The organism is Pseudodesulfovibrio indicus (genome assembly GCF_001563225.1).
Lineage (GTDB): Bacteria > Desulfobacterota > Desulfovibrionia > Desulfovibrionales > Desulfovibrionaceae > Pseudodesulfovibrio > Pseudodesulfovibrio indicus.
In genome coordinates this window covers 3873309-3966573 of sequence record NZ_CP014206.1, presented here as the reverse complement: position 1 = coordinate 3966573, position 93265 = coordinate 3873309, and the positions used below count along the sequence as shown (strand labels likewise).

The 93265-nt window shown below is 62.0% G+C and carries 83 protein-coding genes, 3 tRNA genes and 3 pseudogenes; 36 read left to right on the top strand and 53 right to left on the bottom strand.

Annotated features, from left to right (window positions below):
* The first annotated feature begins 196 nt into the window (after positions 1 to 196).
* The gene (locus AWY79_RS18030) at positions 197 to 955 is read left to right on the top strand and encodes a dimethylarginine dimethylaminohydrolase family protein (protein WP_066806868.1); all 759 of its coding nucleotides are present in this window, start codon (positions 197 to 199) and stop codon (positions 953 to 955) included.
* A 138-nt stretch (positions 956 to 1093) separates the two neighbouring features.
* Here AWY79_RS18030 and AWY79_RS18025 read toward each other — a convergent pair whose 3' ends face one another.
* From AWY79_RS18025 to AWY79_RS18000, 6 genes are all read right to left on the bottom strand, one after another.
* Entirely contained in the window at positions 1094 to 2482 is a 1389-nt protein-coding gene (locus tag AWY79_RS18025; protein ID WP_066806866.1) for an esterase-like activity of phytase family protein, read from the bottom strand.
* Between the two features lie 160 nt (positions 2483 to 2642).
* A complete protein-coding gene (locus tag AWY79_RS18020; protein ID WP_066806864.1) occupies positions 2643 to 4700 on the bottom strand; it encodes an AsmA family protein in 2058 nt (685 codons plus the stop codon).
* 9 nt (positions 4701 to 4709) lie between these two features.
* Entirely contained in the window at positions 4710 to 5411 is a 702-nt protein-coding gene (locus tag AWY79_RS18015; RefSeq protein WP_066806862.1) for a DUF4197 domain-containing protein, read from the bottom strand.
* A gap of 233 nt (positions 5412 to 5644) precedes the next feature.
* Entirely contained in the window at positions 5645 to 6775 is a 1131-nt protein-coding gene (locus AWY79_RS19490) for an aryl-sulfate sulfotransferase (RefSeq protein WP_233491062.1), read from the bottom strand.
* A gap of 325 nt (positions 6776 to 7100) precedes the next feature.
* Positions 7101 to 8960 carry a right-handed parallel beta-helix repeat-containing protein gene (locus AWY79_RS18005; protein WP_066806858.1) on the bottom strand — a complete coding sequence of 620 codons (1860 nt, stop codon included), beginning with the start codon at positions 8958 to 8960 and terminating at the stop codon, positions 7101 to 7103.
* A 76-nt stretch (positions 8961 to 9036) separates the two neighbouring features.
* Positions 9037 to 10065, bottom strand: coding sequence for a DUF1786 domain-containing protein (locus AWY79_RS18000; RefSeq protein ID WP_066806856.1), 1029 nt, complete (start codon positions 10063 to 10065; stop codon positions 9037 to 9039).
* A gap of 112 nt (positions 10066 to 10177) precedes the next feature.
* Here AWY79_RS18000 and AWY79_RS17995 point away from each other — a divergent pair, with 112 nt between their 5' ends.
* Positions 10178 to 11002, top strand: a complete 825-nt coding sequence (locus AWY79_RS17995; RefSeq protein WP_066806850.1) for an esterase/lipase family protein — start codon at positions 10178 to 10180, stop codon at positions 11000 to 11002.
* 35 nt (positions 11003 to 11037) lie between these two features.
* Here AWY79_RS17995 and AWY79_RS17990 read toward each other — a convergent pair whose 3' ends face one another.
* Positions 11038 to 12624, bottom strand: coding sequence for a HEAT repeat domain-containing protein (locus AWY79_RS17990; protein WP_066806849.1), 1587 nt, complete (start codon positions 12622 to 12624; stop codon positions 11038 to 11040).
* Between the two features lie 34 nt (positions 12625 to 12658).
* On the bottom strand, positions 12659 to 13117 hold the full coding sequence (locus AWY79_RS17985) for a chemotaxis protein CheX (protein ID WP_066806848.1): 459 nt from the start codon (positions 13115 to 13117) through the stop codon (positions 12659 to 12661).
* A 515-nt stretch (positions 13118 to 13632) separates the two neighbouring features.
* On the opposite strand from AWY79_RS17985, the gene AWY79_RS17975 reads away from it, so the two are divergent.
* The 3 genes from AWY79_RS17975 to AWY79_RS17965 all read left to right on the top strand — a co-directional run bounded on the left by AWY79_RS17975 (position 13633) and on the right by AWY79_RS17965 (position 16313).
* Complete coding sequence (locus AWY79_RS17975; protein WP_066806846.1) at positions 13633 to 14382, top strand: N-acyl homoserine lactonase family protein; 750 nt, start codon at positions 13633 to 13635, stop codon at positions 14380 to 14382.
* Between the two features lie 75 nt (positions 14383 to 14457).
* Positions 14458 to 15366 carry an AEC family transporter gene (locus AWY79_RS17970; protein ID WP_066806845.1) on the top strand — a complete coding sequence of 303 codons (909 nt, stop codon included), beginning with the start codon at positions 14458 to 14460 and terminating at the stop codon, positions 15364 to 15366.
* A gap of 449 nt (positions 15367 to 15815) precedes the next feature.
* Positions 15816 to 16313 (top strand): hypothetical protein, encoded by a 498-nt coding sequence (locus AWY79_RS17965; protein ID WP_066806844.1) that lies wholly within the window; start codon positions 15816 to 15818, stop codon positions 16311 to 16313.
* A gap of 51 nt (positions 16314 to 16364) precedes the next feature.
* On the opposite strand, the gene AWY79_RS17960 is transcribed toward AWY79_RS17965, so the two are convergent.
* On the bottom strand, positions 16365 to 17048 hold the full coding sequence (locus tag AWY79_RS17960) for a DUF554 domain-containing protein (protein WP_066806843.1): 684 nt from the start codon (positions 17046 to 17048) through the stop codon (positions 16365 to 16367).
* Between the two features lie 362 nt (positions 17049 to 17410).
* On the opposite strand from AWY79_RS17960, the gene AWY79_RS17955 reads away from it, so the two are divergent.
* The 3 genes from AWY79_RS17955 to AWY79_RS18505 all read left to right on the top strand — a co-directional run bounded on the left by AWY79_RS17955 (position 17411) and on the right by AWY79_RS18505 (position 20541).
* Positions 17411 to 17497: transfer RNA gene (locus tag AWY79_RS17955), tRNA-Leu, on the top strand.
* Between the two features lie 166 nt (positions 17498 to 17663).
* Positions 17664 to 18662 carry a DUF2806 domain-containing protein gene (locus tag AWY79_RS18510; RefSeq protein WP_078063863.1) on the top strand — a complete coding sequence of 333 codons (999 nt, stop codon included), beginning with the start codon at positions 17664 to 17666 and terminating at the stop codon, positions 18660 to 18662.
* A gap of 280 nt (positions 18663 to 18942) precedes the next feature.
* On the top strand, positions 18943 to 20541 hold the full coding sequence (locus tag AWY79_RS18505) for an anti-phage dCTP deaminase (RefSeq protein WP_078063862.1): 1599 nt from the start codon (positions 18943 to 18945) through the stop codon (positions 20539 to 20541).
* Between the two features lie 427 nt (positions 20542 to 20968).
* On the opposite strand, the gene AWY79_RS18500 is transcribed toward AWY79_RS18505, so the two are convergent.
* The gene (locus AWY79_RS18500) at positions 20969 to 22189 is read right to left on the bottom strand and encodes a Fic family protein (RefSeq protein ID WP_078063861.1); all 1221 of its coding nucleotides are present in this window, start codon (positions 22187 to 22189) and stop codon (positions 20969 to 20971) included.
* Positions 22190 to 23250: 1061 nt separating this feature from the next.
* Here AWY79_RS18500 and AWY79_RS17940 point away from each other — a divergent pair.
* Entirely contained in the window at positions 23251 to 24627 is a 1377-nt protein-coding gene (locus AWY79_RS17940; protein ID WP_066806840.1) for an RHS repeat domain-containing protein, read from the top strand.
* A complete protein-coding gene (locus AWY79_RS17935; RefSeq protein WP_066806839.1) occupies positions 24624 to 24860 on the top strand; it encodes a hypothetical protein in 237 nt (78 codons plus the stop codon). Before AWY79_RS17940 ends, AWY79_RS17935 begins: the two co-directional genes overlap by 4 nt.
* Positions 24861 to 25079: 219 nt before the next feature.
* On the opposite strand, the pseudogene AWY79_RS17930 reads toward AWY79_RS17935, so the two are convergent.
* A pseudogene (locus AWY79_RS17930) lies at positions 25080 to 26241 on the bottom strand (IS3 family transposase).
* A gap of 89 nt (positions 26242 to 26330) precedes the next feature.
* On the opposite strand from AWY79_RS17930, the gene AWY79_RS17920 reads away from it, so the two are divergent.
* Both AWY79_RS17920 and AWY79_RS17915 read left to right on the top strand, forming a co-directional pair.
* Positions 26331 to 26972 carry a sensor histidine kinase gene (locus AWY79_RS17920; RefSeq protein ID WP_158509912.1) on the top strand — a complete coding sequence of 214 codons (642 nt, stop codon included), beginning with the start codon at positions 26331 to 26333 and terminating at the stop codon, positions 26970 to 26972.
* A 91-nt stretch (positions 26973 to 27063) separates the two neighbouring features.
* Complete coding sequence (locus tag AWY79_RS17915; RefSeq protein ID WP_066806835.1) at positions 27064 to 28353, top strand: DHH family phosphoesterase; 1290 nt, start codon at positions 27064 to 27066, stop codon at positions 28351 to 28353.
* Between the two features lie 30 nt (positions 28354 to 28383).
* Here AWY79_RS17915 and AWY79_RS17910 read toward each other — a convergent pair whose 3' ends face one another.
* Positions 28384 to 30528, bottom strand: a complete 2145-nt coding sequence (locus tag AWY79_RS17910) for a diguanylate cyclase (RefSeq protein WP_066806833.1) — start codon at positions 30526 to 30528, stop codon at positions 28384 to 28386.
* A gap of 117 nt (positions 30529 to 30645) precedes the next feature.
* Positions 30646 to 31647 carry a GNAT family N-acetyltransferase gene (locus AWY79_RS17905; protein WP_233490959.1) on the bottom strand — a complete coding sequence of 334 codons (1002 nt, stop codon included), beginning with the start codon at positions 31645 to 31647 and terminating at the stop codon, positions 30646 to 30648.
* Positions 31648 to 31875: 228 nt separating this feature from the next.
* Here AWY79_RS17905 and AWY79_RS17900 point away from each other — a divergent pair, with 228 nt between their 5' ends.
* The 3 genes from AWY79_RS17900 (at position 31876) to AWY79_RS17890 (ending at position 33917) form a co-directional block, all read left to right on the top strand.
* The gene (locus AWY79_RS17900) at positions 31876 to 32367 is read left to right on the top strand and encodes a GlcG/HbpS family heme-binding protein (RefSeq protein ID WP_066806831.1); all 492 of its coding nucleotides are present in this window, start codon (positions 31876 to 31878) and stop codon (positions 32365 to 32367) included.
* 179 nt (positions 32368 to 32546) lie between these two features.
* Positions 32547 to 33476, top strand: coding sequence for a metal ABC transporter solute-binding protein, Zn/Mn family (locus AWY79_RS17895; RefSeq protein ID WP_199533827.1), 930 nt, complete (start codon positions 32547 to 32549; stop codon positions 33474 to 33476).
* A 9-nt stretch (positions 33477 to 33485) separates the two neighbouring features.
* Positions 33486 to 33917 carry a Fur family transcriptional regulator gene (locus AWY79_RS17890; RefSeq protein ID WP_066806829.1) on the top strand — a complete coding sequence of 144 codons (432 nt, stop codon included), beginning with the start codon at positions 33486 to 33488 and terminating at the stop codon, positions 33915 to 33917.
* 1290 nt (positions 33918 to 35207) lie between these two features.
* On the opposite strand, the gene AWY79_RS17885 is transcribed toward AWY79_RS17890, so the two are convergent.
* From AWY79_RS17885 to AWY79_RS19480, 3 genes and pseudogenes are all read right to left on the bottom strand, one after another.
* Complete coding sequence (locus AWY79_RS17885) at positions 35208 to 35462, bottom strand: hypothetical protein (RefSeq protein ID WP_066806827.1); 255 nt, start codon at positions 35460 to 35462, stop codon at positions 35208 to 35210.
* A gap of 10 nt (positions 35463 to 35472) precedes the next feature.
* Positions 35473 to 35640 (bottom strand): hypothetical protein, encoded by a 168-nt coding sequence (locus AWY79_RS19485; protein ID WP_233491064.1) that lies wholly within the window; start codon positions 35638 to 35640, stop codon positions 35473 to 35475.
* 259 nt (positions 35641 to 35899) lie between these two features.
* Positions 35900 to 36160: pseudogene (locus AWY79_RS19480) on the bottom strand (YkgJ family cysteine cluster protein); the annotation flags it as partial.
* A gap of 356 nt (positions 36161 to 36516) precedes the next feature.
* On the opposite strand from AWY79_RS19480, the gene dsrA reads away from it, so the two are divergent.
* From dsrA to AWY79_RS17845, 7 genes are all read left to right on the top strand, one after another.
* Positions 36517 to 37833, top strand: a complete 1317-nt coding sequence (gene dsrA, locus AWY79_RS17875) for a dissimilatory-type sulfite reductase subunit alpha (RefSeq protein WP_066806825.1) — start codon at positions 36517 to 36519, stop codon at positions 37831 to 37833.
* An 18-nt stretch (positions 37834 to 37851) separates the two neighbouring features.
* Positions 37852 to 38997: a dissimilatory-type sulfite reductase subunit beta gene (gene dsrB, locus AWY79_RS17870; protein WP_066806819.1), complete on the top strand. Its 1146-nt coding sequence runs from the start codon at positions 37852 to 37854 to the stop codon at positions 38995 to 38997.
* A gap of 70 nt (positions 38998 to 39067) precedes the next feature.
* On the top strand, positions 39068 to 39316 hold the full coding sequence (locus AWY79_RS17865) for a dissimilatory sulfite reductase D family protein (protein WP_066806817.1): 249 nt from the start codon (positions 39068 to 39070) through the stop codon (positions 39314 to 39316).
* A gap of 88 nt (positions 39317 to 39404) precedes the next feature.
* Positions 39405 to 40796 (top strand): cobyrinate a,c-diamide synthase, encoded by a 1392-nt coding sequence (locus AWY79_RS17860; RefSeq protein ID WP_066806815.1) that lies wholly within the window; start codon positions 39405 to 39407, stop codon positions 40794 to 40796.
* A gap of 72 nt (positions 40797 to 40868) precedes the next feature.
* Positions 40869 to 41999 (top strand): DegT/DnrJ/EryC1/StrS family aminotransferase, encoded by a 1131-nt coding sequence (locus AWY79_RS17855; protein ID WP_066807389.1) that lies wholly within the window; start codon positions 40869 to 40871, stop codon positions 41997 to 41999.
* A gap of 2 nt (positions 42000 to 42001) precedes the next feature.
* Complete coding sequence (locus AWY79_RS17850) at positions 42002 to 42358, top strand: hypothetical protein (RefSeq protein WP_066806814.1); 357 nt, start codon at positions 42002 to 42004, stop codon at positions 42356 to 42358.
* A 177-nt stretch (positions 42359 to 42535) separates the two neighbouring features.
* Positions 42536 to 43030: a peptidylprolyl isomerase gene (locus AWY79_RS17845; RefSeq protein ID WP_066806813.1), complete on the top strand. Its 495-nt coding sequence runs from the start codon at positions 42536 to 42538 to the stop codon at positions 43028 to 43030.
* Between the two features lie 100 nt (positions 43031 to 43130).
* Here the strand turns inward: AWY79_RS17845 and AWY79_RS17840 are convergent, their stop codons facing one another.
* From AWY79_RS17840 to AWY79_RS17795, 11 genes are all read right to left on the bottom strand, one after another.
* The gene (locus AWY79_RS17840) at positions 43131 to 43748 is read right to left on the bottom strand and encodes a hypothetical protein (protein WP_066806812.1); all 618 of its coding nucleotides are present in this window, start codon (positions 43746 to 43748) and stop codon (positions 43131 to 43133) included.
* 104 nt (positions 43749 to 43852) lie between these two features.
* A complete protein-coding gene (locus AWY79_RS17835; protein WP_066806810.1) occupies positions 43853 to 44914 on the bottom strand; it encodes an SGNH/GDSL hydrolase family protein in 1062 nt (353 codons plus the stop codon).
* A gap of 13 nt (positions 44915 to 44927) precedes the next feature.
* On the bottom strand, positions 44928 to 46784 hold the full coding sequence (locus AWY79_RS17830; RefSeq protein WP_066806808.1) for a carbamoyltransferase family protein: 1857 nt from the start codon (positions 46782 to 46784) through the stop codon (positions 44928 to 44930).
* Between the two features lie 6 nt (positions 46785 to 46790).
* Complete coding sequence (locus AWY79_RS19165; protein ID WP_166671406.1) at positions 46791 to 46940, bottom strand: DUF5989 family protein; 150 nt, start codon at positions 46938 to 46940, stop codon at positions 46791 to 46793.
* 8 nt (positions 46941 to 46948) lie between these two features.
* Positions 46949 to 47365, bottom strand: coding sequence for an SxtJ family membrane protein (locus AWY79_RS17825; RefSeq protein ID WP_066806805.1), 417 nt, complete (start codon positions 47363 to 47365; stop codon positions 46949 to 46951).
* Positions 47366 to 47445: 80 nt separating this feature from the next.
* On the bottom strand, positions 47446 to 48183 hold the full coding sequence (locus AWY79_RS17820) for an ABC transporter ATP-binding protein (RefSeq protein ID WP_066806803.1): 738 nt from the start codon (positions 48181 to 48183) through the stop codon (positions 47446 to 47448).
* Entirely contained in the window at positions 48180 to 48947 is a 768-nt protein-coding gene (locus AWY79_RS17815; RefSeq protein ID WP_066806802.1) for an ABC transporter ATP-binding protein, read from the bottom strand. Before AWY79_RS17815 ends, AWY79_RS17820 begins: the two co-directional genes overlap by 4 nt.
* Before the next feature lie 9 nt (positions 48948 to 48956).
* Positions 48957 to 50051, bottom strand: coding sequence for a branched-chain amino acid ABC transporter permease (locus AWY79_RS17810; RefSeq protein ID WP_066806801.1), 1095 nt, complete (start codon positions 50049 to 50051; stop codon positions 48957 to 48959).
* Positions 50052 to 50064: 13 nt separating this feature from the next.
* Positions 50065 to 50976, bottom strand: a complete 912-nt coding sequence (locus tag AWY79_RS17805) for a branched-chain amino acid ABC transporter permease (RefSeq protein ID WP_066806800.1) — start codon at positions 50974 to 50976, stop codon at positions 50065 to 50067.
* Between the two features lie 118 nt (positions 50977 to 51094).
* Entirely contained in the window at positions 51095 to 52213 is a 1119-nt protein-coding gene (locus AWY79_RS17800; RefSeq protein WP_418055047.1) for an ABC transporter substrate-binding protein, read from the bottom strand.
* A gap of 402 nt (positions 52214 to 52615) precedes the next feature.
* Positions 52616 to 54352, bottom strand: coding sequence for a long-chain-fatty-acid--CoA ligase (locus AWY79_RS17795; RefSeq protein WP_066806799.1), 1737 nt, complete (start codon positions 54350 to 54352; stop codon positions 52616 to 52618).
* Between the two features lie 520 nt (positions 54353 to 54872).
* On the opposite strand from AWY79_RS17795, the gene AWY79_RS17790 reads away from it, so the two are divergent.
* The 3 genes from AWY79_RS17790 (at position 54873) to AWY79_RS17780 (ending at position 57683) form a co-directional block, all read left to right on the top strand.
* Positions 54873 to 55487: a winged helix-turn-helix transcriptional regulator gene (locus AWY79_RS17790; protein ID WP_233490958.1), complete on the top strand. Its 615-nt coding sequence runs from the start codon at positions 54873 to 54875 to the stop codon at positions 55485 to 55487.
* A gap of 1 nt (position 55488) precedes the next feature.
* Complete coding sequence (locus AWY79_RS17785; protein ID WP_066806797.1) at positions 55489 to 56580, top strand: N-acetylneuraminate synthase family protein; 1092 nt, start codon at positions 55489 to 55491, stop codon at positions 56578 to 56580.
* Positions 56581 to 56729: 149 nt separating this feature from the next.
* Entirely contained in the window at positions 56730 to 57683 is a 954-nt protein-coding gene (locus AWY79_RS17780; RefSeq protein ID WP_066806796.1) for a chemotaxis protein, read from the top strand.
* Here AWY79_RS17780 and AWY79_RS17775 read toward each other — a convergent pair.
* From AWY79_RS17775 to AWY79_RS17750, 6 genes are all read right to left on the bottom strand, one after another.
* On the bottom strand, positions 57680 to 57961 hold the full coding sequence (locus AWY79_RS17775) for a DUF2325 domain-containing protein (RefSeq protein WP_066806794.1): 282 nt from the start codon (positions 57959 to 57961) through the stop codon (positions 57680 to 57682). The genes AWY79_RS17780 and AWY79_RS17775 overlap by 4 nt on opposite strands.
* Before the next feature lie 120 nt (positions 57962 to 58081).
* Positions 58082 to 58648 (bottom strand): flavin reductase family protein, encoded by a 567-nt coding sequence (locus AWY79_RS17770; RefSeq protein WP_066806792.1) that lies wholly within the window; start codon positions 58646 to 58648, stop codon positions 58082 to 58084.
* Between the two features lie 34 nt (positions 58649 to 58682).
* Entirely contained in the window at positions 58683 to 59984 is a 1302-nt protein-coding gene (locus AWY79_RS17765; protein WP_066806790.1) for a right-handed parallel beta-helix repeat-containing protein, read from the bottom strand.
* 44 nt (positions 59985 to 60028) lie between these two features.
* Positions 60029 to 60583, bottom strand: a complete 555-nt coding sequence (locus tag AWY79_RS17760; RefSeq protein WP_066806788.1) for a tetratricopeptide repeat protein — start codon at positions 60581 to 60583, stop codon at positions 60029 to 60031.
* 608 nt (positions 60584 to 61191) lie between these two features.
* Positions 61192 to 62775: a chaperonin GroEL gene (groL, locus tag AWY79_RS17755; protein WP_066806786.1), complete on the bottom strand. Its 1584-nt coding sequence runs from the start codon at positions 62773 to 62775 to the stop codon at positions 61192 to 61194.
* Between the two features lie 179 nt (positions 62776 to 62954).
* Positions 62955 to 63215, bottom strand: coding sequence for a co-chaperone GroES (locus AWY79_RS17750; protein WP_066806784.1), 261 nt, complete (start codon positions 63213 to 63215; stop codon positions 62955 to 62957).
* 211 nt (positions 63216 to 63426) lie between these two features.
* Between AWY79_RS17750 and AWY79_RS17745 the strand changes: the two genes are divergently transcribed.
* On the top strand, positions 63427 to 64920 hold the full coding sequence (locus AWY79_RS17745; protein ID WP_066806782.1) for an alpha,alpha-trehalose-phosphate synthase (UDP-forming): 1494 nt from the start codon (positions 63427 to 63429) through the stop codon (positions 64918 to 64920).
* Here AWY79_RS17745 and AWY79_RS19060 read toward each other — a convergent pair.
* Positions 64917 to 65090: a hypothetical protein gene (locus AWY79_RS19060; protein ID WP_158509911.1), complete on the bottom strand. Its 174-nt coding sequence runs from the start codon at positions 65088 to 65090 to the stop codon at positions 64917 to 64919. The two genes, AWY79_RS17745 and AWY79_RS19060, sit on opposite strands and share 4 nt — an antisense overlap.
* A 179-nt stretch (positions 65091 to 65269) precedes the next feature.
* Here AWY79_RS19060 and AWY79_RS17740 point away from each other — a divergent pair, with 179 nt between their 5' ends.
* The 3 genes from AWY79_RS17740 (at position 65270) to AWY79_RS17730 (ending at position 67380) form a co-directional block, all read left to right on the top strand.
* Entirely contained in the window at positions 65270 to 65503 is a 234-nt protein-coding gene (locus AWY79_RS17740) for a hypothetical protein (protein WP_066806780.1), read from the top strand.
* A gap of 71 nt (positions 65504 to 65574) precedes the next feature.
* A complete protein-coding gene (locus tag AWY79_RS17735; protein WP_233490957.1) occupies positions 65575 to 66024 on the top strand; it encodes a hypothetical protein in 450 nt (149 codons plus the stop codon).
* Positions 66025 to 66129: 105 nt separating this feature from the next.
* Positions 66130 to 67380, top strand: a complete 1251-nt coding sequence (locus AWY79_RS17730) for a DUF697 domain-containing protein (RefSeq protein WP_066806778.1) — start codon at positions 66130 to 66132, stop codon at positions 67378 to 67380.
* Here the strand turns inward: AWY79_RS17730 and AWY79_RS17725 are convergent.
* A complete protein-coding gene (locus AWY79_RS17725; protein ID WP_066806776.1) occupies positions 67377 to 67892 on the bottom strand; it encodes a C40 family peptidase in 516 nt (171 codons plus the stop codon). The two genes, AWY79_RS17730 and AWY79_RS17725, sit on opposite strands and share 4 nt — an antisense overlap.
* Positions 67893 to 67905: 13 nt before the next feature.
* Positions 67906 to 68463: a BON domain-containing protein gene (locus tag AWY79_RS17720; protein WP_066806774.1), complete on the bottom strand. Its 558-nt coding sequence runs from the start codon at positions 68461 to 68463 to the stop codon at positions 67906 to 67908.
* Positions 68464 to 68597: 134 nt separating this feature from the next.
* Here AWY79_RS17720 and AWY79_RS17715 point away from each other — a divergent pair, with 134 nt between their 5' ends.
* Together AWY79_RS17715 and AWY79_RS17710 are read left to right on the top strand one after the other, a co-directional pair.
* On the top strand, positions 68598 to 69023 hold the full coding sequence (locus tag AWY79_RS17715) for a hypothetical protein (RefSeq protein WP_078063858.1): 426 nt from the start codon (positions 68598 to 68600) through the stop codon (positions 69021 to 69023).
* A gap of 9 nt (positions 69024 to 69032) precedes the next feature.
* Positions 69033 to 69584 carry a hypothetical protein gene (locus AWY79_RS17710; RefSeq protein ID WP_066806770.1) on the top strand — a complete coding sequence of 184 codons (552 nt, stop codon included), beginning with the start codon at positions 69033 to 69035 and terminating at the stop codon, positions 69582 to 69584.
* A 5-nt stretch (positions 69585 to 69589) separates the two neighbouring features.
* On the opposite strand, the gene AWY79_RS17705 is transcribed toward AWY79_RS17710, so the two are convergent.
* The 8 genes and pseudogenes from AWY79_RS17705 to AWY79_RS17670 all read right to left on the bottom strand — a co-directional run bounded on the left by AWY79_RS17705 (position 69590) and on the right by AWY79_RS17670 (position 78909).
* Positions 69590 to 70504 (bottom strand): pseudouridine synthase, encoded by a 915-nt coding sequence (locus AWY79_RS17705; protein ID WP_066806768.1) that lies wholly within the window; start codon positions 70502 to 70504, stop codon positions 69590 to 69592.
* Positions 70505 to 70666: 162 nt separating this feature from the next.
* Positions 70667 to 71029 carry a YdbL family probable chaperone protein gene (locus tag AWY79_RS17700; protein WP_066806766.1) on the bottom strand — a complete coding sequence of 121 codons (363 nt, stop codon included), beginning with the start codon at positions 71027 to 71029 and terminating at the stop codon, positions 70667 to 70669.
* Positions 71019 to 71228 (bottom strand): hypothetical protein, encoded by a 210-nt coding sequence (locus AWY79_RS17695; RefSeq protein ID WP_066806764.1) that lies wholly within the window; start codon positions 71226 to 71228, stop codon positions 71019 to 71021. Before AWY79_RS17695 ends, AWY79_RS17700 begins: the two co-directional genes overlap by 11 nt.
* 14 nt (positions 71229 to 71242) lie before the next feature.
* On the bottom strand, positions 71243 to 73630 hold the full coding sequence (locus tag AWY79_RS17690) for an intermembrane phospholipid transport protein YdbH family protein (RefSeq protein WP_099093220.1): 2388 nt from the start codon (positions 73628 to 73630) through the stop codon (positions 71243 to 71245).
* Between the two features lie 531 nt (positions 73631 to 74161).
* Positions 74162 to 75518 (bottom strand): annotated as a pseudogene (locus AWY79_RS17685) (TRAP transporter large permease).
* Between the two features lie 2 nt (positions 75519 to 75520).
* Entirely contained in the window at positions 75521 to 75838 is a 318-nt protein-coding gene (locus AWY79_RS17680) for a TRAP transporter small permease (RefSeq protein WP_233490956.1), read from the bottom strand.
* Between the two features lie 353 nt (positions 75839 to 76191).
* Complete coding sequence (locus AWY79_RS17675) at positions 76192 to 77199, bottom strand: TRAP transporter substrate-binding protein (protein ID WP_066806759.1); 1008 nt, start codon at positions 77197 to 77199, stop codon at positions 76192 to 76194.
* A gap of 51 nt (positions 77200 to 77250) precedes the next feature.
* Positions 77251 to 78909, bottom strand: coding sequence for an FG-GAP repeat domain-containing protein (locus tag AWY79_RS17670; RefSeq protein WP_066806757.1), 1659 nt, complete (start codon positions 78907 to 78909; stop codon positions 77251 to 77253).
* A 206-nt stretch (positions 78910 to 79115) separates the two neighbouring features.
* Here AWY79_RS17670 and AWY79_RS17665 point away from each other — a divergent pair, with 206 nt between their 5' ends.
* The 3 genes from AWY79_RS17665 to AWY79_RS17655 all read left to right on the top strand — a co-directional run bounded on the left by AWY79_RS17665 (position 79116) and on the right by AWY79_RS17655 (position 80775).
* Entirely contained in the window at positions 79116 to 80399 is a 1284-nt protein-coding gene (locus AWY79_RS17665; RefSeq protein WP_066806756.1) for an NOL1/NOP2/SUN domain family protein, read from the top strand.
* Between the two features lie 180 nt (positions 80400 to 80579).
* A tRNA-Val gene (locus AWY79_RS17660) sits at positions 80580 to 80655 on the top strand.
* A gap of 43 nt (positions 80656 to 80698) precedes the next feature.
* Positions 80699 to 80775 (top strand) — tRNA-Asp (locus AWY79_RS17655).
* 207 nt (positions 80776 to 80982) lie between these two features.
* On the opposite strand, the gene AWY79_RS18910 is transcribed toward AWY79_RS17655, so the two are convergent.
* The 5 genes from AWY79_RS18910 to AWY79_RS17635 form a co-directional block, all read right to left on the bottom strand.
* Entirely contained in the window at positions 80983 to 81729 is a 747-nt protein-coding gene (locus AWY79_RS18910; protein WP_158509910.1) for a hypothetical protein, read from the bottom strand.
* A complete protein-coding gene (locus AWY79_RS18905) occupies positions 81722 to 82681 on the bottom strand; it encodes a hypothetical protein (protein WP_133987392.1) in 960 nt (319 codons plus the stop codon). The genes AWY79_RS18910 and AWY79_RS18905 overlap by 8 nt, the downstream gene beginning before the upstream one ends.
* A gap of 33 nt (positions 82682 to 82714) precedes the next feature.
* Positions 82715 to 84097 (bottom strand): hypothetical protein, encoded by a 1383-nt coding sequence (locus AWY79_RS17645; RefSeq protein ID WP_066806752.1) that lies wholly within the window; start codon positions 84095 to 84097, stop codon positions 82715 to 82717.
* Between the two features lie 27 nt (positions 84098 to 84124).
* On the bottom strand, positions 84125 to 84694 hold the full coding sequence (locus tag AWY79_RS17640; RefSeq protein ID WP_066806750.1) for a tetratricopeptide repeat protein: 570 nt from the start codon (positions 84692 to 84694) through the stop codon (positions 84125 to 84127).
* A gap of 163 nt (positions 84695 to 84857) precedes the next feature.
* Positions 84858 to 85160, bottom strand: coding sequence for a tyrosine-type recombinase/integrase (locus AWY79_RS17635; RefSeq protein ID WP_066806746.1), 303 nt, complete (start codon positions 85158 to 85160; stop codon positions 84858 to 84860).
* Between the two features lie 412 nt (positions 85161 to 85572).
* On the opposite strand from AWY79_RS17635, the gene AWY79_RS17630 reads away from it, so the two are divergent.
* Positions 85573 to 86574, top strand: coding sequence for a hypothetical protein (locus AWY79_RS17630; RefSeq protein ID WP_066806744.1), 1002 nt, complete (start codon positions 85573 to 85575; stop codon positions 86572 to 86574).
* Between the two features lie 124 nt (positions 86575 to 86698).
* Here the strand turns inward: AWY79_RS17630 and AWY79_RS17625 are convergent, their stop codons facing one another.
* The gene (locus tag AWY79_RS17625; RefSeq protein WP_066806742.1) at positions 86699 to 88081 is read right to left on the bottom strand and encodes a sigma-54-dependent transcriptional regulator; all 1383 of its coding nucleotides are present in this window, start codon (positions 88079 to 88081) and stop codon (positions 86699 to 86701) included.
* Positions 88078 to 90510: a c-type heme family protein gene (locus AWY79_RS17620; RefSeq protein ID WP_066806741.1), complete on the bottom strand. Its 2433-nt coding sequence runs from the start codon at positions 90508 to 90510 to the stop codon at positions 88078 to 88080. The genes AWY79_RS17625 and AWY79_RS17620 overlap by 4 nt, the downstream gene beginning before the upstream one ends.
* Before the next feature lie 118 nt (positions 90511 to 90628).
* Here AWY79_RS17620 and AWY79_RS17615 point away from each other — a divergent pair, with 118 nt between their 5' ends.
* Positions 90629 to 90985 carry a hypothetical protein gene (locus AWY79_RS17615; RefSeq protein WP_066806740.1) on the top strand — a complete coding sequence of 119 codons (357 nt, stop codon included), beginning with the start codon at positions 90629 to 90631 and terminating at the stop codon, positions 90983 to 90985.
* Between the two features lie 19 nt (positions 90986 to 91004).
* Here the strand turns inward: AWY79_RS17615 and AWY79_RS17610 are convergent, their stop codons facing one another.
* Together AWY79_RS17610 and AWY79_RS17605 are read right to left on the bottom strand one after the other, a co-directional pair.
* Positions 91005 to 91283, bottom strand: a complete 279-nt coding sequence (locus AWY79_RS17610) for a hypothetical protein (RefSeq protein ID WP_066806739.1) — start codon at positions 91281 to 91283, stop codon at positions 91005 to 91007.
* 57 nt (positions 91284 to 91340) lie between these two features.
* Positions 91341 to 93092, bottom strand: coding sequence for a YeiH family protein (locus tag AWY79_RS17605; protein WP_066806737.1), 1752 nt, complete (start codon positions 93090 to 93092; stop codon positions 91341 to 91343).
* Positions 93093 to 93265 lie beyond the last annotated feature (173 nt).

Below are 93265 nucleotides of genomic sequence, written 5' to 3'. Positions count from 1 at the left end.
ATATTTCAAGCCCCCAGTCCCTGACTGGGGGCTTTTGTTTTGCCCGACGGGCGGCGGGCTTGAAGCGGAGGCCAGGGCTGGTGTGCCGGTGACGAGGGGGCCGTGTCCGAGGGGACGTAGGGGCAGATCCTGCTTGACGCGGGAGAGGGGAATCAGCACTCTGTGCGGGCACAATTCATTGAAGGAGACAACCACCATGTTTACTCACGCCATAACCCGCCGTCCCGGACCGGAGATGGTCGACGGCATCACCACCGCCAACCTGGGCAAGCCGGACTTCGATCTGGCCCTGAAACAGCACGATGCCTATTGCCGGACACTGGCCGATCTGGGGCTGGAGGTGACCGTGCTCGATGCCGAGCCGGGCTACCCGGACTGCTGTTTCGTGGAGGACACCGCCGTGGTCTGCGAGCACGTGGCCGTGCTCACCCCGCTGGGCGCGCCTTCGCGCCAGGGCGAACAGGTGACCATCGAGCCGGAGCTGGCCAAGCACAAGTCGGTGGTCAAGATCGTTCCCCCCGCGCTCATCGAGGGCGGCGACGTGCTCCAGGTGGAGAAGACCTTCTTCATCGGCCTGTCGGACCGCACCAACCACGAGGGCGCGGCGGCTCTGGGCGCAGCGGTCGAGCCGTACGGCTACAAGTGGGTGGAGATCTCCTGCTGCCCGTCCCTGCATTTCAAGACCGACGTCAACTACATCGGCAACAACACCATCCTGGTCTCCCCCTGCTGCGATTCCCTGCCGGAGCTGTCGCTCTTCAAGCGGGTCATCGTGGAGGACGACGAGGCCTACGCGCGCAACTGCCTGTACATCAACGGCACGGTCATCGTACCCGACGGGTTCCCCAAGACCCTGGCAAAGGTTCGCGCCACGGGCGTGGAGACCGTTGTCCTGGACGTCTCCGAGTTCCGCAAGCTGGACGGCGGATTGACCTGCCTCTCCCTGCGCTTCTAGTCCGCGCCATAGCCAGATCAAAGCCCCCGGCTCGACGAGTCGGGGGCTTTTTCATGGCCTTTCATCCGGCGAGGGATGGACGGGGAGGGAAGGGACAGGAGTTGACAAGGGTGACCCCTCCCTCCCCCGATGGGGAAGCTAGTAGTCGGTCACCCGCTTGGGCAGGGTGAAGAACCAGATCTGGGACGCGGTGCCGGTGGGCGTGAGCTCCACGCGGGTGTTCACCGGCCGGCCCTTGTACTTGACCTGGCCGGACGGGTCCACGGTGTAGGCGGCGGCCTTGGTGACCGGCTTGCCGTCCGCGTCCTCGACCGGGTCCACGACCTTGAAGGTGAAGCCGAAGTCGTTGTCCGAGGTCACCACCAGGGTGCGCATGTCGGGCAGCAGGGCCACGCCCTCGGCCTTGGCGGGCTTCCAGCCGTGTTCCTTGATGTCGATGAGCCGGGTCTTGGCCACGTACCTGACGCCGAGCGCCTCGACCTCGGTTCGGTCGGCCACGGTCTCCAGTTCGCCGCCGTCCTTGGCCTTGACGTTCGAGATGTCGGTGGCGTCGGCCAGGTCGATGACGAAGACCGGGATGCGACCCTTGCCGTCGGCGTTCTTGCCCCGCTCCACCAGGATGAATTTGGTCTCGGAGATGGCGTACAGGTCGCCGATCATGGCGTCGGCTGAGCGGGCGTAATTCTTGGCCTCGAACGGGTAGGCGTACTGTTTGACCTGGTTGGTCTCCGGGTCGAGAAGCATCAGGCGGATGAAGGTCGCCTTGGATTCCTTGACCTTGCCGTCCACGTCGCAGATCGACTGGATGGCGGCCAGGACCTTGTTCGACGGGGTCACGGCGATGCCCTCCATGCCCCTGTTGGGCTGGCGGGAGGCGGCGATCATGGGCAGCTCCACGCCGGGCGTGTATTTCCTGACGATCTTGCCGGTGTAGCCGTCGATCTTGGCGATGAACGGGCCGTACTCGTCACAGATCCACAGGAACCGCTTGTCCTTCTTGTCGATGTCGATGCCCTCGGTATCCAGCCCCTCGGGGTCGAAGGCGAGCTGCTTGAGGGAGTCGTCCAGCGGTACTTCGCCCGTGGAGCCAACGGACCCGATGGGAATGGCGCGGCCCGAGATGGGGCGCATGCGCGCGTCCTTGAGGGTGATCAGGCTGGCCAGCACGGCGTGGCCGTCCTTGACCCGGATGGCCCCGTAGGAAGGGGCGTAGTTCGGGGCGGGAAACATCTTGCTGGCGGTGGCCTTGCCGTCCAGTTCGAACTTGGGCGCGTCCGCATTGGGGCCGCGGTCGCCGATGGCGTAGAATACCCGCGCGCCGTCCTCGGCCTTGCCGACGTAGGTCATGCCGGAGCCTATGCCCACGGTGAAGCCGTCCGGGAACCGGTCGGCGTAGACCCCGGTGTAGGGGACGAAAAATTCCTTGGGGATTTCCACGTCGTATTTTTCGACGAGGATGTTCTGGGCCCAGGCGGTCTGGGCGGAGGAAGCGAGGAGCAAAAGGACGAGGGAAAGGGTGCGCAGCATGAAATGCCTCCTGTGGATGAATTGTCCCAACATATAATGAGGGGATGGTTACCTGTCGTGGCGATCGCATGGCTATTGCGTGACGGAACGGGAGGCGCGTCCGGCGGCCACGAAAAAGCCCCCCGGCGGGGTGCCGGGGGGCCGATGGTTCAGATTCGGGCTATTGCTTCTTGAACAACCCCTTGAGCGGATTGGTCTTCGGGGCGTCTCCGGAGGTGGTCCCGGACGTCCCGGTCTTGGGCGTGCCCAGGATGTTCTGCTTGAGCTGCTGCTCAAGCCCCTTGGTGCCCTGCTTGAAGGTCCCCTTGAACAGGGCCTCGCCCATGGCCTTCATGTCCAGCCCGATGGACGGATCGTTCAGGTCGCCCTTGACGTAGATGGGCAGGGGCAATCCCTTGAGGTCTTCCAGGGACGCGCCGTCCTGGCCTTCCAGGGTGCCGACCACGGTGACCACGGCGGTGTAGTCCGTGGTGTTCTTGGGCAGGTCGGCCCATCCCTTGCCGGTGACGCGCAAGAGCGGCGACTTCATCAGCAGGTCCTTGTTCTCGATGTATCCGTTGGTCAGGGTGGCGGAACCGAGCAGCTCGGCGAAGTCGGTCTTGGCCGGTTCGTCCTTGCCCGCGGGCTTGCCCTGGAGCTTGTTCCAGCCGTCGCGCAGCATCTTGGCCACGTTGACGCCCATGACTGCGCCGTCGGTGAAGGCGAAGGACGCGGTGCCGGAGATGGACTTCTTGATGTTGTCCGGGGTCAGGCCGGTTCCCTTGAGGTCGTACTTGGCGTTGGTCGTGCCGTGGAGCATGTCCTTGCCCATGAGGTCGGTGATCAGTCCCTGGGCCTGGACGTCGGTCAGCGCGCCCGACTTGGCCCAGGCGGCGACCGGGCCTGTGACGTTCAGCACGCCCTGGCCGTTGAAGCCGCCGTCATAGAGCTTGAGGGACAGGGGCTTGGCCGTGAGCACGCCGTTGCGGGCCGTGAGCTGGGCCAGGATTTCGGTGATGGTCAGGTTCATGACCTTGAGCTTGCCCACGGTGAGCTTGGCCTTGAGGTCCAGGTCGCGCAGCGCGGCCAGGTCGGGCTCCTGCGCGGGTTCCTCCTTGGCGGCCGGGGCCGTTTCCTGTCCGGCCTCGTTTTCGGACTTGGCGGACTTGGGCGGCAGGTAGCGGTCCGCGTCGATGGCGTCCACGTTGGCGGTGAGCGACAGGGCGGGCTTGTCGAAGTTCTTCACCGATCCCTCGGCGGTCAGGGTGGTGTCGTCGAGCTTCACGGTGAGGTTTTCCAGGGAAACGGCCGTGTCGCTGCCGTTGACCTTGAGGTCCGCGCTGAGCGCTTCCAGGACCTTGGGATCGGCGGTGGCGGGCGCTTCCATGCCGAGCTCCTTCATCAACTGGCGGACCGAGGCCTTGGCCAGCTTCAGCTCGGCGGAATAGGAGAGCGCGCCGTCCTTTGACTTGGCGAAGAGCAGACCGGTCAGCTCGAGGTTCAGCAGGGAGAACTTTAACTCGTCCACCTGGATGGTCCCGGCGGCCTGGTCGAAGCTGGCCAGCCCGGCGAGGACCGGATTGGTGTCGATCTTCGGGTCATCCAGCTTGAGCCGGAACTTCAGCTCGAAGGGGAAGCGGACCTTGTCGCCCACGGCCCCGACCACCAGGCTCAGGTCCGTGACCGAGGTCTTCTTGCCCGCCTGCATGTCGTCGTAGACGATGTTGGCGTTGACGATCTCAACGCCCTCCACGGAAAGGGATTCGGGCTGGCCGCCCTTTGCTTCGGATTCGACGGCGGGCTTTTCCTCGGCTGCCTTGTCGCCGGAGCCGTCGGACTTGGTCAGGTCGTCCCAGTTGGTCACGCCCTGCTTGTTCTTGGCCAGGTTCAGGGTCAGGCCGTCCAGGACGACCACGCCCACGGCCACGTCGCCCGAGAGCAGGGGGAGCAGCCGGATGGACGCCTCGGCCCGGTTGATGCGGACCATCTCGTCGGGTGCGAAGCCGGGTGCGTTGCCCAGCGCCATGGGGCCGACCTCAAGGCCGAGCCACGGGAAGAAGTTGAAGGAGATGTCGCCTTCGAACTTCAGCTCGCGGCCGGTCTGCTCCTTGACGGCCTTGGATATCTCCGCCTTGTATTCGTTGGGGTCCACGATCAGCACCAGGAGGATGCAGGCCGCGATAAACAGGGCGGCCAGCCCTCCGATGACCATCAGTCCGATCTTGAGTGTCTTGTTCATGATTCGCTCCTAAAAGACTCGTTGCAGGAGTTCGCTGGTTGTCGTTATGTCGCCCGAACGGATGCCCTCCTCGGTCTTGCCGATGTAAAGGAACATGGAGTCCAGGGTCTTTCGGGTCAGGTAATCCACAGGGTCGAAGGGGGTCCCGGTCAGGCTGCCCAGCTGTTTGATTGCGGACAGGATGGAGCCGCCGCCCGCCTGGTTCAGAGCGGCCTCCACGAGCGGGGCCGCGCCTCGGGTCAGGGAGTCGCGCGCGTTCGCATCGAAATACTCCGTCACGGCGGTCTTGCTGCCGCTGAGCAGGGAGCCGGGGTTGGAAAATTCCATGGTCGCGATAGCCTTCTTGAACTGTTCGCCCACGCCGGGAACGGCTGCCTCCGCAGCGGAATTCAGGGAGGCGAGCAGGTTCGGCGCCACGGTCTCGGCAATCTTCCGGTAGCTCTCCGGCAGGGACAGGGCGGTGGCCGCCAGAGTGGAGAACCCGCCGTCCGCGGACAGGGATTCCACGGCCGCGTCCGTACCCATGCCCAGGAGCTCGCGGAAGGCCGCCTCGATCCGGGACGGGCCCACGGACAGTCCCATGGCCTGGCTGCCCGCTTCCCCGGCCTGCTTGAGGGTCTCCCCCCATCCGGCGCGCGCCGAGACCGGCTGCAGCGAGACGGCCAGGAAGAGCAGGATGAGCGGGAGGGGGACGGCGTTTTTCAGGGACATGGCGGCTCCGGGGGTTGGGTGTCGATACTGGCAAATATATCACGCCGGGGCGCGGCTGCCTAGAGGGATGCGCGGCTTTTGGGTGAATATCGCCCCACGCGCCGGGCCGAGGCGGGCGGTAGAAAGGATTTCTCGCGCCGACGCACCGCATAAAAGGACCGGCACAGGGTTGCAAACCCTTGCCGGTCTTTATTTTTTAGACATGAGAGCGGAGTTGTCCCCGCGCCGCCCGGCTATTTCAGTGACAATCTGGCGACCCCCGGATGGTCCAGGGAGATGCGGGTGGCCCGGAACAGGGGCTTGGGTTCCTTGCCCGGTTCCTTGAAGCGGTATTCCCAGGCCACCTTGCCGTCGGGCTTGACCTCGAAGAGGTGCGCCGCCGGGCCGTCGCAGACCAGGGTGTTGCCGTTGGGCAGCCGCTGCGCCCCGGAGAAGCGGTCGGCGTAGAACGCGCTGTCGCCGCCGAAGGACCAGACCACCTCGGCGTCCAGGGTCGTGGCCTTGAAGTAGTAGTCGGGCTTGATCTCTAGGACCTCGGACCGCTTGTTGCGGCGGTCGCCGTTGTTGAAGATCAGGATGGTCTCTTCGCCGGGCCTGCCGTTGCGTATCCACCGGGCGTCGTGCTGGGCCGTGAGCATGGGCTTGCCCGCCGCGCCGTAGGCTGCGGGATTGCCCCAGCGGAAGAGGATGTCGCCGCCCCGGTGCATGATGCCGCCCTTGGAGGTGGCCGCCTGCTCCGTGGACGTGGAGTGGTCGATGATCCAGACCTCGCCGGTGTTGCGCAGGCTGAGGACGATCTGGTCCAGGGCCGGGTTGTAGTCGATGGAGTCCGCGTGGAGCCAGTCCGGGGTGCGGCGCGGGTTGTAGTTCACGTCCATGCGCTGGGGTAGGCGCACCGGGTTGGCATAGTTGGGCGCGTCGCTGTTGGTGTTCTGGACCAGGTGGTCCCAGGCGTGCCACTCCCAGACCACGTAGCCGCTGCGCGGGCCGGACTTGCGGACCTCCACGATGTGTTCGGACCAGATCATGCCCTCGGGATGGTTGCGCACGGAGCCGCCCGCCTCCGAGAGGTCGATGCGGGTCTTCAGTTCCCAGGCCAGGATCAGGACGTTGCCGTTGGGCAGGGGCTGGATGTCGCCGTGTTGCCGGACGTCCTTGGAGATGTAGCTGTATTCCCAGACGATCTGGCCGCGGGGCGAAACTTCCTGGACAATGCCGCCGCTGACGCCCTCGCCCTCGAACGGGGTGCGGACCTCGCCCCTGGCCGGGGACACGGTGCGCAGCAGGTTGCCGTTCTTCAGCAGGTAGACCGCGCCGGTGGAGGCGTCCCGACCGGGCCAGGTCTTGACCGTCTTGCCCTGCATGTCCACCAGGTAGGTGTCCGTGCCGCCCATGGGGGCGAACAGGGTGTACCCGGTGGATGGGCCGCCAACGGGCTTGGGAGCGGGTTTGGCCGGGGCGGCGGCGCAGGGTGCGGCCGGAACCGGGACGGCTGCCGGGGCCGCGGAGGCCGTGGTCCTGGTAGCCGCCTTCGGGGCCGGAGCGGGGGCCGCCTTGGGCGCGGTCACTGGCTCTGGGGCCGCCTTGGGCGCGGCCATCGGGGCCGCACTCTTTGCCGACGCCTGGGGCGCGCCCACAGGCTTGGGAGCCGCCGGAACAATGGGCGTGGGTACGGCATAGACCGGCGGTTCAGGCTTGGCGGGCGCGGTCGCGATCTTGGGCGTCTGGGCCTGGCCGCCCATGCGGGCCTCGAAGCGGTCCAGCTCCGCGCGGGAGATGCAGCCGTCGCCGTTGTGGTCCACGCGCCAGAACTGCTGGTTGAGCTTGCCGGTGGTCTCGTTCAGGGTCAGGCAACCGTTGCCGTCCAGGTCCATGGAGGAAAGGGTGTCCGGCCCCTGGGGCGCGGGTTCGGGAACAGGCACGGCCGCAGGCGCAACGGCGGCGGGGGGGCGCGACCATGGCCAGTTCTTCGGGAACGGGTGCGGGTGCGGACTCGGGCGCGGGAACCGCTATCGGCGCGGGCACGGGTTCCGGTGCTGGCACGGGTTCCGGTACGGGCACGGGTTCCGGTACGGGCGGGGCCATCGGCTCCGGGGCCGGAACGGGGACCGGTTCGGGCAGGGGCGCGGGTTCGGGCGCGGGTTCGGGTGCGGCTTCAGGCGCGGGCGGCTCGGCCAGGATGTCCTCCAGGCGCATGGGCTCGGGTTCGGGTCGGGCAACGGGCGCGGCGGCCATCTGCACGGGGTTGGTCCGGGTCTCGGCCAGGGCGGCGGTGACCGTCAGGGCGCGGGCCGGGTCGAAGGCGGGCCGGCTGTACCCCTGGCCGTACTTGTCCAGGTCCGCGAACCGGTCGGGCAGCTGGGCGTCCACGAACCGATAGCCGTTGGTCTTGTAGCCCATGTTCAGCATGGTCTCGGATTTGCGGTCCAGGCCGGGGTTGGCCTGGTAGATGTCCTTGCCCTTGAACCCGTTCTGGATCACGGCGTCGGTGATGCGCAGGGTGGAGGGCGGCAGGCTCGTGAAGCGGATGTCCTCGCAGTCGCACTCGTTGCCCCAGACCAGGGTCTTGACCAGCAGGGCGTCGTTGTTCCCCTTGCCTTGAAATATGGCCGGGCCGTCCTTGAGGGAGCGGTTCCCGGTGAAGGTGCAGTAGTAGAGGGTCGCGCTCGATCCGCCCTGGTTGGCCAGGCCCGCGCCCTGCTCGGCCTCGTTGTTGCGGAAGATGGAGTTGAGCAGGATCGGGGCCGCGCCGAAATCGTTGTACATGCCGCCGCCCTGGGCGTCGCTCAGGTTGGAGTCGAACTGGCAGGAGACGTACAGGGGCCGGGAGCGCAGCATGTTGACCACGCCGCCGCCCCAGGCCAGGGCCGAGTTCTGCCAGAAGTCGCATTGCGCGAACTTGGGCGCGGATCCGGTCTCGGCCGCAGGGTCGGACGCGGAGGAGGTCATGTTGTAGACCGCACCGCCGACCAGGGCGTGGTTGTCCTGGAAGACGCAGTTGCGCACCGTGGGCGAGGCGCGGAAGTTGAGCATGCCCGCGCCCATGCCGTCCCCGGCCTCGCGGACCAGGGCCGCGGCGGTCAGGGTGTCCGGGCCGTGCCAGCGGGTGTTCAGGGAATAGCCGCCGGTGACGGTGAAGCCGTCGAGCACGGCGCGGTCCGCGCCGGTGACCACGTGGAAAACGTTGTCGTCCGGCACGCCGGGCGCGCCGACGTCGCCGGACAGGATGGTCTGGTGTTCCTTGACGTCCCGCCTGCGGAACTCGGTCTCGGTGCCCGCGAAGCCGCCGTACACGGCCACGCCGGGTTTCAGCCGGAAGGAGGCCCTGCGGTCCGCGCCCGGCAGGTAGGTCCCGGCGGCGACCCAGATGTCGTCGCCGTCGGCGGCGGCGTCCAGGGCAATGGTCAGTTCCTTCAGGGGCGCGCTCCAGGACGAGCCGTCGCCAGCGGCCTCGGCGCCGATGTTGACGTACAGGGTCCGGGCGTGGACGGTCGCGGGGAAAAACAGGAGGGCGGCAAGCAGGACAGGGAAGATTCGACTCGTGATCATATGAATTCCTTGAGCGTTCGACAGGGCCGCTGCGGGCCGTTCGACGGGTCTATATTCCCGGCCACCATGCCCGATTTCACCCCTGCATGGCTAGTCCCTTTATCAGGCCGAAGCATCCGGCCAGCATCATGTCCCCGCCGGGCGAGGGAAACTCCACGTCGTAGCCGTCCAGCATCCCCCGGCGCGGGCCGAGCACGAAGGTCGGCTCGAATCCCCCGGCCTCGGCGGGCAGGTCGAGGCAGAGGCAGCCGTGGCCGTTGTCGTCGAAGACCTGCTCGAAGGAGAGGCACCCCTTGCGGAACGCGGCCAGGTCCCGCCACAGCTTTTCGCCGTCCACGCAGCCGGTGTGCTGCTCGTACACCCCGTGGATGCGCCCGGCGTGGAGCAGGAAGGCGATGAGGTGGGAGTTGCCGATGTTCACCAGGGTGATGCCGCGCTCGAAGCTCAGCCGTTCGATCTCGTCCACGAACAGCGCACCGAGCACCGCCGCCGCGCCGGTGTCCGCCACCGGGCCGCCGCCGATGTCCGCCTGGAGGTCGGCCAGCCGGGTGAGCATGGCGGGCGGGGTTCGGTAGACCAGGGCCTCCGGCCGTCCTCCGCCCTCGTCGAGCAGGGTCCGCCAGAGCTTGAACCGCCCCATGCGGTTGGACTGGCCGGGGTGAAATCCGTGGTCCTGGGCGCAGGCCGCGACCTCGTCGGGCCAGGGAAGCTCGGCGGCCTCCATGAACCGGTGCCACCACGCTTCGTCGAAGTCCGTCAGCCGCACCGGCACGAAGCCGTCCGGGCAGCTGTCGGTCATCTCGATGCCCATGGCTGGGATGCGTGTCAGGTCGTCGGCCATGGTGTAGGCGGCCTTCTCGGTACAGGCCACCTTCAGCCCGGCCTTGAGATGGCCGTTGATGAACCGGGTCACGCCGCCGCCCATGTTGCTGCCGTGGAGCCATATGTTCTCGCCCTTCAGGCGCAGCGCCTCCACCCTCCGGCCGATCTGGAGGGCCGGGGAGGGGAGCACGAACTTGGGGCAGTTTTCGATCTCGCGGTCCGGGGAATAGAGCAGCACGTCCTGGGTGCCGCTGCCGATGTCGAGGCAGAGAGTGGTCGTCACGTATATCTCCTTATTGGATGTCCGCCTTGGTACACCGGGCCGGGGATCGAGGCAAGGGGGCTCGGATTCCCCGCCGGGTTGACACCGCATCACCCCGGCGGCATGGTGCGCCATGCTCGTCCGAATCCTTGTCTACGTCGCCCTCGGGCTGTTCGTGTTCACGGCCCTGCGCTTTGCGCTGTTCCTGCTGTCCAACGGCTTGGCCGGATCTATGGCCGACATCCGGCGCGGGACCGGCAACCTCTGGCTCGCCCTGGCGCGCGGGCTGGGCACGGCCATGGCCGCCGACCTGATCGCGCTGCCGAGCTGCCTGGCCCTGGCTTTGCCCGAGGGCGCGGCCGGGAAGGGCGTGCCGGTGCTCCTGGTCCACGGGCTGTACCACAACCGCACCGCCTGGCTGATCTTTGCCCGCAGGCTGCGCCGGGCCGGGTTCGCCAACGTCCACACCTACGGCTACAACACCTTTACCAAGGATTTCGGCGCGGCCATGGAAGGGATGCGCGCCAGGCTCGACGACCTGCTCGGCGACGATCCGGACGCGCGGGTGGTGCTGGTGGGCCATAGCCTGGGCGGGCTGGTCTGCCGGTGCGCGGCGGGCGATCCCCGGTTCCGCGACAGGGTGGCCGGGCTGGTCACCCTGGGGTCGCCCCACGGCGGCAGCGAACTGGCCTGGCTCGGCGGCAACCGCATGGCCCGCGACCTGATCCCCGGACGGGCCATCTCCCGCGCCGTGGCGCAGGCCCCGGACCCGGACTGCCCCCGGCTGTGCGTCTACACCCTGACCGACGACTACGTCTTTCCCCTCGACCACCTGCGCACGGGCAGGGACGGCTGGACCGAGCGCGTCTGCGCGCCCATGGGCCACGTCTGGATGCTCTACTCCCGGCAGGTGGCGGCCATGGCCCTCGGGTTCCTGGCCCAACTGAAGGACAAATAAAAAGGGCCCCGTTCGGGGCCCTTTCTTATCGGTGGTTATTCTCCGGTGACTTCCAGGATCTTGGCCTTGAGGTCGTCCGGCTTGAACGGCTTGGTGATGAAGGCGGTCACGCCCGTCTTGGCGGCCAGTCCCTGCTGGGAGGCCTCGGATTCGGTGGTGACCATGATGATCGGCACGTCCTCCATGCCGGGGGTGGAGCGGATCTTGCCGACCAGCTCCATGCCGTCCATGATCGGCATGTTCATGTCGGTGATGACGACTTCGAACTCCTCGCCCTGCTCCACGTAGTCGTAGGCTTCCTCGCCGTTGGTGGCCATGAACGGCTCGAAGCCGAGGTCCGTGAGGATGGCCCGGTGCATGGCGCACATGGAGCGCGAGTCGTCGGCGGCCAGGGCCTTGCGGGTCCCGGTGGTCAGGGTGGGCAAGCGGTCCAGGTCCTCCTGGGCGCGGCTTCCGCCGATCTCGCCCAGTACGGCGCGGAACTCTTCCACGACCTCCGGGTCCTTGGACTCGGCCAGGGCGTCGATCAGCGCATCGCCCGCGCCCTGGTTTTCGTACAGGGCGTCGAAAACCGCGGTCGCCTTGGAGGCGATGACCGCCTTGGCCAGCCTGTCGGACTGCTCGTCCGCCTTGGCGATGAGCGCGGTCAGGGTGGAGATCATGCCGGGATTGACGTGCTTCTCCAGCCCGCCGATGACCGCCATGAGGATCAGTTCGTCGGTCTCGGACAGTCCGTCCACCAGGCAGATGATGCCCTTCATGGTGCCGATGCGGCCCAGGGCCTCGTACACGGCGTAACGGACGTTCGGGTCCTGGGCCAGCCCCTTGTCGAAGGCGGCCACCAGCCCGGCGGCTCCGCCCCGGTCGCCCAGGAAGCCGAGCACGTTGGCGGTCAGGATCTTGCTGTCCGTGTTGCCGGTCTCGAACTCGGCGAGCAGCATGGGGATGCAGTAGGACCCGACGTTGACCAGGGCGTCGGTGATGATGCGCCGGACCGTGGGGTTCTTGTGGTGCAGGGTGGATACCAGGAAGGAGATGGTGTCCTCGCCCACGTTGTGGGCCAGGGCGTCAACGGCCTTCCAGGTGGTGATGTCGCAGACCTCGAAGCGGTCGGGAGCTTCGCTGTCGGTGATGATCTGTTTGAATTTCTCTATGGACTCGGCGTCGCCGAGCTTGCCCAGGGCCTCGATGCAGGAGGACTGGATGAAGGAGTCCTCGTGGTCGAGGAAGGTGCGGAACACGGGGAGGGCGACGGAATCCCCGATGCGGGCCAGGGAAGTCAGGATCTCCATGAGCCTGTCGAGGTCCGCCTCGGACCGGGCCAGTTCGACCAGGGGTTCGGCGGCGGCGCGGATGGCGTATTCGCCGGCCACGCGGATGCACAGGATGCTGAACCCTTCGTGGGGATCGCTCAGTCCTTCGACGACCTTGTCCTCGTTGCTGGAGAGGACGGCGTTCAGGGCGTTGACCACCATGTAGTCGATGGAGGTGTCCCCAACCGGGTTCTTGAGCAGCTCGATCAACCCTGGAAGGGCTTCCGTGTTCTTGCTCCCGGATATCTCGTTCAGGATCGTGATCTGATCCAGAAATTCCTTTTCTCTGAATTTTTCAAGCGGTGCCATGACGTCTCCACTGTTGGATTAAGGAAGGCAGAGCCTACTCGAAACAGAACTCGATGGTGAAATCCCCGTCCTTGGTCCTGAAGGGGATGGCCATGATCGGGGCCTTGGCCATGTGGGAAACGGTGTGCCCATCCCCCATAACCACCGTAGGCGTGGAGCCCTGGAACACCAGTCCCTTTTCCGCCAGCCCTGCGCGGGCCTGCCCGGAAATCATGTTCGTCAGCTCGCCGACCGCGTCCTTGACATCCTGCATGATGTCGTCGATCTCGTCGCCGAGCATGTTCTTGACGATGGCCACGGCGCACCCCTTGGAAAAGGACAGGGATACGGACCCGTTTTTCTCGCCCGTTATGCCGACCATGCCGGACACGTCGCCCGCGGCGACATTGTTTCTCTTGACGTATGGTTTGCCCACCTCGGGCCGAATGAAGGCCATGGTGGACAAGACATCTATGGCTGCTTTTATGAAGGGCTTGGCCAGCTCGACGTCCATGCTCTCTCTCCTTGCGAATATGGATATATTACTGTCTGTTTCCGCTCTTAACCGTCTGTTAAGAATAGATAAAGGCGTATCGGCCGTCTCGTCTCTCATCGGGATGGCACGTCGCCGCTTTTTCAGTTCGTACCCGACTATGCGAGCGAGGGTCAAGGTGTGTATAATATTAATAATACGACGTCCGGGTTTTCCCTTGCCCCATGTCCGGGGGCGCGGTACTCCCGAAGTCACCCATGAGCGACATGCCCGCCAGCGATTTGCCGTGCCCCTTCGGGGCGGACCAGACCGCCGCGCTTTTCGCGGCCTCCCTGTTTCCTTTCAACGTTCTTTCCCGCGCGGCCCTCTCGCCGCCCATGCCGGTCGTCCCGAAGAGCCCGGGCTTCATCCGCGCCGGGGCGGACTGTCTCCTCCCGGCCGTGGCCGTGTCCATCGCGGGGCCGCGCCGGAGGCGAGGCTTGACAGGGGCGACCTCCGTTCATACTTTCATTTGAATTCAACAGGAAGCGTACCACATGAGCACCTACACCATTCATCCCATCGTCATGGGAACCAAGGTTTTCGACAAAGGCATGATGACCTACCAGCACGGGTACGGCACTCCGTACACCATCCCCATCTACACCTGGTACATCGAGGGCGGCGACAAGAACATCCTGGTGGACACCGGGGAGATGCAGCCCATCGTTTCCGAGGAGCGGGAAAAGGCCATCGGCGGCAAGATCTACACCTTCGAAGAGGGGCTGGCCAAATACGGCCTCAAGCCGGAGGACATCGACATCATCATCCACACCCACCTGCACAACGACCACTGCGAGAACGACTACAAGTGTCCCAACGCGACCATCTACGTGCACGAGAAGGAGATGGAGTCGGTCTACAATCCGCATCCCCTGGATTTCCGATACCTTGAGGACTACGTGGACGACGCCAAGGAGAACGGCCAGATCGTCACCGTGGACAAGGACACCGAAATCCTGCCCGGCATCACCATGATCCACACCCCGGCCCACACCCCGGGCGGCATGTCCGTGAAGATCGAGACCGACAAGGGGTCGGTGCTCATCTGCGGGTTCTGCACCATCCTGGAGAACCTGGACCCGCCGGTGGAGGTCAAGGCCATGGAGATGGAGGTCATCCCTCCCGGCACCAACACCGGCCCCTACGAGGCCTACGACATCCTGCTCAAGGCCCGCGACATGGCCGACTATGTCCTGCCTCTCCACGAGCCCAAATGGGCGTCCATGGAGACGGTGCCCGAGTAAGACCGCAAAGAGGCCTCCCCCCGGAGGCCTTTTTTTCTTTGCAATATCCCGGAGGACCGGCGTAGGCTGCCGTCCATGTCTCCCGTCATTTACGCCATCCTGCCCATCTTCGGGCTGATTCTCCTCGGTTTCGTCCTGCACCGCATCGACTTTCCCGGCGTGGGGTTCTGGCCCCTGTCCGAGCGGCTGACCTACTACGTGCTGTTCCCGGCCATGCTGGTCGCCGGGCTCTCCGGGCGGCAGTTCGACAGCTCCTCCATGGGGCTGGCCCTGACCCTGATCGGCGCGGTCTGCCTGGTGGGCGCGTTCCTGGTCTTCACCCGGACCGCGTTCCGGCTGGACGGCCCGGTCTTCACCTCGGTCTTCCAAGGCGCCATCAGGCCCAACACCTACGTGGGGTTGTCCGCCGCGGCCGGACTGCTCGGCCCGGACTGGATGGCCCTGTCCGCCGTGGCCATGCTGACCCTCATCCCGCTGGTCAACGTGCTCTGCGTCATGGTCCTGTCGCGCCACGGCAGGCACGGCGGCGGACTCGGCAAGGTGGGGCTGGAGCTGATCAAGAACCCGCTCATCCTGTCCTGCGCGGTGGGCATGCTCATGAGCGCGCTCACCGTCCAGCCCCCCGGCGTGGTCCTGGAGCTGCTGACCATCCTCGGCAAGGCGGCGCTGCCCCTCGGCCTGCTCGCCGTGGGCGCGGGATTGCGCTTCGAGGGTGTCTGCGCGTGCTCCCTGCCCGTGGCCCTGGCCTCCCTGGCCCACCTCGTGGCCCTGCCCCTGGCCGCCTACGGCTGCGCCCGGCTGCTCTCCGTGGACGGCCCGGCCCTGACCGCCGCGCTCATCTTCACCGCCATCCCGGTCTCGGTCTCCTCCTTCATCCTCGCCCGCCAAATGGGCGGCGACCACCGGGTCATGGCCCTGATCATCACCGCCCAAACCGTCCTCTCCGCCCTGACCATGCCCCTCATTCTGGCCCTGCTGGGGTAGGGGAGGCCGGAGCCTCCGGCGGTCGGGGGAAGGGGGAGAGAAACCTTTTGAGAAAGGTTTCTCTCCCCCTTCCCCCGAACCCCCATCCCCCTCTCTTCCAAAACTTTTTGTTGCCGCTTCGCGGGGCAGGGCAGCGGGAGATTTCCTTCCGAATCTCCTCCGAGGCACTATCCCAAACAGCCGCCATATCAGCCGACACAGGCCAAAGGTTCCTGGAGCGTCTTTGGGGCGCAGCCCCAAACAGTCGCTTTCATATCCCGTCCACCCGTCCGCGAAGGGGCAGCGGCTCTCTCTCAAACAAAAGAACCTCCGATCATCTTTAGCGACGGTTCTCCACCCTCCAACAAAGGAGAGGAATCCCCCCGCCAACCCAAAACCCCTTGATTACATCCGAAAATTGAGTGACTATGCCGCTGATTTCCTGTTCAAGGCACCACAAGGAGTATGTAATGGCCAAAGATTTCAGAGAATATCTCGTCGAGGGCGGTCGCCACGGCGAGTTCGGCCGCGTCTTCAAGGAGCTGGCCGTCGGGTTCAAGGTGTTCGTCTCCTTCCAGGCGAGCGAGGTCCACGCCTCCACCCCCGAAGAGACCCTGGACGACATCTACCAGTACACCCATTGGGAAGTGTCCATGCGTTCCACGACCCCGCCCATCGACACCCCGGAGGTCGGCCCCTGGATGTACTTCCGCGAGAAGGAATGGGCCGAGCCGTTCGACCGCCCGGAATACCAGCGGGCCATGGTCGGCGAATTCATCCCCACCGAGCACTGCCAGCAGATCCTGGAGGACGCCGTCGCCTACGCCATCGAGAAGGGGCACATCGCGTCCGAGGCCGAGATCCGCACGGTGGAGCCGGACGAGGAAATCAAGAAGACCACGGGCTGCGGCGGCTGCGCTTCCAAGAAGAAGCCCGCCAAGAAGCCCAAGGCCGCGCCTGCCGAATAGCGCGTTCAGAGCCGAGCCGAGGCCCGTTTCCCCAAGGGAAGCGGGCCTTTTTTATGCGAAGAAGAAGGTCAGGACGATCACGTAGACCAGGGAGGGGAGCAGGTTGGCCAGCCGAATCTCGGTCAGCTCCAGCAGGTTGATGCCGATGCCGACGATGAGCAGGCCGCCGCACCCGGTGATCTGGGCGATCATCATGTCCGAGAAGTACTGCTGGAAGAAGGAGGCGCCCAGGGTGATGGTCCCCTGGTAGAGCAGTACCGGGATGAAGGAGAAGATGACGCCCGTGCCGTAGGTGGCGGCAAAGGCGATGGCCGCGAATCCGTCGAGGATGGACTTGGTGTAGATGACGGTGGCGTCGCCCCGGATGCCTTCCTCCAGGGAGCCGACGATGGCCATGGCTCCGATGCAGAAGAGCAGGGAGGTGGTCACGAGCCCGTCGGTGAAGGTTGCGTTCTTGGACCGGACCAGCTTCTTGAACCGGTTGCCCGCCCGCTCCAGCAGGGTGTCCAGCCGCAGCCATTCGCCGGTGATGCCGCCCAGGAGCACGGCGAAGATGACGATCAGGATGTTCTGCACCTTGAGGGCCATCTGGATGCCGATGAGCAGCACGCACAGCCCCAGTCCCTGGAATACGATGGAGCGGATGCGCTCCGGGAATCGGGACTGCAGGAGGCAGCCGATGGTGGCGCCGCCGATGATGGCGCAGGCGTTGACGATGGAACCGATGGGCAGCATGCATGTATCCTTGTTCAGACGAAGTCGAATCGTTCAGCGGTGCTACCACCAAGCGGGTCGTGTGACAAGAATATTGCGGCACCCGCCGCCCAGGAAATCGCGGCGTCCCGTTCCATTCTCCGCCGCCCCCCTCGAAGTCGGGAGAGTTTGGCCGCATTACCCGCGTGGCCGCGTCCTCCCGCCCCCGCCGCATCCTCCCGCACCCGCCGCGTCCGTTGCGTCTCGCCGCCTAGAACCTGCCCGGGAGCGCCTCCCATTACCCCCGGGTGAAAAGCCCCCCGGCACGGCCTCCCCCGCGCCCTCCGTCCCATAAGAACATTGACAGAAACCACAACCCTGCCCTATGAGAATACCTCTCCCACGCCAGGGTGGCGGAATTGGTAGACGCAGCGGACTCAAAATCCGCCGGTAGCGATACTGTGAGGGTTCGAGTCCCTCCCCTGGTACCAGAATGAAATCAGCGGCTTACGGTGCAAATCGTGAGCCGCTTTTCTGTTATTTTCCTGACTGCATTGTCTTCATGCCCCACATTTGCCCCATGTCAAATCACATTTGGTTGTGTAAGAGCGCATTTTTATGAAATAGATATTCGCATCGTGTTTATCTGGAGGGCGTATGGGCGAAGAAAATATTGGCTTGCCAGTTAAGATATCAGTTGAAGCTGATTTGACAAAATCATGTGAACAGCTGGCGGAAGCAACCCCAAAGGGATGTAGGAAGATTGCGCATTTGTTGTGGGGTAAACGAGATGCAAATGTCACTCGGCATAAGGCCTTGACCCTTGCACAGACCAAAATGGATGTCGAAAAAGTTCTAGCGGGGCGATTGGAATACCGTGATGGAGAACTTGTTCAGGCGGGGGCCTGTTCAAAGACAATAGGGAGCGAATACTGGCAGCGTGCTATAGAGCAGGGTGTCGGTAATGTGGCAGGGAATGTTCGTGTTGCCATTCAGGCGTTAGCTGATATTCCCAATGATCAAGTTTCAGATGAAGATGTGGCACCGGATTGGTTTGCTCGTTGGCGCAGAGAGGCGGAGGTGGTCGGCGATGAAGATATTCAGCGTCTTTGGGGCAGGTTGCTCGCTGAAGAAGTAAAAAAACCAAAGTCCATAAGCTATAGGACGTTGGATGTGTTAAAAAACATATCGATATCGGAAGCTAATTTGTTTATGAAGATAGCCCCTTTTGTTATATTTGGAATATTGCCATGTAACCCAGCTAATAACGAATATCCAGACAATATTACTACTAACGATATAATAGTATTAAATAATGCTGGGTTAATTCATCAGAGTACTTTTGGGGTGAGGAGAAGCTCGGGACTCAAAGGGGTCGCCGACGGGGAAGACTTTACATTTGTGGAGTGCGGTGAAGTGGTGTTTTGTGAATTTTTACGATCAGATGAAATATCTATATCTGGTCTTGTATTGACAGATGCTGGAGAGCAAATATTAAAAATATGTGATGCAAAATGGTTTAGTGTTGACAGTGCAGGCATTCTTTGGGGGCATGTGCAGAGTTATATTAATCCTAAGAAAGGGTTTTTCCGGGTATATAAAATGGATAGGGATCGAAATATTGGTGAACCCGTATGTGAAGTCGATAGGTCGTGAGTTTGCAGTTTGGCAAAGTAGTATACATGGATTGTTTTTAAAACAGAAGTCTCTATCGGTAGGGGTGTGGTTTTTGTCCTTTGGGTATGCCTATTTGATTCTTATTTTAGGGGTGGGCGGGTTGTCGCATATGATGTTTACCAGAAATAATGATTCTCTCAGCCCAAAAGAAGACTTCCTTTTGTAATTGCCTTATTTGATTTTGGCACTTGGAAATACCAATTCATTAATAACAAATAGATAGATTCTTATTCAATTCATTCACATTTGGAGCCGGAAGATGGAAGCTAAAGATTTACTAGCTGTAGCGAAGAAAGGGCGATCTCTCGGATATAAGTCATTTGTTGAAAGGAAAACTCCAGAATTGGTATTTGTTTTTGTGGAACCAATTGGCGGTGGGGCCGTTCAGGCAGTTGAAGAATTAAAGCGAAAATTGAAAAGTCCCCGTTTCGATTACAAGATTCACGAAATATCACTTAGTAAAGAACTTGATGTAGAGGCGAAAGCACAAGGAATACCAGAGCCGCCGTTGCATGAAATGCTGGAAAATCTACATCCGAATATCTCTTTGGAAGCTAAGAGGATTAACCGCCTTCAGCAACTAGGTAACACCTTGCGGGATAGGCGCGGAAATGATTTTCTTGCCAGAGTCGCAATAAATCGAATCGCAGAATATAGGATGAAGCATGGTATGGAGCAGGCACAAGGGGGGGTTCCTGTTCCAAAACCTTTACGCGTGGCCCATGTTATTAAGTCTATCAAACATAAAGAAGAGTTGACTTTACTCAAGGCTGTCTACGGGGAGTTGCTAACATTAATTGCTGTTAGCGGAGACCATGATCAACAAGTCCACAATTTCCACCCAGAGGCAAATACACAAGAACAAAATAAGAGGCTTAGAAAGGAATATGAAGTATTGTCCGCCATTGATCAAGATGAGGGCATTGATAACGGCCAGCAGGTCCGCGATATCTTTTACAGGGCAAACTTGTTCCTCAATAATGATCGAGCTTCAATAGATCAGTCTTTGACTACCTTTTTAGACTTATTGTTTGGCATTAAAATTAGTAGTCCTAGCATTGATGAGAGGATGATGTTTGAAGCATTTTCAGCTAGCTGGAGATCTACCTGCCTATCAAGGCAGGTCGGCGCTGCTATTTCAGATGAAAGTGGTGAATTGGTCTCCATTGGTTGGAATGATATTCCGTTCTTTGGAGGGGGGTTGGCGACAGATTTTGAAGGAAAGGGAAAAGATGCTCTTTGCAAGAGTAAGGGAAGATGTCGAAGTTCAGAAGAAATTGAAAAGATGCTGAAAAATATGTACGAAAGGCTCCAAGATGCTGATTTAATATTAAAAAAAGCATCTTTCAAGAAGGTGAAAGCGGTATTAAAAAAAGCCGGTGTTTCAGAGCTGATAGAGTTTTCCAGAGCAATTCATGCAGAGATGGAAGCGTTGTTGAGTGCGGCAAGGACGGCTAAGGCCGGTATAAGTGGGGGCACTATCTACGTGACCACATACCCTTGTGAAAATTGTGCAAAGCATTTGATTACAGCCGGTATTAAAAAAATAGTGTATATTGAGCCATACCCTAAAAGCAGGGTCTTGGCTTTTTTTTCAGATTTCATCGCTGAGGACAATAAGCCTGCGGGCGAAAATCAAGTATCTGTTTCTCAGTTTGTCGGCATTTCGCATGAATCATACCCTTTGCTGTTTAAGAAAAGGTTTGCTAGAAAAGGAAAGGACGGCAGGTGTATTGATAGTGGGGAGAAGCCAATTCCCATTACCAACGTATATTTAGACAGCTATACTCTGTATGAGAGTTCAATCGCGCAGGAGGTTAGCGATGAGTCAAAAGGATCAGCTGCGACTTCCAATTGAGCGTGTTTCGACTAAACAAGAAAGAAAAGGGCACGAGATAAAACCCAGCAATATTACTGAGTTGAGTGCGTTCAAACGGGAAAAAGAGCAATGCGATTCAAATCGTAGAATGAAAGAGTACTTGGATAGCTATAAAATTTTTGTCTAGTTTAATTTACATGTTTTCTTGATAGGGTGTGCATCTTGCACACCCTTTTTTTGTGGAGTAGTCTAGTTCCCTTTGGGGTAAAAACCATCAAGGCGCGGGCGATCAGCCGACTACTTCTATGTGTTCCTATACTCCATTGAAACGGTTTACCATCCACATTGGGAGCAGCTGATCGAGAATAGCCCGATCCCTGCCAACTATCAAGTCATCGTTCCTGATCCATCTGTAACATCCCGTAAATTTTGTTTATTACAAAGCAAAAACTGCCTACCCCTAGGGCTACATGTCCGGCAAATCCGAACCGAGCATTTCGACATATTCTGGTCCCAAGATATCCGGGCGATACAAAGAGGGGAAGTAGTACGGCATGACATGGATGGAGAATGCCACCTTGAGAGGGGCGCGGTGACTTTCAGATGTTAATAACCCTTCGTCCAAGAGCTGCCGGACAATCCTTCGGGATGAGGTCTCACTTGTATTAAGAATCTCAGGCGCTTGGCCCCTGGGAATCTGCCCTTGCATGAATGCCGCCCTTAGCAAACGTGACGCCTTGAGGGGGAGCTTGGTGCTTCTTTGCGAGCGCTCTCGGACAAACCACTCTATGCGCTGTTCGATCTTTTCTAGTCGTAATTGCTTGGTCATGAACTGAATTTGGTCAAGACAGACTCCTAGAAAAAAATCGCAGAAATCAGCCAGACGCTCATTCAGCGATTCAGGTGTGTCGTCAGGGGCGGGATCAACGGAAAACAAGTTAATCATATATTCCTGTCTACTTCTTGAAAGCCCCCGGGAAAGTGACCACAGGTTGCCGCGATTGACGTCGGATCGGGCCATGAACAGTCCGGAATGGAGACGACATACACGGCCGTTGCCGTCTCGAAATGGATGGAGCCAGGTAAGCTGATGGTGAGCTGCGGCCATAGCAATCAGCTTTTCATCTCCGTGATACCGGGCCACATCATATTCAGTGGCATACTGTTTCAGGTGAGCGGGGAGGTTCTTGTAATTCGGCCCATGGGTCCCAGCGTCCCTGTGGATCGCCACTTCGAGATCCCGGAATTCGCCAGGTCGGACCTCGATGTCGGTGAACCCGTTTTCTTCATGCGTGAACAGGTGCTCCGGTGGAAGGTGGGAATAAAACTCTCTATGGATACGGCTCAGCATTTCCGGCGAGCTGACATTCATGCCCGGATTCAGCCGTACTTCTTCCATAAGCGTCTTTTCTGCGACAACGTGCGCCCGGCAAAGCTCTTGGGCGTACCGGCAATTGTCATCGTCGCTGTAATGGTTGTTCAGGGCCTTCTCAATGTCCGGGATAAAGGTTCGATGCCCTTCGATGAGGTTGCTGTAAAAGGAGTTGATGAGGCGCAACTGATCCCCGAGGGCCTGGGCCGTTTCAAGCGCTACGCGGCCTTCCAGGCCTGCCGAGGCTGTCAAGACTTCCTGGGCGAGGTCCTTGAGAGGGCCAAGCTCTTTGCCTTGCGGCATGATTGGCTTCAAAACAGCCTCCTTTTGGCTGGTTCATTGGCTGGTTGTGACTGTAATCTAGTTATCTAGATATACTTGACTTAATTTCTAGTCAACCTAGCTACCAAGCTTGAATTGGCTGGTTCTTTGGCTGGTTCTTTGGCTGGTTTTTGGGCTGCTGCGCCTGTTAACTTAACTATGCCTATTCTCATGGTAAAAAAGTTGTGGAAGTCGTGTGTAGACCATTTTTGTTGAGACCATGAACGCCTAACCGGGAGGATTTTTCGGCAAGCCATTTAGGATGGCTTCCCCGTTGGAGATAAATCCATCAAGGCGCACCCGGTCAGCCGACTACCGATCAAGCCGATTTTCACCTTTTCGATTTCAACAATTCCATTTAACTTTCTAGAAATACGACCTTTATTTGAAATTACTGTCTGGCTGTACCGGAAGAAACAACTGGCAGGGGGGCAAAAAATGCCACCTAGCCGTTTAGGATGGCTTCCCCGTAGATCATAGGATCATTTCTCCGCCCATTTAGGTGAGCGTCCCCGCAATCAGAGGAACGTTTCCCCAATCGCTTAATCTGGCCATTATTTCGATCTCTCATGAACACCTGTTTGATCGACTTAACATCATGTTTTTCTTGACTCTACTGGTGATTTTGAAGTTGGAGAGGATCTCCCTTTTGGAATCATAGGATGGCTTCCCCGTTCATTTAGGATGGCTTCCCCGTTGGGATCAGCCGCCCAAGGCGCACCCGATCAGCCGACTACTTGTATGTGTTGCCTTTTCTCCGTTCATAAACACCAACGAATTGTAATACTTGGTTTTTATAACTCCCGCCAAAACACCCCTAGCTCTTTCTGTTGCAGGTCGGGCGGTTGGGGCGGATGAATACAGGTTCGAAAAACCCGTCAAGCATAATCGATCGACACCAACCTGTTTTTTAACGACGGCTGCGTGCATTCTGTCGACATGAAGTCGTTATTGAACGACACCGCCGTGTTTCGCCCATTTGGGCCGAAAAACCCATGGTACGCTCTCCGCAAACAAATAAAGGGCCGTCAGCTCAGTGGCCCGGAGGATATCTTATGAGCGTATTTGAAATGAGGCTGAAGCATGACCGGAACGGTCGAATCGTGGAGAAAACCGAAATCGTGGCCGGTAGGCCCGTTGTCTGGAAGTATGCCTACGACAAGGCCGGAAGGCTTACCGAGGCGCACCTGGACAACCGGCTTATCTGCCAGTGCTGGTACGACCGGGAAGGCCGCCGCCAGCGGGACTACTTCCCGGCCACAGTGGGGTCCGGCTATCGCGATTATCGCTATACTCTGGACAACCGGCTTATGAGCGCTGGAAACAACGGGTACACGCACGACGACAACGGGTTCCGTTCCATCTGGTCGAACGGCGGCACGTACCACCTGTACGAGTACGCGCCGGACTACCGGCTGCTCAAGATGGAGGTGGAGAACCAGGGCCGCGTCTACGCCTACCGACACGACGCGCAGGGCCGACGGGCCGCCAAGTATCTCAACGACCAACTTGTCGAGGCCTACCAATGGCTCGACTTCGTCCGGCTCGGCGCGAACCACGACGGGCGAATGGGCTACGAGTTCGGGTACGGGGACAACGAGCGGCTGCCCTCGGCCATGCGGCGCGAGGACGGGGCCGTATTCACCTTGCATTATGACCAGGTCGGCTCCCTGCGCGTGGTTGCCGATGCGGACGGCGACGTGATAAAGGAAGTCCTCTACGATCCCTTCGGCGGGATCATTGAGGACACCAATCCGGGCCTGCGCGTGCCCATCGGCTTTGCGGGCGGCCTGCATGACCGGGACCTGGGATTTGTCCGCTTCGGCTGGCGGGACTACGACCCCTTCACCAGTCGGTGGACCGCGCCCGATCCCATCGGGGACAAGGGCGGCGATCCGGATTGGTATGGCTATTGTTTGGATGATCCGGTGAACATGCATGACCCCATGGGGTTGTTCGCTTGGGTGCCGGTTGCAGGAGCCGCGATTGGGGCAGGCTCCAATGCCTACGACAATTGGGATGATTGGAGAAGCGGCAAGATGAGCACAGGGAACTATGCCAAATCGGTCGGCTTGGGCGCTGCGACCGGCGCGGTGAGCACCATGGGCGGAGGTATTGGTTCAACTCTTCTGTTTGGTGGCGGTGCAGCTGCCTTGAATGAAGCCGGGAGCCAGTATATCAAGAAAGGCAAAGCCGATGATGTCCGGAAAGTCGCTGCATCTGGAATAAGTGGATTAATAGGCTCCGGAGCAGGAAAAGTCGTAGGGAATGCCGGAAAAAGCATTGGTCGAATCACCCCACCCAAGACATTACCTATCGAGCCTATCAAGGATGCGGGGAAACTTGGTGCTGTTGTAGGTTCCTCAACGACTACAGAACTAACTGATAGCTGGCTTCAAAAGGCCCTTGAGCAAAAAAGGAGGGCCCAATGAAAATGATTGCTGGCCAGATATTCTTATCAATTGCCTTTGTACTATGCACTTGGGGCGGGTTGATGGATATCCGAAAATGGTACCGTACCCGTCATACAGACCTTCGCCAGTTTTCATGGAAACGTTGGTTCAACAAAGATGAAGGACTGAATCCGCGTGAAAAGCTTATCAACGGGATCATCTATATCACCATTGGTGCGTTTGCGGCATTGATTCTCCTGTCCTCCCTTTAGATTCACCGACACGCCCGAGGCAACAGTCTCGGGCGTGTTTGATTTGTTATGGTTAGTGCTGGGCGGCATCGTCATCTGGCGGGCTGATTTTCGTAAGGCGATCATAACGGCCCGTACTGCCCTCGCTCATCAGGGAAGCAGTCAAATTTGAAAAGGAGAGAGGTGGGTTCACTTCTTCGGACCAGCAGGCGGCAAAACTAAGGTGGACAGTTTCACGGGCTATACCGCCTTTCTGGGGCAAGCCAGAGGGGTTAACCCCTCTGGCTTGAGTTGCTGATATATCTCCATCGGCTTTCTGCCGTCAAAGATCTTGTGTGGACGGCGGTTGTTATAGAACTCAAACCACCAGGCCAAGGTCCGGCGAAGCTCGCTTCCGGTCTCGATCTCCCGCAAATACACGCATTCATATTTCAACGAGCGCCAGAGACGTTCGATCATGACGTTGTCCATCCAGCGGCCTCGACCATTCATCGAGATTTTGGCTCCAGCCTGCCTGAGCGTCCGTGTGAACTCGTAGCTCGTGAATTGCGAGCCTTGGTCGGTGTTGAAGATGTCCGGCACGCCGTATCGGTTCATGCCTCTTCCAGGGCTGCCACGCAGAAGTCAGCGTCCATCGTGTTCGACAAACGCCATGACAGCACGGCTCGACTATGCCAGTCCATTATCGCCACAAGGTACAGGAAGCCACGCCGCATAGGGATGTACGTGATGTCCGCACACCAGACCTGATTGGGGTTCGTTATTGCTCGGTGCCGCAACAGGTACGGATATGTCTTGTGTTGCGGATGCGGCAGGCTCGTCTTCGGTTTCTGATAGATCGCCATCAGCCCCATCTTGCGCATGAGCCGACGCACGCGATTACGCCCGACGAAATGTCCTTCATCTCGCAGGATGTTGCGCATTTGCCGGGAGCCGAAGAATGGCAGATCCATGAACAACTCGTCGATGCGTTGCATCAACGTCAGGTTGTACTCGGACTCGCCGATCGGCTGGTAGTAATACGTTGAACGGTGCAGCTTGAGGATTTCGCACTGCCGCCGGACACTAAGCACCGGGTGGCCCGTGTCGACGATTTCACGCCTTCGCTCGCAGCTCAGATTTTGGCGAAGGCTTGTTGCAAAAAATCCTTCTCCACGGTGAGCTGCCCGATATTGGCGTGAGGCTCTTTTATGAGCGCCTCATCGCTTTGCTGGATCTTCTGAGGCTTGCCGGCAAAGCCAGCAGCAACCTGCTCTTTGGCCTGCTTCTTTCATTGGGATATCTGGTTGGCGTGAACGCCATACTTGCTGGCGATCTCGGAAAGGGTGTGCTCGCCGGACAGAGCATCCAGGGCGACACGGGTCTTGAACTCGGCAGTAAACTTTCTTCTTTGCTTGGACATCAAAAGCCTCCTTCAGGCTTCTTACGTCCACCTTAGCTACTGGTCCAGTTTTCCGAACCCACTTCAGCGATCTGAAGCGGCGGGAGATGATGGAGAGGGTGTTTTTCCACGACATCATGAACACCGCCGGAGGTGCGCGCAACCTGGTCGAGCTCCTCCTGGGCGATGATGATGACGATGTCCGGGAGTCCCTCGAACTGCTCAGCCTGTCCCTGAACGGGCTGGTCGGGGAAATAGCGAGTCAGCGGGATCTCGTGCTGGCTGAAAACGGCGATTATCCCATCAGCAAGACGGCGATCCTGTCCCGGTCCGTGGTCGAGGACGTGGCCCGGGAGCTGCGCCGGCATCCCGTGTCCGCCGAAAGGGAAATCGCCGTATCTCGGGATTCCTGCGATCGGGTGCTGAAAACGGACCTCTCCTTGCTGCACCGGGTCCTGGTGAACATGGTCAAAAACGGCCTTGAGGCCACTCCGCCCGGGGGAACGGTGCGGATCGGCTGTTCCAGCGCCAACAAATACGTGGTCTTCGAGGTTCGGAATGACCAGGCCATGGATCAGGCAACCCAGTGCCAGATTTTCAAGCGTTTCTATTCGACCAAGGGCAGGGGGCGCGGGGTGGGCACCTATTCCATCAAGCTGTTGACCGAGAACTACCTGGGCGGCAGGGCCGATTTCACCTCCAACGCCCAGGTCGGGACCCTCTTCAGGGTCTTCATCCCCGAGTCCGGCTAGCGGCGGGGGATTTGCGGGCCGGGCCGGGTGTGCTACAGGGGTCTTGCGCACCGCGCGCAGCCCCGAAACCCCTCCCCGGAGAGCCCGACACATGCGCATCATCACCACCCACACCGGCACCGATTTCGACGCCCTGGCCTCGGTCGTGGCCTGCACCTTCCTGTACCCGGGAACAATCGGGGTGCTGCCCGACATGCTCAACCCGGAGGTCCGGCAATTCCTGGCGCTCCACGGCAACATCCTGCGGATCAAGCCCCGGCGGGGATTCGACCTGGACCCCGTGTCCTCCCTGGTGGTGGTCGACGCCAACAGCTGGCGGCGGCTGGACCGCATGGACGCCCTGGCCGGGCGGGACGGGCTGGAGGTGATCTGCTGGGACCACCACATGGAGGGCGTGACCATCGAGAGCGGCGAGACCCACCGCGAGGAGGTCGGCGCGGCCGTGACCCTGCTCCTGGAGGAGCTGAAACGGCGCGACGCGGCCATGGCCCCCATGCACGCCACCCTGTTCCTGCTCGGCATCTATTCCGACACCGGCTGCCTGCGCTACCCGTCGGTCACCGCCAGGGATGCGGCCATGGTCGGTTATCTCCTGGAGAACGGCGCGGACCTGAACGTGGTCTCCGCCTACCTGGACGACACCGTTGACGACGCCCACACCGAGGTCTTCGGCAGGATGCTGGAGGAGTCGGCGACCGTGACCGTGGGCGCGGCCCGCGTCGGGATCAGCGCCATGCAGGTCAAGAGCGGGCTGACCTCCCTCGGGCCGCTGGTGGAGAAATATCGCGAATTCAAGGGGCTCGATGCGGCCTTCGGGCTGTTCCAGGCGGACTCGCAGAAGTGCATGGTCATCGGTCGGGGCAAGCCCCGGTTCATGGACATCGGCCAGGTCATGCGCGCCCTGGGCGGCGGCGGGCATCCCGGTGCGGGATCGGCCATCATCCGCAAGACCGGCCCGGAGGAGGCCGCGCGCCGGGTGCAGGCGCTCCTGGCGCAGGGATGCGGCGACAAGACCGAGGTGCGGACCGTGATGTCCGATCCGGACAAGTTCATGATCGACGAGGACGCCTCCATGGGCCAGGCCGTTCAGCGGATCGCCGAGGGCAACGGCTGCGGCCTGATGGTCTGCCGGGGCAGAACCTTGCTCGGCGGGCTTTCCCTGCTCGAATGCGCCAAGGCCGAGGACACGGGCAGGCTCGACGTGCCGGTCAAGGGATACACCCGGCGCAACATTCCGAGGCTCGCCCCGGACGCGGGCTGCCGCGAGGCGATCGGACTTCTGTGCGATGCCCGCGAGGGGCTGCTGGCCGTGGTCGAGGGCGAGGAACTGGTGGGCGTGCTCACCCAGGTGGACCTCATGTTCCAGGTCTACGATTTCTGATCTTCGCGCGTCAAATCCTGGGCCAAGGCCCTATGGGGCCGGATCAGGCGGGGCGTCGCCGTGGGCGACGCAACGATTCCGGCCGCTGGTCTTGGCCTGGTAGAGGGCCTGGTCCGCGAACCTGAGCAGGTGCTCCAGGTCGGGAACGTTCTCGGAGAACTCGGCGATGCCGAGGCTGATGGTGAAGTCCACCACCACGCCGTCCTGGATGGTCACGGTGGTGTCCTCCGCGGCTTTGCGCATCTTTTCGGCCACCAGCCTGGCCGACTCCAAATCGGTATCCACGAGCAGGGCCGCGAATTCCTCGCCTCCGAGACGGCCCAGGATGTCCGTGCGCCGCATCGATTCGGCCACGGCCCCGGTCAACCCCACGAGCACCTGGTCGCCCACGTCGTGGCCGTAGGTGTCGTTGACCAGCTTGAACCGGTCGGCGTCGAACATGACCAGGCAGAGCGGGTGGCCCTGCCGTCTGGCGCGCTCCAGCTCCAGTTCGGCAAGTTCCGTGAAGTACGCCCGGTTGTTCAGGCCGGTCATGCCGTCGATCCGGGCCAGCCGGGTCAGCTCCTCCAGGAACCGCTTGCGTTCGGTGATGTCGCGCAGGATGCCCACCGCGAAATATTCGCCCTCGACCTGGAAGGCGCTGACCGACCGCTCCACGGGCAGGATGGAGCCGTCCTTGCGTACCGAATCGAATTCCATGATGGACTCCATGACCGGGCCGGTGCCGGTCCCGGCGAACCGGCGAATCCCCGCCTTGGCGTCCTCGTGGTAGGAGACCGGGGCGATCAACTCGTGGATCTCCTTGCCCATGGCCTCTTTTTCGGTCCAGCCGTACATGCGTTCCGCCGCCGGGCTCCAGAACAGGATCCGGCCCCGGGCGTCGATCATGATGAAGGCGTCGTATGAGGCGTCGGCCATGGCCGTGAGCTTGAGCTGCTCCTTGCGCAGGGCTTCCTGGGTGCGGACCTGCTCGGTGATGTCGAGGATGGTGCCCACCACGCGCAACAGCCGTCCGCGCGGGCCGTATTCCCCTGCTCCCTGGACGTGGACGTGGATCTGCGAACCGTCGGCCCGGTTGATCCGGTGGAACAGCGAGAAGGGTTCGCGGGAATGCTCGGTCTTTTCCAGGGCGCTTTTGACGGCGGGCAGATCATCCTCCGGGATGCGTTCAAGCAGGACGTCGAGGGACGGCTCGAATTCCTCCGGGTCCACGCCGTAGAGCCTGTAGACCTGATCGGACCACCAGCTGACGCCGGTGCGCATATCCAGTTCCCAACTACCGAACCTGGCTATGGCCTGGGCCTCGTTCAGGGTTCGCCGGGTCTTGAGCAGGATGTGCTTCTTGCGCATGCCCCGGTAGAGCATGAACAGGATGACGAGCACGAAGCCCATGGTCAGCAGGCGGAACTCCACGGCGTGCGTCGGGCGGGAATCCCAGCCTCCGCCGGGCGCGGCAGCGATGACCCAGGTGCCGGAAGGAAACCGGACCGCGACCTTTACCGGGGCCGCCTTCGGGGCGAAAAGGGTTTCCTCGCCGAAGATCATTTCGCCGCCTTCGCCCGCTCCGTCCACGCCGCGCAGGGCGATCCGCAACCCGGTCCGGGTCAGCCCGACTTTCTGGAAGAGGCGGTCGGTGTCGATGACCGCGGAAACGATGCCCCAGAACTCCCGCTTGCCGTTGAAGGTAGCGAATACCGGGGCGCGGCCGATGATCCCGCGTCCGCCCTGGATCAGGTCCAGGGGACCGGCAATGACCATCCGCCCGGTCTCCATGACCTTCTGGACCTGGGGCCATTGTTTGGAATTGGCCCGGTAATCGAAGCCGATGAGCCCCTCGTTGCCCGCAAGGGGATGGACGTAGGCCATGACGAAATCCGGGGCTGCCGCCAGGTTGCGCAGCAGGGGGTCCCAGGCGAGAACGCCCTTGGCGTACTGCTCGAACTTGCGCTGGTTCATGTCGGGGGTGACGGAGATGAAGTTGGCCGTGCCGTAGATGAGCGAGAGATTCTCGATGAGCTCCTTCTCCAGGTCGGCACGCAGGGTGGAGACGCGGTTCAGGACCGCCAGCCGTTCTTCGCTCCTGCTGCGGGTGAGAAGTTCATACTCAAGGACCCCCTCCACTCCCGCGGAGGCGAGGACCACCAGGATGGCCGCGAAGAGGAAACGTGCGATCATTGCTCCTGCCCGTATGGATTGGTGTCGTGTCCCGGATGGGTTTTCTTGATACCCATAGCGTACTTCGGGAGCAAAGAAAAAGCATGGGCGTTATAATTTTTTTGAATTGCGCGCGGATCACCTCCGGATGAGCGCCCAGGTCTCGATGCGCACCCGGTTTTCCGTCCAATGGCTCTTGTAGCCCATCTTGGGGCCGCTCAGAGGCCCCATGTCATAGCGGGCCGCGCCTTCCTCGCACAGCCAGCCGACCTGCTCCACCTGCATCAGGTTGCCGATGGAGAATTCCTTCCACTCGTCGTCGTAGCTGAACTGCTGTCCCCGGTAGACGGCCCCGGCCAGACCGCCGAAGATGAAGCCGATGTCCCGGCCGTCCCGCCGGGCGAAGATGATCCGCGAGCCGTTCAGCAAGGCGAGCCGCCGCATCATGGCGTCGTAGAATTCGAGCGCCGGGGTCTCGGCCATGCCGCACCGGCCGATGCCCTTCCAGCTCCGGGACTCCACGTCGAGCATTCGGGCGTAGACTTCGGCGGCCTCGGACTCGGCGACCGGGGCGTGGCGCTCGAAGGTCACCCCCTGCTCCTGCGTCCGCTTCCGCTGTTTGCGCAGCTTCTTGCGGTGGTTGGCCGAGCGTCGGGACAGGAATCCGTCCAGGCCGCCCTCCAGGGACGCCCCGCACTGCTCGCTGGAGGCCAGCAGGTAGAAGTCGAAGCGGTCGGCGAAGGCCCGGATCAGGCGCGCGGGCAGGGGGCCGTCCGGGCGCACGCCGCTGATCACGATGCGCGGAAAGCGGGGGGCGTAGCGGCGCTCGATCTCGGGCAGCAGCTCCTCGAATAAGGGGACCGCGTCGTGGCCCAGCAGGGGACAGCCGAAGCACCAGTGGGCCTCGATGGGGGTCAGGAAAATCTCGTCCGGGGAGGGAGCGTGCTCGGCAAAGGCCAGGACGTTCCCGCCCGAGGCCTCGATGAGCAGGCGGCGGCCGGGGTTGAAGGCCTCGTGATAGGACATCTGCCACTCCGGGGCGCAGCAGAACGGGTCGCCCTGACCGGTGGTGACGGCGGCCCTGATCCAGGCCTCGCGCTGGGCCACGGGGGAGCGGGGCGGGTAGAGTTTGAGTTCCAAAATCGGTCTCCCTGTGCGTCCCTCCTCAATGCCAGACTTGGCCTCCCCGGTCGAGGGGAATCCGTTTTCGGGCTGGTTTCCGTGCGGAGAAAAGGATCGAGGTTTCCGAAATAATTGGATTGATATGGCCCGGGGGGAGGCGTAGGTATATGGGTGGAGACGGCCGTTTTGCACGCCCGGGCATGTCGGCTCGGACGGGACGGCCGTTCAGCATACAGGAGAATTCTTATGCGCAAACTGTCTCTTTCCCTCGTTCTCGTCTTCACCGTCCTCTTCTCCGCCACCGGCTTTGCCGCCGAACCGGTCAAGACCCTGCCCGGCGACATCACCCTGGCCCAGGCCCAGACCATCCTGGCCGCCGCCCTGAAAAAGGCCGAGGAGATCAAGATCCCGATGAACATCGCCATCGTCGACGCGGGCGGCAACCTCAAGGCGTTCTACCGCCAGGAAGACGCCTTCATCGGCAGCATCGACATCTCCATCAAGAAGGCGGTCACCGCCCGCTACTTCAACATGCCCACCCGCGCCCTGGCCGCCGCCTCCCAGGTCGGCCAGCCCCTCTACGGCATCGAGGTCAGCAATGACGGCCTGATCATCTTCGCCGGCGGCGTGCCGCTGGTGGACAAGAACAACGTCATCATCGGCGCCATCGGCGTGTCCGGCGGCAGCATCGACGAGGACGAGAGCGTGGCCATGGCCGGCGCAGCGGTCATCAAGTAACGCTCCCCGCACAACACCCGACGGCCCGGCCGGGAGAATCGTCTCCCGGCCGGGCCTCGCTATTTTGCCGACGGGCGTTTCGTTGCGCCGCTGCCGCCAAGACTGTTGACAGTCGATGCAACTGTGTTGCATTCTGCAAACAGGTTACACATTATTCCACGTATTCGGAGGTGGATGTCATGGCGGTTTCGAGTTTGATTCGGAGGGTGTTGCCCCTGGTCCTGGGGCTGATGATGGTGCTGCCCGGCTCCGCGCTGGCCGGCGTCAGGGCGTTCGTGTCCATCCTGCCGCAGAAGTATTTCGTCGAGCGCATCGGCGGGGACCTGGTGGACGTGGAGGTGCTGGTCATGCCCGGGGCCAACCCGCATATGTACGAGCCCTCGCCGCGCCAGATGACGGCCCTGGCCGGGGCGCAGGTCTATTTCGCCATCGGCGTCAACCTGGAAGAGGTCTGGCTGCCCAGGCTGGCCGACGCCAACCGCGCCATGCGCATCGTGCGCGCCGACCAGGGCGTGGACAAGATTCCCATGGCCGCCCATCATCACGACGAAGAAGGCGAGGAGCATGACGAACACATGCACGACGGCCATGAGGCCGAGCAGGATCATGACCACGGCATCCTCGATCCGCACATCTGGCTCGACCCGGTGCGCGCCGAGACCATAGCCCGCAACACCTGCGCCGGGCTGGTCGCCGTGGACCCCGGCCACCGCGCCGAGTACGAGGCCAACCTGGCCGCGCTGCTCAAGGACATGGAGACGCTCCACGCGACCATCTCCCGGACCCTGGCCGCCGTGCCGGAGGACAGACGGTCCTTCCTGGTCTTCCATCCGTCGTGGGGGTATTTCGCGGACCGTTACGGCCTGACCCAGGTGGCCATCGAGGCGGGCGGCTCCGAACCCGGCCCCCGGCACCTGGCCGAGATCATCGAGCACGGCCGGGAGCTGCACGTCTCCGCAGTCTTTGTCCAGCCGCAGTTCTCGCAGCGCAGCGCAGCGGTCATCGCCTCGGAGCTCAAGGCCGCGGTCGTCCCCCTGGACCCGCTGGCCGAGGACTGGAAGGACAACCTGCTGCACGCCGCCGAGGCGTTCGGCAAGGCGCTGCGCTGAGGAGGAGCCATGGAACCTCGAGAAACCCCCAACGCCGCCCGCGATTTCCTGGAACGGACCGGCATCGACCCGACCCTGAACCGCATCCTGGTGTGGTCCGCCGTGGCGTCGGCCAAAGGCCCGGTGACCGCCGCCGAGGTCCACGCCGAGGCGACCCGCGAACACCGCCTGAACCGGGTCACGGTCTACCGCATCCTCGACCTCCTGGCCGAGCGGGGCGCGGTCAACCGCATCAATGCCGGAGAGCGCGCCCTGCGGTATTGCGTGGGGGACGGTCACAGTCACTTTCATTGCACCAATTGCGGCGAGGTTCGCTGCATCGCCAACGAGACGCTCCATTTCGATGAGTCTGCCGTGGCCAACGCGCTAGGCTTGACCATCAGCCACATTGATCTTCATTTGGAAGGGGTCTGTCCAAAATGCAGTCGTGCCTTGGGGTAGGGGGGGCGGAGGAGGGTGGAACGCGGTAATGACGTCCGCGCATCCGCGTCTGATGTACCCCCTGTCGCGATAAGTCGTTTTGCGCTTTTACAGCGCCTTACTTTTTGGCTTGCGCCCCAAAAAGTAAGCAAAAAGTGCGCTTGCGGTGCGGCGGCGCGGAAACAGTGGCCAAGAGCCTGTAAGCGCCTCCCGCTGCCCTGACGGCATGTCTGCCGGGGCAGACTCAGTCGGGCTGTGCTTCGGCGCTTGAAACAGGCTCTAGGCCCCGGTTTCCGAATGACCGCTCTCCGGGCCGGGACCGTCCGAGCGTGGGAGGGATGGCGGAAGAGGGAGGAGCGCGGCAATGATCTCCGCGCACGAGAGGGACGGCAAAAGAGGGGGAACACGCCCTGGCCGATTCAACTCCAGACCATCCCCTCTCGCGCCTTTGAGGCGCAGCCTCAAACAGCCGTCACCTCCAAACCTCCGCCCTTCGCACCCTGGAGCGCCTTGGGGCGCAGCCCCAACAGCGGCTCTCATCACCCAACCCTCGCCCAACGGACCTCCCCTGGAGCGCCTTGGGGCGCAGCCCCAACAGCGGCTTTCATACCCCGTCAAACCGTACGAAGGCCCTCCCCTGGAACACCTTTGAGGCGCAGCCTCAAACAGTGGCTCTCCTACCCCGAAGTCCCGTTCGAAGGCCCCTCTTCCTTCGCCCTTCGTACCGCCAAGCAGCACGCAGCGAGCCCTGTTCTGGACGCCTAGAAGCCGACCGCGAAGGGGCGGCGGCTCCGCTCACGTTGCTCCTCGGTATCCCTTAAAAGGGGCGTTCCCGTGGAGGCTCGCACTTTACTTTTCATCAGATGGAGCCGCCCCGAGCGGATCGGATTCTCAGCGGCCAAACTCCGGGCGGGGATACCCCCCCGGCGTTTCTTTGGTTCTTTCTTTTCGCCCGGAAAAGAAAGAACCCCGCCGGGAGGGCTCAAAAAAAACATGGAGGAGCGCCAGCGACGGCTCTCCTCTTTCTCTTCACCCGCATCCCCTCTCCCCCCCTCCCTCCAAAGACCAAAAAGAAAGGCTCCATGGCGGTGATTGGAGCCTTTCGGGGGGAGTTCCCGGCGGGGAATGCCGGGAAAACAATTATTGTCGCTGATGCGTGCACATAAGCACACATTTCCCCCTTCAAGACAATAGGGGAACGTCATGATTTACCGCCCCTTATCCGGGAAATTGTCCCATTCGCAAAAAAGAAACGCCCGGCACTGCCGGGCGTCTACGAAGGCCTTCCGGAGCCGCGCTCCGAAATGCATCCTAACTTTCCAGGAGTTTCTTAGCGATATCAAGATCATAAAGGGCCAGCGGATTGCGATCCGTCCCCTTCTCCCGATACATGGCCGCCGCCATCTCAATGGCGGGGTAGGGCACCCATTGGTGCTTCTCCCAGATGATCGGCTCCTCCGGATTGTAGAGCCGGAACTCGATCTCCCCCTCGTTTTCCCGCACGTACATCCGCACCTGGGGATGTTGCAGGGAGGGAGTGTAGTAGTGGCCTCGATCGTCCTTCATGTCTGGCCTCCTAGCCTTGGAAATTGAAGCGGATGGCGTCGCCCGTCTCGTAGACCCGGACATGCATGCCGCCGAGCAGCACGCGCACCGGACGCCCGAAGAGAAAGTCGAGCATCTCCGGGTCCATGCCGGTCTTGCCGGGCACCAGGCGGCGCACCTCGCGGTCGTAGGCGACCATCTCGCGCAGGGCCTCGCCCGCCTCGCGGTCGCCTTCGCGGGCGGCCTTGGCCAGCTCCTCCAGGCGCGCGGGGGTCGCAGCGGCGGTCGTGCTCGGCCATGAGCTCGACCAGGGGATGCCCCTCGGGGATCAGGTCGGCGCGGGTGAGCCGGTCCTTGTCGTACATGGCCTTGAGCGGCTCGACGTCGCGGCAGAACAGCGCCTCGCACTCGGCGGGGCGGGTGGCGTAAACGCCGCAGGTGTTGCTCTCGGGGCTGAGATAGCGGCAGGTCCAACTGCCGTCGCGTCCCTTGATCTTGAGCATCTCCCTGTCGAGCTGCCGGATGTCCTGCGCGGGCTGGTCGAAGACCCGTTCCCCGGCGCGCAGGGTGACGATGTCGGCAAGGGGGATGGTCCCGTCCTGAATAAGTGGCAAATCTTGTGTATGCAGCGCCGGGCCGCCGTTTCGGCAGCACTGTCCGCAGCGCTTGCAGCCGGGTTCGTTGGTGTCTGGTATTTGCAAGTTTGTGTTGCTCCTCATACCCTTTTGCGGTAACGGTTGATGCGGTCCATATCCTGTGATTGAGGACCGTTACTCCGGCAGCCCCTCAATGGCAAGACCGGAGGCTCAAAACGGCCCCGGATTCAGGGTGTCCGTCGAGTCCGCAAATTGAGGATTGACAATGGTTTCTCGGATATTTCGGTTGACAGAAAACCGATGGGTCCAGTACATTGTCACCCCTGCATACCTTGTGAATAATGGCGCAAGTGTCGCTATTCCAGGTACTTGCGTTACGTAGGAAAGGCGTTCTGGCTTCAGGTGATTTTCACCATTTGCCGGCCCGGGCGCATAATGGTTGATGGCAACATCTTAATCAAACAATGGAGGTTAAGGGAATGGCGAAACACAAGACTCCTCTGTTGGATCAGCTGGAAAGCGGCCCGTGGCCCAGCTTCGTATCCGACATTAAACAGGAGGCAGACGCTCGAGCCAAGAACGAGAAGGGTCTGGATTACCAGATCCCCGTCGACTGTCCCGATGATTTGCTGGGTGTTCTGGAAATGTCCTACACCGATGGTGAGACTCACTGGAAGCACGGCGGCATCGTCGGCGTCTTCGGTTACGGCGGCGGCGTTATCGGCCGTTACTGCGACCAGCCGCAGATGTTCCCCGGCGTTGCTCACTTCCACACCGTCCGCGTGGCTCAGCCCAACGGCAAGTGGTACAACACCAAGCTGCTCAACGGCCTGATGGACATCTGGGAACTCCGTGGTTCCGGTCTGACCAACATGCACGGCGCCACCGGCGACATCGTGTTCCTGGGCACCACCACTCCCCAGCTCGAAGAGATCTTCTGGGAACTGACCCACGGTCTCGAAATCGACCTCGGCGGTTCCGGCTCGAACCTGCGTACCCCCGCCACCTGCCTCGGCATGTCCCGCTGCGAGTACGCCTGCTACGATTCCCAGGAGCTGTGCTACAACCTGACTCAGGAATACCAGGACGAGCTGCATCGCCCGGCGTTCCCCTATAAGTTCAAGTTCAAGTTCGACGGTTGCCCCAACGGTTGCGTTGCGGCCATCGCTCGTTCCGACCTGTCCTTCATCGGCACCTGGAAAGACCCGATCAAGGTCGATCAGGAAGCCGTTGCCGCCTACGTCGGCGGTGAAATCGCTCCCAACGCCGGTGCTCACGCCGGTCGTGACTGGGGCAAGTTCGACATCCAGAAGGAAGTCGTTGACCTGTGTCCCTCCAAGTGCATCTCCTACGATGGCAAGCTGACCATCGACCACAAGGAATGCGTCCGCTGCATGCACTGCATCAACACCATGCCTCGCGCCCTGCACATCGGCGACGAGCGCGGCTGTTCGATCCTGTGCGGCGCCAAGGCCCCGATCCTCGACGGTCCCCAGATGGGCTCCCTGCTCGTTCCGTTCATCGAAGTGAACAAGGACGACGACTACCAGGCCATCAAGGACATCATCGAGAACGTGTGGGATTGGTGGATGGAAGAAGGCAAGAACCGCGAGCGCATCGGTGAGACCATGAAGCGCCTCGGTATGGCCGCCCTGATCGACGCCGCCGGCGTTCCCGTCGACGCCCGTCAGGTTCAGGAGCCCCGCCACAACCCCTACATCTTCTGGAAAGCCGAAGACGTCGAAGGCGGTTGGGATCGCGATATCAACGAATTCCGCAAGCGCCACCAGCGCTAAAAAGAGGAGTGTATCAATATGGCTTTTATTTCTTCTGGGTACAATCCCGACAAACCGATGGAAGGTCGGGTTTCCGACATCGGCCCTCGTCACTTTGGCGAGTACCTGCCCCCGGTTATCAAAGCTAACTTTGGTAAATGGGACTACCATGAGATCATCGAGCCCGGCATCCTGCTGCACGTGGCCCAGTCCGGCGACAAGACCTACACCGTCCGCGCCGGTACCGCCCGCCTGATGTCCGTCACTCACCTGCGTGAAATCTGCGCCATCGCCGACAAGTTCTCCGGCGGTTACGTCCGTTTCACCACCCGTAACAACCTCGAGTTCCAGGTGGAGACCGAAGAGGCCGCCAAGGAACTGAAAAAGTACCTGAACGACCAGAAGTTCCCCGGCGGAGCCCACAAGTTCCCCGTCGGCGGCACCGGCGCCGGTGTGACCAACATCGTTCACACCCAGGGTTGGGTCCACTGCCACACCCCCGCGACCGACGCTTCCGGTACCGTTAAGGCCACCATGGACGTCGTCTTCGACGACTTCACCAACATGAAGCTGCCCGCCCCGGTGCGCATCTCCATGGCCTGCTGCCTGAACATGTGCGGCGCCGTGCACTGCTCCGATATCGCCATCCTCGGTATCCACCGCAAGCCGCCGCTGATCGACCACAAGTACCTGGACAACCTGTGCGAAATCCCCCTGGCCGTGGCCGCCTGCCCCACCGGTGCAGTCCGTCCCTCCAAGGTGGAAGTCGACGGCGAGACCTACAAGACCGTCGCCATTAAGGAAGAGCGCTGCATGTTCTGCGGCAACTGCTACACCATGTGTCCCTCCCTGCCGCTGTCCGACGGCGAGGGCGACGGCATCGCCATCATGGTTGGCGGCAAGATCTCCAACCGCATCACCAAGCCGGCCTTCTCCAAGGTCGTCGTCCCCTACGTGCCCAACGAGCCGCCTCGCTGGCCCACGATGACCAAGGTGATCAAGAAGATCCTCGACACCTACGCTGCCGACGCCAACAAGTACGAGCGTCTGGGCGACTGGGCCAACCGCATCGGTTGGGAGCGTTTCTTCGAGAAATGCGACCTGCCCTTCACCGAGCACCTGATCGACGACTTCCGTGATCCGGCGTACTACACCTGGCGCCAGACCACTCAGTTCAAGTGGTAAGATAAATAAAGTACCGGGGTACGGCGTCTCGCCGTACCCCGGCTTTATCCAAAAAAATAAGGAGTCCATCATGGCACTCGATCCCGCAGCTGCGAAAGCTGAAATCATCAAGTTCTGCGAAGAGAAGTCCGCCAGCAAGACTAAGTTCTACTTCAACGACTTCACCAAGCTTTTCCCGGATGAGAAGAGCCGCGACGTGAAAAAGCTCCTGACCCAGCTGGTTCAGGAAGAGAAGATGGTGTTCTGGTCCTCCGGGTCCACCACCATGTACGGTCTGGCCGGTGTCGGCAAGCAGGCCGCTTCCGAGGGCGAAGCCTAGTCTTCCGCCTCTTTCGGCATTCGAGGCCTTGCCCCCCATCACATGATGTCGGGCAAGGCTTTCTTGGTTGAATAGCCCCTTGAATAATTTGTTCAATCCAGACCCGCGTATACTCCTTGCCGGCCTCTCCGGCGGCACCGGAAAGACCATTGTCTCCCTGGCCTGCGCCCGTGCGTTCAGCCGCGCAGGGCGGGTCGTGGCCCCGTTCAAGAAGGGGCCGGACTACATCGACGCCCAGTGGCTTTCCCTGGCCGCATCCCGGCCGTGCTCCAACCTGGACCCCTATTTCCATTCCCGCGACGTCATTCGGTCCGTGTTTCACCACAAGTCCATCGGGGCCGACCTGAGCCTCATCGAGGGCAACCGGGGGCTGTTCGACGGCATGGACGAGCACGGCTCCTGCTCCAGCGCGGAGCTGGCCCGGATGCTCGACGCGCCGGTGATCCTGGCCATCGACTGCACCAAGATGACCCGCACCGTGGCGGCCGTGGTCCAGGGATGCGCCGGTTTCGAGCCGGGGCTGAACCTGGCGGGCGTCATCCTCAACCGCACGGCGGGCGAACGTCACCGCTCGGTCCTGCGGCGCTCCATGGAGACCCACACGGACATCCCGGTGCTCGGCATGCTCCCCAAGATGGTCAGCAACCCCATCCCGGAGCGGCACATGGGCCTCATGTCCGACCAGGAATACGACGGCTCGGGCCATCTGGACGCGCTGGCCGACCTGGCCTCGGAGTGGCTCGACCTGGAGGGCATCGAACGGGCGGCCCTGGCCGCGCCCGATTTCGGCCCCACGCCGCCGCCCATATTTCCCGGCGAGCCCGCCGCAAGAAAGGCGCGCATCGGCTACGTGCACGACGCGGCCCTGTGGTTCTACTACCCGGAGAACCTGGAGGCCCTGGAGCACGCCGGGGCGGAACTGGTCCGGTTGAGCCTGCTCGATCCCGAACCGTGGCCGGAGGTCGACGGCCTGTACCTGGGCGGGGGGTTTCCCGAGGTCTTTGCCGAGCGCATCGCGGCCAATCGGCCGGTCCTGGACCATCTGCGGGCCCTGGCCGAGTCCGGGCTGCCCATCTACGCCGAGTGCGGCGGGTTCATGGTCCTGTGCGAGCGCCTCGAGATCGACAACGCGTCCCACGCCATGGCCGGGGTCTTTCCGCTGACCACCTCCTTCTGCCCGCGTCCCCAGGGGCTGGGCTACACCGAGGCCGAGGTGGTGGCGGACACGGTCTTTTTCCCGGCAGGTACCCGCGTGCTGGGCCACGAGTTCCACTATTCCATGTGCGTGTCCGAACGCGCCGGAGAACTCGAACACGGTCTGCGCATGGTCCGGGGGCAGGGCAGCGCGCTGGGCCGCGACGGATTCCTGCACCGCAACACCTGGGCGGGCTACAACCACATCCACGCCCTGGCCGTTCCCGGCTGGGCGGAGCGGTTCGTGGCGGCCGCTGCGGCCCGCGCCACAGGCGCACGCCCGTAAATTTCTTGTCTCGGCACGCTCTTTCGTGAGAGACTGCCGGGGACGAAAAAACACCCTAAAAGCGAGCTTATGATGAGCATACCGTTTATTGACCTGAAAACGCAGTACAGACAGATAGAGAAACAGATAAAGCAGAACATCGACAACGTCCTGGAGCACGGGGCCTATGTCATGGGGCCGGAGATCGGCGAGATCGAGGCCCGGTTGTCCAATTACGCGGGCGTGTCCTTCGGCGTGAGCTGCGCCTCGGGTACCGATGCGCTGATGATGTCCCTGATGGCGCTTGGCGTCGGTCCCGGCGACGCGGTTTTCACCACCCCGTTCACCTTCATCGCCACCGCCGAAGTGGTGTCCCTGCTGGGTGCGACCCCGGTCTTCGTGGACATCGACCCGGTGACCTTCAACATCGACGCCGACGACCTGCGGCGCAAGATCCGCTACGTCCGCGAGAACCGCAAGGACCTCAAGGCCCGGGGCGTCATCGCCGTGGACATCTTCGGCCAGCCCGCCGACTATGAGGCCATCGAGCCCCTGGCCCACAACGCCGGGCTGTGGCTCATCGTGGACGCTGCCCAGTCCTTCGGCGCGACCTACAAGGGCAAGTCCGTCTGCGCCCTGGGCGACATCGCCTGTACCTCCTTCTTCCCGGCCAAGCCGCTCGGCTGCTACGGGGACGGCGGCATGGTCTTCGTGCACAACGAGGACCTGCACAAGCTGCTGGTCTCCATCCGCGTCCACGGCATGGGCGAGGACAGGTACGAAAACGACCGGCTGGGCATCACCGGGCGCATGGATTCCATCCAGGCCGCCGTGCTCCTGGCCAAGTTCGAGATATTCCCCAAGGAGATCGAGATGCGCCAGGTGGTGGCGGACCGCTACGCCGCGCTGCTGGCCGACGTGGACGGCGTGACCGCGCCTTCCGTCCCCGAGGGCAACACCTCGGTCTGGGCGCAGTACTGCGTCCTGGCCCGCGACAACGCCCACCGCACCGAGCTCATGGGACGGCTGGCCGAGGCGTCCGTGCCGTCGGGCATCTACTACCCCAAGCCGCTGCACCTGCAGAAGGCGTTCGAGTCCCTGAAGTACGCTCCCGGCGACTTCCCGGTGTCCGAGGACGTTGCCTCGCGCATCTTTGCACTGCCCATGCACCCGTACCTGACCTCCGAGGATCAGGAGAGCATCGTCAAGGTGCTCAAGGGGTAACCGTGGCGCTTTGGAGCTGGTCGGGCATACTGCGGGTGGTCAAGCCCGTGGCCGCCGGAATGGGGCTGGCCTTCCTGGCCACGGCCTGGGTGGACGGCCCGCCCGCGGTCAATTTCACCCCGGAGAGCCCGTATTCGGCCAAACAGGCAGAGATCGTGGAGTCCCAGGCCGAACTGGTCATCGAGCGGAACATCATGAAGCTCGGCTCCCTGCTCTCGTTCAAGGCCGCGGAACCCGCCCTGGTCGTCCCGCCCGCCGGAGCGGGCGAGGACGAGTCCGGCCTGTTCTTCGACCCGGACGGCAAGTCCGTACCCGCCGTCAAGGGCGCGGTGTCGGACTCCCCGGCGGTGCAGCCCTGACCCGGGATCCATCCTCTTCCGCCGCTGCGTCTCTTGCCCTGAGGTGAGGGCGCGGCGCCGGTTTTCCGTCCCCCGGCTGACGAGGGGGGCGGGATTTGCCAGCGGCGAACGCCTCTGGTAAGGGGAAACCCCCAACGACATTCCGCCGGGCGCGTCCCGGCACAAAGGAGCGATTCAATGATCAAAATGGAAACCACCATGGGCGACATCGTCATCGAGCTCGATTTCGAAAACGCCCCCAAGACCGCGGCCAACTTTCAGCAGTATGTGGAGGAAGGGTTCTACGACGGCCTGATCTTCCACCGCGTCATCTCCAACTTCATGATCCAGGGCGGCGGCATGGATAAGGATATGAAGGAGAAGGAGACCCGCGCCCCGATCAAGAACGAGGCCAACAACGGCCTGAAGAACGACTGCTACACCCTGGCCATGGCCCGGACCATGGACCCGCATTCCGCCTCTTCCCAGTTCTTCATCAACGTCAAGGACAACGGCTTCCTGAACTTCTCCTCCGAGACCCCCCAGGGCTGGGGCTATGCCGTGTTCGGCAAGGTCGTGGAGGGGCAGGACACCGTGGACAAGATCAAGGCGGTCGACACCGGCCGTCACGGCTTCCACGACGACGTTCCCCTGGAGCCGGTGGTCATCACCAAGGCCACCGTGGTCGAATAAGCGGTCGGCTTGGGCCGGCCGATTCGCTGCCGGCCCGATTGGAAAGGAAAAAGGCGCACCCAGATGGGCGCGCCTTTTTTCGTGTCCTGCCGAGATGGGTTTAGACCATCATATTGAGGCCGGTGTAGGAGGTGGCGTTGCCGCCTATGGCCAGCAGACCGCCGCCCTCGAACCAACTGGTCGGGTCGGTGTTGTCCGCGTACCACCAGGCCAGGGACTGCTGCCTGAGGCTGGTCAGCATCTGCGACTGGGAAAGTTGCGAGGAAGCCGTGGCATTCAGTTTGCCGAGCTGGATGATGTCGTAGAACTCCGCGACCTTGTCCGGGTTGTCCTCGAAATACTTGTTGATGATCTCGGCGTCCTTGGTTTTATCCGGGACCGTGACCTTGCCCGTGTCCGGGTCGTAGGTCATGGCGAATTCCTTGGACACGTCCACGCCCAGGGCCTTGAGGTCGGCCATGACCTCGCGGTCCCACTTGTCGCCCATCTCCTTCCGATAATTCTCCACGTCCGTGAAGGAGAGCCGGTTGTCGTCACCCTTGGGGATATTGTCAAGCAGGGCGGCGATCTCCGATTTGAGGCCGGTCGAGGCGCTGGTCTTATTGCTTTCGGTGTCCAGGGTCTCGGCCTTCTGGCGAAGCTGCTTTTCCTCCACGGAGGCCCGCAGCAGGGTATAGGTCCCGGTGATCAGATCGGATCCGATGGATGTCGTTGCCATTGTTTGCTCCCGCGAACTTGCACATGGGAAGGAATTTCCCATTGGTCGAACACAGCAGGAGTTGTGCCAAAGGCGCGCTGCCGGAAACGGCGGCGGGGAGGGAGCTAGCGGACCAGTTCGGCGGACAGGGCTTGGGCCACGATGTCGGCCACGGCGGCGGTGCCCTTTTCGGTCAGATGCACGGAGTCGTACATGTATTCCGGCGTGCCGGGGATGCGCGCGGCCAGGTCCACGAGGAGCACGCCCTGCTCGGCGGCCACCCGGCGGGTGGTCTCGTTAATGGCCGCGTAGGCGCGCTGGAAGTCGTCATACTCGATGGAGAAGTCCTTGAGCCGGGCGGCAGTGGCCTCGCGGTAGGCGTCTGAGTCGAGGGTCAGCCGGTTGAACTGCGTCATGAGCACCGGGGTGATGGCGTACTTGCGACAGATGAAGACGAACAGCTCCTCCATGGCCGCGAACTGGGCGGTCATGGCCTCCACGTTCAGGGTGGCGGGCTTGCCCCGGTACGGATCGTAGTCGGTCTTAGGCATATCCAGGAAGCGGTGGCCGAGTTCTCGTTCCAGGACCCATGCCTTGACCGGGTTGTAGTCCTTGTCCTGGAGCATGGAGCGGCGGGCGTGGGGAGCCCAGTAGTCGCCCGCGAGCATCAGGAACATGGCGTCGTTGATGCCGTGCATGAGCACCGCCGCATCGGGGTGCATGGGCACGACCTTGCCGAGCAGGGCAAGCACGCTGTGGTTGGCGGTGCTGCCGCTCTTGCCGCCGTTGTAGGCGTTGACCCGCCTGTTCGTGCGCTCCTCGAGGAGCCGCCCGGCCAGATACGGGAACCGCTGGTCCTCGGGGTTGTGCAGGCATTCCGTGGTGGACGCGCCCAGGAAGACGATTTCGAGCTCCGGGTCGTCGTGCACCCTGGAAGGCTCGATGAAGCCGTTGTCGTCGCACCTGCGGACGTACTGCTCGTCGGAATTCCAGGCGGAATGCCGGGTCTCGGACAGGGGGGAACATTCGCGCAGCACGATGTGCCGCTCATAGCCACGCTTGGCGTCTTGCGCCAGGGCGCGGTAGCCGAGCCACGCACCGCCCGCCACAGCCAGCAGCAGGAGGCAGCCGAAGAGGACGCCGATGGCCCGGGCGTGTTTCTCGAAGGGGTTGTTCTCGCCGCTCACTCGCGCCTCCGGGCTAGTCCAGGTCGAACTGTTCGCGCCAGTCGCCTTGTTCGCGCCATTCGGGCTGGTCTTTCTTGGCGAACAGGAAGTCGCCGACCACGAGATAGTCCATCTCGGTGCGCATGAAGCAGGCGTAGGCGTCGTCGGGGGTGCAGACGATGGGCTCGCCCCGGACGTTGAAGCTGGTGTTGACCACCAAACCGCAGCCGTGGCGTTTCCGGAAAGCGTCGATCAGTCCCCAGTAGCGCGGGTTGGTCCGGTTGCTGACGGACTGGATGCGGGCCGAGAAGTCCACGTGGGTGATGGCCGGGATGGTGGACCGCTGCACGTAGAGGCGGTCGTACATGGGCATGGAATCGTATCCGTCTGGAAGCTCGCGCCGCTGGGACTCATCCACCGGTGCCACCATGAGCATGTAGGGCGAGGGGCGGTCGATATCGAAATATTCGGGCAGCGCTTCCTCCATGACCGAGGGTGCGAAGGGCCTGAACCCCTCGCGGTACTTGATCTTCAGATTCAGCTTTTTCTGCATCTCCGGGTGACGCGGGTCGCCCAGGATAGAGCGGTTGCCCAGTGCGCGGGGGCCGTACTCCATGCGTCCCTGGAACCAGCCCACGGCATTGCCGTCGGCCAGCAGGTCGGCCACGGCGGAGGCCAGGTCCCCGAAGTCGGCAAATTCGGTGTAGGGGGCCTTGTGCCGCCGGGCCGTGCGCAGGGTCCGGGAGCGGTCGAACTCCGGCCCCAGGTACGCGCCCTGCATGGAGTCTGCGGGTTCCACGGTGCGCGGTTGTCCCTGCCAGATGTGATGCCCGGCCAAGGCCGCGCCCAGCGCCCCGCCCGCGTCGCCCGCGGCGGGCTGGATCCAGATGTCGTCGAAGGTCCCGCGCCGGAGCAGTTTGCCGTTGGCCACGCAGTTCAGGGCCACGCCGCCAGCCATGACCAGGTTGGCGCACCCGGTCAGATCACGGGCGGTCTCCGCCAGGGTGAAGACGATTTCCTCGGTGACCTGCTGGATGGCCAGGGCCAGGTCCATGTACTCCTGGGTGATGGCCGTCTCCGGCTGGCGCGCCGGGATGGAAAAGAGTTTTTCCCACTTGGGGAAATTGCACATGGTCAGGCCGGTGGCGTAGTTGAAGTACTCCATGTTCAGGAGCATGGAGCCGTCTTCGCGCACGTCGGCCATCTCGTCGAGGATGGCGCGCTTCCACGCCTCGATGCGCGGAGCCGAAGCGTTGCCGTAGGGGGCGAGACCCATGAGCTTGTACTCGCCGGAGTTGACCCGGAAGCCGCAGAAGGCGGTGAAAGCGGAGTAGAGCAGCCCCAGGGAGTGGGGGAAGTGGAGTTCCCGAAGGATGGAAATGTCCTTGCCCGACCCCTTGCCGATGGTGGTGGTCGCCCATTCGCCCACGCCGTCCACGGTCAGGATGGCCGCTTCCTCGAAGGGCGAGGGGTAGAAGGCGCTGGCTGCATGCGAGAGGTGGTGCTCGGGGAACAAGACCTTGGGCTTGCCTTCGCCGAGCCGGGCGAACTCGTCGTTCAGCATCCGCCGCATGAACAGCTTTTCCTTGATCCACACCGGGATGGAAGAGAGGAAGGAGGTCAGGCCGCGCGGGGCGAACCCGTTGTAGGTCTCCAGCAGCCGCTCGAACTTGAGGTACGGCTTGTCGTAGAAGGCCACGGCGGTGAGGTCCGCCAGGGTCAGCCCGCCCTCGCCGAGCACATACTTGGCCGCATGGTGCGGGAACCCGGCGTCGTGCTTCTTGCGCGTGAACCGTTCCTCCTGGGCGGCGGCCACTGGACGGCCGTCCACCAGCAGCACGGCTGCGGAGTCGTGGTAAAAGGCGGAGATGCCGAGAATCGCTTCGGACATGGCTGCCTAGAACACGGTGTAGATGAACGGGGCGATGGCGGAGCCGCTGGTCAGCACGATCAGCACGCCGAACAGGAGGAGGACCCCGATAACAGGCAACAGCCAGAATTTTTTACGAACCTTGAGGAATCCCCAGAGGTCTTTGAGAAAATCCATTGCAACTCCTAGAAGGGGCGTTCGATCTCTTCGGGCGTGAAGGTATGGTCCCTGACCTCGAAGACCGAGGCGCTGGATTGTTTCCACTGCTTGAGCTTCATGGGGTCATGGCCCAGGACGCGGCGAAGCAGCGCCAGCGGGGTGAGCACCAGGAAGAAGACGACACTGAGGACCACCTTGGACATCACCGTGCCCAGCGCGTTGGACAGGCCGAGCCACGCCCTGGCCGCAAGGGTGTATGCCTTGGGCCAGACCATGTTCAGGACCAGGAACGCGACCGAGGCCAGGAACCAGTCCCGGCCTCCGGTGAACAACCCGGCCAGCAGGCAGCCGAGGACGACGGCCATGCCGGTGTCCACGCACTCCCTGCGGGTGACGGTTCCGGGAATGAATCCCGTGTGCGGTTTGTGTCCCGAATCGATCAACCTTACCACCTTTTCATTTGTCGGCTTCAAATGCCAAACTTGGGAAGGAAAAGCAAAGGTAAATCGAGACCGGCGCCAGATTAGCCGCCGAGATAGGCTCGTTTGACCTCGGGATCTTCCATAAGCTTGTCGCTGGGGCCTTCGGCCACGATCTCGCCGGTGTCGATGACGTATCCCCGGTGCGCGAATTTCAGCGCCAAGTTGGCGTTCTGCTCGATGAGCAGGATGGTCATGCCTTCCTCGTTCAGCTCCTTGAGGGTGCGGAACATGTCGTACATGAGCAGCGGGGCCAACCCCATGGACGGCTCGTCGAGCATGATGAACCGGCAGCCGGACATGAGCGCGCGGCCCACGGCCAGCATCTGCTGCTCGCCGCCGGACAGGGACTCGGAGCGCTGCTTCTTGCGTTCGTCCAGGCGCGGGAACAGGGTGTAGACGCGCTTGTAGTCGCGGTCGATCTCGGCCTGGCCGTCCTTGCGGGAGTAGGTGGCGAGCTTGAGATTTTCCTCCACGGTCAGGTTGCCGAAGATGTGACGTCCTTCGGGGACCAGGGCCATGTGCAGTTCGCCGACGATCTTGTCCGGGGCCATGCCCAGGATGGACTGGCCCCTGAACCGGATGTCGCCCTTGATGACCTTGGGGGCCTCGGGCGGCGGCAGCTGGGCCACGGACATGAGGGTCGTGGATTTGCCCGCGCCGTTGGCGCCGATGAGGGTGACGATCTCGCCCTCGCCCACGTTGAAGGATATGCCGTGCAGGGCTTCGATGTTGCCGTATTTGACGTACAGGTTTTCGACTTCGAGTATGGGATTGGTCATATGTTGTCGTCTCCAAGATAGGCCTTGATGACGGCCGGGTTGGACTGGATGTCTTCGGCGGTCCCCTCGGCGATGGTGGAGCCGAAGTCGATGACCTTGATCCACTGGCACAGCGAGGTGACGACCTTCATCTGGTGTTCGATCATGAAGATGGTGATGTCGAAGTTCTCGTGGATCCAACGCACCAGCTTGATCAGCCCCTCGACGTCCGAGGAGTTCAACCCCGCCGCCGGTTCGTCCAGGAGCAGGAGCTTGGGCCGGATGGACATGGCGCGGGCTATCTCCACCCGCCGTTGCAGCCCGTAGGGCAGGTTCTTGGGCAGCTCGCCCGCCACGTCGGTCAGGGACATGGCCTCGAGCAGTTCCTCGGCGATCTCCAGGATGCGCGCCTCGCGCGCCCTGTACTTCTTGCCGCGGATGATGGAATCCCAGACCGAATAGCCGAGCCGGTAGTGCTGGGCGATGCGGATGTTGTCCAGCACGGTCATGTCGTGCCACAGCCGGATGTTCTGGAAGGTCCGGGCGATGCCCATGGAAGTGACCTGGTGGGGCTTCAGCCCGGCCGTGGGCTTGCCGTCGAAGGTGATGGCCCCCTCGGAGGGCTGGTAGAAGCCGGAGATCAGGTTGAAGATGGTGGTCTTGCCCGCTCCGTTGGGGCCGATGAGCCCCATCAGCTCGCCGCCCTTCATGTCCACGGAGAAGTCGCTCACGGCCTGGAGGCCGCCGAAGCGCTGGGTGAGGCCGTCTATTTTAAGCAGTGACATGACGGTCTCCTATTTGAAGGTGTAGAATTTCTTGAGTTTCGGGAACACGTCCGACAACTCCTTGTTGCCCATGATGCCTTCGGGCCTGAACTGCATGATCAGGACGAGGAGCAGGGGAATCATGACCCACTTGATGACGCCCGCCGACGGTTCCCAGTCCGGGAAGATGAAGGTCGCGGGGGCGAGCAGGAAGTCCATCAGCGCCTGGGAGCGCAGGATTTCGAGCAGGGCGGTGAAGACCACGGCCGAGATGACCGCGCCCGACAGGGAGCCCATGCCGCCCAGGTAGACCATGACCATGGCCTCGGTGGACTTGAGGATGTTGAAGGACTGCGGGTTGACGTAGCCGATGATGTGGGCGAACAGGCCGCCCGCGCAACCGGCCAGTCCGGCGGCGATCATGAAGTTCACGGTTTTGATCTTGTTGGTGTTCACCGACATGATCTCGGCCGCGGTCTCGTCCTGGCACACGGCGTTGACGCCCTTGCCGTAGGTCGAGGTGATGAACCGGCGGATGACCCAGATGTTGAACACGGTGAAGGCGATCACGTAGAACAGGACCCACGGGAAATCCTTGCCCATGGAGAGCCAGCCCGGGGTGTTGTCGACCATGGCCCAGACCGTGTCCTTCATGCCCTGGAAGCCGCGCGAGCCGCCGACGAAGTCCATGTTCTCGATGGCCGAGATGACCATGTAGTTCACGGCGATGGTGATGATGGCCAGGTAGTCGTCGCGGGTCTTGAACGAGGGCAGCGCCACCAGGATGGACGACAGCGCGGCCATGGCCCCGCCCGCCAGGATGATGAACGGGAAGACGAAGACGGCGGATGCCTCGGGCAGCATCGGGTCGCCGAACTTGTTGCCGTAGAAGAGCACGGACAGGATGGAGGCGACATAGGCGCCCACGCACATGAAGGCCGCGTGGCCGCAGGTGAATTCGCCCATGTTGCCGTTCACCAGGTTGAGCGAGGTGGACATGATGATGTTGATGCCCACGAACATGATGACGGCCTGGATGTAGTTGTCCAGGATCCGGAACTGGGCCAGCAGGATCAGGATCACCGCCGCGGCCGCCATGAGGATGTTGAGAGAGTATTTCTGCATCTTGTTCTCCCAACTAGATCTTGGTGGATTGCGGCATGCCGAACAATCCAGTCGGCTTCATCCACAGGATGATCAGCAGGATGGTGAAGGCAAACAGGTCGCGGTAGGTGGAGGGGAACACGGTGACCACGCCGACCTCGATGAAACCGAGGAGGAAGCCGCCGTAGAACGCGCCCCGGATGTCGCCGATGCCGCCGACAACCGCCGCGATGAACGCCTTCCAGCCGATGATCATGCCCATGAAGGGTTCGAGGACCGGGTAGGACATGGCGAAGAGCAGCCCTGCCAGCCCGGCGAAGCCGGAACCGAGGATGAAGGTGAAGACGATGATCTGGTCGATGGGGATGCCCATGAGCGGGATGGCGAACTTGTCGTAGGAGATGCCGCGCATGGCCATGCCGATCTTGGTCCTGGTGACGATGAAGTTGAGGAAGGCGAAGACGGCGATGGCGGCGACGATGACGATGACCTTGAGGTTGGTCAGGGTCACGCCGTTGATGTTCCAGATGGCCTTTTCGACGAGTTCGGGGAACTTCAGGCGGCTGGCGCCCAGGACGGCCAGGTTGGAGTACTCGAGGATCAGGCCGCACATGAGCGCGGTGATGACCACGTAGAGCCGGTGCGCGCCCTTGCGCCTGAGCGGCCGGTAGGCGATGCGCTCCAGGGTGACGCCCACGCAGGCGGTCAGGAACATGGTCAGCGGGACCGCGAACAGGAATGTCGCAAAGGGTGACAGACCGAGCGCGGGGCCGAGCAGGAATCCGGCCACGAAAAATGCGATGTAGGCACCGACCATGAAGATGTCGCCATGGGCGAAGTTGATCAGGCGGAGCACGCCGTACACCAGGGTGTAGCCCAACGCGATGAGCGCGTAGAAGCTTCCCCACTGCAGGGCGTTGATGATGTTCTGAATGATGAAGTCCACGATAGCCTTCCTGGGAAAAATCGTTGGCTTTGGGCCGGTATATCCCGTCGGCCCGGTGCGGGTATAAAAGAGCGGGGGCCGTTGGCCCCCGCTCACCTAAGCTTAACTATGCGACGACTTACGGGCAGACGGACTGCTCGAAGACGAACTCGCCCTGGTCGGAGATCTTGACCACGACGGCGCACTTGATCGGGTCGCCCTGTTCGTCGAACTTGGACTTGCCGGTGATACCGTCGAAGGACTTGATGGCGGCCAGGCCGTCACGGATCAGCTGGCGCTCCTTGCGCGGGTTGGAGTCAACCTTGCCCGCGTTCTGGATGCCCTGGATCAGCAGGCCGATGGAGTCCCAGGTCAGAGCGGCGTAGTCGGCGGGGGTGGCGCCGTAGGCCTTCTCGTAACGGTCGATGAAGACCTTGGTGGCACCCGTGGCGCCGGCGGCGGCGTAGTGGGTGGAGAAGAAGTTGCCGTAGCACTGCTCGCCGCAGAGCTTGATCAGGTCGGGGGTACCCCAGGCGTCGGAGCCCATGAAGGGACCGGTGTAGCCGAGGTCACGCGCCTGCTGCACGATCAGAGCGACCTGGTTGTAGTTGTCGGGAACGAAGATGAAGTCCGGGTTGCCCTTGATGACGGTGGTCAGCTGGGCGGAGAAGTCCTGGTCCTTGGTGCCGTGGGACTCGAAGGCCACGACCGGGCCGAGGCCCTTGGCTTCCCAGGCGGCCTTGAAGATCTCGGCCAGGCCCTTGGAGTAGTCGTTGGAGACGTCGAAGATGACCGCAGCGGTCTTGGCGCCGAACTTGGCGGCGGCGAAGTCGGCGGCAACCGGGCCCTGGAACGGATCCAGGAAGGCGGCGCGGAAGACCCAGGGGCGATCCTTGGTGGTGTCGGGGTTGGTGGACCACGGGGTGATCATCGGGGTGCGGTTATCGTTGCAGGTACCACCGGCGGGCACGGCCTGCTTGGAGGAGTTGGGGCCGATGATGGCCACGACTTCTTCCTGCTCGATGAGCTTCAGAGCGGCGTTGACGGCGGATTCGGCCTTGGACTCGTTGTCCATGTAGACGAATTCGAGCATGTACTTCTGACCGCCGACCTCGACGCCGCCGGCGTCATTGATGTCCTTGAGGTACATCTCGGCGGCCTTCTTGGAACCGTCGCCCACCTCGGGGATGTCGCCGGTCAGCGGAAGGTTGAAGCCGATCTTGATGGTGTCGGCGGCCAGGGCCGGGATGACCATCATGGTGCTCAGCACGAAAGCCAGGGCCACCAGGCCCATTTTGCGCAAATTCAGTTTCATTACTCCTCCTCTCAATAGGAATTATGGTTGCTGAAGAAAAAACAGAGTTGATTCATACACCAAAACCATGGTGAGAGGAAGCGGTTTTGCGTAGTACATTTTTGCAAATCGGGTGGTATGGTTGAATAAATTGCGCCGTTCTTGAAAAAATTCGGTCGAAAAATCTTCAAAATATTTTTTTTGACAAAGGAAATTTTTCATTAATGTGATAAATCGGGCGCGCCGGTTGGCCCTGCATCGGGGTATTTCCTAAAAGGGAGAGGATGTTAGGCCGTTTCGGGGCACCAAAAAAGGCCGGTCCCGTAGTCGGGACCGGCCTCTCGGTTCGGTTCGGATTTCCGGCGGCTATGCCTGGCCGGTCTCGTCGTCGGCGCCCTTCTTGGCGGCGGCCCGTTTCAGCTTGGCCTCGGCCTTGGCCATCTCCTCCTCACGCAGGGCGCGGCGCAGGACCTTGCCGACCATGGTCTTGGGCAGGTCGTTGCGGAACTCCACCTGGCGGGGAACCTTGAAGTTGGCCAGTTTCTCGCGACAGAACGAGATGACGTCGCTGCGCGACAGGGTCGCGCCCTCGTGGGGCACGACGAACGCCTTGACGATCTCGCCGCGCGCCTCGTGGGGGATGCCCACGGAAACGGCCTCCTTGATGAGCGGATGGCTGTGCAGGACCTCGTCGATCTCGCGGGGGTAGATGTTGTACCCGCCGGAGATGATCAGGTCCTTCTTGCGGTCCACGATGTAGAAGTAGCCTTCCTCGTCCATGGTGGCGATGTCGCCGGTGTAGAGCCAGCCGTTGCGGAGCACGTCGGCGGTGGCGTCGGGCCGGTTGTAGTATCCCCGCATGACCTGGGGGCCGCGGATGACCAGCTCGCCGCGCTTGCCCGGAGGCAGCGGTTCGCCGCCCACCTCCATGTCCACGATCTTGGCGTCGGTGTCCGGGAAGGGCAGACCGATGGAGCCGTTCTTGCTCTTGCCCACCAGGGGGTTGAAGTGGGTCACGGGCGAGGCCTCGGTCAGCCCGTACCCCTCGGTGATGGCGGTGCCGGAGCGGGCCAGGAACTGCTCCATGTAGTCGACCGGCATGGGCGCGGACCCGGACACGCAGACCTCGATGGACTTGAGGTCGTACTTGTCGATGTCCTTTTGCTGGAGCAGCGAAATATACAGGGACGGCGCGCCCGGAAAGACCGTGGGCTTGAGCTTGTGGATGCCCTTGAGCACGTCCAAGGGGACGTAGCGGGGGAAAGGGGCCAGGGTCGCGCCCAGGCTGGTGGGCCAGGCCAGGCAGGTGGTCAGCCCATATATATGGAAATAGGGCAGGATGCCGAGGAAGGTTTCCTTCTTCTTGCCCAGGGTGTGCATCATGGCGTGGCACTGCTGCATGTTCGCGCCGATGTTGAAATGGGTCAGGATGCACCCCTTGGCCACGCCCGTGGTCCCGCCGGTGTACTGGAGCAGGGCGGTGTCCTCGGCGTCCACGCGTTCCTCGGTGAACGCCCCGTTCCCCTTGGTCAGCTCCTTGAAGGGGCGCACGGCCATGCCGTCATACGGCACCCTGGGCGAGGTGCGGTTCTTCTTGGCCTGCAGGGCGTAGAGCAGGTTCAGGGGGAACTTGAGCCCCTCGCCGATGGTGGTGATGTAGAACCGTTCCACCGGGATGGAATCGCGGAGCTTTTCGAGCTTGGGCCAGAGCAGGTCCAGGGTCAGACAGAAGCGCACCCCCGCGTCGTTGAACTGGTGGATGATCTCCGTCTCCATGTACAGGGGATTGGTCATGACCCCGATGCCCCCGGCGCGGAGCACGCCCCAGAAGGCGATGATGGTCTGGGGCAGGTTGGGGAGCATCAGCGCCACGCGGTCGCCCTTGCGGATGCCGGCGTCGCGGAGGTTGGCGGCGAAAACCTCGCTCTGAGCCTTGAGCTTGGCGTAGGTGATCGACCAGTTGCGGAACACGATGGCCTTGCGCTTGGGCCACTTGTGCGCGGCCCTGTCCAGGAATTTGAACAGCGGGATTTTCTCGTAGTCCAGGGTTGGCGGCACGTCCGGGTCGTAGGACTTGAGCCATGGGCGGTCGATCTGCTCCATCGGGGGTTCCTTTGCAGGGGTTTGGTGTCGAAATTGCCCGCTGAAGGTATAATAGGCGGGTCACGGGGTCAATATGGCTTGTTTCAAACGGTGCGGATCGATTCGTCGGCCCGGAATCGGCACGGATTGCCGGTTTGGGCCCTTCTCCGTCATCGGGGTGGAGCGGGTGAATATCCGCTGCGAAGACGGCGGGTTGGCGTCCGCCGCCGGTCCTCGCCGTCCGGGGCGGGCCGCTGGCAGATTCCTTGCATGATCCCGGGCACCCCCGCTTCGGCGGTAAACATTGCCCCGTGGACAGAAATTGTTCGGTAAGTTAATGATCGAACGGCGGCGAGGGGGCCGGGAAGGAAGGACGAAAAGTCGGAGATTTCCTGCGGAACGCCGAGTTGACAGGGGTATGGGCCGTGCCTAAGGTGGACGATCCGGCAGAACCGGTCCCACTGCGGGCGAATGAATCATTGACCGAGCGAATGACCGAGGCGAGCAGATGTCTGGAAATGCCGAAAACATGGTGACCGGGATGCTGATAACCAACGGGTGCTATCTCAAGCCGAGCAAGAGCACCCGCGTCCTGGCGATCCTGGACGCGCTGTCCCGGGATTCCAGCCTCTCCCAGTTCGAGCTGGGGCGCAGGCTGAACCTGTCGGGCGCCATGGTCAACCAATATCTCAAGCAGTTGCAGCAGGAAGGGCTGGTGGAGTTCCTCCCGGTGAACGGGAAGAGCTACAACTACGCCCTCACCGAGCAGGGACGCCGGTCCCGCCGCCGGATGTTCTCGGACTATTCCTCGGAGACGGTCCGGCTGTATTCCACCATCAAGGCGTTCGTGCTGGACAAGCTGCAACAGCTGGAGGTCGAGGGGAGCCGGGACCTGGCGCTCTTCGGCGCGTCCGAGACCTGCGAGGTGGTGCTGTCCGCCATCAGGGGGACGTCCTTCAAGATCATGGCCCTGCTGGACAACGACACCCGCAAGCAAGGGCAGCTTTTCCACGGCCATGTGGTCTCCGCGCCGCATGTCCTGGGCCAGGTCGATTGCGACGCCGTGGTCATCACCTCCTTCGGCAAGCAGGGCGAGATATACGAGCAGCTCAAGCCCTATGCCGACAGGCGTGGATTCCAAATCGTGAGATTCTGATATGAAACCGATCCAATCCGTCACATTGCGTTCAGGCATCACCATCGGCAAGGGGCATCCCTGCTTCGTGGTCGCCGAAATCGCCAACAACCACCAGGGCGAGTTCGAGATGGCCAAGCGGATGATCGACGAGGCCGCCGCGGCCGGAGTCCAGGCGGTCAAGTTCCAGAAACGGGACAACGAGGCGCTGCTGACCCGCGCGGGCAGGGCTGCGCCCTACACCGGCCCCAACAGTTTCGGTCCGACCTACGGCGAGCACCGCTCCGCCCTGGAGCTGCCCATCGGGCAGATGGCCGAGCTCAAGGCGTACAGCGAGGCGCGCGGGCTGGTCTTTTTCGCCTCGGCCTGGGACGATCCCAGCCTGACGCAGATCCTGGACCTGGACGTGGAGCTGCTCAAGATCAGCTCGGCCGAGCTGGTCAACGTCCCCTTGGTGCGCAAGTACGCCCGCGCCGGAATTCCGATCATCCTGTCCACCGGCATGAGCGGGCTGGAGGACATCGACGTGGCCCTGGGCGAGATCCGCGCCTTCCACGACGACGTGGTGCTGCTGCACTGCAACTCCACCTACCCCTGCCCCGAGGAGCAGATCGGCCTGCCGGTCATGGACGCGCTGCGCGAACGCTATGGGCTGCCGGTGGGCTACTCCGGCCACGAGAAGGGCATCGGTCCCAGCGTGGCCGCCGCAGCCCTGGGCGCGTGCGTGGTGGAGCGCCACTTCACCCTGGACAAGACCCTCAAAGGCACGGACCACCAGGCATCCCTGGAGCCGCACGAGCTGGCCGCCATGGTGACCATGATCCGCGAGGTGGAGAAGGCCGTGCAGGTCAAGGGCAAGGTGGTCTTTCCGGACGAGCAGGCCGCGGCCAAGAAGCTGCGCAAGTGCATCGTCTTCTCCCGCGACCTGCCTGCGGGCCACGTGCTGACCGAGGCCGACCTGACCACCCGCTGCCCGCGCGCGGGCGTCTCCCCGGTCCACTGGGACGAGGTCCTGGGCTCCACCCTGAGCCGCTCCGTCAAACACGAGGAGCCGGTGCAGTGGGATGCCCTGCGCACTCCCGAAGCGGTCTGCGCCGATGCGGCGTCCTCCTGAACCCGGAGGCCCGACGAATTACCGGGACGTCTCGCGAGCCGAGGCGTCCCTTTTTTGTGCGGCGGCTTGGGCAAGAAAATCATTCATCTAATAGGACTGGGCGTGCTAAGTACCGTGATGGCTGCAGAAAGCACTGGAAGGAGGGAAGCATGAGCCAGACCGATATTTTGCTCGAAACCGGCACCAATGAGCTTGAAATAATTGAGTTCTTCGTCAACGAGATGACGCCTTCCGGGGTTGAGAACCATTATTTCGGCGTCAACGTGGCCAAGGTCCTGGAGGTGGTGGAGGCCCCCGAAGGGCTGGAGGGTTCCGAGGCCGCGGCCCATCCCAGCTTTCTGGGGACCATTCCCCTGCGCGATTTGATCCTGCCGGTGGTGGACCTGTCGGTCTGGCTGGACATGGAGCGCGCCAAGGACGTCAACGAGCCGATCATCGTCACCGAGTTCAACGGCATGATCACCGGGTTCCTGGTCTCGGGCGTGACCCAGATTCACCGGGTCAACTGGGCCGACGTGGAGCCGCCCAACAAATATTTTTCCACCATGGACACCAACTGCATCACCGGGACCATCAAGATTCATGAGCATTTCGTGCTGATGTTGGATCTGGAGCAGGTGCTGGCCGACCTGGACGAGTCCGGGCAGACCCAGGCGAACCTGACCACCCTGGTCTCCGAAGAGCGCTACCGGGCGCTGGTGGCCGACGACTCGACCTCGGTCCGGCAGCTCCTGCAGCGCAATTTCTCGGAGGCCAACTTCGAGGTCTCCATGGCCCGCGACGGGGCCGAGGCGTGGAATTTCCTGGAGCGGATCAAGAAAGCCGCCGAGACCGAGGGCAAGAGCCCGCTGGACTTTCTGGACGCCGTGGTCTCGGACGTGGAGATGCCGCAGATGGACGGCTACACCCTGACCCGGCGCATCAAGGAGGACCCGGTCCTCAAGGTCCTTCCCGTGGTACTGTTCTCCTCGCTCATCTCCAAGTCCGTCATCCACAAGGGCAAGGCGGTCATGGCCGACGAGCAGGTGACCAAGCCCGAATTCCACGGCCTGACGGGCAAGGTCATCAACCTGATCCGCAGCTGGGATCGGGGACAGGGCTAGCCGACCACCTCGTCCAGCTGCCTGCGCAGGGTGGAGACGCCGCAGGAGTGGTGCATGTAGACCGGCACATCCTTGCCGCGCAGGGCGTCGAGCACGTCCTTGCGGGCCTTGTGGGACACCTTGTTGGTGAACATGACCACGAAGTCCACCTCGCCCAACGCCTTGGAAATCTTCCGCTCCTTGCCGGTGAAGTGCTTGAGCTTGATCCCGTTGCGCTTGGCTTCGGTCACGTATTCCTGTTTCAGCCTGTCCATTCCGCCGATGAGTGCTGCGCACATGATGGTCCTCTCTCTTGTTGAAATTGAAAATCGTTATCAATAAATACAGAGAAGGATGGGGGCTGTCAACACTCGCCCGGATATTTCCGGTAAAGGCGCACAGCCCGTTCGATTTGCTGATTATTTCTTGAGCGCCTTGCCTTCGTGCCAGGCCCGGCCCACCTGTTCGCCCACCGCCCAGTACCGGTTGTCCGGCATGGTCAGGGTGAAGGGGCGGACCTTTTCCACGTCCACCCGTCCGTCGGTCAGGAACCGCTCCTCGGTCCAGGCGGCCGCCACCTCGCCGAGAAACAGGGTGTCGTGGCTCAGGGCAACGTGTTGCACCAGGCGCAGCTCCAGCGCCAGGGGGCACTCCCGGATGAGCGGGACGTCCTTCAGTTCCCCGTAGTGGACGTCGAACAGGGCGGACTTGTCCGTCCGGTTTCCCGACACCAGGCCCGCGTAGTCGGTCTTGGCGACCAGGTCCACGGACGGGATGTTGATGGAATACCGGCCCGTTTCCATGATGGCCCGATGGCTGGCGTGGCCCTGGTTGACCGCCATGGCCATGACGCACGGCTCGTAGTTGGCCTGCGTGACCCAGGCCATGGCCATGAAGTTGGGCTTGCCGTCGAGGATGGTGCCGAGGATGACCTGCGGCGCGGGCAGGAGGAACGCGCTGTTGCCGATGTTGATCCGGTTCGTCATGTCGCCGCTCCTTGTTGGGGGTTGTTCGAACTGTTTATTCAGCCGGTTCCCAGGATTCGCCCTCGGGGTCGGCTTCGGGCAGGGAGCACGGTTCGGTTTCCACCACGCGGTTGCCCTGGCCCTTGTCGATAAGCGACGGAACGCTGCCGACCACCACGTTGACCTTGCCGCCCAGCAGCGCCTGGCCCCGGCTCCCGGTGAACAGCCCCAGGTCGGTCCAGGCGAAGGTGTTGGCCGTGGCCGACAGGGCTTCGAACGGGTAGCAGTACAGGGCGTAATTGGCCTTGCCGCGCACCCGGTTGTTGGCGAAGAACCCGCGCGAGCCGGTCTGGACGATGCCGCGCGCGCCGTCGCCACCGGCCATGATCACGTCGTTGCAGGTGACGACCAGGTCGTTGGCGTAGAGCAGCAGCCCCGTGGAGTTCTCGCCGCGCCCCTCGATGCGGTTTCCGGTGATGGAAATCCGGTTGTTGCGGCCAAAATCGACGCCGCCGGTGGTGTCGAAATACCAACCTGCGACTATTCCATTGGGGCCGAACTTGTGGGGATACTCGATTCCCTCGTCGTCCGTGGCGATACGGTTGCCCCGGATCACGATGGTCCCCCGGCCCTTGCCGTCCAGCGCGTTGTCCAGGACCTCGATGCCGTTGCGCGAGGCGCGGGTCACGATGTTGTCGCGGACGGTCATCTCCGCGCCCGTGGTCCAGTCCGCCAGCACGCCGAACCCGGCTACCATGTCCGGATGGTCGTTGATCATGTAGAACCGGTTCTCGGCGATGAGCAGGGTGCCGGTTACCGCGCCCTTGAGCGGCTCCTTGGGATGCACCAGCCGGTTGCCGATCACGATCCCGGCCTGGACCGACAGCTTGTCGCCGTCGTTCCACTCGATGGCCGATTCCTGCGGGATCACGTTCTCCACCTCGCAGCCCACGACCTCCAGGCCGCCCGCATGGGCGAAATGCAGCGGCGTCCCCCTGGCCCCGTCAAAATGCAGGGAGCGCACCGCGATGATCGGCCCGGTCCCAGCCGGGGGCGCATCGTCGTGGGGCAGCGGCGCGTACAGGGTCCAGGAACCGCCGTTGATGGTCGTCAGCGGTTGGCCCGAGCCGTCCGCCTGGCCCAGGATGCGCACGTTCCTGGTGATCTTGACCCGCCCCTCGGCTCCGAAGTCGAAGGTGCCGCGCAGGTGGACCGTGCCGCCCTTGTCCAAGGCGACCTGCACATTGGCCACATCCTGGGCCGGGTCGCCCGTGCCCGTGACCAATCCCTCCACGGCCAGGGCCGGGGCCGCGGTGCACAGCAGCGCCAGAATCAGGAAAGAAACTAGGTATCTCATGGATATGGCTTTACCCGTTTTGATGGACGCCTGTAAACCCGGACTCAATATCCCTGCCGGAATTCCGAGGTCCGGCGGCCCGCCTCGCGGAAATTCCGGTCGCGCGCATTGGTCCTGTCCTGCTCCTGCACCGCGCGGGCCACGGCCTCGCACGCCGCGCCGAGGTCCGCACCGCCCGACCGGATCAGCCGGACCTGCTCCTTCAGCGCCCGCTCCACCACGCGCTGGCCCGCCCACGAAGGATACCCGGACCACAACTCCGCCGCCTCATCCGCACGTCCCAGCTGCGCCGCCGCATAGCCCGCGTTCAAAAACGCGTCCGGTATCTCCTTGCGCGACAGGCACTCCCGAAGCACCCGCAGCCCGTCCTCGTCCCGGCCAATGCGTACGTAACACACGCCCGCCATGACCAGGTGCGAAGGCCGAACCCCCGCGCCCGTCACGGGTTCGGCTTCGAAATGCTCGTCGAACGCCGCCGCGCCCTCAAGGAAATACTCCCGCGCCTTGCCGAAATCGCCCCGCGACTCCGCCGCCCGGCCTCGCTCGAAATGCTTCTCGCCCCTGCGGTAGGGCTTCACCAGCTTGGAAAATATGGACATGGGCCGACTGTAGCCGTTTGCGGAGTGCAGGACAACTATCGGGTGATGGGGGATGCCTCCGGCGGGGCCTCGCCGGCCGGGCGTCTCCGACGGCCAGGGAACCCTTTGAAAAGGGTTCCCTGGACCCTCCCAAACTTTTTGTCGCTCGCTTCGCTCGGGGCCGTGCGAAGGCGGGATGGCGAGTGTTGGGTTGGGGATGGAGGCGGGGAGAAGTCTGGCTTGGCGGCAGGAGGGGCGGGTAGCGGGGAAGCGGTGTCCCGGAGTGTTCGCGCGGCCCGTTTACGGCGCGCGGATAACCGGCCCGCGCGAACCCTCCGGGACGGTTACCCACGCCGCCGGGCGGTTTGGTGGACAAGGGATTATGCAAGGGCGGCGTATTGAAACATGGGGTGAAGAGAGTCGTTATTTCTCTGTCAGCCCAACCTCGCGCAGCGACCCAAAAAGTTTGGGAAAAGGAGGGGATGGGGGGCCGGGGGAAGGGGAGGAAACAACCCTTTTCAAAGGGTTTTTCCTCCCCTTCCCCCGGCCGCCGGAGGCATCCCTAAAAAAAGACCCGGCCGGGCGCGCGGGGCGTCCGGCCGGATCGGGGGTATGGGTAAGGGCTCGTTTTAGTCTTCGGGCACGAAGTCGGAGATGGCGCACTCGGTGGTCAGCAGCATGCTGGACACGGAGGCGGCGTTCTGCAGGGCGATGCGGGTGACCTTTTTGGGGTCGATGACGCCGTCGGCCACGAGGTTGGTGAACTCGCCGGTGGCGGCGTTGAAGCCGTTGTTGCCCTTGAGGGCCTTGACCTTCTCGACGATGACGGTGCCTTCCAGGCCGCAGTTGTTGGCGATCTGGCGCAGGGGTTCTTCCACGGCGCGGGCGATGATGTTGATGCCCGCCTGGATGGTGTCGTCGTCGGAGGTGAGGTTCTTGAGGACCTTGCCCGCGCGCACCAGGGCGGTGCCGCCGCCGGGGACGATGCCCTCGTCGACGGCGGCGCGGGTGGCGTTCAGGGCGTCTTCCACGCGGTCCTTGCGCTCCTTCATCTCGATCTCGGTGGGCGCGCCGACCTTGACCACGGCAACGCCGCCGACCAGCTTGGCGAGGCGCTCCTGGAGCTTTTCGCGGTCGTAGTCGCTGGTGGAGTTCTTGGCCATGTTGGCGATCTCGTCGCAGCGGGCCTTGATGGCCTTCTTGTCACCGGCGCCGTCGACGATGAGGGTGTTGCCCTTGTCCACCACGACCTTCTTGGCGGTGCCGAAGTGCTCGGGGCGGATGGACTCCAGGGTCACGGCGGTGTCTTCGGAAACCGGGGTCGCGCCGGTCATGATGCCGATGTCGCGGACCATTTCCTTGCGGCGGTCGCCGAAGCCGGGGGCCTTGACGGCGCAGACCTTGAGGGCGCCGCGCATGGCGTTGATGGTCAGGCCTGCCAGGGCGTCGTTCTCGACGGTCTCGGCGATGATCAGCAGCGGGCGTCCGGCCTTGGCCACGGCTTCGAGGATGGGCACCAGCGGCTTGATGTTGGAGATCTTGTTCTCGGCCAGGAGGATGAACGGATTCTCGAAGGTCGCGGTCTGGTCCTTCTGGTTGTTGACGAAATAGGGGGAGAGGTAGCCGTTGTCCCACTGCATGCCTTCGACCACGTTCAGCTCGGTGGTCAGCCCCTGGGATTCCTCGACGGTGATGACGCCGTTGTCGCCGACCTTGTCCACGGCCTCGGCCAGGATCTCGCCGATGGTCGGGTCGTTGTTGGCGGAGATGGCGCCGACCTGGGCGATCTCGGAGGTCTTCTTGACCGGCTTGGCCATCTTGTCGAGTTCCTCGACCACGGCGGCCACGGCCATGTCGATGCCGAGCTTGATGCCCATGGGGTTGCGGCCGGCGGCGAGCAGCTTGACGCCCTCGTTGAACACGGCCTGGGCCAGGATGGTGGCGGTGGTGGTGCCGTCGCCGGCGATGTCGTTGGTCTTTTTGGCCACTTCCTTGACCATCTGGGCGCCCATGTTTTCGAGCTTGTCCTCGAGGTCGATCTTCTCGGCCACGGTGACGCCGTCCTTGGTCACCTGGGGAGCGCCCCAGGTCTTTTCGAGCATGACGTTGCGGCCCTTGGGTCCGAGGGTGACCTTCACGGCGTCGGCCAGGATGTTCACGCCGCGCTGCATGCCCTCGCGGGCCACCGCTTTGTAATCGATAGATTTAGACATGTTCCGTATCCCTTGAAATTTGATTGTCGGTTGTTACTGTCTTGGATCGCTCTTGGAAAAACCGTCCAGAAAGGTTCGAGTGCGAGGCGCAAAAAGGAATCAAGGCCGAAGCGTAGTCTTCCTACGCGAGGGTTTGATTCCTTTGCAGCAACGAAGCAATCGGGCCTTTATGGGCGGTTTTAGGCGAAGACTCCGAGGATGTCGTCCTCGCGCATGATAATCAGTTCGTCGCCGTCCATGGAGAACTCGCTTCCGGCGTACTTGGCGAACAGGACGATGTCGCCGTCCTTGACGGTCTTGCATTCGGGACCGGCGGCCATGATCACGCCGTTCTGCGGCTTTTCCTTGGCGGAATCAGGAATGTAGATGCCCCCGGCGGTCTTGGTCTCTTCCTCTTTCCTCTTGACGATAACGCGGTCGTTGAGCGGTTTCAAACCCATGAAAATGTCTCCTTATGATCTCTTCGCCGCAGGGATCGCGGCGTGTTTTTCGACTGGGGCAACAGATAAGTACGGTTTGGGTGGTGTCAACAGGCCCGGCCCATATTTTTCACGCCCGTCGCCGGGGTGCGGTTGAAATCCGGGGCAAAGCGCGGTAACCATGTATTGGTCAAGAAAATCAAATAGGAATGGAAAACGGGAAAGGTGAAGGATGAAATCCGCTTCACAACGGCTGGTGGTTGTTTCAAACCGCCTTCCGGTCGCTCTTGTCAAGGACGAGAACGGCTGGCAGGTGAAACAGGGCTCGGGCGGGCTGGTAACGGCCATGGCCCCGGTGCTCAAGAACCGGGGCGGGGTCTGGATAGGCTGGTCCGGCGCGCCCGCTGACGCGGACCCGGCGGATGGTCCGGACGCGGACATGGACCGGCTGTTCGACGACTTCACGGACGAGGCCGGGTACGAGCTGTGCACCGTGCCCCTGACCCAGGCGGAGGTGGACGGCTACTACTTCGGGTTCTCCAACGAGATCATCTGGCCCCTGTTCCATGACCTGCAAAGCCGCTGCCGGTTTCATCCCCGCTACTGGCGCTCCTACCTGGACGTGAATTTCAAGTTCGCCGAGGCCGTGGCCCGCAGGTCCACCCCGGACGACTACATCTGGATTCAGGACTACCACCTGATGCACCAGGCGTTCTTCCTCAAGTCCATGGGGGTCAGGCGCAACACCGGCTTCTTCCTGCACATCCCCTTCCCGCCGCCGGACATCTTCATGAAGCTGCCTTGGCGGGCCAAGCTCATCCAGGCGCTCACCGAGTTCGACCTGGTGGGATTCCAGACGGTCCAGGACCGGCGCAACTTCGTGAGCTCCCTGCACCGGCTCATGCCCGAGGCCAAGGTCGAGGGGCGCGGCGCGGTGGTCACCGTGAACATGGGCAACCGCAGCTTCCGGGCCGGGGCGTTCCCCATCTCCATCGATTTCGCCCAGTTCTCCAAGATGGCCGCGCAGCCGGACGTGCTGCAGAAGGCCGCCGAACTGAAGGAGGCGCTCCGGCACCGTCAGATCATCCTCGGCGTGGACCGTCTGGACTATACCAAGGGGATTCCGGAGCGCATCCGCTCCATCCAGACCCTGCTCCGGCGCTATCCCGACCTGCACGGCAAGGTGAACTTCATCCAGATCGCGGTCCCGAGCCGCGAGGAGGTGGACGAATACAAGGAGCTGCGCACCGAGATCGAGCAGTTGGTGGGGCGGGTCAACGGCGAGTTCTCCATCCCCGGCTGGGTTCCGGTGCACTATCACTACCGGAACCTGCCCCACGACGAGCTGGTGGGCTATTACGCGGCAGCGGACGTGGGGCTGGTCACGCCGCTGCGCGACGGCATGAATCTGGTGGCCAAGGAGTATTGCGCCTGCAACAACAAGGGCGACGGGGTGCTGGTCCTGAGCGAGTTCGCCGGGGCCGCGGCCCAGCTCCAGCGGCACGCCTACCTGGTCAATCCCTACGACATGGAGGGCATCGCCAAGGCGTTGCACCGCGCCCTGCACTGGGAGCCGGAAGAGCGCAAGATCCACATGGCCAAGCTGCGGGAGCAGATCCGGCGCAACAACATCTTCCGATGGGTGGATTCCTTCCTGCGCGCGGGCATCGCCAAGTCACTGGTGGACTTCCCGGAGATGGAGACCGTGCAGTTCGATCGAGCCTAGTAGGAGAACGGGTACTTCCTGCCGTCCTTTTCGTAGTTTTTCTGCTTGTCGAAGTTGAACCCGTCCAGGCTGATCCTGTCCGAGTCCTTTCGCCGCCGCCTGCACATCAGCAGAACGGCAATGGCGCCTGCCAGGAAGGAGAGGGAACCGATGATGATATATGTGACCATGATGACCTTGCTGTGTTGCGAATGTGGTTTCGGGGGCGCGGCTGCCTCCCGGAATCGTCGAATGATCCAAGAATAGGGCGAGCCGGGGGCCATTTCAACAAAAACCGGTGGATTTTTGTCGTCAAAGGGTGGCGGACATCGGTCTTTGCTTTCGCGTCCCCCTGGGCTAGGGTGGGACCATGCTGATTCTCAAGTGTGCCGACTGCCGCCGCAAGCTGTGGAAGTATTACAAGATCGGGCCGGGCGAAGTGCACCGCTGCCACAAGGACCGGATCAGGAAGGTCTGGAACATGGAGGAGCGGGACGGCAAGGTTTTCTGCCCCTGCGGCCGGGCCGTGGGCATCGACCGGGGGAGCTACTACACCATGGACAAGAAGGCGTTCACCTACAAGGGGACCAAGACCAACGGTTGACAGCCGGGTTCCCTTTCGGAAAAAATGTCGATATACCAGCGGTGAAACCCCTGAACCCAAGGAGTCCGGTTTTGAAGCGCTTACTCGTTGTCGCCCTTATGCTGGCGTGGGCCGTGACGGCTCAGGCCGCCACCGAAGACTGCAAGGCCATTCCCTGGGGAGCGCCCATCTCCGCGGTCGAGTCCATCACCTATTCCCACAGCGTGGCCGGGGTGAAGTACTACACGGTCACCAAGACCGAGCCGTGCGGCGTGTTCAAGATCCAGGGGGCCAACGTCACCTATGGGTTCCTGGACGGCAAGCTCTACACCGTGCTGGTGGAGATCGCCAAGGCCCAGGACGTGAAGCAGGTGGTCGCCACCCTCATGGATTCCTACGGGCTGCCGGACCACAAGAAGTCCGACGGCTGGGACGAGTACCGCTGGGAGACCGACGAGCTGAAGATCAAGCTCAAGAGCCAGTTCGCCACGGACCGGATCAAGATCGGCATGTACTACAAGCCGCTGATCCCCAAGGAATAGCGCCGCGCCGTCCGCGTTTGTTTCTGGCCGTCCCTTGTGGGCGGCCTTTTTTTCGCGACATTGCCTTTCCCGATCCGGGACTTATCCTCATGCGTGGAGGAACCCATGTCAAAACAGATGAAGAATTTTCTGACCATCGCCGGAATCGTCGTCCTGGCGGCGTTCCTGGCCTTCCTGTACGACTGCGTCGCCGGGCTCTCCGACTTTGTCGGGCGCATCAACCCGGCGCTTGCGCCGTGGGTTTTCTGGGGGCTGCTGGCCCTGGTGGGCGGCTCCATGGCCTGGTGGCTGGCCCTGATCCTGTCCCGGCCCAAGCCGCTGCTGGTCCACGCCGACCCCTCGCCCGAGGAGCTGGCCCGGTTCCGCCAGGAGCTGGTCAAGCGGCTGTCCAGGAACCGCATCCTCAAGGACGCCGGGGTCAACGTGCGCGACGAGTCCGGGCTGGAGCTGGGCTTGACCGTGCTGCGCAAGCGGGCGGACGAGGAGATCCGGAGCACGGCCAAGCGGGTCTTCATTGGTTCGGCCGTGTCCCAGAACGGGCGGCTCGACTCCCTGGTGGTCCTCTTCCTGATCACCCGGCTCGCCTGGCGCATCTCCAAACTCTACTGCCAGCGCCCGCCCTACCGGGAGCTGGTCAACCTGTACGTGAACATCGCCGTGACCTCCTTCCTGGCCGGTTCCATAGAGGAATTCGGCATCGAGGAGTACATCCACGAGCTGATCGGGCCGCTGTTCGCCGGGTCCGCCCTGGGCGCGGTGCCCGGTTCCGAGGCTGTGGCCGGGGTGATCACCACGTCCATCCTGAGCGGCTCCACCAACGCGCTGCTGGCCATGCGCTGCGGCATCGTGGCCCGCAACTACATGAGCCTCGACCTGGACGCGCGCGGGGCCATGCGCCGTTCGGCCACCCTGGAGGCGGCCCGCATGTTCATGTCCATCTCGTCCGAGACCGTGACCCAGGTGACGAAGCTGCTGGTCAAGGGCGCTTCGGCGGCGGTCCGGGGCGGGGCCAGGAAGACGCTCAAGACCATGGGCCGCACCGTGACCGGGGCCGCCGGTTCCGTGGGCAGCGGTGCCCGGACCGTGGGACGCGGGGTCACGGACTCCACCCGCTCGGTGGTGGACGGCGTGGACCGGGCCGTGGACAAGGCCGCCGGTGCCGTGAAGGGCGCGGCGGGCAAGGTCCGCGACGCGGCGCGCAAGGCGTCCGCCCTGGCGGGCAGGGCCGGGGGCGACGTCCGGCGGGTCGCGGGTTCGGCCAAAACCGCCATCCGGTCCACGGGTGGTTCCGTGGAGCGGTCGGTGCGCAAGGTCCGGGACAAGGCGTTGTTCTGGAAGAAGAAATCCGAAGACTAGAGAATGCGGCGCGCGCCGAGGTAATGCTCCGCCCAGAAGGGCGAGTTGAGGCTCGACTCCATGACGTTCTTGCCCGAGCTGGGGGCGTGCACGAAGGTGCCCCTGTCCGTGACCACGCCCACGTGGAGCGACTTGCCGTCCTTGTCCACCTGGTGGAAGACCAGGTCGCCGGGCCGGATGTCGGCGCGCTGCACGGGTTTTCCCGCGTTCAGCTGCTGCCAGGTCATGCGCGGCAGGGTCACCCCGTTCTGAGAGTAGACGTACCAGATGAACCCGGAGCAGTCGAAGCCGGTCCGGGGCGAATAGCCGCCCCATTTGTAGGGGGTGCCGACAAGTGAGCGGGCCAGCCGCACGACCTTCTGCTCGGCCGGGGTGGCGGCGCGCGGCGCGACCACGTCTTCCGGCGGGACCGGAGCGGGGCTTTTGCCCGCGCAGGCGGGGAGCAGGGCAGCGCAGGCCAGCAGGCAGGCGGCAAGAAAGAGCGGGCGGCGGAAGGTGGCGCGTCCGGTCATGCCGCCCCCCAGACTACCGCTTGACCCGCAGGAAGGACTTCACCGAGCGCGCGCCCTTGACGGCCTTGGCGTGGGCTACCGTCCTGGCGCGTTCGGCCTCGGAACCGACGATGCCGAGCAGGACCACGTTGCACTGCACGGTCTTGATCTCGATGTTGGTGGACTTGATGTCCATGTCTCCCACCAGCGCGTTCTTGACCGCGGCGTACAGCTTGAGGTTGTCCGTGGTGCCGCAGGTGTCGTTTTCCTTTTTGGGCAGCAGGTAGGTGGTCACCGAGCGCACGCCCTCGACCGACTTGGCGATCTCCACGGCGCGGTCCACCTGGGCGCGGGACTCGTACTCGCCGGTGATGTAGACCAGCCCCTCGTAGCTGGAGGCGTCGAAGTCGAGATACTTGACGAGATCGTCCGCCAGGAAGTCCTTCTCGATGATGAAGGCGATCTTTTCGTCGGTGGCGTAGTCGCCCACGGTGCGCTCTTCCCTGGCCACGTCGTAGACCGTGCAGCCGCCTGCGGAAAAAGCCAGGCCCAGCAAAAGGAGCATCAGGATCGGAAAGGATAAACGGTGCATGGGACTCCCCCTCGAGTTTCTCTAGATTTTCTCAATATAGCGGGTTTCCCGCCCGGAGGCAACAGCGGGCGGTCCGCCTCCATTGACCGTCGGTTCGTATGCCGATACACCAATATACTCATGGAGGTGTTACGATGAAGTGGAATCGCGCCGGAGCGCTGCTGTTGGCCGTGCTGATCCTCGCGGCTGCGGGGTGCGGCCCCAAGCGGCCCGTGCTCTACCCCAACGAACATCTGGACGCCGTGGGCATGCAGGTGGCTCAGGCGGACATCGACGACTGCATCATGAAGGCAGAGCGGGCCGGGGCCACGGCCACGGACGGAGGCGAGGCCGCCGGCAACGTGGCCCGGTCGGGCGCCATCGGCGCGGCGGCGGGCGCGGTATTCGCAGCCATCATGGGCAACGACGTCGGGCTGGGCGCGGCCGCCACGGGCGGCGCGGCAGCCGCAGGAAGCGCGGTCAACGAGGGGTTCAAGGCCGGGGACCCGGCGGCCATCCACAAGAATTTCGTGGACCGCTGCCTGCGCGAAAAGGGCTACGAAGTCATCGGCTGGAAATAGGAGAGGACCATGAAACGCCTTGTATTGCTGACGCTCATCTTCGTTGCCGTCGCCGCCCTTGCCGGGTGCGCCGCGCACGGGCCCCTGACCGAAACCCGCGACGGCAACGTCCTGACATTCACCCGCGCGGACACGGCCCGGTCCGTGACCGTGACCCTCGCCGAGGACCTGAAATACGACAAGCGCGTGCACCGAGACTTCATGGGCGCGAAGATCGAGGGCGACCTCTACCGCTCTCCGGACAACACCTCGGTGCTGGTCTCCTCCCTGAAGCGCACGGTCTTCCAGGACCTCATCGGGCGCGAGCTCGACGGTCCGGCCTCGGGCGTGCGCATCTACCCGCCCCAGACCTCCTGGCTGCCCCGGCTGTGCCAGCTGGTGCGCGCCTACGTGGTCGCCCTGGACAGCGACGTGGTGGCCGTGGTCAAGTTCGGGAATTATCGCGGGGAGAACGGCGAATGCGCCGGGGACGTGACCCAGGAAGGGTTCATGGCCGCGCGCTTTGACGAGGTCGCGGCCTTTGACAAGGCCGCGGACGAATCCATTCGCATCACCCGCTAGAGAACTCAGTCGAAGAGCAGGGCCAGGGCCGCGCGCAGGGCGTCCTCGTCCGGTGCCCACTTGCCGGTCCAGGCGGGCTTGAGGTTCAACGTCCTGCCGTCCGCCTGCATGGCGTAGCAGTGCAGCCGCATGGAGCCGCGCGACTTGTTGTCCCCGTACTTGCGGTCGCCCACCACCGGGTTGCCGCGCGAGGCGAGCTGCACCCGGATCTGGTGCGTGCGCCCGGTGAGCAGCCGCACGCCCAGCAGCGTCCGGTCCTTTTCCCGAACCAGTGACGTGACCCGCGCCAGGGCGTCCTTGCCCGACCCGGTGCGGACCTTTTCCCGGCCCGGCGCGCCCGATTTCTCCATGGTGTCCCGGAGCAGCGCGCCGTCCGGCTCCGACCACCGCCCGTCCACCCACGCCACATAGACCTTGCCCACCCCGCCCGACGCGAACAGGTCGTTCAGCCTGCGCAGCGCCTCGTAGCTCTTGGCCGCCAGCAGCAGCCCGGAGGTGTCGCGGTCCAGCCGGTGCGCCAGGGTGGGCATGAAGTCCGCGCCCGCGTACTTCGCCTTCAGCCGAGCCGTCACCGAATCGTCCACGCCGTCGCCGCCGTGGGCCGCCAGCCCGGCGGGCTTGGCCACGGCCAGCAGCTCGTCGTCCTCGAAGGCGATGACCAGCCTGCCCGGCTGCTCGCCCAGGCCGAGCGGGACGGACCTGTCCTCGCCCGGCGTGTACGGCGGGATGCGCACGGCCTGTCCCTCGGCCAGCCGGTCGAAAGGCTTCTTGCGGCCCTTGTCCACGCGCACCTGGCCGGTGCGGATCCATTTCTGGATGGCTGATCTGGGCACCTCGCCCGTGAGCCGCCGCTCCAGAAACTGCAACAGCTTCTGGCCGGACTCGGCCCTGGTCACGACAACGGTTTGAGCTTCAGGCATGGTGGGGGGGGCTCCGGCCCCGGGGGAAGGGGGAGAGGGAACCCTTTGAAAAGGGCTTCCCTCTCCCCCTTCCCCCGGACCCCCATCCCCCTCACCCTCCTAAACTTTTTATGTCGCTGCGCGAAAGGAGGGGGGAGCGGGGGGGGGCGGAGAAGGTTGGGGTTACTTTCGGTACCAGCCGCCGTCGGGCTTCTGGAGCCAGGTGCCGGAGGGGGCGGTTTCCGCGATCTGGGCCGCGCGGCGCTGGCCCACCAGGTCCGGGGTGGTGCCGGTCTTCCGGGCGATGGCCTGGTAGACCGTGGCCCGGTCCTGGTTCTCGGCGGCCACCACGTCGGCCTGCTTCTTGGCGCCCCGGAATTCCAGGTATCCCTGGTTGTTCTCGCCCACGGCGCCGTCGGCCAGCAGGGCGGCCACGGCGGGCTTGCGGGCGATCATGCGGTCCTTGAGGGACTGGGCCAGTGCCGAGGTCGCGAACAGGGTCACGGCCAGGGTGACGATGAGGATGAGGGTGGTCTTATTGCGCATTGGTCGCCTCCGGAGTTGCCGGGACTTCGTCGATGTCCGAGAAGAAGTCGTCCAGGGCCCGGTCAACCCGGACGTTCACGTCGATGGTGATGTGGATGGGCTTGACCTCCACCGGGGCCACTTCGACCTTGTGGCTGGTGGAGCAGCCGAAGGTCGTGGCCATCAGGAGGCAGGCCGCCAGAATGATGGTTTGTTTCATGACACGTTTTCTCCCTATTCGATCATCCGTGTGATGTCCTTATACAGCAAAATCCGGTCCAGTGGCACGCTGAAATTCACATCGAGCCTGAGTCCCTGGAAATTCGATCCCTTGACGTCGCCGGTCACGCGCATGAACCCGCCGAATTCCCGCTTGTACACGAAGGGCAGGGTGGAGGCGGGCTTGCCGTCCACGGAGAGCCGCACCAGCAAATCGTCGCCCACGGTGTCCGCCTTGATGCGCACCCACTTGTATTCGAAGTCGCGCACCGCCTCGCGCGCCAGCTCCAGCTGCCCGCGCTGGGGCGTTCCTTCCGGGATGGCGTCCACCAGATCCTGCATGGCGTCCACCTGGATGGTCCCGCCCTCGCCCGGCGTGGAGTGCAAAAATCCGCTGTTGAACGAAATTTTCCCGTTCTTCCAGGTCACGGGCAGCTCCCCGGACAGGGCGGCCGCGCCCCGGGCCTTGGCCAGCCCGAGCTGGGATAGGATTTCCGAAAGCTTCAGCTCGGAGCAGAACAGGGTCACGTTGTATTCGCGCGAGTCCGGGACCACCCGGAACGCCTTGCTCGAAACATGGCCGCCGCACCAGTCGAACCCGGCCTGCTCCACCAGCACGGAACCCATGGACTCCAGCTGGTAGGCCACCTTGCCGTTGGTCAGCACGATCTCGCCCGCCCTGACCTCGGCAAAGGATATCTGCTGGGCCGGTGCGCTGCGCAGGACGAAAAGGTCGGGCGAGGAAAAGGAAGCGTTGATGCCGACGGCGGTCACCGCCCCCTCGGACATGGTCAGGGAGCCGTCCCGGAGCCGCACTCCGGCCCAGCTCTCCACGCCGCGCTCGCCCACGCGCACGCCGCCGTCCGCGCCGAGCATGCCGGTCAGGACCACGCCCTTCAACCCCGGGGACAGGGTGGCCGGGTCGAACCGCCCGGACAGCACGTAGTCGTCGACCTTGAAGGTGATCTCGGTCCTGTTGCTGGTCATGGACGAGACCCCGGAGAAGGGGACCTTCAGGCCGGGCAGCAACTCGGTTCTGAGCGTGCCGCCGTAGGCCAGGTCCGTGCCCTGTTGGCGCACCTGCGCGGTCACGTCGCCCAGCTTGCGCTTGTCCATCTTCAGGCTGGACAGGGATATCTTGCCCGGCGTGTGCGCCCCGGGCGCGGGCCACTTGAGGGGCAGGGTCAGCCGCATGGGACCGGAGGTGAACCCGAACTGAGGCAGCCCGGTGCCGCGCGTGCCGCAGTTCAGGACCACGTCCGCCCGGCCCGGAGCCGCCGTGCCCTGCATGGAAAAGATGAACCCGTCCAGGACGATGACCCGGCCCGGAGCCTGAACCTCCAGCCGGTTCGGGTTGACTGCGGTGAAGGATACGTCCCACAGCCCGTCGCCCGCCTCGCGCCGCGAAGCGTCCAGCCTGCCGCCCATCTCCACCCCGGCACCGGCCAGGGAGAACTGCATGGACAATGCGTCCGCGCTCAGGCTGCCCGCCGGGACGGTCAGGGCCGCAGGATACGGCTCGGCCAGGGCCACCCGGTTCATGGAGAACCGGATTGTGCCCTCGGCCAGCTCGCTCTTGATCTCCACCACCGCGTCTTCGGCCAGCCGCACGCCCAGGGCGCGCAGGTCCGCGCCGGTCAGGGAGACGTCGAACGCGCCCACGGCATTGGCCGGGTCGGACAGATTCACTCGGCCCTCGGCGGCCAGGTCCGCGCTCCCGGCCAGGGGAACGGGCAGCAGGTCGTCGAACGCGCCCAGCCGCACCGCGTCGCCCGCCACCTTCAGGGACAGGTCGTCCAGGGTCGGGCCGACCACGCCGTCCAACCGCAGCCGCTGGTCGCGCGGGCGGACTTCGCCGCTGAATTCGATGGATTCGCCGGGAGTCACCTCGGCGTCGAAGGGGATGGAAACGGCGCGCCCCTCCACCGTGCAGTCCAGCACGGAATCGCGGATCACCACCCGGTCGAAGGGCAGCGGGGGAATCGACTTGACCGCGCCCGCGCCGTCGTTTTCGGAAGATGGCAGCAGGTCCAGCACCGGCAGCCTGAACTCGCCGCCCTCATAGGAACAGGCGAAGCGCAGCCCGTCGAGCCGCACGGAGTTCACCCTTCCCGCCTTGAGCGAGGCCGGGGTGTAGGTCACGTGCACGTTGGCCAGGGTCAACGCCCCCGCGCCGTCCCCCAACCGCACCGGCCCGATGTCCGCCGAAAACAACCCGGCGTCCCGAACCCGAAATTCCTTGAGCTCCAACCCCATGTCCCCCGCCAGCTCCGGCACCAACCGCTCCAGATACCCCGGTGTCCAGACCGTCAGCCACCACCCAGCGCCCAAAACCAGCGCCAGCAGCCACGGCAGGACCATGAAGGACCACCAGAGTATTCTTTTGCCAAGAGAAGCGGACATTTATTCTCTATACAAGCCTCCCGCGCCCCGTGCAAGGAAATGCAAGAAGCCTGCCCTGCCGGGCAGATGCACTGAGTGCAACGTTGGCCCCCCCATCTCCACTCCCAAACTCATTGTCGCCGCCTTCGCGAGGCAGGGTCGCAATCGATTTGTTTTTTTGGAACGCCTTTGAGGCGCAGCCTCAAACAGTGGCTCTCCTCCCCCGAAGTCTCGTCCGAAGGCCCTCTTCTGGAGTGTTTTTGAGGCGCAGCCTCAAACAACGGCTTTCATACCCGGCAATCCCGTTCGAAGGCCCTCTTCCTTCGCCCTTCTTCTCGTCAAGCAGCAGGGAGCGAGCCCTGTTCCGGACGCCTAGAAGCCGACCGCGAAGGGGCGACGGCTCTCTTCTCTTCTCCGCTCTTCTCTTCTCTTCCCGCCTCATCTCAAAAAACAAAAAAGGGCCGACACAGTCCCCCGTGTCGGCCCCGAATCTCAATCCACAATCTCAAAGAACCAATCAAAAAGCGCACCCGGGGCGCACCCCGGCCCCCCCTACGACATCAACCCCGGCAAAAACGTCACCAATCCGGGGAACATCAACAAAATCGCCACGCAAACCACATAGGCGGCCACAAAATACATGACCCCCCTGAACACGTCCGTCATGGATACTTCCGGGGCCATGGAGGCCACGATGAAGGTGTTCACCCCCACGGGCGGGGTGATCGCCCCCAGCGTGGTGACCACGGTGATGAGCACGCCGAACCACAGCGGATCGTACCCCATGGCCGTGACCACCGGGAAGAAGATGGGGATGGTCACCAGGAGCAGGGCCAGGGCGTCCATAACCATGCCGCCGATGACGTAGATCAGGCAGATGACCATGATGATGACCACCGGCGGGATGGGCAGCCCGGCCACCCAGCCCGCGGCCTCGAAGGGCAGCCGGGTGATGGCCAGGAACCGGCCGAAGATGACCGCGCCGAGCATGATGACCATGATCATGCAGGAGATTTTCAGGGAATCGCTGACCGCCAGCCTGAACTTTTCGAAGGTCATCTTGCCGGACAGGGTGGCGATGAGCAGGGCCAGGGCCGCGCCCGCCGCACCCGCTTCGGTGGGCGTGAACAGGCCGAGGAACAGGCCGCCCATGACCAGAATGAACAGGGTGACCATCTCGATGGAGCCGGGCAGGGAGCGCAGCTTTTCGGCAAAGGTGGTCTTCGGTCCCGCCGGACCCCAGTCAGGGTGCTTCTTGCAGAGGTACCAGATGGTGCCGAGGAAGAGCGTGGTCAGCAGGATGCCGGGGAGCATGCCGCCCACGAACAGGCTGGCGATGGACTGGCTGGTCTGCAGCCCGATGATGATCAGCACCACCGAGGGCGGGATGACCACGCCGAGCGTCGCGCCCGCGGCCACCGAGCCGGTGGACAGGCGGGATGACCACGCCGAGCGTCGCGCCCGCGGCCACCGAGCCGGTGGACAGGATGGGGCTGTACTTGAATTTCTTCATCTCCGGCAGGGCCACGGTGGACATGGTCGCGGCCGTGGCCGAGTTGGAGCCGCAGATGGCCGCGAACCCGGCGCAGGCCAGGACCGTGGTCATGGCGATGCCGCCCCGGATCTGGCCCATCCAGGCGTAGGCGGACTTGTAGAGCCGCTCGTTGACCCCGGAGTAGAAGCAGATCTGCCCCATGAGGATGAACAGCGGGATGACGGTCAGCCCGTAGTTGGAGAAGACGCTCCACATCTCGGTGCCGAGCATGCCCGTGGCCGCGTTCCAGTTGAGCACGTAGGCGAAGCCGCCGAAGCCGATGATGCCCATGGCGAAGGCCACGGGGATGCGGAAGAGGAATATGGCGACCAGGAGCAGAAGGGTTCCGGCGATGCCGGCGGTGATCGGATCCATGGTTACGCCGCCTTTTCCGCTGTCAGGACCTTGAGGGCGTCCACCGCCAGCACGAAGGCGAGGGCGATGCACCCTGCCGAGGAGGCGAAGACGAAGGGATGGTAGACGATCTGCAGGGTCTCGGAGACCTCGTTGGTCTGGACCAGGAACTGCGCCCATTTCCAGGTCTCGATGCCCGCCAGCAGGAAGAACCCGCAGGACAGCCCGTTGGTCGCGGTGTCGGCCAGCCTGCGGAACCAGGACGGGAACCGCGCCAGCAGGATGCCCACGGCGATGTGCGCCTTGCGGCGTTGGGCAAAGCCCAGGGAGAAGGCGGCCACCACCGCCGCGCGGCGCGCGCGCCGCAGGCGCGCCTGCCGGGCGCCGCGCGCGCGCGCGCGCGCGGCGCGCGCGCGCGGCCGGCGCGAAGGCGCGCGGCGGGAGCCGGGAGAAGGCGGCCACCACCGCGCCGAGGAAGCCCATCAGCTCGAAGGTGCCCTGCACGGGCATGCCGAAACCGGCGCGCATGACCATGTTGGCGCACGCCAGGAGCATCATGGCGACAAGGAAGAGCCCGGACAGGAATGCCAGGACCTTGGCGACCAGTTCGCTGGCCGCGTCCAGAAATCGTATCATGGGAAACCCGCAGTATGAAAAACGGTCCCGCGTGAGCGCGGGACCGTTCCGTTCATGGTTACTTCGCTTCGTACTTGGCCTTGAGGGCGAGCATGTCGGCCAGGACGGTTTCGGCGTCGATGCCGGCCTTGGCCGCGGCAACCTTCCACTCGTCCACCAGGGGAGTGCCGAGCTCCTTGATCTTGTCGTGCTCGGCGCCGGTCAGCTCGAAGACCTCAACCTGATACTGGTCCTTGGACCACTGCAGGGATTCCTTGATGTGGTTGTCCAGGTACTGGCCGGTCCACTGGGATTGCTCGCGGCCCAGGTCGTCGAGCACCTTCTTGACGTCGTCGGGCAGGGAGTCCCACTTGGCCTTGTTCATGATCACGGCAAAGGGGTAGACGGGCAGGTTGGTGATGGTCTCGTACCGGCAGCTCTCGGCGAAGTTGAAGTCCTTGAGCACGTCGAAGGAGGAGACCAGACCCTTGACCACGCCCTTCTGCAGGGCTTCCGGGGTCTGGGACATGGGCATGCCCACGCCGTGGGCGCCCAGACCGCTCAGGATCTGGAGGATGGTGCCGGAGGCGCGCAGCGGCATGCCGCTCAGGTCGTCCAGGGCCTTGACCGGTTCCTTGCTCATGATCTGGGACGGGGCCGAGGTGAACAGGGTCAGGACCTTGACGTCCTTGAGCTCGGCGGGCTGGTACTTGAGGTACAGGTCCCACATGGTCAGGCTGGCGGCCTCGGTGGTGGTGAACGCCACCGGCAGGTTGACCACGTCCATGAACGGGAACACGCCGGGGTAGTAGGCGGTGGAAATGCAACCGATGTCGGCCTGTCCGGTCTGGACGCCGCGCAGCATGTTCTTGGGCCCGAGCAGGGTGGAGCCGGGGAAGGTCTGGACGGTCAGTTCGCCGTTGGTCCGTTTTTCGACTTCAACCTTCCACCGCTCCATCTGGACGCAGGGGAAGGTCTTGGCCGGCGGGAAGTTGGCGTAGGTCACCATGGTCCCGGCCAGGGCGGTCGCCGCCAGCAGGCCGGTCAGGGCCATGGCCGCGGCCAGCAGGGTCAGCAGTTTTCGCATCACTCTCTCTCCTTGATAATGCGTATATTGTCGGGCGGCCCAGGCCGCCGTCTACTCCAGGTTCAGGTCGTAGGCCAGGACCACGGTCTTGCGGTTGCCGTAGCCGTAACCGGTGAAGGTGTTGACCAGCACGCACAACTGCTTGTTGCCGTCGTTGTTCAGGTCGGCCAGGGCGATGTCGGCCACCTGTCCCTTGATGCGGCGGGTCTTCCAGGCCAGGTTGAGTCCCACCTGGTCGTAGACCAGCGAGTGGATCTCGCCCTGGGTGTAATACTTGTAGTTCTTGAAGACCTGGGCCGTGGCCGAGAGGTCGCGGTTGACGAGCAGCTCATACCGCTTGTCCGAGGTCAGCGGCGCGGTGATGGTCCGGAACGGGATGTTGTAGGTGATGCCGTGTTCCTCGGTGGGGCCGCCGCCCATGCCGACCATCTTGTCCGCGGTCTCGATGACCACGCCGGAGCTGTTGTAGGTCTCGTCGGACTCGTACAGCCGCTCGAAGGTCTGGCTGTAGGTGATCAGCTTGTGGCTGTTGTTGATGACCACGCAGTTGTAGCCCATGCCGTCGGGCAGGTAGGTCAGGTTGTAGACGTTGCCGAAGGCCGGGACCGGGATGGTCTGGCCGGTCTCGATTTCGTCGCCCTTGATGAACGCCTCGTAGACGTGCTTGTCGAACAGGTCGCGCTGGCCTTTCTTCTGGCCCACCAGGATGGGCATGTAGGTGGGCGGGATGCGAAGCACGCCGAGGAAGTAGTCGGCCTTCTTGACCACGTACTTGAACTTGCCGCCCTCGAAGGAAAGGATGCTGGAGCGCGGGAATCCCCTGGGGGCGCGGACGCCGCCCTGGTCCTGGAACTGGTAGGCGCCGACGATGAACTCCGGCAGTCCGTCGCGGTTCAGGTCCGCGACTTCCAGCCGGACGCTCATGACGTTGGCGGGCAGCTCGAAGGTGTTCAGGTGCTGGAGCTTGCCTTCCTTGAAGCGGAAGGCGGAAATGGCGGATTCCTGGAGGATGAAGACTTCGTTGCGGCCGTCGGCGTCGCCGTCGGCGATGAACATGTTGTAGGAGTAGAAGGGCAGGGTCTGGCTTCTCCAGCGGCCGGTGGTCTCGGTGCCGCCCTCGTAGCGGAACTGCGGGTTCAAAGACTGGGTCTGGTATTGCTGTTCGCTGCCCGCCATGATGAACGGGGAGGCGGAGGGCGCGGCCGTTTCGGCCTTGTTGTCCGCCACCTGGGCGTTCTCGGAGGTGCCGTAGCCGGGGCGGTTGAAGACGTCGCCCTGGATGATCTTGCTTTGGGAGTCGAGCCAGGAGGTGATCTCGTCCAGCCCCACTTCACCCTTCTTGGTCCAGGAATTGCCGTCCGCGCTGACCGTGTCGAGCCGGATGTGGGCGGTCCGGTCCAGGACGGCTATGTCGCCGTAGGTGAGGTAGTCCACGCCCAGGCCGCGCAGGGCGTTCAGGGCGCTGCTCTTGTCCTTGGGCATGGGGACGGAGTCCAGGTTCTTGAGGGTCGGCTCCACGCGGCCTATCCACTCCAGGTCGCTCGACAGGCTGGCCTGGATCGCCTTGGCGAAGTATTCGTATTTCTGAGGCCCGTTGTACTCGAAGGGCAGCACCGCGAAGGTCTTTGCTCCCTGGGCCAGGGCCGGGGCGGCCAGGAGCAGGATTGTCGCAAAAACGAGCAGGGCGGTGGTTACGGGTCTTTTATGCATGCATGCCTCCAATAAGGTATGTGTAATCTGAATAAGGTATGTTGGGACGTACGGGTGCGTACGGGATGTCCTTGTACCAGTTTCCGCCCCGGATGCAAAGGGCCAAGAGTGTTGATAAGGTGCGGGATAGCCGCTATTGCTGCCGTGGGCGACCGGCCGCATCCGCAAGGCGCGGGTCGGCTCGAAGCCGCCTTCAGGGAGTGTACATGACTTATATCGGACGCACCTTCCGGCTGGTCTGCGACGAGCGGGCCGTCCCGGTGGTCGAGGGGCTGTTGCGGGCGCAGGGGTTCGAGTTCGGCCCGGAGCCGTTCTACGCATTCGCCCGCAAGCTGATCCATGAGCCTTTCCCCCTTGGTGAAAGCCTGGCCGCGCGCTTCGGCCTCATCTACATCCAGGACCGGTCGTCCATGCTGCCGCCCCTGGCCCTGGCCCCGGAGGAGGGCAGCGCGGTGCTCGACATGTGCTCCGCGCCGGGCAGCAAGACCAGCCTGCTCTCCCGCCTGGTCGGGCCGCAGGGATTCGTGTTCGCGTCCGAGCCGTCCGCCGACAGGCTGGCCACCCTGCGCGCCAACCTGCGCCGCACCGGGTCGGTCAATACGGCCACGGCCAAGGCCATGGCCCAGGACCTGCCCTTCGACGACGGGGCCTGGGAGCGCATCCAGCTCGACCCGCCGTGCAGCGGCTGGGGGACCGTGGACAAGAATCCCAAGGTCATGGAGGTCTGGTCCGGGTCCAAGACGGCCCCGCTGGTGGCCTTGCAAAAGACGCTCCTGGCCCGCGCGGCTGACATGCTCGCCCCGGGCGGCGTGGTCCTCTATTCCACCTGCACCACCAACATCGAGGAGAACGAGGACCAGGTGGCCTGGGCCATGGAGACGCTTGATCTCGACCTGGAGCCGCTCGCCGAGCCGGAGGGGTTCGTGTTCGCCCCGCCGCTCAAGGACGGCATGGACGGCATCCTGCGCGTGGCCGACGACTCCGAGGGCCAGGGGTTCTTCCTCGCCCGGTTCGTGAAGCGGGGCGGCGGGAGCGCAACGGCGGTGCGCGGTGCGCAAAAACGGGACCTCCCCGGCACCCGGCTGAACCTTTCGAAGATGGTCGGCGGCGACGGGCTGGACCTCTCCGGGCTGCCCCCGGGCGAGGTCTACGACTTCGGCGGCAAGGCGTTCTTCCTGTACGAGCGAGCCCTGGACCTGATCCCCGGCGCGGTGCGCTGGCAGGGGTTCCCGCTGGGCAAGGTGGCGGGCCGCGCCGAGCGCGCCAAGTTCACGCCCGGCCCCCTGGCCCGCGTCCTGCTGCCCGGCGACCCGTCCCGCGCCACCTGCGACGTGTTCGACGCGGACGACACGGCGGTGCTGGAGCGGCTCCTGGCGGGCCAGAGCGTCCCGTTCCGGTCCGGCAAGGGGCCTGTGGGCCTCTATTATCGCGGCCTGCCCGTGGGCTGGCTGGCCCGCAAGGGAAGCCGCCTCCTGTGGTCGGCGAAATAGTTAATTGATTTCAGCCGGTTGCATACTGTAATTTTTTTGTCGAAAAGCGTTGACAAAAGAAGGGCGTATGGGCAGTATGCCCTTCGCTGAACGCGGATGGGGCTTAGGCCAACAGTGCGCAGGGACAACCGAAATAGGGTTGACAAGCACGGAAAGCCAAGCTAAACACACTCTTCCTGCGGGCGCGTAGCTCAGCTGGGAGAGCATCGGCCTTACAAGCCGAGGGTCACAGGTTCGAGCCCTGTCGCGCCCACCACAGTTGGTATAAAGGGGAGCTTAACACCCTTTATTATATAAGCGGAGCCGTAGTTAAGTTGGTTATAACGCCGGCCTGTCACGCCGGAGGCCGAGGGTTCGAGTCCCTTCGGCTCCGCCACTAAAGAACAAGGACATCAACGAAAGTTGGTGTCCTTTTTCAGTTTTCTAGTCCGACAAACATCGGGCACATCCATAGAGCATATGCCGTTTGTTTTAGGTGGTAATAACAACGGGTTGTGTGTCCTGCTTTTTGGTGGCTTCCGAATGGAGGTCTTATCGTACGGTTTAATTTGGGAAGTCTGTGTGTCAGCCTGTAGGCTTTTGATCACCGCTTCTTAAGTGGGATGTGAAGCTTCACATCGCTCTCTTTGGTTGTGTCTATCGGCCAATCAAGTACTTTTTTAGCTTTTGCAATGAGGTCTTGTGTTCTGTAAAACACTGTTGGAATTTTTCTATGCCAATCTCCGTGTTTAGTGTCGAACCCTTGGAGGTGATATTCATAGTCAGTGATAACATCTCTGGCACTTTCAGTGCATTCCATGATAAATGGGATAAGCTCTTGGAATTCATCTTCAACAAAGAAAATATATTTTTCACAGATAGCAGATGCGAGTTTGCAATATCTAATGATGTAGTCATCTATCTTTATAAGTCTGGCTTCGCCACTTCTTGTCAGCGAAAATATGTTCATATCGAATTCAGCTCCAGATTTGATGATGTCCATTTTGTTTGATATATTTCTTCCGGAGCAGCCTTCAAACCCATTTTTTAAGTTTAAAACACGACCTATCTCTTGGCATGAGAAAACGATTGTGCAAAGAAGTCTTTTTGCAAGTTCTTGTCTGTTTTTTCTTTTTGTATGCAGGGGCCTTGCAACGTACACATAATAAAAAATATAAGACACGAAGTACCCAGATGATAATATGAATAACAGATCATCTACTTCAATTGCGCCAGGGAAAAATTCTTCTTGATTGCTCCAAACAATATGAAGAACTACATACACTATTGCTGCAAGGAGTATGATGAATCTAAATATTTTCATGATTTTTATCTGGTATGTATTAATCATCCTTGGTCATTTGATGGTAATGATAACCGCATAATCCATTAAATTCTTGTTCATCGAGAGATAGGTCTTCACCACAAACAGAGCACTCGCGATAAGAACGAGATTCTTCGCACATAAAACAAATGTCCTCTTCAAATATGTATGCTTTACGTTGGCAGTTTGGGCAGGCTCCTAATACTGGATCATCACCATCTTTGGCAGCTACATAATTGTCTGCCCAGAAAGCGTCTTCAATCGCCGATTCTAGTACTCCACCCAGTGTGAATTCGTGATTTTCTTGATCGCAGACTAAGATCATATCCGTGCGGTATGCACCTGTTTCATTTGTTCGAACTAAAGGAGAATTGCACTCAGGGCACCGTAATCGTGATAAAATTTTTGTAAAAGAACAATATTTCCACTCAATGTCATTCAAGCTTTCTAGACATCTCTTCCTAGCATCCTGAAAGACATCATTATTCTCCAGGAGCACTTTCCAATACTCCTCGCCAAGAATCTCGGCTGGTCTCTTTACAAGATAGTGACAGATGAAGTCATTGATTAGTGCAAACGCATGCGAAAAGATTTCCTTTTTTATGGCATTTATACTCTTGTCTGAGTAGTAGTGTTCTATGTCATTCCTAAGTGTTTGTAGTTTTTCAAACCTATCCCAATCAACTTTGATATTTAGCCTGTTGAAATTTCTTCTGATACCATTAACATCTACAGTTCGCTTTCCAGATCCTATGAAGTTGATCTCTCCATCTTTGGAAAGGTTCGGGACGATTTCTCGTTTGACTAATATGTCATTACTGTTTTTGGGAGACATGTTTGAAAGCTGGTGCTTGTATAGAAGTAGGATGCCCGCATAGATGTTTCTCACCGCGGAGCGGTGCCTCTTCTCATCTGCGTTTTCAAAGTCTTCTACACCGATTTGAATCGATTCTGTAGCATTTTTTAAAAGTAATGGCACAACAAAATGTCTCCTGGTGGGTTTGTATACAAGCTACACTGAAACAAGTTTAACATGTTCATTGATTAATTTTTTGATTTCATCAAATGCCGCTTCTTTTGTGTCATAGAAATCATGTGGTGATAACATTCCCTTTTTGTCGCCCAAGGATATGAATCTCTGGATAGTATAAACTTGTTCACCCTTTGCGAATGCCCCCCAATCTTTATCTATAGAATCTTGAAAGACCACGATTGTCCATCCGCAGTAATGCGCTAAATGGTTATTCATTCCTGTGCCTACAGTCGCTGTAAGGGGGTACAATTTGTCCTCTTCCCACTCGAACGAATAGTCTTTGAATTCAAGATCCTTTTGCTGGAGTTTTAGGTCGTTGATAGTCTCCTTTGAGTGAAATGATATGCAGCCGTGAGAAAGAAGAGCTCCATCATTTACGAATTCAAGTGGAAGCTCTTCAACAGGGTCATAGGTGTGTAGTGATATCTCTTCGCTGAAAAATTGGTCTGGATCGATTGGCCTTTCCGCAAACGGATTAAGAAAAATGTGTAATCCATCTAAGAGAGTCTCATGGTATTCTTCTCCGAGGCCGACGATAGAATACGGAGTATCCCACGCCCCCTGTTGGAACCTCGTTGCATGAAAAAGTGTTGTCGGATGATTTGCGCTATCTAAAGCTTTTGCCTTAGTTGTCGTAGCCGTATTGCTAAAAATGATAGCACTTATTTCTTTCATCTTGTCATTGGTGAAAAATCCAAGATCAATTATTTGGTCATTATGCTTAACGACCTTTTCAATATGTTCCTCGCCAACGACTCTAACTTTCCCGGTGTCTTCATCTTTGATGTATAGTGGGGCGCTGAATTTGTAGAGAACACGCCTGATTGCATTGTCAGCCTGTTCAAAGAAGAGGGGTTGCTCAAAAGGGGCTACACATAGAATAAAAGGGTTATTCTTAACGTGATCGAGTTTAGCGTAGCTATTTAAAAATTTTTTGTGTTTAGAAAAAATTGCGTTTGCAAGTCGGATCGTTGATAGATTGATAATTTGGAACCACATGTCCGCAGTGATTTTGGGTATGGGCCCTTTTTCCCATTCGGGTGCTGCTCCATCTGGGTGATTCGATATGGTTGCTTCAACTGCATAGGTTCGGCCCCCTTTATCTAGCAAAAAATCTGGCCTGTCGTATGAGTAGTCGATGTTAAAACCCAACGTATTAAACGATGCATTGAGGTAGAATTCCCAGAACGAGGAATTGAAAGTAGACTGAAATTCTTGGATTATCTTCCCGTCACGGTCAACAAACCCCTCTGTCCAGCTTGAAATGGTATTTCGTGCATACCTATTCGACTCTGCCCTCAGCACTTTGAAATTGGGATGTAATTTGTCTTCGGGGATGATTGGAGTGAAGATGTCTAACATTTCGTCCCTCTTGAATGCATGACTTCGCTAGTCCGCGAAAGATTGTTTAATTTGTTGTTGCATAATTGCTTCATACGCCTTTCCCTCTATCCAGGTGTTCCACTCTGGGTGAGTTTCTATCCATTCCTTTGCTTCCTTTTGTGCGTCTAAGATTTCATCATCAGTCAACTCGTGTTCAATTTTATCCCGTCTTAGCGCTGAAAATTCCTGATCTACAACAGTAGATATGGTAAACCATTTCAAAGCGGATTTTTTGTTGGGTGGGATACCAGGATAACCTATTGAATATATCTGAGCTATAGATATTAAAGCCTGGGGAATACATGCTGATGCGGCCTTAATTGTTTCGAATCCCAACATGTAGTCTTTTGCAACACCGCGTCCTGTAAACAGCATGCACCCAACATGGTACATAGCGATAGGATTGTTCTTCACAACCTGTATATGCAAATTAAATGCAGACACATAATCTTGTTCAATCATGGCTTTCATCGCAGATTGAAACTGTAGGCTGGGCTTTATTTCCTCTTCCCATACTTTTCTGTTTATTTCGATTACGTCTTTTACCGCCTGGGTTAGAATATCCTTCCAAGACATGGGTCACATCCTTTTCGTGTTTAATCTTGCAACTCAGAGTGGCATGATTGTTGGGCCTTTTCGCTTGGTCTATATCTCCTTCTGGTAATGTTTTCCAACCTAAAAGGAAGGCCAGGGATTTCGCCCCGGCCTTGTTTTTTAGCGGCTATTTTATAGGCGCAGCCTAGAAGGTCCCATCGATCTGTTCGAGCGCGTTGTCGAGCCCAAGCTCGTGCAGATAGCGGGCCGTCGTGTTCGGGTTCTTGTGGCGCAGGATTCGCTGTATCAGCGAGACCGGGTGCCCCGCGTGAAACAGTTCCATGGCCGCGAGGTGGCGGATGCCGTGGTAGCGGCAGGTTTTTCTCTGCCTTTTCCGGAGGCCGAGGGTTCGAGTCCCTTCGGCTCCGCCACTAAAGAACAAGGACATCAACGCAAGTTGGTGTCCTTTTTCTTTTATCTCGTCCAAACACGGATCGGACACACCCATCGGATATATTCTCGTTTTGTCCCGCCATCGCGACTGGTTGGGTGATCCCGCTCCTGCGGCCTCCAGTTGATTGCCGGTGCCTTGCTGAATGTGGGGCGGAGGGGTATTGTGTCAAACTAGACATAAGTCTCGTCGGCTATACGCGGGATCGTCCTTCAACGTATCGTACCGCCAGATGTCGTTTAAGCTGCATACCGCACTGTAAATCCTGTCATTGTATTCGGTAGGATATCGGTGTCGTTGTTCGGTGCGAGGAGGCGGAAGCGGCGCCGTGCGGCTTTGGTGAGTTCTCGGCCTTCCTCGGCACGGCACGGACAACGAAGACCGGCCAGCGCGCGTGGTTTTCCCTGAGCGGCTCGCTGGCGGAAACAGGGCAAGGCGGACTTGACCCGCTTGGCATACGGAGTTGACCATGGATACGACCATTGCTGATTTGATGCGATTCAATGATTTCCTGGATTCATCGGTGGACCCGAATACCCTGGATGAGGAGTTCATTACGGCGAGGCAAGTCGAGCTGGAGTCCATATCCAGGAATTCCGATGTTGACTCCTTTCCTTTCCTTGCCTTGAGTTATGCGAAATTGATGGAGTTGACCCTCTTTCTGGCCGGAAGGTATTCCGACAACTGCCGGATCGCGGATTTCGGGGACCTTGTGGTCAACCCCAGGCACATGGACGTGTGCATCTTGAATACCGGACTGATAAAAGATGCCTACGGCATAACGGACGGCATTCCGCTCTGGTTCAAGAGACACGTGCGCGAGAGCGTCGGCAGCCGATATGCCGAAGACCTGGGAAGAATGGTTGTCGACCCGTCCCTACTCTCCCGATTCGTTGATGAAGGGCTCCTGCTGGCAACGGTCAAGAAGGAAAGACACGAGCGATTGAGCGATCAGTTCCGAAGCTGCATACAGGGTGATCCCCGGCCGACCTTTTTCAAAGACGAGGATGTCGCTTCCCTCCCACGGCAAAACGTGGTCGGCTGCGGCGGTGGAAGGGGCGAGAGTCACGATGTCGCCTCCTGGCTTGCCGAGAACACCGTCTTGAATATGGTTACCGGCACCTTGAAGTCCGATCTCATGGACGTGTTGCGGGACGCCGCATCGGATGACTACCTGAAATCGATTGATGCCAGATTTGAGAAGGCTTTCAATTCGTTGCACTATGTGAGCGTGGGAAGGAAAACCTTCGTTAATTTCCCTTATGATGACGAGGTCAGAACGGCGGAGTGGGACGAGATCAATCGCACCCTGTGCCACTTTACCCTCGAAGGATATGGCGTGATTCAGGGGGAATTGGACAAGAGCCTTTCCGAGCCATGGTCCAGAAGCCGTTTCCTGAACGGGTCGTTGTACGACATGCCGAGGACGCAGGACGCGGGCCGGGCGCAACTGGCCGGAAGCGCTGTGTAAAGTATCAATCTCTCCGCTGCCGAGGAAACAGCCCGTTGATTCGATCAACGGGCTTTTTCTTTGGCTTTTCCCCGTCGATCAAAGTCGTTCTTGCTCCCTTCTCCGCCTTTATCAACTCCCCGGCCTATTTGAAGTCCTCCGGCGAGAGGCCGTATTTGTGCAGCATGTTCTGCACGGCCACGCGGGAGAGGCCGGAGAGGCGGGCGGTTTGGGAGACGTTGCCCGAGGACCGGGACAGGGCTTCGCGGACGTAGTCGAGGGTGAAGGCGTCCAGGACCTGGGCCTTGGCGTCCTTGAACGGGGGGAGATCGCCGTCCTGGGAGAGAACGGCCCGGCTTTCGCAGTGCAGGGCGGAATCCGAATGGTGGACGGCGTCGAAGACCGCGAGCTTGCGCATGGCGTTCTGGAGCTCGCGCACGTTGCCGGGCCAGGGTTGGGACGACAGATCGGCCAGGGCGGCGGGGCTGACGTACTTGTCCTGCAACCCCAGCTCGGTGCACGCCTTGAGCAGGAAATAACGGGCCAGGAGCGGGATGTCGCCCTTGCGCTCCCGGAGCGGGGGCAGGTGCAGGGTGAGCACGTTGAGGCGGTGGTACAGGTCTTCGCGGAAGGTCCTGTCGGCGATGCGCGCGACGAGGTCCTGGTTGGTGGAGGCGATGATCCGGACGTCCACCTTGCGGGAGGTGTCCGAGCCCACCGGGCGGATCTCCCCTTCCTGGAGCACGCGCAGCAGCTTGGCCTGGGTCTCCAGGGGGATGTCGCCGATCTCGTCAAGCAGGATGGTGCCCGTGTGCGCCTTGGCGAACAGCCCTTCGCGCTTTTGTTCCGCGCCGCTGAACGCGCCCTTGACGTGGCCGAAGAGTTCGCTTTCGAGCAGGTTTTCCGGGATGGCGGTGCAGTTGAGGGTGACGAAGGGGTGGTCCGCCCTGGGACTCAGCTCCCTGACCATGGAGGCCACCAGCTCCTTGCCGGTGCCCGATTCGCCGAGGATGAGCACGTTGTAGTCGGTCTGGGCCACGGCCTGGATGGACTGCTTGAGGCGCTGCATGGCCGGGCTTTCGCCGATAAGCTTGTCCTTCCGGCGCTCCAGCAGGTCGCGCAGCCGCCGGTTTTCGTCGAGCAGCATGCTCCGCTCCAGCCCCTTGTCCACCACCCGGAACAGGACCTCCGGCTCGATGGGCTTGGTCAGGAAGTCGTAGGCCCCGAGCTTCAGGGTGTCGACCGCGGTCTCGATGGAGCCGTGGGCCGTGAGCATCACCGCCGACAGGGCGGGGTTCCTGGCCAGGGCCTCGCGAAGCAGGGCCAGCCCGCCCATTCCCGGCATCTGGAGATCCGTGATCATCAGGCTGACGGGCGCGCTCTCCAGCAGCTCCAGGGCGCGTTTGCCGGATTCGGCCAGGAGCACCCGGACGTGGTCGAACTCGCCTTCGATGAGGCGCTTGAGACCGCTGGCGAAATCCGTCTGATCGTCCACCACCAGCACCTGCACGGTTTCCGGTTGACTCATGCTTCCGCCTCCCTTCGCAAGGGGAACCGCAGGGTGAACTGCGCCCCGCCGGTCGATTGGTTGCTCGCCATGACGCTCCCTCCCAGCTCGCTCATGAAGCCGAAGACGATGGACAGCCCGAGCCCCGATCCCTTGTTGACCTCCTTGGTGGAGTAGAAGGGGTCGAAGATGAACTTGCTGTTTTCCTCGGCGATGCCGGGGCCGTTGTCGCTCACCGTGACCACCACCTCTTCGGCCAGCTCGTCGTGGGAGGTCCGGATGTCGATCCTGCCTCCCTCCTCGGGCACGGCGTCCAGGGCGTTGATGATCAGGTTGACCAGGATGTGTTCCAGGGCCTGGGCGTCCACCGGCACCGGGGGAATGTCCCCGGCGGAGTCGGCGGCGATGACCGCGCCCTGGTTCTCGGCCTGGACCCGGAAGACGGTCACCAGCGAGGCGATCACGGCGTCGAGGTCCACGCCCTCGTCGGTCCCGGCCTTGGGCCGGGCGAAGTTCAGCAGGTTCTTGAGCACGTACTGCGCCTGCCGCGTGTGCTTGACGATGACGTCCACGTCCGCCCTGGACTGGCCCTCGGGCAGCCCCTTCTTGATGAGCTTGGCGTAGCACAGGATGACGCCGAGCGGGTTGTTGATCTCGTGGGCCAGGCCGGAGGCGAGCTTGCCCACGGTGGCCAGCTTTTCGGCCTGGGTCATGTGGGCCAGCATCTGCTTCTGCTGGGTGGTCTCCTGGACGTAGACCGCGGCCTGGCTGCGGCGGGTACCGCCGGATTCCGCCACCGGGTAGATGGACAGGGCGAAGGACCGTCCGCTGGGCAGGGATATCTCCCTGGAGATGACCTCGTTGAAATTGAGCGACTTGGAGATGTCGCAGTCGCCGCGATCGTTCGCGTCCGCGCACAGCAGGCCGATGAGGTCGCCGTTTTGGATCATGCCGCCGGACAGGTCCAGGGCGAGCCGCCGGGCCGCCTCGTTGGCCACCACGGGTTTGCCGGATTCGTCCACCAGCAGGAGCGGCTTGGTGATGCCCTCGAAGATGGCGTGCATGTTCGCGTTGTTCCGGACGATGGAATCCAGGGCCATGATGTTGTCCGCGGCGATGCCCAGCTGGCGGCCCAGGGCCTGGAAGACCTCGTGGTCCTGCTCGGCAAAGGTCCGGCCGGGCTTGTGGTACAGGCAGAGCAGCCCCTCGGCGTTGCCCACCGAGGATTCCACCGGGATGAACGCGCGGTCTTCCTCGATGAGCGCCCTGGACTCCGTGAGCAGGTCGATCCAGTTGCCCGGGAGATCGGGCGGCACGTCGGACTGCGGCCACGAGTAGTGGCGCTTGGAGTAGTAGGTGCAGACGTACACGGCCCGGTCCAGGTCGAACCGCTCGACGATGTCGGGCAGGGTGGCCGCCCACAGCTCTCCCCTGGAGCCGCTGCGGCTGGACCCGGCCAGCAGGCGGACGAAGAGCCGGACGTCCGCGGACCGGGCCTCGGCCTGGCTGGCCAGCTTTTCCGTCCGCTCCCTGACCATGTCCTCCAGGTCGTTGGCGTAGTGCTGCAACTGTTCGCGCGTCTCGTAGAGATAGTCGCCCAGCTTCTCGATGCCGTTGACCATCTGCCCGATCTCGTCTCCCTTTTCCAGCTCGCGCACCAGTTCGATTCCCTTGTCGTCGCTGAAGTTGCGCTTGAAGCTGGCGGTCAGGAGACGGATGTTGTTGGCCACGATGCGCTTGAAGATGATGTTCGTGGTCCCCAGGTAGATGAGGGCCGCGATGGCGAAGACCATGAGATAGCTCATGATGGTGGTCTGCAGGTGCGCCACCGATGCGGAGACCGGCAGGCTGACGAGGTCCACGCCGCCGATGGAGTCCTCGGCATGGGCGAACCCCCGGTCGCCGTAGAGGGCGATCAGCTCCTGCGGCGCGTCCTCGGGCTTTCCGTGGCAGTGCAGGCAGCTCTTGGCGAAGACCACCGGGCGGGCCATGACGAAGTGCTCGACCCCGTCCCTGTCGGTGTATCCCTGCCAGAGCTTTTGGTCCGGGTGGGCGCGGAAGAAGGCCACCAGGTCCCGTTCCCGCTGGTCGGCCTCGAACTTGGGGTTGCGCGCGCCGATGGCCACCCGCCGGTAGATGTGGCTGGTGGGGCTGTTGTCCGCGGTCCCGTCCATGATGTTGCGGGTGATGAAGGACGAGGACATGGCCTCGATGATGAAGGTGTCGTTGAGGGTCTCGTACATCCGGGGCCGGAGGATGCGGCGGACGTACTGCTGGACCGCGTCCACCTGGGCCAGGACCATGGCCGCCTTGTCGTTGACCTCGCGCTCGAGGACCTGGCGCATGTTGTAGGAAAAACCGGCGAACAACAGGCCGCCGATGGCCACGGAGGCCAGGATCAGGCCGACCAGGAATCGGCTCTGGAGTGAGTAGGGTCTGGGGAGTTTCATCGGCGTCCAGTATCGGGAATGGAAACCGCTTCCGTCAAGCTATCCTTGACGGCGGTTTCTTTCCGGTCGTAAGGTCTGCATAGGGCGGAAAAGGCCAACCCGCCCGGGGAGAGCCGGTATGGGAAATCTCATGCTGTTCGGAGCGGCCCTGTTCGTGGGGTTTGCCACGGCGGACATGTTCGTCCGTTCGTGGACCGGCCTGCTGCGCACCGTCGCCCTGGTGGTGCTCTTCCTTCGCGGGCGGATCTCCGGGGAAACCCTGTTCCTCCGGCTGAACACGACCGTGACCATGACCCTCCTGTGCGGCCTGACCCTGGCCGCCGTGTTCCTGTTCTATTACCGTTTCTACGGCCTGGGCCGGTCCGAGCTGGAGCAGATCGGCTATTTCCTGACGGCCACGGGCCGCACGGCGGTCTACATCATGGGGCTGGAGCGGCGCATCACCGCCATGTTCGACCCCGGCGATCTCGGCTGAGCCCCGGCCCCGCAACACGTTATTGGCCCGCAGCGTGGCCCTTGGGCATCGGTCCCGGCCCGGTGGGCATGTATTCCATGGTGGAGCGGGCGTTGTGGTCGGCGTGGCCCACCAGCTCCAGGTCGGTGTAGTAGAATTTCCCGGTTTGGATGTCTTCCCTGACGATGAAGTCCCCGAGGGTCTTGAAATCCTGGGAGGCGTTCACCAGCATGGGGCCCGCCACATAGGCGAAGACCCAGATGACGGAGCAGATTGAGGCCAGTGCGAGAAGGCGCTGGAACAGGGGACGGTTTTCCATGCCGTTATCTCCTTGGAGAGGGGAGGCCGATCGGCCTCCCCTCCCGGTTTTGCGGGGTTATATCTTGGAAGTGATGTCGGGGAAGACCACGTAGAACATCAGGTACGCCATGGCCAGGGTCAGGGCCAGGTTGAGGGACTGGCCGCAGACGTACAGGATGAGCGGCTTGCCGCCCTTGAAGTAGTGCTTCAGCTCGCGGAAGTTGGTGGCCAGGCCGATGGCGGCAAAGGACAGGCAGAAGAACCAGCCGCGGAACAGGCGGGAGAAGCCGCGCAGCACGCCCTGGTCTACCATGGTGAAGCCGGAGTCGGAGCCGAGGACCGAGTAGGCGATGGAGAAGATCACGGACGCGGTCAGGAAGCCCAGCACGAATTTCGGGAAGCGGTGCCAGATCTCCATGGCGCTGACCTTCTGGCCCTCGACGCATTCGACCTTGGTGCACCAGTAGATGGCGATGCCGAAGGCGGTGACGCCGATGAGCACGTTCTGGATCATCTTGATGGTGGCGGCCACGTAAAGCGCCTTCTCGGACAGGAACGCGCCGGCGGCGGCCACGGCCCCGGTGGCGTCGATGGTGCCGCCCATCCAGGCGCCGCCCAGGATGTAGGGCATGCCGGTGGCCTTGATGATGGCGGGCATGACCACCATCATGATGGAGGTGAAGACCAGGGACAGGCCGATGGCCAGGGTCAGCTCCTCCTTCTTGGCCTTGCACGCGGCGGCGGCGGCGATGGCGGCGGAGGTGCCGCACACGGACATGTCGGCGGAGATGGTCATGTTCAGGGTCTTGGACGGCATCTTGATCACCTTCTGGCCGAAGATGAAGGTGGTGATGAGCACCACGGGGGTGACCACCCAGGCCACGAAGATGCCGGGGATGCCGATGGCCACGATCTTGTTGAAGAGGACCTCGGCGCCGAGCAGGACCAGGCCGGTCTTGATGAAGAACTCGACCTGCAGCGCCTTCTTGGCCCAGTCGGGGGTGCCGATGGTGTTGGAGATGATCAGGCCGATGGCGATGGCCCAGGCCGCGTCGCCGATGCCGTACTGCTTCATGGTCGCCTGTCCGGCCATCATGTAGGCCAGGACGCTGACTCCGAAGACCAGGCCGAAGCCCTTCAGGAACCGCTTGCTGTCACCGTCGATGAAATGCATGCCCAGGGCGAAGATGGCCCCGAAGCCGACGAACAGGGCGATCAGGCCGGGGAACAGGTTGTACGGCTTGTTGCCGATCTTCTTCTTGGCCGAGGACGCCTTGGAGCGGAGCTTGAGCCAGGCCTCGATGGCGGAGGACGCCTCGGCGTTCAGCTCGGCGCTCTGGAAGGACGCGGCCTCGGCCTTGGCCTGGGCGGCCAGCGCGGCAACCTTGCCCTCGGCGGCGGCCGCCTTGGCGGCCTCGTACTTGGGCATGCCCTTGGCGTTCTTGGCCTCGGCCTGCTCGCTGGTCTGGATGAAGGCGTCCAGCGGGTTGGTGGACCAGGACTTGGGATGGGCCATCAGGCTGGCGATGCTCTTGCCGATGGGCTGATTCTTGGCCTTGATCTTCTCCTTGGCGGTCTGGGCCTCGTACCAGGCAACGGTCTTGAACGGGGCGCGCTGGGCCTCGGCGGTCATCACGGCGTTGGCCTCGGCGAACTTCTCTTCCATCCCGGCGGGCTTGTTGTTGAAATAGATGAAGGCCCCGACGATGAGGATGACGAAGCCGAGCCAGATGGCCCAGTAATCCTCTTTCTTCCAGAGATCGGACCACGAAGACTTTGCCGTGTCGACAACGACTTCGGAATTCTTCTCCACGACTTGTTCTGCCATTCTAACATTCCTCCAAAAAAGTTACTCTCGAAAATGGCCCGCGCGCGCGAACCGATTGCACACAACAGTCGGCCCCCCTTGAGCAAGGACCGGGCCACTTGACCTTGTTTGTGTAACTGGTCGGAATTGAAGTCGTTTCCTGATTCCCTCCCGCTGCGGTATGCAAAGTTCGC

What these genes read in the sequence shown, in the direction of transcription:
- AWY79_RS18005 (WP_066806858.1), bottom strand. Translation starts at nt 8,960, where the DNA reads ATGATCACGAGTCGAATCTTCCCTGTCCTGCTTGCCGCCCTCCTGTTT.
- AWY79_RS17750 (WP_066806784.1), bottom strand. Translation starts at nt 63,215, where the DNA reads ATGGGTTTGAAACCGCTCAACGACCGCGTTATCGTCAAGAGGAAAGAG.
- AWY79_RS17990 (WP_066806849.1), bottom strand. Translation starts at nt 12,624, where the DNA reads ATGGCACCGCTTGAAAAATTCAGAGAAAAGGAATTTCTGGATCAGATC.
- AWY79_RS17610 (WP_066806739.1), bottom strand. Translation starts at nt 91,283, where the DNA reads ATGGAAAACCGTCCCCTGTTCCAGCGCCTTCTCGCACTGGCCTCAATC.
- AWY79_RS17810 (WP_066806801.1), bottom strand. Translation starts at nt 50,051, where the DNA reads ATGCAGAAATACTCTCTCAACATCCTCATGGCGGCCGCGGCGGTGATC.
- AWY79_RS17800 (WP_418055047.1), bottom strand. Translation starts at nt 52,213, where the DNA reads ATGATGGTCATCCCGGCCCTGGCCGCCGACACCATCAAGATCGGCTTC.
- AWY79_RS17965 (WP_066806844.1), top strand. Translation starts at nt 15,816, where the DNA reads ATGGCCAAAGATTTCAGAGAATATCTCGTCGAGGGCGGTCGCCACGGC.
- AWY79_RS17970 (WP_066806845.1), top strand. Translation starts at nt 14,458, where the DNA reads ATGTCTCCCGTCATTTACGCCATCCTGCCCATCTTCGGGCTGATTCTC.
- AWY79_RS17830 (WP_066806808.1), bottom strand. Translation starts at nt 46,784, where the DNA reads ATGTCCGAAGCGATTCTCGGCATCTCCGCCTTTTACCACGACTCCGCA.
- AWY79_RS17665 (WP_066806756.1), top strand. Translation starts at nt 79,116, where the DNA reads ATGACTTATATCGGACGCACCTTCCGGCTGGTCTGCGACGAGCGGGCC.
- AWY79_RS17780 (WP_066806796.1), top strand. Translation starts at nt 56,730, where the DNA reads ATGAGCCAGACCGATATTTTGCTCGAAACCGGCACCAATGAGCTTGAA.
- AWY79_RS17865 (WP_066806817.1), top strand. Translation starts at nt 39,068, where the DNA reads ATGGCACTCGATCCCGCAGCTGCGAAAGCTGAAATCATCAAGTTCTGC.
- AWY79_RS17895 (WP_199533827.1), top strand. Translation starts at nt 32,547, where the DNA reads ATGGCGGTTTCGAGTTTGATTCGGAGGGTGTTGCCCCTGGTCCTGGGG.
- AWY79_RS17705 (WP_066806768.1), bottom strand. Translation starts at nt 70,504, where the DNA reads ATGCCTGAAGCTCAAACCGTTGTCGTGACCAGGGCCGAGTCCGGCCAG.
- AWY79_RS17885 (WP_066806827.1), bottom strand. Translation starts at nt 35,462, where the DNA reads ATGAAGGACGATCGAGGCCACTACTACACTCCCTCCCTGCAACATCCC.
- AWY79_RS18910 (WP_158509910.1), bottom strand. Translation starts at nt 81,729, where the DNA reads ATGATTAATACATACCAGATAAAAATCATGAAAATATTTAGATTCATC.
- AWY79_RS18505 (WP_078063862.1), top strand. Translation starts at nt 18,943, where the DNA reads ATGGAAGCTAAAGATTTACTAGCTGTAGCGAAGAAAGGGCGATCTCTC.
- AWY79_RS17690 (WP_099093220.1), bottom strand. Translation starts at nt 73,630, where the DNA reads ATGTCCGCTTCTCTTGGCAAAAGAATACTCTGGTGGTCCTTCATGGTC.
- AWY79_RS17625 (WP_066806742.1), bottom strand. Translation starts at nt 88,081, where the DNA reads ATGAGTCAACCGGAAACCGTGCAGGTGCTGGTGGTGGACGATCAGACG.
- AWY79_RS17985 (WP_066806848.1), bottom strand. Translation starts at nt 13,117, where the DNA reads ATGGACGTCGAGCTGGCCAAGCCCTTCATAAAAGCAGCCATAGATGTC.
- AWY79_RS17920 (WP_158509912.1), top strand. Translation starts at nt 26,331, where the DNA reads ATGGAGAGGGTGTTTTTCCACGACATCATGAACACCGCCGGAGGTGCG.
- AWY79_RS17700 (WP_066806766.1), bottom strand. Translation starts at nt 71,029, where the DNA reads ATGCGCAATAAGACCACCCTCATCCTCATCGTCACCCTGGCCGTGACC.
- AWY79_RS17940 (WP_066806840.1), top strand. Translation starts at nt 23,251, where the DNA reads ATGAGCGTATTTGAAATGAGGCTGAAGCATGACCGGAACGGTCGAATC.
- AWY79_RS17790 (WP_233490958.1), top strand. Translation starts at nt 54,873, where the DNA reads ATGCTGATAACCAACGGGTGCTATCTCAAGCCGAGCAAGAGCACCCGC.
- AWY79_RS17890 (WP_066806829.1), top strand. Translation starts at nt 33,486, where the DNA reads ATGGAACCTCGAGAAACCCCCAACGCCGCCCGCGATTTCCTGGAACGG.
- AWY79_RS17635 (WP_066806746.1), bottom strand. Translation starts at nt 85,160, where the DNA reads ATGGGTGTGTCCGATCCGTGTTTGGACGAGATAAAAGAAAAAGGACAC.
- AWY79_RS17740 (WP_066806780.1), top strand. Translation starts at nt 65,270, where the DNA reads ATGCTGATTCTCAAGTGTGCCGACTGCCGCCGCAAGCTGTGGAAGTAT.
- AWY79_RS17730 (WP_066806778.1), top strand. Translation starts at nt 66,130, where the DNA reads ATGTCAAAACAGATGAAGAATTTTCTGACCATCGCCGGAATCGTCGTC.
- groL (WP_066806786.1), bottom strand. Translation starts at nt 62,775, where the DNA reads ATGTCTAAATCTATCGATTACAAAGCGGTGGCCCGCGAGGGCATGCAG.
- AWY79_RS17605 (WP_066806737.1), bottom strand. Translation starts at nt 93,092, where the DNA reads ATGGCAGAACAAGTCGTGGAGAAGAATTCCGAAGTCGTTGTCGACACG.
- AWY79_RS18020 (WP_066806864.1), bottom strand. Translation starts at nt 4,700, where the DNA reads ATGAACAAGACACTCAAGATCGGACTGATGGTCATCGGAGGGCTGGCC.
- AWY79_RS17910 (WP_066806833.1), bottom strand. Translation starts at nt 30,528, where the DNA reads ATGATCGCACGTTTCCTCTTCGCGGCCATCCTGGTGGTCCTCGCCTCC.
- AWY79_RS17725 (WP_066806776.1), bottom strand. Translation starts at nt 67,892, where the DNA reads ATGACCGGACGCGCCACCTTCCGCCGCCCGCTCTTTCTTGCCGCCTGC.
- AWY79_RS17775 (WP_066806794.1), bottom strand. Translation starts at nt 57,961, where the DNA reads ATGTGCGCAGCACTCATCGGCGGAATGGACAGGCTGAAACAGGAATAC.
- AWY79_RS17620 (WP_066806741.1), bottom strand. Translation starts at nt 90,510, where the DNA reads ATGAAACTCCCCAGACCCTACTCACTCCAGAGCCGATTCCTGGTCGGC.
- AWY79_RS17720 (WP_066806774.1), bottom strand. Translation starts at nt 68,463, where the DNA reads ATGCACCGTTTATCCTTTCCGATCCTGATGCTCCTTTTGCTGGGCCTG.
- dsrB (WP_066806819.1), top strand. Translation starts at nt 37,852, where the DNA reads ATGGCTTTTATTTCTTCTGGGTACAATCCCGACAAACCGATGGAAGGT.
- AWY79_RS18030 (WP_066806868.1), top strand. Translation starts at nt 197, where the DNA reads ATGTTTACTCACGCCATAACCCGCCGTCCCGGACCGGAGATGGTCGAC.
- AWY79_RS19060 (WP_158509911.1), bottom strand. Translation starts at nt 65,090, where the DNA reads ATGGTCACATATATCATCATCGGTTCCCTCTCCTTCCTGGCAGGCGCC.
- AWY79_RS17675 (WP_066806759.1), bottom strand. Translation starts at nt 77,199, where the DNA reads ATGCGAAAACTGCTGACCCTGCTGGCCGCGGCCATGGCCCTGACCGGC.
- AWY79_RS17915 (WP_066806835.1), top strand. Translation starts at nt 27,064, where the DNA reads ATGCGCATCATCACCACCCACACCGGCACCGATTTCGACGCCCTGGCC.
- AWY79_RS17715 (WP_078063858.1), top strand. Translation starts at nt 68,598, where the DNA reads ATGAAGTGGAATCGCGCCGGAGCGCTGCTGTTGGCCGTGCTGATCCTC.
- AWY79_RS17855 (WP_066807389.1), top strand. Translation starts at nt 40,869, where the DNA reads ATGAGCATACCGTTTATTGACCTGAAAACGCAGTACAGACAGATAGAG.
- AWY79_RS17815 (WP_066806802.1), bottom strand. Translation starts at nt 48,947, where the DNA reads ATGTCACTGCTTAAAATAGACGGCCTCACCCAGCGCTTCGGCGGCCTC.
- AWY79_RS17995 (WP_066806850.1), top strand. Translation starts at nt 10,178, where the DNA reads ATGCTCGTCCGAATCCTTGTCTACGTCGCCCTCGGGCTGTTCGTGTTC.
- AWY79_RS17820 (WP_066806803.1), bottom strand. Translation starts at nt 48,183, where the DNA reads ATGACCAATCCCATACTCGAAGTCGAAAACCTGTACGTCAAATACGGC.
- AWY79_RS17960 (WP_066806843.1), bottom strand. Translation starts at nt 17,048, where the DNA reads ATGCTGCCCATCGGTTCCATCGTCAACGCCTGCGCCATCATCGGCGGC.
- AWY79_RS17710 (WP_066806770.1), top strand. Translation starts at nt 69,033, where the DNA reads ATGAAACGCCTTGTATTGCTGACGCTCATCTTCGTTGCCGTCGCCGCC.
- AWY79_RS17695 (WP_066806764.1), bottom strand. Translation starts at nt 71,228, where the DNA reads ATGAAACAAACCATCATTCTGGCGGCCTGCCTCCTGATGGCCACGACC.
- AWY79_RS17840 (WP_066806812.1), bottom strand. Translation starts at nt 43,748, where the DNA reads ATGGCAACGACATCCATCGGATCCGATCTGATCACCGGGACCTATACC.
- AWY79_RS17900 (WP_066806831.1), top strand. Translation starts at nt 31,876, where the DNA reads ATGCGCAAACTGTCTCTTTCCCTCGTTCTCGTCTTCACCGTCCTCTTC.
- AWY79_RS18025 (WP_066806866.1), bottom strand. Translation starts at nt 2,482, where the DNA reads ATGCTGCGCACCCTTTCCCTCGTCCTTTTGCTCCTCGCTTCCTCCGCC.
- AWY79_RS18510 (WP_078063863.1), top strand. Translation starts at nt 17,664, where the DNA reads ATGGGCGAAGAAAATATTGGCTTGCCAGTTAAGATATCAGTTGAAGCT.
- AWY79_RS17745 (WP_066806782.1), top strand. Translation starts at nt 63,427, where the DNA reads ATGAAATCCGCTTCACAACGGCTGGTGGTTGTTTCAAACCGCCTTCCG.
- AWY79_RS17845 (WP_066806813.1), top strand. Translation starts at nt 42,536, where the DNA reads ATGATCAAAATGGAAACCACCATGGGCGACATCGTCATCGAGCTCGAT.
- AWY79_RS17760 (WP_066806788.1), bottom strand. Translation starts at nt 60,583, where the DNA reads ATGTCCATATTTTCCAAGCTGGTGAAGCCCTACCGCAGGGGCGAGAAG.
- AWY79_RS17630 (WP_066806744.1), top strand. Translation starts at nt 85,573, where the DNA reads ATGGATACGACCATTGCTGATTTGATGCGATTCAATGATTTCCTGGAT.
- AWY79_RS18015 (WP_066806862.1), bottom strand. Translation starts at nt 5,411, where the DNA reads ATGTCCCTGAAAAACGCCGTCCCCCTCCCGCTCATCCTGCTCTTCCTG.
- AWY79_RS17785 (WP_066806797.1), top strand. Translation starts at nt 55,489, where the DNA reads ATGAAACCGATCCAATCCGTCACATTGCGTTCAGGCATCACCATCGGC.
- AWY79_RS17935 (WP_066806839.1), top strand. Translation starts at nt 24,624, where the DNA reads ATGAAAATGATTGCTGGCCAGATATTCTTATCAATTGCCTTTGTACTA.
- AWY79_RS17770 (WP_066806792.1), bottom strand. Translation starts at nt 58,648, where the DNA reads ATGACGAACCGGATCAACATCGGCAACAGCGCGTTCCTCCTGCCCGCG.
- AWY79_RS17765 (WP_066806790.1), bottom strand. Translation starts at nt 59,984, where the DNA reads ATGAGATACCTAGTTTCTTTCCTGATTCTGGCGCTGCTGTGCACCGCG.
- AWY79_RS19490 (WP_233491062.1), bottom strand. Translation starts at nt 6,775, where the DNA reads ATGCAGGGCAAGACGGTCAAGACCTGGCCCGGTCGGGACGCCTCCACC.
- AWY79_RS19165 (WP_166671406.1), bottom strand. Translation starts at nt 46,940, where the DNA reads ATGGATTTTCTCAAAGACCTCTGGGGATTCCTCAAGGTTCGTAAAAAA.
- AWY79_RS17670 (WP_066806757.1), bottom strand. Translation starts at nt 78,909, where the DNA reads ATGCATAAAAGACCCGTAACCACCGCCCTGCTCGTTTTTGCGACAATC.
- AWY79_RS17795 (WP_066806799.1), bottom strand. Translation starts at nt 54,352, where the DNA reads ATGGAGCAGATCGACCGCCCATGGCTCAAGTCCTACGACCCGGACGTG.
- AWY79_RS19485 (WP_233491064.1), bottom strand. Translation starts at nt 35,640, where the DNA reads ATGGTCGCCTACGACCGCGAGGTGCGCCGCCTGGTGCCCGGCAAGACC.
- AWY79_RS17640 (WP_066806750.1), bottom strand. Translation starts at nt 84,694, where the DNA reads ATGTCTTGGAAGGATATTCTAACCCAGGCGGTAAAAGACGTAATCGAA.
- dsrA (WP_066806825.1), top strand. Translation starts at nt 36,517, where the DNA reads ATGGCGAAACACAAGACTCCTCTGTTGGATCAGCTGGAAAGCGGCCCG.
- AWY79_RS17975 (WP_066806846.1), top strand. Translation starts at nt 13,633, where the DNA reads ATGAGCACCTACACCATTCATCCCATCGTCATGGGAACCAAGGTTTTC.
- AWY79_RS17615 (WP_066806740.1), top strand. Translation starts at nt 90,629, where the DNA reads ATGGGAAATCTCATGCTGTTCGGAGCGGCCCTGTTCGTGGGGTTTGCC.
- AWY79_RS17645 (WP_066806752.1), bottom strand. Translation starts at nt 84,097, where the DNA reads ATGTTAGACATCTTCACTCCAATCATCCCCGAAGACAAATTACATCCC.